The sequence below is a fragment of the Pediococcus sp. AC40 genome (assembly GCF_030252485.1).
Classification (GTDB): domain Bacteria; phylum Bacillota; class Bacilli; order Lactobacillales; family Lactobacillaceae; genus Pediococcus; species Pediococcus acidilactici.
The window spans coordinates 692,060-807,402 of sequence record NZ_CP127012.1; the positions used below are offsets into that span (position 1 = coordinate 692,060).

Consider the following 115,343-nt stretch of genomic DNA (forward strand, 5'->3'; position numbering starts at 1 on the left):
AATTTGGCTTAAAATCGCGTTCAGCTCGTAATAGTTGACGTCCAACAAAGGAGTCGGATGTCGAAAGTTCATTAGCAATATGTTTTAAAGACACTGGTTCAGCAAGTTTTTCTAGGCAAGCTTTACGGGTTGGATTAGAAATTGTGCAGTGCTTGGGAACTAGACTGGTTTGTGCTAGAAAATTAGTTTGGCATTCTTTACAGCGAAAGTATCTGCGCTTTAACTTCAAGACGGTATCATTTCCAAGAGCTTTAGCAAAGCGAACGGTGGTCAACCGCCACCCATACCTAATAATCTGTCCATTATTCATAATGCCACATTTGGGACAAGCCATCGGCTTGTAATCTAAAGTGCCTTCCAAGCGAATAACTCCATCACATTTTCGAGCACCATTTTTAATTTTTATATGATTATCATCTATACCTAACAAAAGCTTAGTAGTATCATTACACATAAGGACATTCACTTCTTTCTGAAAATCTTCGTCGTGGTTGATTTTTTCTGAACGGACAGTGAGTGTCCGTTTTTTTATATACCTAAGCATACAAAAAATCTGTCATCAGCAATAGATAATTCTATTACCAACAACAGATATTGTAGAACCAAAAGTTCCAAGTGAGATATGGAAGAACCAGGTAAGCTGTCTAAATTGGCAAAACTAGGATTAATAATCGAAAACACGGCGATTAATCCCAGTTGCTTTACTATATCTATCGATTGCACGTTGCAATACTTTATATAGGTGCACGTTGCAATACTTTATATAGGAAGGTGAGCCTTTCACATAAGCAAGATATTTTAAACAATAAAAAACCATTAGCAACCAGAATACTGATTACTAATGGCTAATTAATTAATGACCGGCTGTAAATAAAAAGGTGACACAGATTAAAATGATTAAAACTAGCAAAATAAAATTGCGGGGAAGCTTAACTCGGGGAAGATACCAACCCAATATTCCAATCATTGGGTAAAGTACCGCGCTCCATTGTTTAAATAGTACCAAGCTGAAAATGGCGATGACCACCAGAAGTCCAATTTCTAGATAGATAAACTGCTCGGGATGCGCCACGAAAACGGAGAATAGAATCATCAAAAAAACTAAGCACAATAATAAGCAAGTCTTCAAAAACATGCTGCTAACAAATGCGTTACGAATATAGAAAAAGGCAATCGGACTTAAAACGCTAATGCTAAACGCAAAACTAATTAGTCCTACGCCGTTTTTGCCTTGAAAAGGTAAAAAAACGGAGATAAACGGCACCAAAGTTAGCAATCCTAGAAGAGAAACGTAACGTTCCTTACTGACTAACAAAATGATAAAGAACACAACTGGAATTACGGCCAGTGGAGCAATTAGTCGCAAATTGGTTTTATTCGTTAATTGGTCAAAAGTAATGAAATTAGCCATAAAGCTTGCTAAGAAAAAGATGATTTGGACCGTTAAATTATGTTTGAAAGGCTCCGAACTAAAGTGACCGCTAAAATACCAAATGGTGCTGGTTAGGATAACCGCCAAAATCGCTGGTAAATAGCTTTTCCGGTCAACGTGATAATTAATTTTAGGTATTTTTATCTTATTCATGAAAAACTCCTTATCTTCTCTGTGTTCAATCGTATCCAAAACTAGATGAAGCGTCAACCTAACTTTAAAAGAAAGAACGATTATGCTAAACTTAATAAGTTACTAGTGTTCCCGATAGGATTCGATATCCAAAAGATCCTTGTAACCGAAATTAATTTAGGGGGAATTAACATGTCAGAAAGACATTTATTTACTTCAGAATCCGTTTCTGAAGGACATCCAGATAAAATTGCGGATCAAATTAGTGATGCAATTTTAGACGAACTATTGAAAAATGATCCAGATGCTCGGGTTGCTTGTGAAACGACCGTAACCACGGGTTTGGTAGTGGTGGTTGGTGAAATCTCCACGACTGCTTACATTGATATCCAAAAGGTCGTTCGGAAAACGATTAAGGACATTGGCTACGTTGGTGGCGAATATGGCTTTGACGGCGAAAACTGTGCGGTAATCGTTGCCATTGATGAACAATCGCCAGATATTGCCCAAGGGGTGGACGATTCGCTTGAAACACGCGAAGGACACGAAGACCGGCTTAACCGGATTGGTGCTGGTGACCAAGGACTCATGTTTGGTTACGCTACTGACGAAACTAAGGAATTAATGCCGTTGCCAATCATGCTTAGCCATCATTTGATGCAACGGATTGCTAAGTTACGTAAAGAACAGGTCATTAGTTATCTTCGTCCCGATGCCAAGGCCGAAGTTACCGTTGAATACGACGACAATGATCAACCAGTGCGGGTTGACACGGTTGTGTTAAGTACCCAACACGATCCTGACGTAACTTTAGAGCAAATTCGCAAAGACGTTATCGAAAAAGTTATTAAGGAAGTTATTCCAGCTGAACTGCTCGATGAAAAGACTAACTTCTACATTAACCCTACCGGTCGCTTCGTAATTGGTGGTCCCCAAGGAGACGCAGGATTAACCGGTCGTAAAATCATCGTTGATACCTATGGTGGGGCAGCTCACCATGGCGGGGGCGCTTTCTCTGGAAAGGACGCAACCAAGGTAGACCGTTCTGCAAGTTACGCTGCTCGTTACATTGCTAAAAATATTGTGGCAGCTGGCTTAGCTAAGAAGGCGGAAGTTCAAATTGCTTACGCTATCGGGGTTGCTGAACCTGTTTCAGTAATGGTGGACACGTTTGGAACTGGTAAAGTTTCTGAAGAAGCCCTTACTAAGGCAGTACGGCAAATCTTCGACCTTCGTCCAGCCGGCATTATTGAAATGCTTGACTTAAAACGGCCAATTTACAAACAAACGGCTGCTTACGGTCATTTTGGGCGGACCGATGTGGATCTTCCATGGGAAAAGACTGATAAGGTTGCTGAGTTAAAAGCATTTTTCCAAAAATAAATCAATAATTTAAACGGGAAAAAACCCGGTGCATCACGGACTTTAAAATGGCGTTTCTTTAAAGTAATCGTTTAAAAGGATGCACAAAAATTTGTGGAGAGGCTGGGAATTTTTCCCAGCCTTGTTTTATATTATTACTATAAATAAAAATGAACATTTTAAACGTGAGGTTATGATGAAGAAAAAGCAAACAAATGTTGCGTTGGTCACGGTTGCGATTTTTGTTGCCACCTTTATGTCGGCAATTGAAGGAACGATCGTTTCAACCGCGATGCCAACCATTGTGGGGGACTTGCACGGAGTTAATTTGATGAATTGGGTAATTTCAATCTTCTTATTGACGAACGCAATTTTTACCCCCATCTACGGGAAATTATCTGATATTTTTGGACGCAAACGCGTTTTTATAATTGGGATTATCATTTTTTTAATCGGTTCAATGTTAAGTGGGTTAGCTCACTCGATGACTACGTTAATTATTTGGCGTGCTTTACAGGGAATTGGAGCTGGTTCAATCATGCCAGTTTCCAACACGATTATCGCGGATATTTATTCTTTGGAAAAGCGCGCGAAGGTAATGGGACTTAACGGTTCTGCTTGGGGAATTGCCTCAATCATTGCTCCGCTATTAGGGGGCTTTATCGTTGATAACCTTAGTTGGCACTGGATTTTCTTTATTAACGTGCCAATTGGGATTATTACAATTATCCTAATCCAGCTTTACCTGAAAGAAGAAGTTAGCGTTCACCGCAAAAAGATCGACTATTGGGGCAGCGTATGGCTAATGTTGTCACTATTGGGCTTAATGTACGGCTTCCAGTTGTTAGGAGAAAGCACCGCTTCTAAATTAATTTTGGGATTGTCATTTATCATCTTCGTGGTGGCCGGCGCGCTCTTTATTCGGCAGGAACGACGTGCGGAAGATCCGATTATTTTCCTCGACTTGTTCAACGACCGGACGTTTGTTATTCAAAACGTTGCGACCATGCTAGTATCGGGATTGTTGATCGGATTTGAAGTCTATTTACCAACTTGGACGCAGGGAATTTTGGGATTACCCGCTTCGTTAGCTGGATTTGCGGTAACGCCTAGCTCCGTGTTATGGATCTTTGGTTCCTTTTTAGCTGGCAAGATGCTAGTTAAACTAAAGGCTAACCAAATTTTGCGAATCAGCTTAACTATCTTAGCAATCGGAAGCTTCTTATTAGCAGTAATCCCTGCTTCGACACCGTTCGTTGCCTTCTTCTTTATCGCAGCCATTTTAGGAGTAGGGTTTGGGATTACGATTACATCGACTTTGGTAATCTCCCAGCAACTAGTTTCGAAGGATCGAATCGGGGTGGCGACCTCGTTTAATACCTTGGCAAAAACGTTGGGTCAGACCATCATGATGTCCGTATTTGGCATCATTATGAACGGCACGATCAACATGGGCATTGCCCACCATCCTCGGATTAACATGACGATGATGAATCAGGTAATTAATCCACAAACTGCTAAACAGCTACCGGCTGATTTATTACCGACGTTGCGCGACATTTTATACAGCGCGTTACACAATATCTACATTTGCGGTTTCATTTTGATTATTGTTGCAATCGTAATTAATGCGTTTAGTCGGCCGCGTACGCAAAAAAATAAATAACAAAAATGGGAAAGTACTCCACTTCTAGCAACGATATTAAGTTGCAGAAGGGATACTTTCCCATTTTTATATAAAGAATTATTTTCGACGTTCAATTGCCAATAGGATTGGCGGTTGATGGACTTGATTAATGAATTCGTAGCGTAAACAGGTAAATTGGTGTTGATCTAAATTTGCAGTAAACTCAAGCAATTTAGCTAATTCAGCGGCACCTCCGGGATGGCCGTAATAACAAACTAGAACGACCCGACCGCCAACCTTTAATAGTCGCAGGCATTGTTGTACTGCCGCAATGGTAGACGCCGAATGGGTGATGATTTGCTTGTCACCACCAGGCAGGTAGCCGAGGTTAAAAACGGCACCGGAAATCGGAGTATCCACGTATTGTGCCAATTGGTCGTGACTGTCCTGGATTAGTTGCACGTGTTGGTGATCAGGCAACTGCTTTTCTATCCGTGCTTCCGTCGCGGATAGGGCCGCTGCTTGGATGTCAAAACTGAACACTCGTCCTTGTGATTGTACTAAATTGGCCAAGAAAAGGGTGTCGTGACCGTTGCCCATGGTTGCGTCAACAACGTGGTCACCAGGTTGTACTACCTCTGCCAACAACCGGTGGCTGTACTGCATTGCGTTATCAAGCATGTTGGGATTCCTTCTTTCGATAAAATATCCAGTGGGTGGTTTGCAAGATTACCAAACCCAGTAGTAGTCCAGCCGTAACGTCGCTGGGATAATGGACGTTTAGGTAGACGCGTGATAATCCCAGAAGGAGCATCAGAATTATGCAAGTTAAGATCCAGCTAATCCGCCATTTAGGGGAGCGGACCGTTTGGGTAGTGAGGAAAATTAAACTGCCAAATAGCAGCATTGCCGCCACTGAATGCCCGCTGGGAAAACTGTACCCCCCAATCGTGATTAAACGAAAATGTGGGCGGGGACGCTGAATCCAAAGTTTAATCAGGTGGTTGATCGCGTTGCCGAGCACCACGTTTGCAAGGAAGAAGGCGGCTAAGCGGTCGAATCCCCGCCACAGCAGCATTCCTAAGATCACGATGCTGATAAAAATGAAGGGTTTTGCGTTCCCCAATTGGGTATAAACTTTGACCAGCGGGGTTAGCCCCGGACTTTGCCAGCCGTGAATGATTTTTTGTAGATAACGGTCGTATGTATGTACCCAATTCCAACGGTTGCTGACCGAGATAACTAAGGTCAGCAGGCCTAGCAGGGGTAACCAGTTTAAAATTAACCAACCAAACTTTTTAAATCGCATTTCATTCTCCTTTAACAATTAAGATTAATTTTACCATATCTAGTTGTAATCGTTGGTGGTTACTGGTATGATAATGCTATCTAAATATTACTGGTTAAAGAAGTAGTAACTAAAAGATTACTGTCAGAGAACGGATGGTTGGTGTGAATCCGGAGTACCTTTTAGTGAACTCGTCTTTGTAAATCTGTCCTTGAATTTTAAGTAGGGGATGGCGTGTTCCGCGTTATGGATTTGAGTGTGCGTTAGCAAAACTAGGTGGTACCGCGGAAATTTTCGTCCTAAAGATTCTTTTTGAGAGTCTTTAGGCTTTTTTATTTTAAAAAATTCGCCAATTCATCTAGCAATGGCTACCAAGCACGGTTAAATTAATCCGGAAGCAACCAGTAAATAATTAATGGAGGAAAATATGGCTTACAATCATAAAGAAATTGAACCTAAGTGGCAACGCTATTGGCAAAAACACGAGACTTTTAAAACGGTTGAAAGTGAACAAAAGCCGAAGTACTATGCTTTAGATATGTTCCCATACCCATCTGGGCAAGGACTGCACGTGGGCCATCCTGAAGGCTATACTGCTACAGATATTATGTCCCGGATGAAGCGGATGCAAGGATACAAGGTATTACATCCAATGGGGTGGGATGCCTTTGGATTACCTGCCGAACAATACGCAATGAAGACGGGGAACAACCCGAAGGACTTTACTGCGCACAATATTAAGAACTTTAAACGTCAAATCCAGTCCCTAGGTTTTTCATACGATTGGTCACGGGAAGTTAACACGACCGATCCCGAATATTACAAGTGGACCCAATGGATTTTTGAACAACTCTACAAAAAAGGGTTGGCTTACGAAAAAGAAACGTTGGTTAACTGGGCGCCCGACTTAATGGGTGGTACGGTTGTGGCTAACGAAGAAGTGGTGAACGGAAAGACTGAACGCGGTGGGTTCCCAGTTTACCGGAAGCCAATGAAACAATGGATCTTAAAAATCACTGCTTACGCAGACCGGTTGATCGATGACTTAGATTTAGTAGATTGGCCTGACAGCATTAAGGAAATGCAAAAGAATTGGATTGGTCGTTCGATTGGGGCCAGCGTCTTCTTTGATGTGGAAGACAGTGACCAAAAGATCGAAATCTTTACCACCCGTGCTGACACTTTGTATGGGGCAACGTACTTAGTTATTTCGCCAGAACACCCGCTAGTTGACCAATTGACCACCCTTGAAAGCAAGGCAGCGGTTGAAGAATACAAGCAAGCGGTCGCGACTAAGTCAGACTTGGAACGGACCGATTTGAATAAGGACAAGACCGGAGTCTTCACTGGTAGTTACGCAGTTAACCCCGTTAACGGCAAGAAAATTCCAATTTGGATTGCGGATTACGTATTGGCTTCATACGGTACCGGAGCGGTGATGGCGGTTCCAGCTCATGATCCTCGTGATTACGAATTCGCTAGAAAGTTCAAGATTGACATTGTGCCAGTTATCGGCGGCGGTAACCTTGATGAAGAAGCTTATACCGGCGATGGCCCACACATTAATTCTGGTTTCTTAGATGGTTTAAACAAGCAAGAAGCTATTGATAAAATGTTGGATTGGTTAGAAGAACACGGAGCTGGTCATAAAAAGGTTAACTACCGGTTGCGCGACTGGGTCTTCTCTCGCCAACGCTACTGGGGCGAACCAATTCCGGTAATTCATTGGGAAGACGGCGAAACTACGCTGGTTCCTGAAGATGAACTTCCGTTACGGTTACCTGCTACGGACAATATCAAACCTTCTGGTACGGGTGAAAGTCCACTCGCTAACTTAGAGGATTGGTTGAACGTGGTTGACGAAAATGGACGGAAAGGCCGGCGGGAAACCAACACCATGCCACAATGGGCAGGCAGTTCCTGGTACTTCTTACGCTACGTGGATCCTAAGAACCAAAACAAGATTGCCGACGAAGATTTACTCAAGGAATGGTTACCGGTAGACTTGTACGTTGGTGGTGCAGAACACGCGGTGCTTCACTTGCTATACGCTCGGTTCTGGCATAAGGTTCTTTATGATCTTGGAGTAGTGCCAACTAAGGAACCGTTCCAAAAGCTAGTCAACCAAGGGATGATCTTGGGAAGTAACCATGAAAAAATGTCTAAGTCCAAAGGTAACGTGGTTAACCCGGATGACATCGTAGAACGGTTTGGCGCAGATACTCTCCGGCTCTACGAAATGTTCATGGGTCCGTTGACCGAATCCGTGGCTTGGAGTGAAGAAGGCCTGAATGGTAGTCGGAAGTGGATCGAGCGGGTTTGGCGGCTAATGATTGACGACAATAATCATTTGCGAGACCGGATCACGATGATTAACGACCACAAGTTAGACTTGATTTACAACCAAACGGTTAAGAAGGTTACGGAAGACTACGAAAACATGCGCTTTAACACTGCCATTTCGCAAATGATGGTCTTTGTTAACGAAGCGTACAAGGCGGACGCATTACCAATGGTATACATGGAAGGCCTTGTGAAGTTACTCTCGCCAATCGTTCCACACGTTGCCGAAGAAATTTGGCAAATCATGGGTCATGAAGAAACCATCACTTACGAAGCATGGCCAACTTATGATGAAAGTAAGTTAGTGCAGGACACCGTGCAAGTGATTCTACAAGTTAACGGAAAAGTACGGAGTAAGGTAGAGGTTGAAAAGGACCTTGACCAAGCTGAATTAGAAAAAATTGCTTTAGCGGATGAACGCATCCAACAATGGACTGCGGAAAAAGACATCAAAAAGGTGATCGTCATCCCGAATAAGATCGTTAACATCGTTGTAAAATAAAGTTTAGTGTGAAACGAAGCTATATTCGCGACGTAGTTAAAAACTAAATTAGGGGTTAGAATTCAGGGTGGATTCTAACCCCTTTTTAGTTGAAAAGTCTTTTTAAAAAGTCTGACGGTTAAAGAAAAAATAATTTTCAATTCTATGATCAATTTGGATTCCTATTCAAAAGGTAATTGTCTTTGAAATTTAATTGTCGGGGGTCGCTAAGTGTATTAAAATAATGTAGATTGACTAGTGAAAGTAGGTTTTAAAATGGATAAACCATCTGAATTTGATACCGCGGAATCACAATATTTAGGCTCGCAACCGTTAAGGGAGAATAGTGGTAATTCTTCTTCCAAAGCTAAGATGCTGGAAGGGTCGGCTTGGATGACAGCGGGCAGTATTTTTTCGCGAATTTTAGGTGCGATTTATATTATCCCGTGGGTAATTTGGTTTGGAGTTTATAGTGATCAAGCAAACGCCCTGTATACCAAGGGCTATAATATCTATAGCTTCTTTTTGATCGCGGCAATTGCCGGAATCCCATCCGCAATTTCCAAACAGGTCGCCCACTATAACGCCATTAACGAGTTTGCGTTAGGTCAGCGTTTGTATAAGCGGGGGTTACTACTATCGGTAGGAACGGGGGTTGTTTGTGCGGCAATTTTGTTCTTTGGAGCACCCTTTTTAAACGACGGGGATCCAAACGTAACTACCGTGCTCCACGCCTTAGCTTGGGCCGTTTTGGTAATTCCCACGATGAGTTTAACCCGGGGATTTTTCCAGGGATACCAAGAAATGGGGCCGTCGGCAGTTTCTCAATTTATTGAGCAACTAGCGCGGGTGGCCTATATGTTGGTAACTGCGTACTTAATTATGTACAAAAACCATGGTGACTGGGTTTATGGAGTGGCCCAATCCACGTTTGCCGCCTTTATTGGTGCCTTAGGCGGTTTGCTGGTGTTGATTGGGTACTTTGTTAAGTATCGCAGGCGGCTAAGGTATTTATCCCAACATAGTGTGAACGGCCTGGCGATATCGACAACTAGTTTATACAAAGAAATTATCGCGCAAGCAGTTCCGTTTATTATTATTGGTTCAGCAATCACAATTTTTCAGTTGATTGACCAATACACTTTCTTTCGGATTATGCGGTCGGTCAGTGATTATTCGGCCACCGTTTTAAATAACATGTTTGCGATTTTCGCCTTTAACGCTAACAAATTAGTAATGATTGTAATTTCGTTGGCATCTGCACTAGCGGTTACGTCAGTGCCGATTTTATCGGAAGCCAAGACCCGGGGGGACCGGGCGGAAATTAGCCGACAAGTGGCGGACTCAATTTTACTATTTGCCTTTTTGATGATTCCGTCCGCCTTAGGGATGGCAGCAGTTGCCCAACCGGCCTACACTTTGTTTTACCATCTCAGCGACGTGGGTACCGCAATTTTGCAGTTCAACTCCTACGTGGCAATCGTCTTGGGCTTGTTTACGGTAATTTCTGCCGTGATGCAAGGGATTGGCGAAAACGTCCTAGCTGTGAAGTATTTTGTGGTGGGGATGATCGTTAAATTTATTTTCCAATTTCCGATGGTAGCCATTTTCTCGGCAGTGGGTTCGCTAATTTCGACCGCAATTGGATTTGCCGTAGTTAACTGGTTAATCTTACGCCATATTAACCGTGAATACGGGTTAGATTATGATAAGATCAATGGCTTTATCGGGAAAATTATTACTTATTCTTTTGGAACCTTTTTCATTGCGTTTGTAGTGACCAACGGGTTGTATCTAGTGATGAATCCGGCTAATAAGGTTCAAGCACTGATCGTGATTTTAGTGGCTGCTACGTTAGGCGGGCTCTTTTACGTAGTCTGTGTCCTTAAAAGTCGCTTAGCTGATGAAATTATCGGCGGACGTGCTGCGGGCTTACGAAGAATGCTTAAAATTAAGTAGGGGGGATCCTGTGCGAGTTGATAAGTTTTTGCACGATATGAATGTAGGTACTCGAAGTCAGATTCGGAAATTAATTAAGGAAAAGACCGTTTTTGTTAATGACGTGGTGGCCAAATCTGGGCGGGTGAAGGTTGACCCCGCGGTTGACCAAGTTCGTTTGGGAGAACAGGTGATTACTTATCAGCAGTACTTCTACTTTATGATGAATAAACCCCTTGGCGTGGTAACCGCTACGGAAGACCGCAAGCAAAAGACGGTGATGGATTTATTTAATAAAGTTGATTTTCGGAAGGATCTCTTCCCAGTAGGCCGCCTTGATAAGGATACCGAAGGGTTATTATTGATTACCAACAACGGCCCCTTAGCCCACCAACTGTTAGCGCCCGAACGGCACGTTCAAAAGACGTACGAAGCCGTGGTGACCGGCCAAATTACCGATCCGGCAGTTAAGCAGTTTGCCGACGGAATTGTTTTGAAAGACGGTACCCAATTAAAGCCGGCCGACTTGACCATCCTGAATTATTCCGCGCTGGATGAACAAACCCTCGTTCACGTGACCTTGAAGGAAGGTAAGTATCATCAGGTGCGGCGGATGTTTGGCAGTCTTGGCGAACGGGTTGTCAGCCTAAAACGAATTAGTTTTGGACCGCTACAGTTAGAAGAAGGCTTGCTACCGGGAACCTATCGGGAACTAAGCGATGAAGAAATTGAAAAATTAAAAACAGAATAATAAAATACCAGTGGTTAGGTACGAAACGCAAAACCAACTAATTGAGAAAATTGTTGGAAAGTGCGCTTAGAGATTCCTGACCACTGGTATTTTTATTTAGCAAAACTTATGGTTGGCTTAGCTGTTTTAAAACGGCAGGTAGCCGGCGAATTAACCGATGGGGTAGCACGACTGCTTCATGTTCGTAAATGAGGTCCGCCGTATAACTATGCAAGAAAGTTCCCAAGCGAACCCCTTCATTTACCGAGTTAGCTTGAGCAATTAAGGCAAGTAAAATACCGGTTAAGGAATCGCCCGAGCCCCCAGTTGCCATCCCGGGGTTACCAGCCATTATTTGGGCAACCGGCGCGGCGGGTGCGTAAATTTCGGTATGGTAATGCTTTAAAACGACGGTGGCGTTTAATTGATCTACCACGGCTTGATTTCGCTCCACCGACTGGTCCGCGATTTTAATTCCCGATAGGCGTTGCCATTCCATTTGGTGAGGCGTGTAAATTGTCGGGTGGTGGGAAACTCGCAAATCGTGTTGGGCTACTAAATCGATTGCTGATCCGTCAATTATTAACGGTACTCCTTCGGCAATATGGGCCATGGTAAAATTAAGGACGGCCAGACTAGTAGAATCAGTGCCCAAACCAGGACCAATCACGACACCAGTTGCGTTTGCTAAGGATTGGCTAAGTTGATCAAAGTCGGTAAAATCGATCAACATGATTTCTGCTAAAGTTGCGCGGACCGCGGTAAAATTATTTTTAGCGGTTGCTAAGGTTACTAAACCGCCCCCAGCGTAAATGGCAGCGGAGGCGGCTAAAATTCCTGCCCCGCCGTATTGTGCGTTTCCAGCAATTAATAATAAATGACCATAAGTGCCCTTATGGCTCTGTTTTTGGCGCACAGGCCAGTGGCTTTTTAAAGTTTGTCGATTGATTTTAAGCATTTTGATCACCTCGTGGTTTTAGTATAACGCAAAGTCTTTAATAAATAATTCGGGAAAACTCAAATAAAAAACTATGCTGAAAGCGCTAAATTGGTATAATAGACTTTGAAAGGTTGGTGTGTATTATGGATTATAAGAAAATTTTATTCGGCTACGATGGCTCTCCAGAATCAATGGCTGCATTTAATCGAGCGGTGGAGATTGCTAAGTCAAACCATGCAAAACTGATTATTGCAAGTGTGATGAAAAAGCAACCTGCTAACACCGCAAGTGTTTCATTAGGCTTTGGCGTTATTGAAACAGGAATTGATTTACAAGATACGTTAGATCAATGGAAAACCACCCTCGAAAAATTAAAGCAAGATGCCCAACAACAGGGGTTGCCTGCAGAAGACATTGAAGTGGTCTTTAAACAGGGGAGTCCTAAATCAATGTTAAGTTACACGCTACCTAAAGAATATGACGTTGATTTGATTGTGTTAGGTGCTACGGGGATGGGCACGGTTGCTCAAGTAATCTTGGGTTCTACTGCTAGCTACGTAGTGGAAAATGCTGCACCAGACGTGGTCATTGTAAAAAATAATTAAGTAAATTATTAAAGCAGGGGATGGAAAAGCGATTTTCCGCCGCTGCTTTTTAGTATGTCAAAAATAAGAACCTTTTCGGTAAAATGCTAGCCTGCAGCATCTTATTAGTTAGGAAGTAGCTTTTTTACCCTGCTTGAAGTGGTTTTTTTGGTAAGAAATTAAATCTTGATTAATTGCTAAGTAGACTAAAGCAGCCAGGGAAAGTGCAATTAATTAACCAAAATCAATATGATGTTTAACTTTATTTATTTAAAACTAAATTTTATTAAACTAAATTTGAACTTTTTTAAAATAGAGATTAAAATGGTCGTGAAAGGGGGCGTGCTTTATGGAAAAATGGATTAGCAATTTAAGTGACGAAGAATTGGCTTTTATCAAAGTTTTTATTTTAAGTTCCGGTTCATTAAAGAAAATGGCGCGTTATTACGACGTTTCGTATCCAACGATTCGAACCAAAACGGATCAGTTAATAAAAAAGATAAAAAGACTTGATGATAATGAGAATAAAAAAGGCTTCAAAGAACAAATAATGAATTTAGTTATTGAAGATGAAATATCATTACAGGCTGCAGAAAAAATATTAGCGTTAAGAGAAGAGGAATTAAAAAAATGAATTCAGATTCATTAGATGTTATTATCCCGTTGCTTATAGTAGCTGCACAGTATATTTTAAGCAGAAATATTAAAAGAAAGTATTTAGGGGCTATCTTACCAATAGCTTTTGCATTATTTATGTTTTATCAATATCTAACTTCAGCTGGTACCAAAGATATTTGGGGATTTCTAATCATAATAATTGTTGGCGAAAGTCTACTGCTGGAAATATGGGACGAACAATTCAAAGAAACAAGGGCTAAGACAAAACAAGAGCTAGACAAAATCAAAGCTAAAAATAGCAAATAAAAAATCAAGCGCTATGGGCGATAGCACTTGATTCATAAGCATTAGTTTGAACATTGATTCTGCATTTAATTTTAAAAATCAACTTAACGACGGGGACGATAAATCCGGTAACCAACCATAATCCCACTCCCTAATAGAATCAGCCCCACGTAGATTGGCCAATCTACTGAGGTCTCATCGGTTTGAGGTAGCTGCTTCAGTGAGTTAGCATTGGAAGATTTAGTAGTGGTGGTTTGCTGTGATGACGCATCACTAGTTGGGTAGTTAGCGTTTAAGAATTTAAATTGATGTTCCTTTTCAAAAATCTTGCCAATTGCAAGCAACGTGGCATCACTGCCTTGGCTGCCTTGTAACTGCACACCTAATGGTAAACCGGACGGGCTCACGTAGGTTGGCAAACTGAGTGCGGGTTCCCCAGCAAGGTTAGCTAATTGAGTAAACGGCGTCTTAGTTAAGCCATGGAGCCAGGAATCGTAAATCAATTGCATTTGTTGCTGGAAAGGCAGATCCTTAATATTCATCATTTGATCAACGTACTTAGGAAGGTAAGCTGGATCGCTATTCAGTGGTGCAGTGGTGGCCGTTGTCGGAGTTAAGTAAATTGGATACTGTTTGTGGAACGCGGTCATTTGGCGATGAACGAGAGCTAATTCCTTCATGAAAGTATTGGTGGTGGACTTAGGAGCTTTCTGGCTTGCTTCGTAAAGGGCGTAAGTCATGGGACTGACGAGCTTATCCTTAACGTCTTGGCTAGTCAGTGGTCGGCCTAATTTTTCACTGGCGTTGGCTCCGTCTTCAAGTGCGCCTAAATAGTAGGTCTGCATCATTTTTACTCCGTCAACCGGACTATCTTTTTGGACGACTTTAAATCCTTGTTGCCGTAAAAAGCTGACCGATTGTTGTACCGCATTGATAGCGTCTTGACTAACCGGAGTTCCTACCGGAGATTTTAGTGAGTAGGCAATTGTTAAATCTTTCAAATTCTTAGGAACTTTTTGTAACATTTGGGCTTGTTTGGGGTTCGTGAGTCCCTTTAAAAGGGTTTGGGTATCAGTGATATCCCGAGTGTCCGCGAAGTTAACGACCGAAGGAGTGGTTGAGTCACCAACGATCAATCCTTGAGTGGGTTTCAAACCAATTACACCCGACCAGGAAGCTGGAATTCGTAGAGAGCCACCGGCATCGTTTCCAGTCGCAATCGGAACTTCGTTAGCGGCTACGCTTGCCGTTGCACCACCGGAAGAACCACCGGTATTAAATAGTAAATTCCACGGGTTGTGGGCGACCCCGTTTAAATTAGAATTGGTGATGTTAATTAAGCCCATTTCTGGATAGTTGGTTTCTCCAAGGATTACGAAACCCATTTTTTGTAATTTTTTGACGAATACTTTGGTAGTGGGATAAGTTTCCTTTTTTAAGAAAGGCAGTCCATCGGTGTTGGGGTAGCCTTGATATGCTTGTCCCAGCCCCTTGATTAAAAGCGGGACGCCGTAAAAAGGCTGTTGCCGATCAGTTTTTTGTAGGGACTGCAGTTGTTTTAGTGCGTCGGAAGGATTTTGGTAAATGACGTTGTTGAGACTGGGATTTTGCTGGTTAATTTTTTGATATGTATACTGCATTAACGCTTGCTCATCGTATTGGTGATTTTTGAGTTGTTTGGCAATGGTGGTGGCAGATTGACCGTCTAGATCGGCGGGGTTGGCTTGGGCCTTGGCCGAAGTGGCGGTGAGGGAAAACAGAAACATAACGACTATGCTAACGGTAGTGTACCAGCGGGTGCGTGGGTTAGACATGGTGATTACTCCTTTGATTTTAGTACAACTAAATTATAATCATATTTGGTAGCGTTTACAATTGAGTGAGGACAAAGATTTAAGGTATTAATTTAAAAATTAAGGCGATGTATAAAAAACTTATATTACCTAAATATTAGTAACAAATTTACTGGAGTTGGTTATCTACAAAAATCAAATAGGGCAATGCTTAATTAGAGATTAGTATTTGTTAAAGACTGCTTTGAATACAAAAAAGACTTCATGTGCAAAATTGTGTTTACACACGAAGTTTTTTTATCTTTAAACGAGAATGGCCAATGATTGATATGGCTCTAGTCGTAGACTGTTAGAAACTCTTTCGGGAGTGGAATAGTTATTTATTAAGATGTTTGCGTCTGGCGACGTAAACTTTTCAGGTATGGAAATTGTGGCCACTTTTCCGTAAAAATTATTTAATACTAACAATCTTTGGGATTGGTAAGTTCGAAGGTAAGCGAACACAGTCGGATGTGCGAGTTCAAAAGGTTGGTAATCACCTTCAGAAATTATTTTGAATTGCTTACGCAAGTTAATTAATTTTTGATAGTAGTTAAAAATTTCACCGTGTCGTAGTTCGTCATCAACGTTGATATTTTGTTGATTTGTGGGTTTTAACCATGGTTTCACTTTAGAAAATCCTGCGTATTTAGTATTATCCCAATGCATTGGAACCCGACTATTATCGCGAGCTTTAGATTTAACAATTGCAAGAGCATCCTGAGGGGAATGGCCACTTTTTAGTAATGTATGGTAGGCATTTAGTGCTTCAACATCAACATAGTCATCAATCGATTGGTAATTAGGATCGCTCATGCCAATTTCTTCACCTTGGTAGATGTAAGGGGTCCCTCGTAATAAATGGATGGTAGTTGCGAGCATTTCAGCCGACTTTTCGCGATAGTGGACGGGGTCGCCAAAACGATTGAGAGCCCAAGGTTGGTCGTGATTATTCCAGAAGAGAGCGTTCCAACCGTTGCCCTTGTTCATGCCCACTTGCCACTCGTTCAAAGTTTGCTTTAGTGCAGCAAAGTCAAAGGGAATTTTAGTCCATTTTTGTCCGTGATCATAATCTACTTTTAAATGGTGAAAAGTAAAGGCCATGGTAAGTTCGTGTTCATCTGGCCGAGTATATTTGACTCCGTTTGTAACTGAAGCAGAAGAAAACTCACCGACAGTAATTATCTCTGGATCTTGAAGGGCTGCTTGGTTCATTTCTTTAAGATAATCTTGAACAATGGGAGTGTCGGTATACATAAATTTGGATTCTACGCCGGCAGGAGCGTCCCTTAAAACGGTATCTTTACCGGTAACGTTAATTACATCAAAGCGGAATCCCTTAACGCCCTTGTCATGCCAAAAATTAATGACCTTAAAAAGCTCTTTTCGAACTTCAGGATTATGCCAATTTAAATCAGCCTGATGTTTATCATATAAATGTAGGTAATAATTGTCAGTATTACCAAATTTGGCCCAAGCCGTCCCACCAAATTTAGAAGTCCAATTGTTCGGAACGCTGCCATCAGCCTTGACTTTACGAATGTAAAAATAGTTTTGGTAACGTTGATTGCCAGCTAATGCTTTTTGAAACCATTCGTGGTCGGTCGAAACGTGATTTAAAACCATGTCGAGCATAACTTCAATGTGTTGAGCTTTTAGTTTTTGGACAAGTTCTTCAAAATCATCCATGGTTCCAAATACGGGATCAATTTGGTAGTAATTGGCGATATCGTATCCATTATCGTATTGCGGCGAAACGAAAAATGGGTTGAACCAAATCATGTCAACGTGCAGTTTGGTAAGGTAGGGGATTTTCTTGATAATTCCCCGTAAATCACCAATTCCGTCATTATTAGAATCATAAAAAGATTTAGGGTAAATCTGATAAATCACTTTATCTTTAAAGTTCATGGGTTAATGTCCTTTCATTTTTTGTCTTCTAGCAAAGTCGACAAAACTAAATTTGTCAGCTCGATGAATTGATTCGGTAAATTGAAAAAGGGTAGTATCGCTTAAATAAGTCATACTACGGATAACGACCACGTCTTTATTAGCCGGAAGTTTTAATAACTGACGCTGATGTTCGGTTGGTTTCTCAACCGTGATAGTTTTAGTTGCGTAACTGATATCAAGTCCGAGTTCATCTTCAAAATATTCATACAAAGAATTTTTTGCGGCTCTTTCAGGGATGTTTGCAACTACTGCAGATAAAATATAATCAATATCGATAATAATTGGTTCATCATTGACCGTTCGCAGTCTTTCAATGTAAGTTGCATTTAATTGGTCATCGTTGTCTAAATTAAAAGTTTTGTTAGGAACTAACCGAGGCTCCAATGTAATTAACTTAGTTCTCGAATGCATATCTTGAGATTGATTAAGCTCTTTAAAAGATTTGATGCCTGATACTGGAAAAACAAATCTAGAAACATCTAAAACGATTGAACCTTTGCCCTTGATTTTTTGAATGTAACCTAATTCAAGTAACATAGCTAGGGCTTTGCGGACAGTTTCCCGTGAAGTGCCATATAGCTCACAAAGTTCATTTTCACTAGGCAAGTAGGTGTTTACGGGATAGATTCCGTGAATAATTTTATTAGCAAGATCTTGTTCAATTAAGTCGTACTTACTTTCCATACAAGTATGCCCTCCTCCTTAGAAACGCTTACATCTTATCACAACTATTCTAGTATATACAAGCGTTTATTTTAATTAATCGCGTACTGTTCTTTGATGTGGGGAGTTATAATTTTATATTGACAACATGTATATACAAGATTATGATAAAAACACATTCAAAATCAGTAAACGGTTACATTTGAATTTATTTAAGGAGTTTATGGGAGAAAAAATATGAAAAAAGCAGAAAATAAACTTAAAATTGTCGCCCCGGTAAAGGGAAAAGTAATTCCACTTAATCAAGTTCCAGATTCTGTGTTTGCACAGAAAATGATGGGTGAAGGTTTTGGAATGGATCCCGTAGATAAGCAGATTGTCGCTCCAGTAAAAGGAACGATTACTATGGTAGCGGAAACAAAGCATGCTATTGGAATAAAAACAAAAAACGGCGTCGAGGTTTTAGTTCATTTAGGAATTGACACTGTAGAACTAAAAGGAACCCCTTATCACCTTAATGTTAGAGTCGGCGATGAAGTCGAAGCTGGCAGTGAAATGGGGACTTGGGAACTAAATGACGTTCGTAATGAAGGTAAACAAACGACCGTGATTGTGGTGATTACGAATAGTAATGAAGTGTTAGAAAAAATTGAAATCGTTAACAAGACGATTGACGCGGGGGCGGTAGTGGCAACCGCTTTGTTGAAAGCAACTGGAGGCGAGCAAAGGGACTCTAAAACTAAGAACGATCGTTTTGCTAAAACTGCTGAAACGGTGATTGCGGCAGTGGGAGGACCTGATAACATAAAAAGCGTAATTCATTGTATCTCCCGGGTTCGTTTTTATTTAAAAGATATCAATCAACCAGATGATGACCAAATTCGCAGGGACGAAAACGTAATTGATATCATGCGTGCTCAAGGCCAGTATCAAGTAGTGATTGGTCCTGACGTCGTAGAAGTTTATGACGCGGTAATTGATCAATTAGGTGAGGAATATGGCGGGGAAGATAGACCCGATACTACTGCCAATAAACCGGTTGGCCCGGATAACCGCAATTTATTAGAAAAATTAAAAGATGGATTTGACGAGCTTATTGGAGTCATTACCGGTTCAATGAGTCCCATTATTTGGTCGTTGGCGGCAGCAGGGATTCTCAAGGGGTTGTTATCAGTTTTAACGATGCCTCAATTAGGTGAAATTTTAACTCCCAAGAGCACTGCTTACATTATTCTAAATTCAATTGGAGATTCGGTATTTTTCTTCCTACCAATTATGGTCGGTTTTGCGGCGGCTAAACGAATTGGGGGAGATCCAATTATTGCTGCTGTGATTGGCGGAGTTTTGGTTCATCCTACTTTGACGCCCCTAGCAGGCAAGTCGTTAGGTATGCTGGGTAGTTTCAATTTTCAAATGGTGCAGTATTCGTACTCAATTTTTCCAATGATTTTAGCAACGTGGTTAGCTTTTAAGATAGAAAATTGGCTGAAAAAACATCTGCCAAATTACCTTACCATGATTTTTGTGCCCTTTATTACTATTCTGGTAGTAAGTGCAATTACCATTTACATTACGGGACCAGTAATTATTGGAATGTCGGATGGACTTGCGAAGTTAGTTTCTTGGGCGCTCGTACGTAGTGGATGGGTATCTGGAATTTTAATTGGATCGTTCCACCAAGTATTAGTAATCTTCGGTTTACATTGGGGAATTCAGCCATTAGTAATTAATGACATTGCAACGGCTGGTCATAGTTATCTTAATGCTATTATTTGCCAGACAATGATTTCACAAGGGGCGGCTACCCTTGCAGTTGCCATTAAAAGTAAAAAGGCTAATTTAAAAAGTTTATCATTTGCAGCGGCAATTTCAGCCTTCTGTGGAGTTACCGAGCCTGCAATTTACGGAGTTAACTTGCGCTACCGTCGGGTCTTTATCTCCGGTTTAATTGGTTCAGCTTTTGGAGGATTTATAACCGGATTGTTACATGGAAACATGTTTGGCTTTGCGGGTTCTTGGATAGGATTTGCTTCTTTCTTCAATCCAACTAACCCTGGAGACTTAAGTAGTTTTTACATCTTCCTAATCTCTTCGGTAGTATCAACCGTCGTTGGTTTTGTACTTACTTATGTTTGGGGATACAGCGATAAGATGGAAATTGGTCAGAAAGTGGATAAGCCAGTTAACCCAGGCAAAAACTAAAGCATGATGGTTTTGTGTAAAAAGGTTTGGCAGCTGTCAAAAATTTTAGTGATTAATACAAAAAAAGAGTTCTCATTTCTGAGAACTCTTTTTGATTTTCATAACCGAATCCAAAACTAAAGGTTAAATTGCCTTATGAACAGGTTCCTCAACCCGGATTTCTTTTAGCTTACGGTCGATTTGACTGAGAATAATTTTGGTGTTGTCTTCGTTTGATAAATCATATTTTTGTAAATCAATCTTCATCTTAGGACTTACATCGTATTCTTCATACCATTCTTTATAAGCTGACCACATTTTGTAGTAGTAAGACTCTAATTCCGGATTATTGTCGAATTGTTCGTAGTCACGACCACGCTTACGAATCCGGTAGAGGATGGTGTCAAAGTCGGTTTCTGCGTAGACCATTAAATCGGGTGCCTTTTTAGGGAGCTCTTGCAACTCGTTCATCATGTTATCAAGAAGGTTCATGTAGACTTCGAATTCAGTGTCGGTAATGTTACCTTCCTTGTTATTTTCGCGAGTAAACAAGGCGTCTTCGTAAATTGAGCGATCCAAGACGTTATTGTCATCAGCTAACGCCTTCTTAATCATTTGAAAACGTTTGTTCAAAAAGTAAATTTGGAGTAGAAATCCGTAACTTTTTGGATCTGAATAATAGAGCGGTAAAACTGGATTATCGCCAACCGGTTCATAAAAAGCCTGTGTCCCGTAATATTCAGCAATTTTTCCCGTCAAAGTAGTCTTACCAACGCCGATCATTCCTGCTGTAATTATCACCATAAAATGCCCCTCTTTTTGTTTTTTGCCGTCGAAATCTAGTACTAAATATTCCTAAATTTCCAAATAGCCACAACATATTGTATAAAGAATTTCGGGGCAAAACAACCTTGAATTTTGATAAAAAAACTGCTTGCTGGTTTTGATCCGGGTAAAAAATAAACCCCGTCGACCATTAAAGAAAGGTTTGAAAAGCGTTACCAAGGTGGGATATGATGGAGAGGGCGAGTGAACCCGGGTAATCTTTGAGGACTAACAGAATTGCGTGATTAATCGCGCTCTTGGCGATTGATTACGCAATTCTGTTAGCCGGAAGAGATTGAGTTCAGGAGCCCGTTTAGGCTAAGCATTCAAGAGCCAAACTCAAACAACTCAGCTAACTTAGAACTGCCGACTAAAATTAGCTGACAAGGCGGCACTACAAAACCAAAAATAATATTATTTAGATGCCTATGTGTCTAAAGTAAACGAATGGATTGAAGGATAAACTATGATAAAATTAGTCGTTAGTGATTTAGACGAAACGTTAGTGGGCCCCACTGGCGTTTCAGAGGTTAATATTCAAGCAATCAAAAAAGCTACTGCATTAGGAGTAAAATTTGTGCCTAACACGGGACGTGGATTTCAATCAGTTCAGCCATTACTAGAGCAATTGGGATTGCGCAATCAACCGGACGAATACGTAATTTCTTATAATGGCGGAGCGATTGTGGAAAATAAAGATTGCCGAGTACTCCAAGTTAACGCATTGTCGGCAACTCAGGCGACCCAAATTTTTGACGTGGTCAAACAACGGTTAGACTACGCTACCCACATTTACACTTTGAACCACGTTTACGTATACAATCCCGATCCTGAAGATACTGCGTACATGACCGGACGAGGCGTTAAGGTTGAGGATTACCCATACAAAACGTTAGAACCGTTGGCGGGCCAACCCGTCGTTAAAATTATTACGATGAACCACGATCCAAAAAAGCGGGAAGCAATCCGTAAGGAAGTGTTAGGCCAGGTAGGCTTTGATTTGAACGCTACCTTTTCTTCAAATCGATATACAGAATTTAACCTTGGGGGCGTAGACAAGGGAAAGGCTACCTTAGCATTAGCCAAACGGTTAGGAATTCAAAAAGATGAAATCATGGCTTTAGGGGATAATAACAACGACATCGCCATGCTAAGTCAGGTAGGGTTGCCGGTTGTGGTGGCGAATGCTACTGCGGATGCTCGCCGGGTGGCTAAGCACGTTACCCAAGGTGATTTCACTAGTGGAGTTGCGGAAGCCATTCATCAATTTATTTTGGGGGATTAAAATGCCGAAAAAAACGTATTATCGAACTTCTTTGATTTTGTTGATTCTGTCAACGATAATCATGGTCTTAACTTGGTTATCTGATTTGAGCCAAACGAACAAATTAATTATCATTGTGATTGTCGGGATAATTTTATCCTGGTATGTACAATACTTTTCCAAACATCTAACCGATGGTAAACAACGCAAGGAGAGAAAAAAATGAAGTCATTAAGAATTACGTTGCCGTTAGCGGTGGCGGTAATTTTAGTTGTTGCAACCGAGTTTTTTCATTTAAGTGGCGCACCACTGGTTATTAGTTGGGTAGTTGGATTCTTATTTTCAATGATTACTACCACCGTAATCGAAGTTAGATTACGAATGAAAAAATTTGTGGAAGAGCAAAAAAAGGAAGCTGCGAAAAAGCGGGAGGAACAATAATGTTTATTACCACAACAGGTATCAATGCTGGTTACACAATTAAAGACGTGGTTGAAGCAACGGCTAGTTTGATGCTGTCTTCAGAAGATATTGATAAGTACAACATGTTTGATCAATTGTTTGACGAATCCAAGGAGAAAATTAAGAAAAAAGCGGAGTTGAGTGGTGGCGATGGCATCATTGGCTTAAAGTATAACAGTGAAGTGGTGGAACTAAACGGTGCACCTAAATTTTTGGTGGTACATGCTTACGGGACGGTAGTAGTAATTGATAAGTAACAGTTAATTGATTGGTGACTACTCGTAAAAGTAATAAACCCGATAAAATGTTAAAAAGTGAGGTGATTTCGTAAAGAACGAAATGGGCCTCACTTTTTAATTTTGCAAGAGTCAAATTTAGTTTGACTTCGAGCGGTGTACTTTAATGGACACGGGGCGTAAATCACACGGCTTTACCCGAGTAGTGTAGTTGATTTCGTACGCCACATAGCGTTCGCAAGGATCATATTCAAGGATCGTTACAACGGCCTCATCGTCATCCATTTTGATAACTTTCCCCACAAAAGGCTGCTTTAAGTCCGTGGAACACCGGCAACGGACAATGCAGTTAAGATGGATTTCCCCCATAAGCAATTACCTACCTTATTTTTTTGCTTATTTGTATTATACACGAAAAGTGATTGGAACTGTTAATGATATACACGTTGAAAATAATTTAAAACTTATTAAATGATAATCCCTCATTGATTTAAATCAGTTATTCACTTTTATAGTTGTTTAGTGTAAAATTAATTTGTTAAGCCCGGATGGCGGAATTGGCAGACGCGCAGCGTTCAGGTCGCTGTATAGGCAACTATGTGCAAGTTCGAATCTTGTTCCGGGCATAGATAAGCCTGATTGGTAGGTGTTAAAGTGACGGATGTACAAAATTTGTGCAAAATAATTTAAATTAAAGTGTTTTGGTCGATGTAGAAGCTGACTAAAGCACTTTATTTTTTTTGACTGAAAATTCAAGCGACAAAGAAAATGGCTGGAGAAAGCCGGGCAGTCGGTTAAGAAAAGTTAACGATAGTAGTATTGGTATGCAATTTTTGCTAAAATGTTATATATTACTGGAATATGATGAAAACATGATATTTCGCCCAGATACGGGCATTTTTAAATTAAGTGTATGTAAAAACAGGGAAATAAGTACATAGACAGATTGAAGAATAAAAGGGGATTGCAAAATGTGCGGATTTGTTGGGTACGTTAACCAAACTAATGTCAATAAAGACACAATTAAATCAATGGCGGACCGGATCAAACACCGTGGTCCGGATGATGAAGCTTATTTTCAAGATGAACACGTTTCGATGGGTTTTCGGCGGTTATCAATTATCGACCTCGCCCACGGACGTCAACCAATGCAAAATAACACTAAAACTAAAGTATTGACCTTTAACGGTGAAATTTATAACTACAAGACGGTTCGACAAGAACTAAAGGACTTGGGTTATGAGTTCAAAACCGACGTAGACTCCGAAGTATTGATCCATGGTTACGATGCTTGGGGCCCCGAACTTTTACAAAAGCTCCGCGGGATGTTTGCTTTTGTAATTTATGATGCTGAAAAGCAAGAAGTTTTTGGTGCGCGCGATCATTTTGGGATCAAACCCCTTTACTACTATGATGACGGGGATGCTTTCCTATGGGCTTCTGAAATCAAGGCCTTTTTGGATCACCCAAACTTTAAAAAGGAATTCAACGAAGAATTATTGCCAATTCACTTAAGTTTTGAATTCATTCCGTCAAAAGAAACCATGTTCCGCAACGTTTATAAGTTGCTACCAGGAACTTACTTCTTACACAAGAATGGTAAGACGGAAACGCACACTTATTTCAAATTCAATTACGATCACATTGACGAAAACCAAACGGTGGAAGACGATGCGAAGAAGATTCGGCAAATTGTTAAGGATTCGGTAGATGCCCACATGATTGCCGATGTAGAAGTGGGAAGCTTCCTTTCCAGCGGAATTGATTCAAGTTACGTTTTAGCGGAAGCCGCTAAATTGAAACCAATTCAATCGTTCTCGCTAGGGTTTAAAGATTCCAAATACAGTGAATTGAGTTACTCTACCGAATTTGCGAAGGAAATTCACCAAAAGAATACGCCGTTGTACATGGATGGCGACGATTACTTCGATATCTTACCAACCATCATGTACTACATGGATGAACCACTATCTAACCCATCGGCAATGCAACTGTTCTACCTTTCCAAGGGAACCCGGGAAAACGTTAAGGTTGCCTTATCTGGGGAAGGTGCTGATGAATTCTTTGGTGGTTACAACACTTACCTAGAAGCTTTCACCTTCGAACGCTATCAAAAACTAGTTCCGCAATTTATTCGGACGGGCTTGGCTAAGATGGTTTCAGGATTACCGCGTTTCCACGGTCGGCGCTTCTTAATGCGGGGTGCACAACCATTAAGTGAACGCTACTACCGGGTTAACTACGTCTTTAACCAACAAGAACGTAGTGAAATCTTAGCTAAACCTGAACTCAACGTTGATTCAGGTGCCTACACCCAACACATCTTTGATGAGGTGCGCGGTAAGGACGAAATGACCCAAATGCAATACTTCGATATCAATACTTGGTTACCATTTGATATCTTGCATAAGGCTGACCGGATGAGCATGGCGAACTCGCTCGAAGTTCGGACTCCGCTAGTTGACCGGGAAGTGGCTAAGTTTGCCGCAACCATGCCAATTAAGACTCGGATTCACAAGGATGAAACCAAGGTTTCTCTTCGTCGAGCAGCGGAAGCTGAACTACCAGAACGGGTTGCAAAGAAGGAAAAACTTGGCTTCCCATCCCCAATTGCCAACTGGATTAAGGAAGATAAGTACCGTAAGCGGATCGAAGAAGCCTTTAATTCAGACGTTGCGAAGAAGTTCTTCAAACCAGAAGCATTAATGCACATCTTAGAAGAACACGTTAACGGTAAATCCAGCATGCAAAAGATCTTCACGATTTATACGTTCATCCTCTGGTATGAAGTTTACTTCCCAGAAGATACCACTGCGAAGACCGTGGAATTAGTACACAAAACGCAAGAATAGTTAGTTGGGGATGAGCAGATGAAGTTAGAATTAGGTACCGTAAGAACTGTACTTGCGGAACATCACCTATTGAAAAAAATTGAATCATCAACGACGACTGTCAATTCAGGAATTACCTATGATTCACGAAAAGTAAGACCTGGAGATATGTTCTTTTGTAAGGGAAACTTTGAACCAGCATATTTGAAAGCCGCTCGAGAAGCTGGGGCCACCACGTACGTAGCGGAACGCGAATATCCTGAAGGAACCGGCATGACTGCAATCATTGTAACCAACGTTACGAGAGCCATGGCGGTTCTTTCGGCTACTTACTACGAATTTCCGCAAAATGACTTGTTTATCATTGGGATTACCGGAACGAAGGGGAAGACTAGTTCAGCGTACTTTGCCCACGCAATTTTGAACCAGCAGTATCCGCAACAAGTGGCGCTGTTTTCAACCATTGACCGAATTGTAGGTCCCCGACCGGAGGATCAGTTCAAGTCGGACTTAACGACGCCAGAATCGATGGATTTATTCCACGATATGCGTCAGGCCGTGGATAATGGGATGAAGTACCTTGTCATGGAAGTATCGTCACAAGCGTACTTACGTGACCGGGTTTATGGTTTGAAATACGATTGTGGAATTTTTCTCAACATTACGCCGGATCACATTGGGCGCAATGAGCATAAGGATTTTGAAGATTACCTTCACTGTAAATTACAGTTGATGGTGAACTCCAAAAGGTGCATTATTGATGCGGATACTAATCGCTTTGAGGACGTATATGGAGCTGCAAAGGCTACTACGGATCCGAAGCAGATTTACTTATTTAGTGCAGATCCTGCCAATGGTGGGGTGGATTATACCATCAAAAATGCGGAAGATGATTTAATTAATAATCGGTTTACGATTGCGGCTACCAGTTCCACCAAGCCGGCTTTAGCAATTACGGGAGAATACGACTTAAATGTAGCTGGGGATTATAACCAAAGTAATGCGACGGCCGCCATTATTGCGGCTGCACTTGCGGGTGCGGGCCGCGACGCGGCGTTAAAACCGTTAAGTGAAATTGTAATTCCAGGACGGATGGAATATTTGGCAATTCCAGGACACGGCGTCGTTTTCGTTGATTATGCGCACAACTACGCGAGCTTGCGGGCGTTACTCAAATTTGTTAAACACCAGTATCACGACGGAAAGGCCATCGTGGTGGTTGGAAGTCCCGGTGATAAGGGAATTTCACGCCGGGCTGGCTTTGGAAAAGCCCTTAGTGAACAAGCTGACGTAGCTTATTTAACGACGGATGATCCGGGATTTGAAGATCCCCAAGACATCATTGCCCAAATTATGGCCCATATTGAACCTGGAACGGTCGAAGTTCACCAAGTGCTGGATCGGCGCGAAGCAATCCGCCAAGCAATTGTAGAAAGCGGCCCTCATGACATCGTCGTGCTAGCTGGGAAGGGTGAAGATCCGTACCAAAAAGTACGGGGAGTTGACACGCCTTGGCCAACGGATATGGGCGTTGCACAAGAAGTAAAAAGGGGAATCAGTTAATGGAAAGACCAGTAAACAACTTTACACCAATTCTTTTAGGGAGTGACTTTAACGCCTACGGAATGGCCCGTGCTTTTTATGAAATCACGGGGAGACGGGTACAGGCCTACGCTAGTGCTACGCTAGCACCGACCCGGTTTACTAACATTGTGAACGTTGAAATTATTCCTGGTTTTTCTGAAGATCCGGTATTTATCGAATCAATGCGGAAAATTGCTAAAAAGTACCAAGATTCGGATGAAAAAGTAATCTTATTAGGAATGGGCGACGGTTACGCGGAACTAATTTCTAAGCATAAAGAAGAACTTTCGCAGACCTTTGTTTGCCCATACATTGATTACGACCTATTGAAACAGTTGAACAATAAGGAACGTTTTTATTCAATTTGTGATCAATATAATCTGCCTTACCCGGCAACCAAGTTCATCACGAAAGCCCAATACGAAAGTGGTGAAACGTTCACTTCACCATTTGGTTTCCCAGTGGCTTTGAAACCGGCCGATAGTGTTGAATGGTTGGATATTCATTTTGAAGGGCGGAAGAAAGCCTTCCGGATTCAGTCCCAAGCCGAGTTAGACGACGTGATTGCTAAAATTTACGACAATGGCTACACTTCCGATTTGATTTTGCAAGATTTCATTCCGGGGGACGATAGTAACATGCGAGTGCTCAACGCCTACGTTGACCAAAAGCACCAGGTAAAGATGATGTGTTTAGGTCATCCGTTGCTAGAAGACCCGGCACCATCCGCAATTGGTAATTACGTGGCCATTTTGCCCGAATTTAACCAAGAAATTTACGACACCGTTAAAAAATTCTTGGAAAGCATTGACTACGTTGGGTACGCAAACTTTGATATGAAGTATGACCACCGTGATGGCAAGTTCAAGCTATTTGAAATTAACATTCGCCAAGGGCGGAGTAGCTTCTTTGTTACCTTAAATGGATATAATTTGGCCCGTTGGGTGGTTGACGATTACGTTAACAACACTTTGGCGGACATGGAGCCGGTTTATGCTAACGACGTCATTGAAAACCGGAAACTTTGGCTAGGTGTGCCAGTTAAGGTCTTCAAGAAATATGCCAAGGATAATGAGGAAAAAAAGGCGGCACTTGATTTGATTAACCGCGACCAATATGGATTTACCGCCGTTTATGACGAAGACATGAATTTCAAACGCAGTCTTCTGATTTGGTGGATGAACCATAACTACGTCAAGAATTTCCGAAAGTATTTTAAAGAAAACAAGGGGTAAGTGGAATGAAGGACTTTTTCACAATTATTGGGGGAATGGGCACGCCCGCAACCGAAAGCTACATCCGGTTGTTGAACGCCCGCACGCCGGCGCACCGGGACCAAGATTACTTAAACTACATTTTAGTTAATCATGCTACGGTTCCGGATCGCTCCACTTATTTAATGGACCATTCGCAGCCCAACCCGTATCCCGACTTGTTGGAAGATATTCAACAACAGAGCCGGTTAAATCCAGCCTTTTTCGTGATTGCTTGCAACACGGCTCATTATTTTTATGATGATTTGCAAAAGGCGACTGAAATTCCAATCGTGCACATGCCGCGTGAAACGGTTAAGCAAATTAAAAAAGAGTTTCCAACTGCTAAACGGATTGGCATTATTGGCACTCCGGGAACCACGACGGATGGAATTTACGATCGGGAATTAATTGCGGAAGGCTACGAAGTTGTTAAGCCAACTCCTGAAATTCAAGACTTAACAAGCAAGTTAATTTTTGAAGATATTAAGGCCCAAAATAAAGTGGATGCCCAATTGTTCTACCAGATTTTACGGCTAATGACGGAAGAACGGGGCGCCCAAGTAGTTATCTTAGGTTGCACGGAACTTTCTTACGCTCAAGAAATGGCGCACGACCATTCTTATCCAGTAGTTGATTCCCAATCAGTACTGGTGGATCGTTCGATTGAGCTGGCCTTGAAGCTCAGAAAGTAATCCAAAAAGTAATTTAATAAAATAAGTTGAGGCTGGAAGATTAAGGTGTCCAACCCCAACTTTTTTTGTTTTTAAAATTAGTGGGGGAATTATGAGTAAACGAAAGAAAAGAAGAAGTTCTAATAACTGGTGGCTAATTTTAATTGTGGCCATTTTGGGGATGTTTTTAAAGGGCAATGATGTTCATCAAGTAACGAACAATTTGCTAAACCAAGTGATGCCCCAAAATACCCAGACCACGAAAAGCGTGACTGACAGCCAGTTGTCGCAATTAACGTTTAAATCAGGGGACCCGGCTTACATATATGTCAATCATAACCGGAGTACGTTAAACCCGAAAGATTGGAAGACCAACCGGATTGATTATGGTAATTTGGACCGTTTGAACCGGACGACTCAGGCAACCGGATACCTAAGCCGGGCTAATTTAGTAAAATCAAGCACCCGGACTAGCCAAACTTGGAATCCTACCGGTTGGCATCAAAAACGGGTTCGGATTAACGGACGTAGCGTTGAAATTCAAAACCGGGGCCACTTATTAGCTTATTCGGTAACTGGCAAGTTTGACCAAAATGGTAACTTCAACCCCCGGAAATTAGGCTCCTTGGACAACCCCAAGAACTTAGCTACGCAGACCGCCTTCAGTAATCAACAAACTATGCAGATTTTTGAAGAACGGGTACGCGATGCTTTGGCGAAAAACAAACGGGTGATTTACCGGGTTTCTACGGTATTTAAAGGCAACGATTTGATGCCAATCGGCTACCATTCGGAAGCAATTTCGACGGACGGTAGCCTTAACTTCAACGTTTTCATTTGGAACGTTCAACCGGGAGTGCGGTTTGATTACACGACCGGTCGTTCCCGCGTAGACCGAAGTATGACGGTTAGCCAAAATTAAAATTAGCTGAAATTTAAAAAGGTAAGGAACTAGAATTCATTTACGAATTCAATTCCTTACCTTTTTTTGTGGTATGAATTAATTAACGCAATTTGCGACTTAAAATTGCTTCTACAGTTTGTTGGTAATGTTGCTTGTAGTCTGGGTTGTGTAGCAGCATGGTCGACAAGACGTCAATTACGTAGACAATCCCTAATTGGGAGTTAATAAAGCGGGTGTTATCCACAAAATCGCTGTATTGAACAAATAATTTACAATCGCTCATCGTAGCTAGAGGACTGTCATCAAAAGCAGTAATCGCAATAACTTTGAGCTGGTGTTCTTTAGCTAGCTTAGTAGCCTCGTTGACTTCCGCTGAGTTCCCGGAAACTGAAAGCACGATTACTAAATCGTCACTTTGCATAATACTGCTGGTGATGTACATCGTATGACTATCGGCTGGGGCAAAGGCGTTGATCCCCATGCGCAGGAGCCGCTGGGATAGTTCTTGGGCGTTGTAACCCGAGCTACCTAGGCCGAACACAAAAATTCGGGGGGCGTTTTTGATTAATTGCACGGCTTCGTCTAAAGCAGTTTGGTTAATTTTTTTCCAGGTTCCGGTGATCATTTGGTTATAAAAATTAGTTACCTGATCAGGTAGCGGGGCATTGCCGACGTCCTCAGTAATTGTAGATGTTGCTTCTGCCAAGCCTAATTTAAATTCACTAAAATCTTGGTAACCCATTTTTTTAACGAACCGGGTCACCGTTGCGGTACTAACTTCAGCTTTTTTGGCGAGGATGCCGATGCTCATTTTTTTTACCTGGGAAGGGTGCTGGATTACTTTTAACGCAATTTTACGCTCTTGCCGGGATAACGAAGGATATTTTTGTTCTACCGCCTCAAGAATATTCATTGAGAACCTCCTCATTGGTCTATGCTAATAGCCTTAATTATACGCTTTTATCCGGGGATGACGAAAGTAGTCGGAAAACTAAAAAAGACTTCCTAAGAATTGTGGGTTCTCGGGAAGCCTTTTAGCTTTTGGTACATATTTTGCCGCTATTGAAGTCAAAAAACCTAAACAATTTTTTCATCCTTGAAAAGCATTTCTTTAGTTTTTTCCCAGCCATTTAAAAATAACCGGGACGTTTAGTTAAGGGTCGCTTTCGCCTAAATTTTAGCCACGTTTCAAGTTTTGGTAATTATTTGATTGCGTCGATAAACCGACTTGCAATTTCGAGCGGTCGCGTAATTGCGCCACCAACCACTACTGAATGACAACCTAATTCAATGCACCGTTTCAGTTTTGCTGGAGTATCAATTTTTCCTTCAGCAACCACCGGATGGTGAGCTTTTTGCAAGAGTTCTTTGAGATAAGCAAAGTCATCGTCGGCAATGTTCAATCCCTTTGAAGCGGGGGTGTAACCGCGCATCGTGGTACCAATAATGTCAAAACCTAATTCATCTGCCATGAGAGCATTTTCCATAATGTCAGTATCGGCCATCAAAAGTGTGTTGGGAAATTCAGCTCGAAATTGCTTGACGATGTCAGCAATCTTTTCGTCGTGCGGACGAGGTTGTCCCGTAACTTGACAAGCCACTACTTCAACGCCGGTAGCTGCAACTGCCCGCATTTCTTTCATGGTGGGGGTGATGAATACTGGAGAATCCGGGTAGTCGGTTTTAGCGATTCCGATCATTGGTAAACCAGTTTCGTCTTGGATTGCTTGAATATCAACTACTGAATTTGCTCTAATACCAGCTGCGCCGGCCATTTTAGCTGCCCGTGCCATCCGAGCCATGATAAAGGAACTGTGGAGCGGTTCATCTGGTAAAGCTTGACAAGAAACGATTAACTGTCCTTTGACAGCGTCTAAAAATCTATTTTTCATATACTGACACTTCACTTTTATCAAATTTGATTTCTTAAAAACAACACTAATTATCTAGGGTCTGAAATAAAAATTAATTTGTAATAGTTAATTGCTAATTCAACCACCGCAGTAAATATAACTCGAGTTAAAAAATATTGCAATAACTAAATCCGGTAATTATTTTCGTTTTGATAAAAAAACGTTGTTGCGTCGGTAACTAAAAATATTTTCACTTTTTTAGATTGTGAAAATAATAAACGGATGGTAATATGAAATCGTTATCATGAATGCTGGTTAAATTGGAGGAACCCAAGATGAGTAAAAAGTTTTTGGCGTTTGATGTCGGTGGCACCACCATCAAATACGCGGTAATTGATGAACAATTAAATTTTACGGATACAGGGAAGGTTAATACAGAACAAAATCGAAACGGACATATTTTAAAAACCTTGCTGCAGACAAGTCAAACTATTCAAGAAAAGATCGAACTTGCTGGAATTGGGGTCAGTACGGCGGGAATTGTGGGCCGGGACGGCAGTATTCAATACGCAGGACCAACCATTCCGAATTATATTGGTACGCCCATTAAAACTAGTTTGGCTGCGCAGGCTAACTTATCGGTCAGCGTAGTTAATGATGTCGACGCGGCTTTACTAGGTGAGGTTTTTACGGGACAATTAGTGAATCAAGATGTGTACTGCATGGCGTTAGGTACCGGAATCGGTGGAGCGCATTATCGTAATGGAAAAATTATCAGTGGAGCACATGGACAGGGTAATTCAGTTGGGTATACGTTATTTGATCCGCAGACGAATACCAATTATGAACAACGGGCTTCAACGTTAGTTTTGGAACGCCAACTAGCCGATAAAGGTGTAACGGTAATTGATGCCTTTGAAAAAGCTAAACAAGGCCAAGCAACTTACGAAGCAATTATTGAACGATGGGCTAACGAAGTGGCTAGGGGTATTGCTGAAGTGGTTGTTTTATTTGATCCGGACTACATTGTAATTGGCGGGGCGGTTTCTGCACAGGGACAATATTTGATTGATCTGTTTAACAAACAATTACCCGTATTACTACCCCCAGATTTTAACCGAACCACGCTAAAAATTGCGCAACAAGGTAACCAAGCGCAATTAATTGGTGCAATTGTGCCATTCTTGAAGAAAAATAAGGAGAAGGTAAATGAAAAAAGTATCGATTAATACCGCAGTATTTTTAAATCAGCTTGAAAATGGGCGTAGTCAAAGCGAATGCCTAAAGCAGTTAATCGGAAAGCCAATTGCTGCAATTGAAGCCCGGGGTGAATTTTTTCAAGAAGATCGCCGTGATCTAGAGTTAGCTACAATTCAGCGATTGTGTAAGGAAAACGATTGGCAATTTTACTATTCGATTCCCGAAGTCTTGTTCACAGAAGGACAATTAAACGAAAATATTTTTGACTATTTAACCATGGCAAAGGAGTTTCAAATTCAAGGATTAAAAATTAGTTTAGGCGATTGCCAAAATACACCCGCTTCAAGACTAGCGAAACTACAAAAAGCACTCCGCGCGTATTCTGGAGTGGTAACGGTGGAAAATCAACCAAACCAGGATGGACAATTAGAATTTTTTAAAGATAACTTGATTAAATTGTTAGCGTTGGTTCCTGAGTTAGGTTATACGTTTGACTCGGGAAACTGGTACTGGATAAAAGAAGATCCGCAACGTGCTTTTGATTCTTTAAAGAAGTGGATTACCGTGTTTCATTTGAAAGATATTGCCGATTTAACCACGGTTCGTCTGGGTGAGGGAGCAACTAATTGGCAATCCATGGTGCAAGCTTTAAATTCTGAAGTGCCGGTATTTTTGGAATACGGAGTTGCTACTGATGAAGAATTAGACGAAGAAATTCAAAAAGTAAATTTAATTCTTTGAAAGGGTTTACAATTAACGAGGAACAGTTTATAATTTCTATCTGTAATAGTTATTAATGCGAATTCAACTGCCGCAAAGGTTTCACACTACCACATCATGTAGTGCGAGTTTTTGTGGCATTTTTTATTGCAATTTTTGAAAAGATTGGTCGTTAATTCTGAAGGAATCAGGCTTACTGGCTGATAAATGCCGCTACTTAAACTACGTGAAAATCATTTAATTTGGAATTCGTAGAAAGTAGGTACTGCGTAATATGGTTAAACAAGGATTCGGTGTTTTAAATTGGCTGGTTTTAATTGCTTATTTAATCATTATGTTAGTAATTGGTTTAAGTTTCAGTAAGAAGAGTTCAAAAAATTCGGAAGAGTTCTTTAAGGCTAGTACTAGTAACGTACCGGCATGGGCGGTCGGATTTAGTATTTTCGCGACAACTTTAAGTGCGATCACCTACATGTCAACTCCAGAAAAATCGTTTTTGACCAACTGGGCTTATGCCTTTGGAAATTTAGCCATTTTTTTGATTACTCCGGTATTAATTAAGTACTACATTCCATTCTTTTCAAAGCTGCGGGTGACCACGGCTTACGAATATTTGGAGTTTCGGTTTAACCCGTTTTTGCGGGTGTTTAGCAGCATTTTGTTTGTGTTATTCCACATTGGGCGGATTGCAATTGTAATTTATTTACCGACCGTGGCACTGCAATCTATTATTAACATTAACCCGTACCTAATCGCCTCTTTAATCACCATCCTGTGTATCATTTATACATACCATGGCGGAATGGAAGGGGTAATCTGGAGCGACGTAATCCAAGGGATTCTCCTATTAGTAGGCGCGGTTTTAATTATTTTCTTTGCGGTTCACGGAACCCACGGCGGATTGCAAACCGTTGCGCAAGATGCCGTCAATAAAGGGAAAATTCTAACTAAGGCTGATTTTGTATGGAGCGTTACTAAGTCAACGGTGCCAATCATCCTATTAGGACAGATTTTCAACACTTTGTACCAATACACGGCCAGTCAAGACGTGGTTCAACGGTACACCACTTCGACTGACAATAAGCACATTGCTAAGTCGATTTGGACCAACGCGTTGTTGTCATTAATTACCATTCCGCTATTTTACGGGATGGGAACCGTAATTTACAGTTTTTACCAACACGGTGGTAGTTTACCATCCGGATTTAACACTTCCGCATTAGTACCATATTTTGTATTAACTGAAATTCCAGCGGGGGTTGCCGGGTTGATTATTGCGGCCATTTTTGCGGCTTCGCAAGCTACGATTGCTTCGAGCTTAAATAGTACCGCGGCTTGTTTGGTAACTGATATTCAAAAGCGATTCATGAAGGACAAGAGCGACCGGATGAGTATGCGCATAACTCGGCTAAGTATCTTGATTTGCGGAATTTTTGGCTTGCTAGTGACGCTAGTGTTGATTAAGTTACACAGTTCGGACATGATCGATACGTACCTTTCATTGTTTGGACTCTTTGGGGTGCCGATTGCCGGAATCTTTGCTCTAGGGATCGTCAGTCAACGGGCAAACGGCTTTGGAGCAACCCTCGGCATGATCGTCACTACGGCAATCTGTTACTTTATTCAAACTCATGGAATCAACGCCCTTTTCGTTAGTGTAGTAGGTTTTCTAGGGGCGATGATTTTAGGATATATTTTTAGTTTCCTCAAACCGGGTCATCAACATGACATTGCCGGGTTGACGTTTAAAACGATTGATCAAAAAGTTAATCTCAAAAATTAAAAGGAGTAATTAAAATGACAAAAAATCTTGATAAATATAAAGGAATTATCCCTGCATTTTACGCATGTTACGATGACGAAGGCAATGTTAGTCCGGAACGGGTGCAAAAGCTTGCCAAGTATTATTTAGGCAAGGGAGTGAAGGGACTCTACGTCGGCGGATCTTCGGGAGAATGTATTTACCAAACGGTGGAAGAACGGAAGCTAGTTTTGGAAAACGTAATGAAAGCAGTCGGCGGACAAATGACAATTATTGCCCACGTTGCGGCACCATCAACTCGGGATAGCATTGAATTAGCTAAACACGCGGAAAAATTGGGCGTGGATGCGTTGGCAGCTATCCCACCAATCTATTTTGTACTGCCAGAGCCCGCAATCGAAGCTTACTGGACAAGCATTATGGAGGCAACCAACCTTGATTTCATCATTTATAACATTCCCCAAACAACCGGATACGCACTGTCTGAAAACCTATTTAAGAAGATGATGGCTAAGGAACAAGTGATCGGGGTCAAGAATTCATCTATGCCGGTAATGGATATTAACATGTGGAAATTACGTGCTCCAAAAGAAAATATCATTTTTAACGGCCCTGATGAACAATTCGTTGGCGGTCGGGTAATGGGCGCAGATGCTGGAATTGGCGGAACGTATGGCGTTTATCCAGAATTGCTTTTAGAAGCCGACCGCTGTGTACGGGAAGGTGAATTAGATAAGGCGTTGGAAATTCAGTTATGCGTCAATGATTTAATTTCACAATTAACTTCATTTAAGGGAAATCTTTACGATGTAATGAAGTTAATTCTGGCGCAAAGAGGGGTTGCCGTGGGCCGCGCTCGTTATCCATTACCACACGTCGAAGAAAGCGAAATGGATCGAGTTACCAAAGTACGGGAAAATATTGATAAGGCAATTGAGAAATACGTTGGCTAGGGGACTGACCAAGGTGAAATAGTGAATAAACGGCGATAACTAGTTAGTGGAAATATAAGTAAACGGAAAAGTGACTTTTTTGGATTTAACATTTTTAAAAACTTTTTTACTTGAATAAAAGTCAAAACACGTAATACAAGCTAGTCCGCAGGCACATAAAAGCAAGGGGCTGTGACAAAAGTCTTTAAACAAAAAACGGTTCATGTGAGGTGAAACTTCCTCATCATGAATCGTTTTTATTTTGGCATTTTGCCTTCAATAGAGCCAAAACGTGTGCCAAAAGTCAGTTTGCTCCGCTTAACCAAAAATTGATCATGCCAAAATCAGGCATCATGGTCAATTTTCAGTTAATGCTCGCAAACTACCCAACTTTTGTCACACTCTCTTGTTTATGTACACGACTAATGGGCTATGATTGCCTCATATGTATTGGAAGAAGTTGGTTTAATTACCTAAAGACAGTTTCCAGAGCTAAAAAGGGGGGGAACTCAATGGAATTCCTTTGAGTTTTAAAGCGATTAATTATCCAACTCATCTGCTAATGGTTATTGCATTTAACGGTTAAATAGTTATCCGCTAATTTTGGGATTTAATGGCGTAATGATTAGGCGGTTATAAATCCTTTATTTATGGAAAAAGAAAACCAAAATGACTTTTTAGGGTAAACCCTAAAAAGTCATTTTTATTATTTAATAGCAAAATAATTTTACAGTATGTTAAATGTATACAATAAAATAAAGCTAAGCTAGGACACCACCATTAGAAGCCCATTTTGTTAATATTTTGGCAAAAAAGAAATGCTTTTGCTAAATAGTCAATTTCTAGGTAATTAAACCACTTTCATTATATCGGTTATTTACTGCCTCCACAAGGGGTATGTTTTTAGGGTTTACCCTAAAAAGTCATACGTTCAACGGAGGAACAGTGTACTAGTTATGATTGATATGAGGGGAAAAACTTTTGGTAGGTTAACCGTATTAGCGATGACGGAGCATCGAAACGCCAACCGAAATATTCTTTGGCTTTGTCGGTGTACCTGTGGACGAATTGTGGAAGAAGATGGCTATAATTTACGTCATGGGGTTGTTAAAAGTTGCGGATGTTTGCGTAAAGAAAGCTCAGCGACAAGAATTCGCCAAATCAAGGCAACTAAAACCAACATCGGTAATCGCGAGGCATTTAAAGATGAATATGGTAATCCAATCCAAGCAATAAAAATTGGTAAAAGAAATACGAGTGGGGTTATTGGGGTTTCGTATGACAAAAAGAATCAAAAATGGGTTGCACGGCTGATGATTAAAGGGACACTTGTGCTGAATAATTCGTTTGCTGACTTTGAAAGTGCTATCGCAGCGCGAAAAACGGCCGAGAGTAAATATTTAAAAAAACTAATTTAAAGAGTTGAAGAAAAATTTTTTGAGAAACTAGTTCAATTATGAACTAGTTTCTTTTTAGTTTTAAAGTGAGTTCATATATTTGCTAAATAATTCTCCTATGGATTTTTAGCTGAAGAAAAGTCCTTTACAGAAGTTGCAACATTAATCATGCAATAGAAAACGTTTTCCGCGAGACGGTAAGCACGTATAGTACATATTGAAAGGAGGTGAACCGAAATAATGCATGATCGTGAAGCGGAAATTGTCGAATTTTTAATTCATCACGGAGTGGTCCATTACGAACAAATCGCTAAAGCGACCAAGTTGTCGAAAAGAAGTATTGCAAATTACCTAGATATTATTGAAAATGACGCTCAGCCCTTTAACTTGAAGTTAACAAGAAAGCCAAACGTGGGAATTTATTTAAACGGACAGTTACGCAATAAACAAGATTTCTTAGCGGCGTTAAAGTTACATAGCGGTTTTACTTCGAAGGAAGCGCGGATTCGCTATCTATTAACCAAATTGCTGGATGCGGACCGAAGCTATACGCTAAACGAGCTGGCCGATGACCTATACGTTAGCCGAAGCACTTTGGAAAGTGATTTCAAGCAGATCCGGGAATTCTTTAATGAACATCACGTCAAGATCAAACGGGGGGCGAATGGAATTGCCATTCGGGCTTCTGGCGAACAACGCGAGCGGTTAATGGCAAAAATTTTGAAAACGTATTGGGGCCAAAATATTTCCGTGATCCAGGACGGTAATGGACAAATTGCTTCCACCCTTAAATTGCCGGATTATTTACTAAATTTTTTTCCTGCCGACCTTGTCCAGGCAGTTTTGGCCGGAATTACGGATTTTATGGTGACCAGTCGCTTAGAATTAACCGACTACGATCTTCAGTCTTTAGCGATTCATTTAATCATTAATACGGATGACAAAGTAACCAACGACGTAGAAAGTTTGGGCCCGGATCTCCTCCCTGAAACTAGCCAATTGCTAAACGCCATTAAAAAACAGCGGACTATTAATTTTTCTGCTACAGGACTTCAAAGGGTGAATCGGTACCTTGAAGTAATTGTTGCCCGTCAAAAAAATAGTTACCAAGCTTCTGACGTAGCCCAAACCGAAAAACAGTATTATCAGTTTTTACTGGATAAATTAGCTGAATTAGAGCCTGATGAAGTACTGCTACGGGATTTAGCGATTCACTTGGCGACCGCGGTCGACCGTTTAAAGAAGGGTATTGTGATTGATAACCCGTATACGGATGAAATCAAAATGAACTTACCGATTGCTTTTGATGTGGCAATCCAGTTAGGGGAGGCAATCGAAACCCAGTACCCGGTTCAACTTCACGACGCAGAATTAGGGTATTTAGCCCTCCATTTTGAAGCCTTTTTTGAACGTTGCCATCTGCATGCTCCAATTGAAACGGTGGTGGTCAGTTCTGCGGGGGTCGGAGCATCGCAACTGCTGGCTCAACGATTGGAGGAACGTTTCAATAACAGTTTGAAAGTTACCCGGATTTTAGACTTAGCAACGGTGATGAAGACTAATTTAGCAGAAAAAATGGTGGTTAGTACGATTCCCATTTATGGACTGAAACAACCGGTAATCTTAGTTAGCCCGCTTCTGCCCCCCGAGGATATCCAACAAATCAATTATGCAATTATTAGCCTAACTAAAAACAATCATTCAAATTCATTTTTCAATTTGTTGGATCTGCAGCTAATTCAAATCGATTCAGTGAAAAAGAGTTACGTAACGGTACTCGAAGAAATTGTGGGATCACTCACTAAACAAAACATCTTGGTAAATAATCCTAAAATTTTGGAAATGCTGGTGGAACGCGAAAAGATGGCGTCAACCGCGCTTAATGCAGTTGCAATTCCCCACATTGCGCCTAATTACGTGCAAAAATCAGCCATCGCGCTATGGTTAGTGCCGCAAGGAGTGCAGTGGTTGGGGAACACGGTGTACGTGGTTATCTTTTTGGCCCTCACGCGTGAACAGGTTGCCGCAAGTCGGGAAGTTTATCAGATTTTAAATCGGATGGTCGAAAACACAGCTTTTTGTCAGCAATTGGCTCAAGTAGCGACGGCCTCCGAAGCGATGGAACATATTCAAAAATTTATACAGAAAGAGGGAGATTGAGTAATGGATTCAGATGTAAAATGCGCAGCTTTTATTGACGTAAAGGTAGCGCCGCAAAAAGAGGCAGCGTTAGCGACTACGGCCGAATTATTAGCAAACCAGTGGTCGATTGATGGTAAAGAATTGTATGCCAGCTTTGTTAACCGGGAGGCGGAAAGTTCGACAGGATTCGGGGATGGAATTGCGATTCCCCATGCAAAGGTTTCTGGGTTAGAAGCTCCGGTAGTGGGAATTTTAACGTACGCTGACCCAGTTGAGTGGGCGGCGATTGATGAACAACCGGTTTCGCTTGCGATTGCGTTAATCGTACCCACTAATGCAGATCAAGTTCATTTGCGGTTGCTTTCCAAGTTGGCTCGTAAATTAGTCGATCATGATTATGCAGAAAGGCTTCGTTGGTCCGCGCACGATGCTGCACAACTTACCAAACAGGTTCAACAAGCTTTAGCAGAATAAACGTTTATGGAAAGAAGGTAGTAAAATGAAAAAAATTGTTGGCGTAACCAAGTGTCCGGTGGGAATTGCCCATACGTACATGGCGGCCGAAAAGTTAAAGGCAGCGGCCGAAGCAGCTGGATACGAGGCTAAGGTCGAAACGCAGGGCGCTTCGGGAACCGAAAATCCGTTAACCCAGGCCGAAATTGACGCTGCCGATTACGTAATTTTAGCGGTTGACGTAGCAATTGACGGGATGGAACGATTTAACGGGAAAAAGGTTTTATTCAGCAAAACTTCGGCGGCCATTAAGGATTCGGCAGCGCTAGTTGAGAAAGTTACCGATGCTCCGGTATACTACGCCGGAAAAACCTCGGCAGCCTCAACGCAAACTACGGACAATGCCAAAGGGCAAAATCCAGCAATCAAACAGTTGTTAAACGGGGTTTCGCACATGATTCCGTTCGTAGTTGTCGGCGGATTGTTCATCGCCCTTTCAATTGCTTTAGGTGGACACCCAACTGCCAATGCCGGAATGGTGGTTACTCCCGGAACCATTTGGAGTTCAATGAATCAAATCGGAACCTTAGGCTTTACCTTAATGATTCCAATTCTTGCAGGATTTACAGCTCACGCGATTGCGGGGCGAGCTGCATTAGCCCCCGCCATGATTGGTGCCATGGTTGCCAATTCGCCAGATATTTTGGGAACCAAGGCGGGAACCGGATTCTTAGGAGCCATTCTAGTTGGTTTTGCAGCGGGATACTTAGTTAAATGGATGAACTCTTGGCCAATCCCGAAAAACTTGCGGTCCGTCATGCCAATTTTTGTGATTCCGCTTTTAGGTACCGCGATAATTTCGGCAGCGTTTATTTACCTACTGGGTGGTCCAATTTCTGCGTTGATGACGTTACTGCAAAACATGCTTGATACGCTATCGGCGAGCCCGTCAACTTCGGTATTACTTGGATTGATTTTGGGCGCGATGGTAGCGATTGACATGGGTGGTCCAATTAACAAGGTAGCCTTCCTGTTTGGGGTGGCTTCAATTACCGCAGGAAATCCCATGATTATGGGTGCCGTGGCTTGTTCAGTTTCGGTTCCACCACTTTCTTCGGGGCTTGCAACCCTAATTCGCCCAGATCTAAACGTCAATGAAGAAGAACGGTCGGCGGGAATCTCCGCCATGTTAATGGCGTTGATTGGTATTACGGAAGGAGCCATCCCACTGGCAACGACCCGGCCAGGACAAGTATTTCCGGGAATCATCATCGGTTCAGCAGTTGCCGGCGCCACCGGGATGATTTTTAAGATTACGGACGCGGTTCCCCATGGCGGCCCGATTGTCGGTGTGCTTGGGGCGACTAATAATTTAGGATTGTTTATTATCGCGATCTTAACAGGTACCGCGGTTTCCGTTTTGGTTATTGCGATTTTAAAAATCAGAGCGGGCAAAAAGGCGGCTAAGCAACTTTCTTAAAAATTAATTAAGAAAGAGTGTGCCAAAAGATAGTTTGCGAGCATTAACTGAAAATTGACCATTATGCCAAATTCAGGCACAATGGTCAATTTTTGATTAAGCGGAACAAACTGACTTGTGGCTCACGTTTTGGCTCTATTGAAATCAAAACACCAAAACAACTTTTTAAAGACCTTTTCATCCTTGAAAAGGATTTTTTAGTTTTTTTCAAACCTCTTTTTGGATTGGAATAGGGTGTAATTCAAAGGGGACACGCGTAATTGCGAGCTTCAGCCATAATGCGTTCTTGATCGAGGGTGAGTACTTGCCGATTTCGCATCAAGAACTGTCCGTCAACCATCGTATCCGTGACATCGTTAGCGTTGACACACTCTAACAGGGTGTTTTGCCAGTTGTCGGAAGGGTAAAGGTGGGGCTGATCAAGGTCAATTGCAATTAAGTCGGCTTTATAACCGGGTTGAATTTTACCTAACTGCCCAGCGTGGTTTAATGCGGCGGCGCCACCTTCTAAGAGCATTCGAAAAATTTGAGCAGCGGGCATGACGTTAGGTTGCCGTAATCGAAGGCCATGGGTAGCAACCATTAGGGAGCGAAAAATTTTAATCTCGTTCCAAAGGCTTAAACCACCGTGAGCGGCGCCATCGGTTCCTAACCCAACGGAAATTCGATTTTGCAGTAACTCGGGGGTGACGGGGATTCCTTTCCCAGCGTTACTAAACGGGCAGTGACAGAGTTTGACCCGGTACTTTTTAATAAGTTTTCTTTCTTGAGTAGACAAGAAGAGACTATGGGCACCTAAAAAGTGGTCATTCAGTAAATGGCGCTTGGCAAGCCATTCATAAGGACGTAAACCGGTTCGTTGAATAATGTTGAGTATTTCGGTGGGGTATTCGTTCATGTGCGCGGTTAAAAAAGTGTGGTGTGTTTGAGCAGCCTCAGCAGCAAGGTCAATTAACTCGTCGGAACAAGCGGTGAGGGCTCGTAGCGAATAGTAAACTTGTAAACGACCTTGGTGATGGAATTGCTGATATAGTTGGGTGGTTTGGGCGACGGCTTCGCGGGCGCTCATTTTAATTGACGCTGGTAGCTGGGGATCGTCCATGGTGGAGGCAGTCAACGCGCCACGCAAACCACTACGAGCGTAAACTTCTGCAGCACTTTCTATGTGGTAGCTGCCAGCTTCTACAAAACCAGTGGTTCCGCCAGTGATCATTTCTAGAGCAGCTAATTCTGCGCTTAGTTTCATCTCGGACGCGGTTAGTTGACTTTCGAAAGGTAGCATAACTCGGGTCCAAATTACTGGTTTAGCATCAAGTACGCGTCCCCGCAAAAGTTGCTGTCCAGTATGTAAGTGGCTGTCAATTAATCCCGGAAGGTAAAGGCGGTCGGCTCCGTCGACAATCTCACCCGTGAGTTTAATAGGGTAGGAAAAAGCACCCACCTGTTGAATATGACCGTCATGAATCAAAATCGATTGCTTGGTATTAATTTGTCCAGCATGTTTTAAAATGGTGGCATTTTTGATTAGAATATCAGACATCGTTAATAAGAACCTCGCTAAAGTAATTTGGTTAAGCCTAACGTGAAGGAATCCCATAAACAGGAGCCCAGAAAAGTTCCGGTCATAACTAGAACTCCAACGATAACATATTTCCAGCCCTGGCTAACAAAACGTTGCAGTTGGTCACTAATGGCGATTCCGGCAAAGGAACCCACGATGGTAAAGGGGGCCGCAAATTCAATGGCGTTTGCACTGCTAATTAGCCACGCGTGAACGGGCGAAAAGGGCGCCGCTCCCAATAGTCCTAAAATTGAACAGTAGGCAATTAGCGGAAGCTTAAGGGGGAGGTATTTTACGCAAAGCACCGCTAAAAGCGTGATCACGGTCAATGCGAAGATGCCGTTAAGGCTTTTTTGAAATGAGATACCGTAACCAACCCAATTGGCTAATCCAGTACCAATCCCACATACAATTAATAGGAAAGTCCATTCTCGATAACGCATGCTTTAACCTCGGTTCAATTTAAGATGACGTTGAGTTTGTAAACGGAAAATTTTACAAAGTAGGTCGTAATACTTTTCAGTCAGGGGGAGGGCAAGCCACATGGTGATGTAAATTCCGGTAATTCCAGCAATTGTGTTACTAGCTGAAGCCATTGTGGTAATGACTGCGGCGTGGGCAGGGAAGGCGTTGGCTAAACTAGCGCTTGCACTTGCCATGAAGATTCCGGCGCCAACTCCGGAAGCCATTCCGAGTGCTTGAGGGGTAAACCAACCGGTACTGGCAATTAAGGAAGCCATGATACCAAAGTAAATTGCTCCGATCATGCCGCCAACGATGTAAAGGGCTAAGCTGCCGTTACTTTCAGCAGATTCCGCACCGTACGCGTTATTAATCACGGCTAAGTGGTATTCACGATTTAAGGAGCTACAAGCCCCAATGGTTTCGCGGTGCAGGCCAAGTAACATCGCAATCGGAAGAGCCAAAATTGGGCCAAGGAGACTCCCAAAACCGTGTAGCAATAGGGCTGGGCCGGCATTTAAAATTAAATGAAGGTTGGCTCCTGCGGTAATACCGAGTTTAACGATAAAAGGACAGATGCCAACTAAAACAAGTTTTCCGGCAGCCGTAGTTTCGACAGGCCGGATTATTTTTAAAACCTGAGGACCGAGCATAATTCCTAAAATAATTGCGTAGAAAACGGGGAAGAAAATAATCACGCCGTTGCCAATTTTAAAGGTGACCTCGCCAATCCCATCGGCAATTAACACTAGTACCAAACTAATTAGGTAAATTTTATTTTCATTTTTAATGCGTTGCCAAAGGGATGAATAATCATTGACGGATCGTTTCATTCAAAGCACTCCTTCCTGAATCTTAACTATGCTTTGAGTTTAACACGTTATAATTAGCAATAAAAGAACTTTTAACGTTATTTTTGTTTTTATAGTTCGGGTTTATTAAAAATAAAACAAGCCGGTTTTGAGGCTAGGAAAACGCTTGCTTTTTAAGGGGGCTCCTGTATAGTGGGAAGAGACTGGTTTTTGTCAATCAAATTGTTACCCATTTTAATGAATAGAATGTAAAATCTTTATTTGGTAAATAAAAACCCGTAATTATTAGAAAAGAATCTAATAACTACGGGAATTTGTGGTTCAAAAATTAATTACCTTTTAAATAGCGATAAGTGATGGTGTAAGATTGGGGTTCGTTAGCTGATAAAGTGATATCGCCAAAACCGGGATGGTTATGGGTGTCTGGCAGAGTTTGAGCTTCCATAGCGATCCCCATTTGAGGCCGCCCCGGTCCCCTAGTAAAGCTTAAGGTATCGTCGAGAGCGTTAGCGGTGTAAACCACTAGACCATTGCGTTTAGAATAAATTTCGAGAGCATCTTTACTATCTAAGTCTTGTAGTTTCGCGATTGGAGCGGCGTTTTCGTTAATTTTAAAGATGTCATCGAGACCCTTTTCCGGGGTGCTCTGCAAGGCGGCAATGGCGTCTTGTAGCTTTACCGGTTGACGGAAATCGTAGGCAGTACTTGCGGTGGCAAGAAACTCCCCCGTGGGGATCTTTTGCTGATCAACGGCTAAATACTGTGCACTAGCAATCGTCAACTGGTGGTTCAATACATGGTCACGATTGCTTAAGTTAAAGTATGCATGACAAGTTGGGTTGAAAAGCGTTGGTTGATCAGCAGTTCCTTGATAAGTAATGATAACTTGGTCGTCGTTAGTGAGTTTAAACGTAATGGCGACAGCAATGTTTCCTGGATAGCCGTCGTCGCTTTCTTTGATTTGATAAGTAAAGGTGACGGACAAAAAGTCTTCACCCTTTTGCAGATGGTAGTCCCAGAGGTAATCAAAGAAACCGTGGGGACCGCCGTGGTGAGTATTATTATTTTCGTTTGGTGGTAAATGAACCGCTCCTTTTGCTAACGGCATGGTTCCGTCCTTAATGCGTCCCGCGGTTCGACCGATTGCCATTCCAATGTAAAAGGGGTTATCGTAATACTTTTTAGTTTGGTCAAAACTAAGTACGAGATTTTTTCGGCCATCAGCTTGGGGGACCGAAAATTCATTTAGGATGGCTCCCATGGTGAGCACCCCAACGGAAACATTGTGGTCATTAGTTAAGCGAATTTTTTCGACCTGGTGGCCGCGAAATTGATCGAACTTAAGTATATCAATGTGCATATTTATGTACCTCCATGTTTGAAACCGTTATCATTATCCTTAATCCTAAAATTTGTCCGGATAAATGTCAATGATTTTAACGACGAATGCATAGAATTAAAAAAGAATCGGTATTAGAGATTTATCATTTAAAAATAAGTGATAACATTTTACTTATCGTATAATAAATTTGCTGTAGTAGAGGAGGAGCAATCATCGAAAAGAAGTACGAACTGGTTAAACAAGATTTAAAGGAAGAAATTTTATCGGGGAGTTATTCAATTAACGATAAATTGCCAACTGAATCAGAATTAATGGAAAAATATGACGTGAGTCGTTATACAATCCGACGCGCGGTTGGCGATTTAGAAAATGATCATTACATCTACCGGGTGCAAGGCGGGGGAATGTTTGTCGACGACTGGCAAAAATACGTAAACCAAAAGGTAGAAAATAAGGTGATTGGCGTCATCACCACCCACATTGCGGAGTATATCTTTCCGTACATTATTACAGGCATTGACCGGTTGATTTCCTCACGTGGTTATTCAATCCTCATTAGCAATACGCAAAATGATCCTGCTCGAGAAAGAAAGAGCGTCCAAAAGATGATGGATAGTAATTTATCAGGTTTGATTGTCGAGCCCACCCAGAGCGCTTTAGGCAATCCTAATCGTGATTTGTACGAGAAAATTAAAGAGTCGAAGTTGCCTACCGTGTTTATTAACGCGCATTACCCTGAATTAGATTTCCCATACGCGGAAATGGCTGATACCCGGGCAGAGAAAATCATTACTAATAAATTGATTAGTATGGGACATCAAAAGATTTTAGGCGTTTTTAAGGTTGATGATCAACAGGGTGTTCACCGAATGAATGGTTTTATTAAGGCCTATAAGGAACACCAAGACTTGGTTTATCAAAGTGAAATTGTGATGTACCAAACTTCGGATAACATGCGGTCGGTATTTACGAAAATCGAACAAATTCTGAGCCGCTCGCCAAATGAACGGCCAACTGCGATTATTTGTTACCATGACCAAATTGCCATTCAGGTGATGGCACTAGCGCGGTCCTTAGGCTTACGTATGCCGGATGACATTTCCATCTTTGGCTTTGATAACTATAAGCTATCAAAGTATATGTCTCCACAGCTAAGTTCTGTAGAACACCCGAAGGAAAAATTAGGGCGGGACGCAGCCAAGATGATTTTTGACATGATTGATGGAAAGACGGATATTCAAAATAAAATTTACGAACCTGAAATTATTTACCGAGAGTCAATTAAGGAACTATCGTAACAGTCAATTGATTAGATAAATTTAGAGGTATAGTACCAATCTTTGGTATTACACCTCTTTTTTAGTGTCCATAAGATAAATTTATGCTAATAAATTTTAAAAATTCATGTTGACTTGTCCGTATAAATATTCTAAGATGAAAGCAAGTTAATGAATACGTTTTCAAAGAAATGGAAACGGTTTAAGGAGGAATAGCATGGGCAAGGAAAAGAAAATTCCAAGTGGATTTATTTACTTCTTCGGTTCATTTGGAGGAATTTTGTTTGGTTATGACATTGGGGTAATGACTGGGGCACTCCCGTTCTTACAACACGATTGGAACTTATATGGTGACGCCGGTGTAATCGGTTGGATTACTAGTGCAGTAATGTTTGGAGCTATTTTTGGAGGCGCTTTAGCTGGTAACTTATCAGATCGGCTAGGTCGGCGGAAAATGATTTTGATTTCATCATTAATTTTCGTAATTGGTTCGCTATTATCCGCATTATCGCCGCACGATGGTCAAATTTATCTGATAATTGTTCGGATCTTCTTAGGACTAGCGGTAGGGGCAGCCTCAGCGCTGGTACCAGCGTACATGTCCGAAATGGCTCCTGCTCGTTTGCGGGGTCGTCTATCCGGAATCAACCAAACCATGATTGTTTCTGGGATGCTGTTATCTTACATTGTTGATTTCTTACTTAAAGATCTGCCTGAAACAATGGCATGGCGTTTGATGCTTGGTCTGGCTGCGGTTCCCGCAATCATCCTTTACTTTGGAGTTTTACGTTTGCCAGAATCACCTCGTTTCTTAGTTAAGAGCAACGATGTTGAAGCTGCACGGCGGACGCTAACTTACATCCGTAACGAAGCGGAAGTAGAGCCTGAATTGAAAACGATTCAAGAGACTGCTGCAGAAGAAGCAAGTGCCAATGAAAAATCTTCCTTTGCACAATTGCTAAATGGTAAATATCGTTACCTAGTAATTGCCGGGGTTGGAGTGGCTGCTTTCCAACAATTCCAAGGTGCTAACGCGATTTTCTATTACATACCATTGATCGTTGAAAAAGCTACCGGAAATGCTGCTAGTTCAGCATTAATGTGGCCGATTATTCAAGGGATTATCTTGGTACTGGGCTCGTTAGTATTCTTATGGATTGCCGATAAATTTAAACGGCGGACACTTTTGACAATGGGTGGCACCATTATGGGACTATCCTTTATCCTCCCAGCAATCTTAAACATGTTTATTAAAGATATGAATCCGATGATGATCGTAGTCTTCTTATGTATTTACGTAGCGTTTTACTCCTTTACCTGGGCACCACTTACTTGGGTAATTGTGGGGGAAATCTTCCCGTTAGCCATTCGCGGTAAAGCATCTGGGGTTGCATCATCATTCAACTGGATCGGTTCATTCTTAGTTGGTTTATTATTCCCAATTATGACGGCAAACATGCCGCAAGAAGCAGTGTTTGCAATCTTCGGAATCATTTGTTTATTAGGTGTATTGTTTATCAGAACTCGGGTACCCGAAACGAAGGGTCACAGTCTAGAAGAAATTGAAGAACAGGGACTTAGAAAATAAGAATTTGGAGATTTTGAAAATGAATATTGTAGAAATATCAAACCAAATTGAACAAGGAAACGTCGCCCTTGGAATTGAGTTAGGTTCTACCCGGATTAAAACGGTTTTGATCACTAACGACTATAAGACGATTGCTTCTGGTAGTTTTGTTTGGGAAAACCAATACAAAGACAACATTTGGACGTATTCGCTTGAAGACGTTTGGAAGGGGATCCAAACCAGTTATTCAAAAATGGCGGCCGAAGTTAAAAGTAAGTATCACAAACCGTTGACCAAAATTAAGTCGATTGGAATTAGTGCAATGATGCACGGCTACTTGGCTTTTGACCAAAGCGGCGACTTATTAGTACCGTTTCGGACGTGGCGGAATAATATTACCGAAGAATCGGCAGCCAAACTAACGGAAGCCTTTAATTTCAACATCCCTCAGCGTTGGACAATTGCTCACCTTTATCAAGCTATCTTAAATGGTGAAGACCACGTTGAAAACTTGGATTTTGTTACGACCTTGGCCGGTTACGTACACTGGAAATTATCGGGTGAAAAGGTATTAGGAGTTGGGGACGCTTCTGGAGTATTTCCAATTGATGAACAAACGGGAAATTATTCAGAAAATATGTTAGCAACTTTTGCTAACTTGCCTGAAGTTAAACCATTTAACTGGGACATCAAGCGCGTCTTGCCAAGCGTTAAAAAGGCTGGCGAAAACGCGGGACAATTATCCGCGCAGGGCGCTAAGCTACTAGATATTACTGGAAATTTGCAAGCGGGTAGTTTGATGGCACCGCCAGAAGGAGATGCTGGAACCGGAATGGTCGGGACTAATAGTGTTCGCAAACGGACCGGAAATATTTCGGTTGGTACTTCGGCCTTCTCAATGGTTGTATTAGAAAAGCCATTGAAATCAGTTCACCGGGATATTGACGTAGTGATGACGCCAGACGGGGCGGCAGTAGCTATGGTTCACGTTAACAACTGTTCCTCAGATATTAACGCTTGGGCCCAAATTTTTAACGAATTTGCGACTCGACTAGGGATTAATTTGACGCCGGATAAGTTGTACGAAGCACTGTTCTTAGAGGCGGCTAAGGCGGATCACGACCTTGGCGGATTGGTCAACTACAGTTACCAGTCTGGTGAAAATATCACCAATATCAAGGCGGGCCGGCCATTGTTTGTCCGGAAGCCAGACAGCCACTTTAACTTGCCAAACTTCATGCAAACCCAACTTTATTCTGCATTTGCGCCACTAAAAATCGGCATGGATATTTTGAGCAAGGAAGAAAATATTAAAACCGACGTAATGATCGCGCAAGGCGGATTGTTCCGGACTGCCGTAATTGCACAGCAAGTTCTGTCAGACGCCCTCAACACCCCAATTACCGTGATGAGTAATGCTGGTGAAGGCGGGCCTTGGGGAATGGCAATTTTGGCGATGTACGCTGCCGATAATCAAGGACAAAGCTTAAGTGATTATTTAGACTACAACGTCTTTAATAATCCAGAGAGCATGACGCTTAGCCCTGAACCAGAGGGAGTGGCTGCTTACAATGAATTTACTAAGCACTACGAAGCTGGTTTGCCAGTTGAAGCACGCGCCGGTGAAGTAATTTAGGAAGGGGAGATTTGATGCTAGAAAAACTTAAACAAGAAGTTTACGAAGCTAATATGCAGCTGCCCAAGCTGGATTTAGTTACGTTTACCTGGGGGAACGTCTCCGGGATCGACCGCGAAAAGGGATTATTTGTTATTAAGCCTTCGGGAGTTTCGTACGAAGAAATGAAACCCGAAGATATGGTGGTAGTTAATTTAAAGGGTGAAGTTGTTGAAGGGGATATGAATCCTTCTAGCGATACACCGACCCACACCGTTTTATATAACGAATTTCCAGACATTGGAGGAATCGTGCATACCCATTCTCCATGGGCGGTATCGTTTGCAGCGGCCGAAATTGACGTGCCAGCTTTGAGTACGACCCATGCCGACACATTCTACGGTGACGTACCGGTAACTCCGGCCTTAACTAAACAAGAGATTGAAGAGGCATACGAAGAAAATACTGGCAAGGTAATCGTTCGAGAATTTAAGGAACGGAATTTGGACCACAATGCGGTTCCTGCTGTATTGGTTAGCCAACACGGACCATTTACTTGGGGCGCCACACCGGACAAAGCGGTTTACAACGCTAAAGTATTGGAAGTTGCTGCTGAAATCGACTATCACGCTTTACAAATGACTCGGCGGAATATCGAAGTTCCTCAATACTTATTAGATAAGCACTACTACCGTAAACACGGGAAGAATGCTTACTATGGGCAAAATAATGCCAAATCTAAAGAACACGCACAAAGAAAATAAAAATATTTTTAATTAGAAAAGGAGCGCTTTAACATGAAAAAAATGCAAGATTATGAATTTTGGTTTATTACAGGTAGTCAATTCCTATATGGTGAAGAAACCCTTCGTTCAGTAGAAAAGGACGCTCGCGAAATCGTTGATAAGTTAAACGAATCCAAGAACTTACCTTATCCAGTTAAATTCAAGTTGGTAGCAACTACTGCTGAAAACATCACTCAAGTAATGAAGGATGCTAACTATAACGACAAAGTTGCCGGGGTAATTACCTGGATGCATACCTTCTCACCAGCTAAAAACTGGATCCGCGGTACTAAGTTATTGCAAAAACCATTGCTTCACTTAGCAACTCAATTCTTGAACCACATTCCATATGACACCATTGATTTTGACTACATGAACTTAAATCAATCTGCTCATGGTGACCGTGAATATGCATTTATTAATGCACGCTTGCGTAAGAACAACAAGATCATCACTGGTTACTGGGGTGATGAAGACATTCAAAAACAAATCGCTAAATGGATGGACGCAGCCGTTGGCTACAATGAATCATTTGGTATCAAGGTAATAACCTTTGCTGACAAGATGCGTAACGTAGCGGTTACTGACGGTGACAAGATTGAAGCACAAATTAAATTTGGCTGGACCGTCGATTACTGGGGAGTTGCGGACTTAGTTGAAGAAGTTAACGCCGTTGCTGAAGACGACATCAACAATAAGTACGAAGAAATGAAGAAGGAATACAACTTCGTTGAAGGAGATAATTCTTCAGAAAAATTCGAACACAATACTAAGTACCAAATTCGTGAATACTTTGCATTGAAGAAATTCATGGACGATTGCGGATACACCGCCTTCACAACTAACTTTGAAGACTTAGCTGGTTTGGAACAACTTCCAGGATTGGCTGTTCAAATGTTGATGGCTGAAGGTTATGGCTTCGCTGGTGAAGGGGACTGGAAGACCGCTGCTTTGGATCGCTTAATGAAGATCATTGCGCATAACCAACACACTGCCTTCATGGAAGACTACACCCTTGACCTTCGCAAGGGTCACGAAGCAATCCTTGGCTCACACATGCTAGAAGTTGACCCAACGTTAGCTAGTGACACGCCACGGGTCGAAGTTCACCCACTTGACATTGGTGGCAAGGATGACCCTGCACGCTTTGTCTTCACTGGTATGGAAGGCGACGCGGTTGACGTTACGATGGCTGACTACGGTGATGAATTCAAGCTCATGTCTTACGATGTTCAAGGCAACAAGCCTGAAAAAGAAACGCCACATCTTCCAGTTGCTAAACAACTCTGGACTCCAAAACAAGGTTGGAAGAAGGGTGCTGAAGGCTGGCTCACACTTGGTGGTGGTCATCATACCGTACTTTCCTTCAACGTGGATGCTGAACAATTACAAGATCTCAGCAACATGTTTGGATTGACATACGTTAACATTAAATAATTATTTACTTTGGTAAATTTTTCTAAAAGAACTGATCGATTTAATTGATCAGTTCTTTTATTATGATTCGATAAAGGGTCAAAAAACAAAGAACATAAAAATTATCAGAGAAGAAGGTTAACATTACGTGATTAGTAGTTCAATTAAGGACGTAATTTTGTGAATGTGAATCCATTATTTTTATTTTTCTAATCATTTGAGTGCCGAGATTGAACAAAAATTTGAATTAGATTAGATTATCTATATCGTTAATTCAGCATTTAATAGCGATTTGTAGAATTTTTAATAATATTTACATAACCAAATCTAAATAAACTAATTGGATTTTAATTATGCAACCGCTTTACTTCTTTGAGTAAAGTGTGCAATAATATACGTGTAGTTAAATAAATCACAAGGAAGTGTCTTTATGCAAATTGCTGTTATTAAAGAACAAAAAGAAGGGGAAGGTCGTGTAGCGGCCACGCCGGAAAATGTTCAAAAGATGGTTGATGCCGGTAATGAAGTCTTAGTTGAAAAGGATGCCGGAATCGGTGCAGGCTTTTCTAACGAAGAATTTGAAAAAGCTGGTGGGAAGATTGTTTCTCATGAAGATGCATGGAAAGCAGAATTGTGCATTAAGGTTAAAGAACCTGATGCTGAAGAATACCAATACTTTGATAAAGGTAAAATCATTTGGGGATTCCAACACCTTGCATCTTCCAAACCAACTGTTGAAGCAATGATGAAGGCCGGAGTTACTGCAATCGGTGGTGAAACCATCGTTAAGGATGGTAAATTAGAGTTGTTAGCACCAATGAGCCAAATTGCGGGGCGTCGTTCAGTAATCATGGGAGCGTATTACCTTGAAGCACAACATCAAGGGGAAGGTATTTTAGTTTCTGGAATTCCAGGAGTTATCCCTGCTGGACATGTAGTGATTTTCGGTGGGGGTAACGCCGCGACAGGCGCTGCAGACACTGCTTTAGGTTTAGGATGCTCAGTAGTAATTATTGAGTTAAACGACGACCGGATTGCTCAATTGGAAGAACAATATAAGGGTAAAGACGTTCGCGTAGTTAAATCAAACGAAGAAAATCTTGCAAAAGAAATTAAAGATGCTGATATTTTTGTATCCACAATTTTAATCCCAGGCTCAAAGCCACCGAAGTTGGTTAAAGAATACATGGTAAAAAGCATGAAGAAGGGCTCTGTAATCGCTGATATTGCGATCGATCAAGGTGGAACAGTAGAAACCATTGATCACCCAACCACTATTGATGACCCAGTCTTCATTAAGGATGGTGTGATCCACTACGCTGTACCAAACCAACCTGGTGCCGTTCCACGGACTGCTACAATGGCGTTAGCAGCTGGTAACCTTGATTATATTTTGGAAATTGCCGATAAGGGAATTGAAGGAGCAATCAAGGAAGATAAAGCTTTAGCATCTGGGGTCAACCTCTACGAAGGTAAGGTAACTAACAAGGGTCTTGCAGATTCGTTAGACCTTCCGTACACTGAACTAGATGTATAAATAGGCGTTCGAACTTTTAAATTTGCGTTTAAATTATGAGGTGAAAATCATGAAAAATAACGAACCAAGAAATGAAGTAGTTGCTCAAACCTACGATTTATTAAACTTAGATCAAATTGAAGAAGCGCGTAAAGTAATTGGTAAGTACGCACGTCGGACGCCATTAGTTCAGTCAATGTTTTTAAGTAACAATGTTGCTCATGCAGATGTATATTTAAAACTTGAAAATATGCAACTTACTGGTTCATTCAAATTCAGAGGAGCTAATAATAAGATTAACCACTTGTCTGATGAAGAAAAAAAGCATGGAGTAATTACAGCTTCAGCTGGGAACCATGCGCAAGGGGTTGCTTTAACTGGTAAACTTTCTGGAATTGACACCACGGTTGTAATGCCGGACGAAGCTCCTCAAATGAAGCGTGACGCTACGCGGGGTTACGGTGCTGAAGTTGATATTCACGGAGCAACTTTCGATGATGCTCACGACTGGATGCATGAAAGAGCTGAAAAAGAAGGAAAGACGATTGTTGATCCGTTTAACGATTCCCTCGTTTGTGCTGGACAAGGAACCATCGGGCTAGAAATCCTCGAAGACTTGGTTGATGTAGAAACCATCATTGTACCAGTTGGTGGTGGGGGGTTGATTTCCGGAATTGCCACAGCAGTTAAGTCAATCAACCCTTCCATTCACGTAGTTGGGGTTCAATCCGAAAACGTTCACGGAATGAAGGCTTCAGTAGATGCTGGTAAGATTGTAAAGCATCACGATGACTTTACGCTTGCTGACGGCACTGATGTAGCTGTTCCTGGGGACATCACTTACGGAATTGTTTCTAAGTTAGTTGACGAAATTGTTCTAGTTAGTGAAGAAGAAATTTCTAAAGCAATGAAGGACTTGATGCAACGCACCAAGATTGTTGCAGAAGGTGCTGGCGCATTACCAACTGCTGCACTTGAGGCAGGCAAGATTGATAAGAAATGGATCGAAGGTAAGAAAGTCGTTGCCCTAGTATCCGGTGGTAACGTTGACCTTCAACGGGTTTCACAAATTATTGATCACTTCTTCTCCCCAGTTGATACACACAAAGTTGGGATTGGATAGAATGATTAGGCAAGCAATTGCAGATTGAAAATCTAAGGGATGCTGCATGAATTGCAGCGTCCCTTTTTTAAAATAATTAAAATTGGAACAATGAGGAGTGATTATCAATGAATGATAATAGTACATCTCTAAAAAAGACAATTGGTTTTTTCCCGGCGTTAGCAACGGTTATGGGAACGGTTATTGGTACCGGCGTATTCTTTAAGGCAGCCGCGGTAACCGAATATACTGGGACGGTCTCAATGGCCCTTTTCGCGTGGCTATTGGGTGGACTAATTAGTATTTGCGCTGGGTTGACTGGTGCTGAGCTAGCGGCGATGTTCCCTGAAACTGGGGGCCTGACACGTTATATTGAGCATACTTATGGTCACTTTTGGGGATTTTTAGCAGGGTGGGCACAAGCAATTATTTATTTCCCTGCTAATGTAGCGGCCATTGCGATTGCGTTTGGAACCCAATTCACTAACTTATTTAATCTTTCGCAAACATGGATAGTTCCTGTAGCAATCATTACTGCACTTTCATTATTGTTAGTTAACTGCATTAGCGCAAAATTTGGTGGTTGGGTAACATCGGTAGCTTTAGTGGTTAAGCTGATCCCGTTAGCCGTAATTGTTTTGTTAGGATTCTTCCACAGTAGTTCGGTTAACTTCTCACTATTCCCAGTTGTAGCTGGCCCACATCGCGGATTTTGGACAGCTTTAGGGAATGGATTATTAGCGACCATGTTTGCTTATGATGGATGGATTCACGTTGGTAACATTGCCGGTGAAATGAAAAATCCGCGTAAGGATCTACCTAAAGCGATTGCACTTGGAATCGGACTGATTATGGTAGTTTACCTGTTGGTTAATGCCGTATTTCTCTACATTGCTCCAGTTAACCACGTTGCTGGAAATTTGAACATTGCTTCTGACGTTGCAAAGGTTATTTTTGGCGGTATCGGAGGTAAATTTGTTACAATCGGTATCTTGATTTCAGTGTATGGTGGCCTCAATGGATACACCATGACAGGAATGAGAATTCCTTACGTAATGGGTAAAGAACACAAACTACCATTCGGAGATGTTTTTGCTAAATTAAATGAAGCGGGAGTGCCTTGGGCAGCTGGAGTTATCCAATACTTGATTGCTTGCTTAATGATGCTTTCTGGACAATTTGATGCAATTACCAATATGCTAATTTTCGTAATTTGGTTCTTCTACTGCATGGCTTTTGTGGCGGTATTTGTTTTGAGAAAACGGACACCAAATGCAAATCGACCGTATAAGGTCCCACTTTATCCAGTAATTCCGGCAATTGCTCTTGTAGGAGGAGTTTTCATTTTGGTTAACACGCTCTTCACACAATTTACTACGACAGCGATTGGGATTGTAGCCACCGCAGTAGGGGTTATTTTCTACTATTATTTAAAAAATAAGTATCCAGAAAATTTTAAGAGTGAAAAATAATTTTGTGTTTGAAATGGCAGAAAACTATCCCAGTCAGGGAGGCTTTCTGCCTTTTTTAGTAGACAATGGTTAGGCAGTAGCGCTACTTGATAAGAAAAGGTGGAAGCGCTATTATTAAACATATGATAATTGATTCACAAAAGTTAGGTATTAGTGATTGTTAAAGAAAGGGATTGAATTGGATGGCACAAAATGTTTCTAAGAAAGATTATGGTGGTGATGGTAGGAGCAAGTACGTTCCTTACGTTACTAAAAAGGGGCATGGTGGAAGTATTGCTATTTTGATTATGGGAATTATTTTAGCCGTAATCTTTGGAGCGTCAACAGCATACTCGGGGATGAAAGCTGGACTAACGGTAGCAGCTGGAATTCCTGGATCAATCATTGGATCGGGGTTGGTAAGTCTTTTTGCTAAGAAAAAGGGCATCCTAGGTAAAAATATTTTGCAAGGAATGTCCAGTGGTGGAGAAGCAATTGCAAGTGGGATGATTTACGTCCTTCCAGCAATTATCTTGATTGGCGGACACGTTAATTTTTTCACTGGGGTAATGGTTGGTGCTTTGGCAGTAATGTTTGCCATTGGGAGCGCATCATTAGTTCAAAATTATCTGATTGTTGAGGAACATGGGCGCCTCGCTTACCCAGAATCCATGGCGATTACCGAAGCGTTAGTCGCTTCGGAAAGCGGTGGAGATTCATTAAAATTCCTAGGGGTAGGTTTTGGAATCGGGGGCTTAATTACTTTATTTACTTCTCAAGTTTTTGGTTGGGTAAATAGCATGATCACTTTCACTGGAAACTCATTTTACCGATGGAAGATGTCGACAGAAGTTAATCCTATGCTAGCTGGAATTGGTTTCGTGGTTGGCCTAGAAGTGGCAATGACCATGTTTGCGGGGTCAATCTTATCAAATTTTGCAGTAGTGCCTTTAGTTAGTTACTTTGCACAAATGGCAGGAAGTGGTGCACACGTTTGGAATGATGCCGCGCTGAGCATCTCCCAAATGAGCGTTGACGATGTTGCAGGCTCGTATGTTAAGTATATTGGTGCAGGAATGATGCTTTGTGGTGGAATTATCGGTGCAGTTAAGTTAATCCCGGTAATTTGGACTTCGATTAAAAAAGTACTTAATGCGCGAAATAGCACTACTGAAGATAAAAATGCGTTCGGGTTAATTGCCTTGTTAGCTTCAGTAATTGCCATTTTTATCGCTGGTTTTATTATTTCAGGGTCGGTTGTCGTTGCCTTGCTTGGCGGGGTTTTAACGTTAGTTTTATCGTTGCTGTTTGTAATTGTTTCTGCTCGGCTAGCCGGGACGATTGGCTGTTCTAACGAACCAGTGTCAGGGATGACTATTGCATCGCTAGTAATCATGACTTTGGCCTTCGTATTGATGGGATGGACTACCAAAAATTACACAGAAATTTTGCTATTGTTTGGGGTATTCATTGTTACTACGGTTTCAGTCGGTGGTGGATATATGCAAACCCAAAAAGTTAACTACATGATTGGCGGCTCAAACAAGGAAATGATGAAGTACTACATGATTGCTGGCTTTGTGGGGGTGCTCACCGTAATTGGAACTACGGTACTTTTGGAACCGCAATTGCGGATTACGGGTTCTAACCCGCCATTTGGATTGCCGCAAGCTAACTTAATTGCAACTTTAACGTCTGGCATCATGTCTGGAGATTTACCATGGATTATGATCATTGTCGGGATTGTGATGGCCTTAGTTTTCTGGATGCTAGACCTACCAATTATGACGGTTGCGTTAGGTTTTTACTTACCAATTTCAACTACTTCAATTATTTTAGTAGGGGCATTATTAAAACTTTTGATCAATAAGACTACTAAAGACAAAGAGTTACGTGACAAACGGGTACAAAGCGGCGTCAGTCTTTCTTCTGGACTAATTGCCGGTGGTTCAATCATCGGCCTTGTTGGAATTATTTTCCACGTTACCGGATTGCTGGGTAATAGTGCACCAAGTGGCTTTTTAGCAAGCAACGCAATGGGATTAATACTACTAGCAGCTATGGCAGGAGCGATTATAATTCCGTTGTATATGATTAAAAAATCTGAAAACCAAGGGAAGGCTGAAGAACGTGAGTAAGTCACCTAAATTGACGGATGCTGATCTAAAAGAATTAGTTTTTAAGAAAAATCCGCGGGTTAATTATAAAGTTGAAGGCGAACAAGTGACCATTATTCGTGCTCAAAACCATTGGATTCAACAATTTTTACGAAAATTACATTTTAAAATTCCAGAGTTTACTTACCTAGATTTAGATGAATACGGCAGTTTTGTATTTCAACAAATTGATGGGCAACGCAGCGCGTATGAGATTGGTCAGAATTTAGGCGAACGCTTCGAGGAAGCTAATGACTATTTGTATAGTCGATTATTATTGTATTTGAAGCAACTAGAGGTTAACGAACAGATTATCGAACGAGTTTAAAGAAATTTAAGAGGAGGATTTATCATGACGGATAGAATTGAAATGTCAGCATGTACTTCAGTAATGGTTGGAAAGCAGGCTTCGCTTGATGGCGCAACCTATATTTCCAGAAACGAAGATCGTCTAGTGGCTATTCATCCAAAACGCTTCTTGGTTCAACCAGCCGTCTCCGGACGACAAGAAATTTATAAATCACCATATAACGGATTAACTGTACCGTTGCCTGAAAGTGGCTATCGGTATACTTCAACACCTAACGCCGATGAGAGCGAAGGGCCTAATGAAGAAGACGGTTTTAACGAAAAAAACGTTGGTGAAAGCGCTACGGAAAGTGTTTACGCTAACGAACGAGTTTTAGCTTACGATCCCTTCGTCAAAAATGGGTTAGCAGAAGATTCCATGACTACGTTAGTACTTCCGTTTATTGATTCTGCTCGAGATGGAGTTCGTTATCTAGGCGAATTGGTGAAAAAATATGGTTCAGCAGAGGGTAACGGAGTTCAATTTAATGATGCTGACGAAGTGTGGTACATGGAAATTGTTACGGGTCATCAATGGGTTGCCGTTCGGATTCCGGACGATTGCTATGCCGTGGCTGCTAACCAAATCGCGATTGAAGATATTGACTTTAATGATCCCGACAATTACATGTGGGCGCATGGCATTCAAGAATTTGTCGAAAAGCATGGTTTGAATCCTGACGAAGATCGCTGGAATTTCCGGCACATCTTTGGAACGGATACGGAAAAGGATCATCATTACAATACTCCTCGGGTTTGGTTTGCTCAACGTTACTTAAACCCGGAGATTGAACAAGATCCTGAATCACCAGATCTACCTTTTATTCGGAAAGCTAGTCGAAAGATTTCGGTTGAAGATATTCAATATATTCTGAAGTCGCACTATAACGAAACTAAGTACGACCCATTAGGAAGTGGTAGCGAACACGATCGGAAGACGTACCGGGCAATTTCCTTATCTCGAACAGCCAATTCACATATTTTGCAAATGCGGAATAGTCATGAAAATGAAGCGGCTGGAGTTCAGTGGATTGGCTTTGGCGTACCAAGTTTTTGCCCACACGTACCATTCTTTACCAACGCTAATGATACTGACGTTTCCTACCGGGAATTACCGGAAGAGGTGTCATTAGATAGTGCATACTGGTTGTATGAAACTTTAGCAATGGTAGTGGAATCTCACTACGCTGAATTTATTCAGGACGATTTGGATTACCAAAAAGAGTTGTCACAATGGGCACGGACCAAGATTGAAGAAGTTGACCAAGTGGCTAAGAAGATGTCGGGAAAAGAATTGACAAAATATCTTACTGAACAAAACCCCCTTATTGCGCAACATTATAATAAAGAAACCAAGAAACTTTTAGCTAAGTTAACCAAGCAGGGTGCGGAATTATCGAAGCTAACCTTTAAGATGGATCCAAATTTGTGATTCAAAAGATAGGCCTGGTGTTATGTAGTCGTCTAAAGTGTTAAGGGGCGGTTGAATAAAACTTTCAACTAATTTTTCTTAATAATTAAAGTGGCCGTTAGGATTTTGGGTAATCCTGACGGCCACTTTTTGTTAATCAATATAAATCATCGCGATTCTTAATCAATTCATTTTTATAGTTAATGGGGTAGTGTTTACATATTTTTTAAACAATCGGTTTAGGGAAGAAGGATTTTTATAACCAATTCGCAAGGAAATTTGGTCAAGCGATAGGTTAGTTTGAAATAAAAGTTCTTGGGCTGCATATAGACGGCGCTGTTCAATTAATTCTTTAAACGTTTGCCCAGTCGCTGCTTTGATCTTATTACTGAGATAATTCATGTTGTATCCAAAATGCTTACTTGTATATTGCAAATTAGTGGTTGAATAATGCTGTTCGATGTACTTTAAAATTGCCAATAATTCAGCATTATTGTCTGCCGCAAAATTTAGATGGTGATGGCTAACTAATGGTGGTAATTGCGTAATCAAGGTTGAAAATAGCAATTTTAGCACTTGGTTATTATTTTTATGGGCGGATTCAAAGGCTACGAACAATAAGTCCATAATCAGACTACGCGACAATGATTGTGCAGGTAAATCGAAAATCATGAAATTATGGTTGGTAGTTTTTAAGTTACAATTTTGCAGAAAGTCCGTTACAGCGTTGGATTGTCCAGAAAGTAAGTCCAATATTTTAGTGATAGTTAGAGAGTTTTTTAACAAAATGTTAATGATGACGTCATTTTCCCCAGTATAGCCAATTTTTTGAACAGTATTCTTATCCATTAAAAGTAGTTGACCTTCTGTAAACTCAAATTGCTCGTTATTTAGCGATTGAATACAACTACCTGAATACATGTAGTTAAGTTCGATGAAATCATGAGTATGCGCGGGAACGTAAGAAAAACGATTTCCTTTAACAATGGTTAAATCGCCATGTTTAAAAAAATTGTATTTTGGCATTTTAGGGATGGGGCTTTCCTTAAAATTGAGCTTCATATAATTGTAATTAGCGTGATTTTTTCGCTGAGTGTTCTCTACATAATTTAGACTACGTATTTTTTTATCCAAGGTAATAAAATCCATCATTAGCTGCTCCTTTTTAATGATCCCACCTGTAGTTTTGCAAGGATTCGGGTGAACTGGAGATATTGTAGCACTTATTTTAAGCGCTTACAATGAGGATAGTTAAGGAGGAGAGATTTATGCAAAATCAAAGTGATAATTTAGTGAAAAAATACCGTCCTCTAGCTATTGCAGCTGGAATCGGATCAATTTTAGGTTCGGGGATCATTGTTGGATTATCAGCAACAATTACGGTGTGGCAACAGGGGTTAGCATTATCTAACACCCAAGTTGGGGTGATTTCAGGAGCATTAACTTTTGCAATTGCAATGGGCTCGTTAGTTGCCGGATGGTTAACCAAAAATTGGGGATTAACCCGTTCATTTAACTGGTTAAATTTAGGCTATGCGGTAGGTGCACTAATTTGTGTGTTAGCTAACAGCTATGGCTTTTTATTAACAGGAGTGATTATTGCAGGATTAGCTTCTGGAGCTGATTTACCAGTTAGCTTAACGATTATTTCACATGATGTTCCTGATGACAAAGCAACGGCTCGGTTAGTGTCCTTTACCCAAGTTTTTTGGCAAATTGGGGTGTTTTTCTCTTATGGTTGTGCCTTTGTAGTTTCTAAAATGACTGGGGCAACTGGGGCACGAATTGTTTTTACGATTTTAGCAGTATGCGCTGCCATCACTTTTATTTGGCGCACTTTTTCTGGTCGCTTTAAAGAATTTCATCGTGAAGCCAATCAACGGATTGACCAAATGCAGTCCCCAAGAACTTCTGAATCTGGCTCGTTATTTAAAATTTTGCGCCAAAATCACCAATATGGGTTATTCTTTATTTGGATTATGATTTTTTATTGTTGCTGGAATTTGTTAGCGAATACATTTGGACAATTTCAAACTTTTACTTTGGTACAAGCACACGCGAGCCAAAGTTTTGCTACAGGAGCAGGATTAGTATTAAATGTAGTGGCTTTAATTGCATCAATTTCATTTGCCTCAGTAGCAGGTAGCCGGTACCGTAACAAATTTTTTGTGGTAGGTTCAGTTATCGAGCTACTAGCCATGCTAGGCTTAGCATTAAGCAGCCATGCATTGTGGCCAATTGTTATTGCCATTGGTTTTTATAACCTAGGTAATAACATTGCTGGCGAAGCTATGTATAAGGTTTGGACCCAAGAGTCATTCCCAATTGATAGCCGGGCTTCAGTTCAAGGATTTATTAGTGGCTTTTCCCGTTTCTTATGTGGGATTTTTGCATTCATTACCCCTACTTTAGTTTTACCAAGCCACATCCGAATGACTATGTTTGGGTTCGCTGGAATTGTTGCCGTATGTCTAATTGCGGGATTGGTAATGATTCGATTACAAAAAAAGTACCAGATTAACGTTGAGGAGTGAGTGGCGATGGCATTTACATTTCAAATTAATGATGATGTAGAATTTAATCATGACAAACAGTTACTAAAAAAAGCAGATGACAACATTCAGGAATTGGCAAAACGAGTAGTAACTCCGGTGCAGGTAGTTGAAACGGTGATCGATAAAAATTTACTAGATAATGTTGGAACAAAAAAAGTAGCTGATGCTACACAACTTAGTCAAATGAAATTTGGCCGGGATGACCGGTTGATTTTAGATTTTGGCAATCATTACGTTGAGCACTTTACAATTCGAATTAAATCAGTCGGATCACCAATGGATGCGCCCTTAACGCTTAAATTGAAATTTGCCGAGCTGCCTACTGAGTTAAACCAAGATAGTCAAGATTATCAAGGTTGGTTAAGCCGTTCATGGATGCAAGAAGAAACTGTTCATTTGGACGAATTGCCTGCCAACTTGTACTTACCAAGGCGTTACAGTTTTCGTTATGTTGAAATTAAAGTGGTGGATACTTCTCCTAAGTGGCAAGTTAGTTTCTTTGAACCAGCCTTAATTGCAGAAAGTGCGGCACAAGGAGCGCCAACCCCATTTCATACTGATGATAAACTTTTACAAAAAATTGATCAGGTGGGGCTGAAGACGCTTGCGGACTGTATGCAAGACGTTTTTGAAGACGGACCTAAACGAGATCGACGGCTTTGGATCGGGGACTTACGCTTACAAGCTTTAGCGGATTATCAAACCTATGACAACCAAACCTTAATTAAGAGATGTTTATATTTATTTGGTGCATTGGCAGCCAAAGATGGGCGAATTCCTGCCAACGTATTTGTTAAGCCAACTTATACGCCAGATGACACATTCTTGCTCGACTACAGTTTGTTTTTTGTTAGTATCTTAGATGATTATTTTCAACACACGGATGATTACACAGTACTTGAAGACTTATATCCAGTGGCGAAAAAGCAAATTGATTACGTTATGAAAAATATGGTTCAGAGTAATGGCAAAATTGTCTTTGATGAGGATTATCCAGTTTTTGTGGATTGGTCTAATGAATTTAATAAGGATACGGCTGGAGTTGCCATTATAATATACGCTTTGAAACAGTTTATCCATTTATCACGGCTTCAAAGATTGGACACGATTGATTACTACCAAAAAGAATTGGCCCAAATTACAAATTATGCCAAGCAAAACCTCTATAACGAAGAAAGAGGATTATTTATTTCTGGTCCTGATCATGAAATTAACATTGCTAGTCAAGTTTGGATGGTTTTAGCTCAAGTAATGACTCCGGAAGAAAATCACCAATTAATGAGCAACGCAGTTAAAAAACTATTCCCAATTAAAGGGATTGCAACTCCGTATATGTATCATCACGTAACCCAAGCACTTTTTGAAGCAGGATTGACGGATGCGGGAATTCAACTATTGAAAGATTACTGGGGGAAGATGATTGAATTAGGTGCCGACACGTTTTGGGAAGCATTTGATCCCAATGATCCAAGTTACTCCCCATATGGTAGTGCAATGGTTAATAGCTATTGCCATGCTTGGAGTTGTACACCAGTGTACTTAATGAGAAAGTATTTAAGTTAGATGACTAAAATGAGAATACAAAAAGCGTTTAGAACCCTTAACAATGATGTGTTGCTCCCCCAAAAAAGTTTAACTTAAAAAGGCGAAGTTTAGAATTCGAGTTGAATTCAGCTTCGTCTTTTCGTTTAATTAATATATTATTTTGCGTCATATGCAGCTTGGAATAACGCGACGATTTGTTCTTTAGTAGCTTTCCGTGGGTTGGAGAAAGCATTGCCGTCTTTCAACGCATTTTCGGCCATCAGTTCGAAATCTTTAGGATCGGCGCCAAGATCCTTGATGCTCCGCGGGATGCCTACGTCGTCGTTAAGTTGTTGCATGGCATCAATTGCTTTATCAGCAGCTTCCCGAACGGAAAGCCCGTCGATATTTTCACCCATCGCAACCGCTAAATCGGCAAACCGTTCTGGGCAAGCAATGATGTTAAAGCGTTCCACGATTGGAAGCAATACAGCACAGCAGACCCCATGAGGAGCGTCGTATTGTCCGCCGAGCTGGTGTGCCATGGCGTGCACGTAACCAAGGTCAGCGTTATTAAAAGCCATTCCACCGAGCATTTCAGCTTCAACCATCTTTGTCCGCGCTTCGAGATTTTCTCCATTAGCAACTGCTTCACGTAAACTTTCTTCAACTAAGCGAATTGCTTGGAGGCATTGACCATCCGTAATATCATTATGGTTAGTCGAAACGTAGGGTTCGATCGCCTGTACAAAGGTGTCCAACCCGGTAGCGGCGGTCAATTTTGGTGGTACGCCAAGCATTAATTTTGGATCGTTAAACGAAACTAGGGGAACGTTGCGCCAGGAAACTACGACAAATTTTAAATGGGTTTCTTCGTTGGTGATTACACAATGCCGAGTTAATTCAGAAGCCGTTCCCGCGGTAGTATTTACGGCAATTAGTGGTGGGAGCGGATTATCTAAAGTTTCGATACCCGCTAGCTTGGTGATGTCATCACCGTTCGTTAAAATTATGCCAGTTCCTTTGCCAGTATCGTGAGCAGAACCGCCACCAACGGTAATGATTCCATCACAATGGTTGTCTAAGTAAACCTGTTTAGCTTCCTTAATGTTTCTTACTTTAGGATTGGGCTCAACGCCGTCGTAAATCGCAAAATCTACTTGAGCCTCCTTAAGTGAGCTGATGGTTTGCTCTACAGGACCGTTCTCCATTTTTTCTAAGAATCGATCGGTTACTAATAAGGGCTTTTTCATATTCACCATTTTTGCACGTTCACCGATTTTATTAATTACGCCTGCGCCAAAAAAGTTTACGCTTGGCATCAAAAAATCAAAGTTTTCTTTCATTACGAGGACCTCCTCAGGTACGCTTTAGTAACTTTGTACACTTTAATGTTACCACTCTAATGAAAGCGCTTCAATCGGGAGGGGACAAAAAATTATAGGATAAACTAATTAGATCTAGTAGACAAATTTTACCGTATTTAAGTTTTGTAAGGGATTGTTGATTCGTTATTTTAAATAATTATGCTCTAGAAAGAATCGGTTAATTAATCAATTATCTTGCTAATCAAACCGCAATCGGGTAATATAAAAAGGTTTAGCACCCCAACTGGATACCAATAACAAAGTTAAGAAGGGGATTAAATCAGTACTTAAAGCGATTGTTAATGGTAACGATTTTGTTGAAGTGCTTTTTTATGGTACACCCTAAAAGGTCAAAACATAAGGAGGAAGAAAAGTGAAATACGGGTATGCAAGAGTGAGCTCAAAAGATCAAAACCTTGCGCGACAATTAGCTAGGTTAAAAGAAGTTGGGGTTAATCGAATATACAAAGAAAAGATTTCAGGAGCAATTAATGAACGCCCCGAACTTGCTAAAGTTCTTGATGTTTTAAAACCTGGCGACGAGCTATATGTATTAGAGATGGAACGGCTAGGAAGAAATAATAAGTTTTTAACTCATATTTTTATGGAAGTTTATTTACGGGAAGCTAAACTGATTATCCTTGATTTACCAACCTTTGACGACATTGATGATGAAAATATGCGAAACTTTCTACAAAACATTTTTATCGAGACCAAGAAGTTTCAAGCAGAATCAGAACGGCAACGAATTCGAATTCGTCAACGACAAGGAATTGAATTAGCAAAAAAACGCGGGGTATACAAAGGACGGCCCGTTTTATATGGCCCAGACGTTAAAAATCCTAACCGGCGTAAGATTTATTTTGATATTCGCGACGATCTAGCAGCAGGGAAAAGTATTATGGCAATTAAAAGAAAATTAGGAGTTAGTCGCACCCTAATTTATCGAATCAAATCCGAAATGTCATAAACTAATCCCCGTCTAGGATTTACTTTACGTAAGTAGTGGCATTTTGGTGTACAATAAATTGAAAAGTTGGTTACGAATTAATGATTATATACGTTAATAATTGTTGTCTTTTTTGGGTGTACCCTAAAAAGACACTTTCAAACAGAAAATAAGATACCAAAATTGGGGGAGGATTACGATGAGAATCCGTGTCGATATCACTGGAAAACGTTTTGGAAAACTTGTAGCTCAGTACCCAGTTAGATCACCTAAGAATGGTAAATTACAGTGGCATTGCCAATGTGATTGCGGTAGGGTGACTAATGTTGATTTACAACATTTGAAAACTGGTAATACCAAAAGCTGTGGGTATTGTACAAAAGTTCGCTACGATTTAACAGGAAAACGCTTTGGACGGCTAGTGGTGACGGGACGGACCAACCGTAAAAGTACTTCAGGCAATTATTATTGGGCTTGTCAATGTGATTGTGGCCGAAAAGTGGATGCAGAAAGCTATTTGCTCCGCCATGGTAAGGTTAGGAGTTGTGGTTGCTTACGAAAGGAGAAATCCGCCGAACGTTTAAAGAATAACCGAAAGATATCTGCTCAAATGGGAGCTAAGGATGCTTTTCGGGATCCGAATGGCAATCCAATTCAATCGGTAATTGCTAGTTCACGTAATCAATCAGGAGTGGTAGGGGTTTCCTTTAACTCTTCTGGGAACAAGTGGATTGCCCGCATGATGGTCAATGGTAAAATGGTTTTAAACGAGTCTTACGATGAATTCAATGATGCTGTGGCGGCACGACGAGAAGCCGAATTAAAATATTTAAAGTGAAACAAAGAATTTTTTATAGCGCAAAAAGGAGTTTTCAGCCTAAAACTGAGAACTCCTTTTCGATTGTCTTTAATTTTTTAGTAGCTTATTTTCCCGGAACGTAGTCAGGATCAATAATCAAGACTGGTTTAATAACTTCTCCGGAACGGGATGCTTCATTAGCTTCCTTGATATCTTCAAACTTAAAGAATTTCTCGGTTTTATCAAAGTCAAACATACCCGCTTTGTAAAATTCAATTAAACTAGGAATGTCAATTTGTGGGATTGAGTCCCCCATGTTGACCCCCACAATCTTCTTATCATCTACACAAAGGTCGTTCCAAGTGTCTAGGTCAATATGATTTGGCGTAACGGCAATGGTTGCGGTGGTTCCGCCTTGGGTGAGCACTTGGATAGATTGTTCCATCACTTGGGTGATTCCAGTGGTGTCGACGGCCCAGTTCACCCCGCGGCCATTCGTGAGTTTCTTAACTTCTTCAACCACGTCCACGTTACGGCTATTAATCACGTCGGTAGCGCCTAATTCTTTAGCTAATTCTAGCCGAGAATCCACAATATCAATTCCGATTACCTTAGTGCACCCAGAAATTTTACCAGCCATCATGGCAGCCAGTCCAACCGCCCCGGTACCAAAAACAGCAATCGTATCACCAGGCCTAGGTTTGAGAGTATTAAGCACGGTTCCTGAACCAGTAACGTATCCGCAACCAAGCGGGCCTAATTTACGAAGGTCGAGTTCGTCATCGACTTTAACTGCGTTCCGTTCCCGGACCACGGTGGTGGTGGTAAAGGAGCTTTGATCAAACATGTCCGCAACATGTTCACCATTTTCAGTGAAATGATCGGAGCCATCGGGACGTACACCAGAAAGATTATTGGCAGCATAATTACGGCATTGGGTAGGGATGCCTTTCAAACAGTTATCACAATTACCACAAGCGTAGAAACTTAAAACTACGTGATCGCCGGGTTTAAATTGGGTAACTTCTGGACCAACTTTTTCAACGATTCCGGCACCTTCATGGCCAAGAATAATTGGATAATCAATTACTGCGTCGCCAACTCGCAAGGCTTCGTCGGAATGACAAATCCCGCTAGCAACCATGTGCACTTGGATATCATCCGCGCCCATGGGGGCTAACTCAATATCGTCTTTGATGATAAAATCTGCGTTTTGTTTTTCAACAACTGCTGCTTTAATTTTCATATTAACAAATCTCCTTTGTGCTTTTATATTTTAACAGGTTCATTATTTCACAAAAGAAAGCGTTTGCAAAGAGAAAATTTGGTGAATTTGTTTCAGAAAAAGTTGAAAAATAATGCACTAGATGAAGAAATTTTTTCAAAAAATTTTTAAATTAACGGTCGTCTCCTGGCTTCCCGTGGTAAAATTCTTCGTATTTTTTATAAAAGAAGGTCTTATTAGTGATACCAATTTGATGCATGATTTCGGTAATGGGTAGGTTAGTTGAAGAAATTAAGTTACGTGCTTGGATCAAACGTTGCTGTGTGACTGCTTGAGTGAACGTTTTTCCAGTAACTTCTTTAAACAGGTTTCCAAGATAATTTTTACTATATTTATATTTACGTGCTAGATCATCAAGACGAATTGTTTGGTAGTTTTCGGCAATTTGTTTAAGGATTTTAGTGACCAAAATTTGTTGTTTAGTGGGATGTTGGCCGATATCGAGGGGATAGTGGCGGACGAGAAGTACAAATAAAATTTGTAGATAGGATTTAATGATTGAGTTAGAAAAATCTCGTTTTAAATAATATTCTTCGATAATTTTATCCAAAACGTTAGGAATTTCGTGGCCGGATTTATGTTTAAATAATAAAAAATTTTTCGTGCCAGTTGCATCGTCAATGGCTCGATCAATTAAAAAATCGTGCAAAATACTATTACTGCGACGAATGTCATTTAATAAATTAATGCTAATAACTTGTCGTTTAAAAAGAATATTAACCAAGATATCGTGATCACCTAGGGCAGCGATTTGGTGCTTTGCGCCAATATCTAAAAGCAATAAATCACCGGTCTGTAGTTCAATTCGCTGATCATTAACTATTTCAGTAGCATGCCCTTGAAGCATGTAATTCATTTCGAAAAAAGTATGACTGTGTGCGGGGTAGGGAGCATAACGATTGTGGCGGCTAATGTAAACATCTCGATTCTTAAATAAATTGTTATTTAGAATTTGAATTTTGTCGTCGCTTAATTCGCCAGTTTGAAGAACGTAAGATGGCATGTCTTCAACAAAAGATCGCTTAATCTTCTGTTTTTCCTCAACTATATTAGTTTGTGACAGCATGTGCAAGGCTCTAGGATTCATCTGAATACCTCCTGTAAATATGATACTTTTCATGAAGAACTAGGATATTTTATCACCCGTTGTAAACGATTACAATTCAGGATGTAAGCAAATATAAATGATTTGAGGGGGTATTGAAATGAGTGAAGAACAAGGATCGGTGAAATCGACCATTGCCGTATCAATCACGAATTTTTTAGATTCAGGCTCAATTGTCGCTGGAGCCAGTGGATTGACATTTTGGACAAAGGAACTAGGCCTTTCTAGTTTTCAAGTGGGACTTTTAGGAGCGTTAAGTGCCAACGCGTTTGGTTCAGCAATTGGAGCGTTGATAGGTGGGCATCTATCAGATAAGTTTGGTCGAAAAGTAATTTACACTTACGACATGTTAGTTTACATGCTAGGAACTGCCATTATTGCTTTTTCAATTAATTTTCCAATGCTTTTGACCGGCTTTTTAATTACGGGAATTGCTGTGGGAGCTGGGGTGCCTGCATCCTGGACTTATATTTCAGAAACATCGGGTTCAACTGATCGGGCAAAGAATATTGGGATTTCTCAATTTGCTTGGTCAATGGGACCGGCAATCATTTTTATCGCGGGGACTATTTTAGCACCCATTGGTTTGCTGGGAAATCGGCTTTTATTCGTTTTCTTAACGATTGTGGCATTTATTGCCTGGCGCTTGCAAAGCAAATTGGAAGAGTCTCAAGTTTTTGAAGAGCAAAAGCAGGCCGAAAAGGATAGTGGGATCACTTCCCATCCGTATAAAGATCTATTTTCCAACATGGTTAACATCAAATCACTGCTCTTTTTGATTGGCGTTTACATGTTCTGGAATTTAGTTGCTGGAGCAATGGGATTCTTCATGCCGTATGTTTATGAAACAGTTGGGGGATTAACCAACATGCAAGCCAACTTGTTGCAAGCGGTACTTTGGATTTTAACTGCTTTAGGTACCTATGTCGGATTTGCTAAATTTGGTGATCGAGCAAACCACCGAATTTTCTACTTTGTTGGGGCGGCAATGGCAGCAGCGTCATGGATTGTATTAACTTATGCGGGGATGAATTGGACTAGCTTATGGCTTTTCGTAATTCTTTGGGGCGTGTCTGCTGGAATCGGTGCACAAGCTTGGTATGCATTATGGGCTACTGAACTATTTCCAACTCGCTACCGGGCTGGTTCGCAAGGTGTAATGTTTTTCGTTGTGCGAGGATCCGCTGGAATATGGTCAATTATTTTTCCAACTATTTTAACTAGCATGGGCTTTAAGGCTGCCGGAACTTTCATGATTGCACTATTGATTGTTTCCTTAGTGATTGGGACGGTTTGGACACCGCATACTCGAGGAAAATCTCTAGAGCAAATTAGTAAGGAACGTTACGGTAATGACCAAGATTAGTTTGAAAAGAAGGTTGGTGGAAAAGATGAAAACATACGTTGCCGTTGACATCGGCGCATCTAGCGGACGCCTGATGCTAGCTCAACCCACCGCGGATGGGCGGCTTACTTTAGAAGAGGTCCATCGATTTACTAACGGTTTCAAACTTAAAGATGGACATGACCGTTGGGATATTGACCATTTGATTCACGAGATTCTCGTGGGGTTAACCAAGGTCAAGGCGCGGGGGATTAACGCCATTGAATTAGGCATTGACACTTGGGCAGTTGACTACGTTTTAGTAGGTTTTGACGGCCAGAAGTTAGAAGATCCAATCAGTTACCGGGATCGGCGAACTTCCCAGGCAATAACCGAACTAACTAGTGAATTGCCGAAGGAATATATTTATGAAAAAACTGGGATTCAGTTTCAAGACTTTAACACGCTGTACCAGCTTTACAAGACTGATCGAGCATTACTAGCTAAAACGGACAAAATCATGATGATTCCCGACTACATTGGCTATGTACTAACTGGGAATGCAGTTACTGAAATTACTAATGCATCCACCACGCAGATGTTAAATTTACGGGTCGGCTTGTTTGATAAAGACTTGTTGGCCAAAGTTAACGTCTCTCCAGACCAATTCCCTCGGTTAGTTGAATCAGGAACGGTTTTGGGCAACTTAGGCCATAAATGGCATCGCCAATTCGATTTGCCAGAAACTGAAGTGATCACGGTAGCGACCCACGATACGGCTTCAGCAGTAGTGGGAACTCCGGGCCAGGGTGACCGCTGGGCATTCCTAAGTTCGGGGACTTGGTCACTGCTGGGCACCGAGCTGAACGTTCCGGAAAATGGTTTGGCTGCTTTCCATGAAAACTATACAAACGAATGGGGAGCTTACGGGACTTACCGTTTCTTAAAGAACATCATGGGGTTGTGGATTGCACAATGTGTTCGTCACGAATTAGCAGATGAGGTTAGTTTTGGAGAACTTGCTAAACAAGCGGAAGCAGTCCGCCCGTTCCAACAGTTCATCGACATTAATGATCCCCGGTTTGTTAATCCGGCAAACATGACGGCTGAACTACAAAATTACTGTCGGGAAACTCAACAACCGGTTCCAGAAACGCCGGGCGAACTTTTCCAAGCAATATACAGTAATTTATCGTTATATTACGCAAATGAGCTTCAAAAATTAGATCAAATTTTAAACTACCACATCGAACGACTTAACATTGTTGGTGGGGGCAGCAACGTCGCCTTGATGAATCAACTTACCAGTACGCTAGCCAATGTGGAAGTTATTGCAGGACCTAGCGAAGCCACCGCAATTGGTAACGTCTTAGTTCAGATGATTGCAACGGACGCCGTGGAAAATATCAATGCGGGACGCCAATTAATTGGCAAGTCGTTCAAATTAAAGCATTATTATCCGGAAACTGGTAAATACGGCGACATTTTACAACGATACCAACAATTTATTGCAAGCCAAATTTAGAAAGGAGTGGCATCAATGATTCGAATTGGACAAGTGATGTATTTACACAAAGATGCATATGCCGAATATGAAAAAAGGCATGCCGAGCTCTGGCCAGAGATGAAGGCAGCCCTCAAGGAACACGGCGCCCATAATTATTCGATTTATTTAAACGAAAAAACGGGACAGACGTTTGCCTACTTAGAAGTTCCAGACGTGGCCAAGTACAACGAAATCGCTCAGACGGCAATCTGTAAGAAATGGTGGGCTTACATGAAACCATTGATGGAAACTAATCCAGATAATAGCCCAGTGACCACTGATTTAAAAGAGGTCTTTCATTTAGATTAAGTAATTTTTAGGAGGAAAATAAAATGACTAAAGCAAGTGAAGTTGAGAACGCGTACAAAGTGGCTCAAGCGCGTTACGCCGAAATTGGGGTTGATACCGAAGCCATGTTGGCTAAACTGGCGAAGATTAAATTGTCGGTGCATTGTTGGCAAGGTGATGATATTCATGGATTTGTGAATCCCGAACAAGAATTGACGGGGGGCATTGGGGTTTCTGGCGATTATCCTGGCATGGCGCGGACTCCGGATCAACTAACAGGTGATTTATCGGAGGCGTTAAGTCTAATTCCCGGAAATCATAAGGTGGCATTGCATACCTTATACGCAGTTACTAACCAGAAAAAGGACTTTGACGAAATTGGCCCAGAAGACTTCAAGTACTGGGTTGATTGGGCTAAGGAAGCGGGCGTAGGCCTAGACATGAACCCGACCTTTTTCTCACATCCAATGGTTAAACATAACTTTACCTTAGCCAGCCCCGAAAAAGATGTCCGGGACTTCTGGATTAAGGTTGGCCAACAATCCCGGGCAATTGCTAATTACTTTGGGGAAGAACTGGGTCAACAATCCGTCAACAACTTCTGGATTCCTGATGGCTTCAAGGATAATCCGATTGACAAGCTTAATCCGCGTCTCCGGCTAGTCGAATCGCTGGATAAGATTTTTGCTAAATCGTATGACGAAAAAAATACCATTGAAGCAGTCGAAGGAAAACTCTTTGGCACGGGAATTGAATCTTACACGGTCGGCTCCCACCTCTTCTACAATAACTACGCCATTAGTCGTGGTAAATTATGGACCATTGATGCGGGACACTGGCATCCAACCGAAGATGTCTCGGATAAATTCTCAGCCTTCCTGCCATTTGGGAAAGGGTTGATGCTGCACGTTTCGCGTCCGGTACGTTGGGACAGTGATCACGTGGTGATTTTTGACGATGCTTTGATCCGGATTATGCGTTCGTTGGTTCGTGATCAAGAACTAGACCGGACCAACATTGGCTTAGACTTCTTTGACGCTACCATTAACCGGGTGGCTGCTTGGGTAATTGGAGCTCGGGCAACTCAGAAGGCATTATTACAAGCGCTTTTAACCCCAATTGATGACTTGAAGGAAGCCGAATTAAATTACGACTTTACGAAACGTTTGGCAGTTACGGAAGAATTAAAATCTTATCCATTTGGGGCAGTTTGGGACGAATTTTGTTTACGCAACGACGTGCCGGTGGGCACCGATTGGCTCGCAAATATCCGGGATTATGAACAAAAAGTTCAATTCCCGCGGGATCAAAAATAAGATTGATAGAAGAGGCGGAAACGATGAAATTTATTGACTCACAATACGTGAAAGAAATGAAACAAACCACGATGAATTTATACCAACACGGTTGGGACGAACGCAACGGGGGTAACGTCAGCTTGCGACTAACGACGGAAGAAGTGCGCGCATTTAGCGACGTTACTGAAACCCTCCGGACTGTCGCCATTGATTTCGATGCAAGTGACCTGGCTGGAAAATATTATCTAGTTACCGGTACGGGACGGTACTTTAAAAATATTACCGAGTATCCTGAACGAGACATGGGCTTGATCCAAATTAATCCGGATGGCCAAAGTGTGGCGATTAAATGGGGCTTTAACGACGGTGGCCAACCAACCAGCGAATTTCCGGCCCACTTAATGAGTCACCTTGCGCGGTTAAAACAAGATCCCGAACAACGCGTAATTATGCATTGCCATCCGACTAACTTAATTGCGATGACTTTTACTTTGCCATTGTCAGAAAAATTATTGAGTCGGACTTTGTGGCAGATGCATCCCGAATCAATCGTGGTTTTCCCAGAAGGTGTTGGGGTAATTCCATATATGTGCCCAGGAACTACCGCAATTGGAGAAGCTACTGCAACAAAAATGGCGGACCACCATGTAGTAGTTTGGCCGCATCACGGAGTATTTGCGGCCGGGGACTCTTTGGATGAGACGTATGGACTAGTGGAAACGGTTGAAAAATCAGCCCTCGTATATACGGCGATTCAAGCACAAGGTGGCCAAATGTTTCAAAAGATTACCGACCAAGATTTTCGGGATTTAGCACAAAGGTTTGGATTGAGTTTGCGCGAGGAATATCTGGAAGACTAGGTTAAAAATTTTTCTAAGGAATTGAGTTAAAAGACTCAATTCCTTTTTTGCTTTTAGACAATCTTTTATGTAGTAGAAAGTTGGTGTTAGTCACTTTTTGTTGAAATTATTTTCACAAATTGCAAGAATTTCGAAATAAATACCCATATATATGAAAACAATTGCAAAAACAATGGAAGCGTTTTACAGTTGTGATGGAGGTGAAAATAATGCAAAAAAGTAGTAAGGGCCCAATGAAAATTGTGGCGGTAACGGCTTGTGCAGCTGGAATTGCGCATACATATATGGCTGCGGAATCAATTGAGAAAGCAGCTAAAGCTCGCGGAGACCAAGTTAAGGTAGAAACAGACGGGGCAATGGGGGCTGAAAACGTACTAACCGAAGCGGATATACAAGCTGCGGACTTAGTAATCGTGGCAGCCGACATTAAGATTGACCCAATTCGGTTCACCGGTAAACGATTATACGTAACCGATTCGAACGAGGCGATTGATGATGGAGCGGTTTTGATTGAAAACGCAATTGCCAAAGCAGAAGTTTTTGGGAAGAAAGGTACTAAGGTCGGTAAAATCAAAATTGGTAACGACCATAAGAAGAATGGTTTCTTTACCCACGTAATGACCGGGATCTCGTACATGATTCCGATGGTAATCTCAGCGGGATTAATTTTAACGATTGCGAACTTGTACGCATTTCAACGAGATAGTGCGGGACGGATTGTTAAATGGGGATTTGATAACCATACTCAAATGGGGTTATTGATGTCAAATTTGTTCCAGGTAGGACAAGTTGGCTTTAAATTAATGATTCCATTGTTTGCTGGTTTTGTGGCAATGTCGATTGCTGATAAGCCTGCCATGGCACCGGCAATGATTGGAGCATATATTGCAAACGACGCGGAACTGTTGCACGCAAAAGCGGGCGGTGGATTTATTGCGGCTTTATTAGTGGCATTTATTGTTGGTTACTTTGTTAAAGCACTTAAAAAAATTAAATGGCCAAAAATAATTCAACCGATTGTACCCATTATGATTATTCCGGTGATTGCGACGCTGTTTATCTCGTTAGTGGTATTTTACTTGATTGGTAGTCCGATAGCTGCGGGAATGGACGGTTTGTACTCCTGGCTAAATTGGATTAATGCGCACTCAACAAGTGCACCAATTATTTTAGGCGCAATAATTGGTGCGATGATGGGCTTCGACTTAGGTGGCCCAGTAAACAAGACGGCCTTAATTTTTGGCACGGCAGTGTTTACGGATACAATGGCTAAATACGGACCTACACATGCCAACTTTGTTCCTCAGACAGCTGCCCAAGCTGCAATTTCAGTAGCACCGCTCGGAGTTTGGCTAGCTTCCGTAATTTGGAAGAAGAAGTTTTCTAAAGACGAAAAGGCGGCTGCCGGTGCAGCTCTAGGAATGGGCTTAGTGGGAGTTACCGAAGGAGCGATTCCATTTGTAGCTGCGGATCCAATTCGAATGATTATTGCTAACGTATGTGGATCAGCCGTTGCGGGTGGGTTAGTTTCCCTAACCGGATGCAAGTTCTATGGGGGAATTGGTTCGCCACTGGGAACCTTTATTGGTTACATTGAACAACCAGTTCCGTTCATCACTTGGATTCTCTGTGTATGTGTGGGAATTGCGGTCACCGCTGTCATTATCGGATTTACGAGAAGCGATGCCGTTATTGAAGCGGCTAAAGCGGTAGAAGATTAAAAGTGAAAGGAAATTGACATTTATATGGATGCAAATGTTTTTTCTAAAGCAAATATTTTGTTTGATCATGACAGCCAAACTCAAGAAGAGGCTTTTCATGCCATTGCGGAACACGTTAATAAACTGGGATATGCAGATTCTGTAGACAGTTTTTTTACGGGATTAATGAATCGAGAAAAAGAGACTACTACGGGTTTTAAAAACGGAATTGCCATTCCTCATAGTAATGACGCAAGTGTAAAACGTCCCGGACTGTTCGTAATTAAGTTTGATCACCAAATTGAATGGAACGCACTTGATAAAAAGCCAGTTCAAGTAGCGATTGCGCTATCAATTCCTCAAGAAGGATCTAAGGAACATTTACGGCTTTTAAGTAAAATTGCTAGAAAGCTGATGGACGAAGATTTTACTAAAATAATTTTAGAAAATGATGACCCAGACATTTTAGCTCAAGCAATTAATGAAATATAGTTCCATAACCAAAAAGTGGAGGCTGGGAAACATCTTTCAGCCTCTTTTTTATTAAAAATATTAGGTTTAGGAGAAAGAGTAGTAATGAAAAAAATACACGTAATTCATCATACCCACTGGGATTTTGAATGGTACTTTACGAGAGATGAAGCATTGATTCAATTTGTTTATCACATGGACGAAGTTTTCGCAGCTTTACAAGCGCAAAAAGTCGATTACTACCTATTGGATGGGCAAATGAGTATTCTAGATGATTATTTAGATGCTTATCCAGAAAAAAGTAAGGAAATTAAAAAATGGGTTAACGCAGGTCGACTATTTATTGGGCCATGGTATACCCAAACGGATGAACTAATTATCACCGGCGAATCAATTGTTCGTAACTTAAGTTTAGGAATGAAAATGGCGCAACGGTTAGGAGGAGCGCAACCAATTGGATATTTGCCGGACTCCTTTGGGCAAGGTGCGGATATGCCTAAAATTTATAACGGAATGAACATTAAAAACGCCGTTTTTTGGCGGGGGCTGCCGAAAGAAAAGACTGCTAACCGTGAATTTATTTGGAAGTCAGAAGACGGCTCACAAGTTAGCGTTGCTAACATCAAGAACGGATACTTTGTTGGGGTCGGTTTAATTGAAGATGACGACGCCAAAAACATGATGACTACGGTAGTTCAAGGCGCTAGTGTCGACGACGTCCCATTGCCGGTGGGGGGCGATCAACGGTATGTTGATTTTAATTTAAAAGAACGAATTAGCTTCTATAATCAACAACTTGACGATGCAAAGTTAGTTGAAAGTAATTATGTTAAATATTTTCAGGATCTAAAGCAGCATCAGAATGAATTGGATCAGGTTACGGGAGAATTTATTGATCCTTCCGTGTCGAAAATTCACCGCTCAATCTATTCGTCTAGGTACGACCAAAAATATCTTAATGATAAAGTAGAAAGACGAATGATCTACCAAGTAGAACCTTTGATGGCAATGGCTGAACGTGCAGGTATCCCTTATAAAAAAGCTTTGCTAGATAAAATTTGGAAATTAATCGTGCGCAACCATGCTCACGATAGCGCTGGTGGATGTAATAGCGATAAAACAAATCGGATGATTTTGGCACGGTTGGTAGAGGCGGATCAATTATCTTATTCGGTTGTTGATTACCTTACTCGTAAAATTACTGAGTCAGACGTGAACTATGGAGAAAATACGATTACTTTCTTTAATACGTTGCCATATCCAATAACTAAACGAGTTAAGTTCCAATTATCACTAAAGAACCTTGCCTTTAAGCTAATGAAGGACGATCAAAAGATAACGGTAGACGTTGAAAAAGTCACCAAAGAATATCATGGGCAAATTAAGCGGGATACTAGTGCGTACCGAGATGATGATTTCTACTACAAAATTGACTGCAGCGCGCGAATAAATCTTCCGGCACTACAGTGGCAATCTTTTGATGTTGTCGCTAGTGAAGCCGTACCCGCATTATTAGAAAATACAACGGACAAATCGATTAGTGATAACCATTTTAAAATTGAATGGGTTGATGGAAAGCTAAACTTGACTAATTTAAATGATCAAACTTTGGTTGAAGACTTTATGTATATTGAAGACGGAGGAGACGAAGGGGATACTTATGATTACTCGCCGGCTTACAAAAACCAAGTTTATCGTTTAGATTTTAAAGACGCTGCGGTCACTACCCGTAAAGGACGGGTAACTAGCCAATTAATTTTACAAGGAACCTGGGCAGTTCCGGTTGACTTAGCAGCACGGGCAGAAAACTTGCGAAATCAACAAATCAACTACCAGTTAGAGCTCGAGTTAGACGGAAGTGGTCGGATTAATCATGAATTACAAATTCATAACGAGGCCAAGGACCATCGCATGCGAGTGATTAATCGCACTAACATTTATGCTAAGGCCTCTTACGCGGACACTGGTTTTGGCTATATTGAAAGGCCAGTAGTGGATCCCCACTTAAAGGATTGGCAAGCAATTGGCTATCACGAAGAACCTACGGCCATTTTTCCGATGATCCACTACGTTAACGTACACGATGATGAACGTAGTGTCAGCTTCTTAACAAAGGGGATCAAAGAATATCAGATTACGGGCGCTCAAAATGATCGAGTAGCTTTAACATTGTTTAGATCAGTAGGTTACTTGGGGCGTCCAGATTTGCTCCGACGTCCGGGAGTAGCGTCTGGAAATCAATTTACCTATATTCCTACACCAGATAGCCAGCTACAAAAGGAAATGCATTTTAAATGGGCAACTTACATTAGCAAACAGTTTGATCCAGCTGAGGTAAGTAAAGAGTTTATGGAGTATGCGGTGACTAATCCGAACTATCAAGCCCAAGATTTAAATCAGTTTACTAACACTTTGAAGTACTTTGTGATGCACCCGCTAAAAAATACGATTAAAGCACAACCATTTTTTGAATTGGTTGACCGGCGAATCACCTTTAGTAGCTTAACAAAAAGCATTGATGGAACAGCAGATTTAATTCGAGTAGTTAATTTAAACAAGCAAAAAGTTCAAATTGATCAACTCATTAACCTCGATAAGCAGTATTATATAAATGAAACCGATTTCTCGGGGCGGATTAGAAAAGATTTAGGCTATGCGGCAAGCATTGAAAAAATTAGCTTCCAACCGGGAGAGGTGAAGACCTTTAAAATAGCGAGATGAGTATATGAGTGAATCAATGAGTAATTTAATATTGATGATTGAATCAAAGCGGGAACAATTTACGGACGTGGATCAAATAATTGCCAACTACTTTGTCGCTCACCAAGAAGTGCGCGACATTAATGGATTAGCCAAAAGATTAGCGGTATCACCGTCTTCAATTACTAGGTTCAGCCACAAAATTGGGTTAAGTAATTACAAGGAGCTAGTGTTTTTGTATAAAGAATACCTAGGCTCGCTAAACCGTAAAGTTTCGCGAATTTCAAGTGACGTAGTGGACAGTTATCGGGCCATTGCCCAACGGACGAGCGATCGTTACGATGAACAAATCGTGCAACTTTTCTGTGAAAGAATTTTTAAAAATCGCATTATTTTCTTTTGGGGGTTAGGATTTAACTCCTTTGTCGGGCTAGATTTTGAGTTTCGGTTTGCCCGGTTTGGTAAGATAGTCCAACATTTTAGTGATCAGCAGTCGATATCCTTAAACGCAAATTTTTTAAAAAAAGGCGATACTCTGCTAATCTCTTCAATTAGCGCAAAGGACAAATCCATACTTAAGTCAATTGAAACGGCTAAAGCTCGTGGCGCACATATCTTATTGATTACTGCTAATCATGAATCGGCTTACCTACCATACTGCGATGGAGTAATGTATACTGCAAGTTTTTCTCCAGAAGAGTCGTTAGGAAATATTTCTCCGCAGGTTCCAGCGCTAATTGATCTGGATATTATTTATTCAAAGTACATTGATTTACACCAACATGATTTATCTCAGTGGGCTAAATCTGAAAATATATTGAAAAATTGGAGGAAGAGTTAATGCAATTTCCTGAAAACTTTCTTTGGGGAGCGGCGGCGTCAGCTCCGCAAACGGAAGGACACAGCCTAGAAGATGGCAAGTCGGCCACTACCTGGGACAAGTGGTTTGCAATGAATCCTGAAAAATTCAACGAAGGACAAGGACCAGAAAATACGTCAAACGTATATGAAGAGTATCCTAACGATGTTCAAATTATGGAAGATTTACATTTAAATTCGTACCGGACATCAATTGCCTGGGCCCGGTTGCTTCCTGACGGGAAAACTTTAAACGTTGCGGCGGTTAAATTCTATCGGCAGTATTTCCAAGAGTTAATTAATCACGGAGTTCACCCGATTATTAACCTTTTCCACTTTGACATGCCCTGGTGGCTAATGGAAAAAGAGGTTGGGAAACGCGGGAGGCAGTTGACGCGTTTTACTTTTATGCGAAAACAGCTTTTGAGCAATTTGGGGATTTAATTACGGATTGGGTAACGTTCAACGAGCCGATTGTGCATATCGAAATGGGTTACTTGTACGGTTTCCATTATCCGGCGGTGGTGGACTTCAAAAAAGCTATTCAGGTAGGGTATCATACGTTGATGGCTCACGTCATGGCAGTTAAGGCGTTTCGGGAAACGAACATTTCTGGTGGAAAAATTGGAATTATTTTGAACGTTACACCGGCTTACGCGCGAAGCGGTGATAAAGCAGACCAAATAGCTAAGGAAACTGCGGATTTACTATTGAGTCGCAGCTTTCTTGATCCAGCAGTCTTAGGAAAAGTTCCGTCAGAGTTAATTGACCTGGTTAAGAAACATCAAATGCTACCGGAAACTAAAGAATCAGACAGAAAACTAATTGCCGAATATACCGTTGATTTCATCGGAATTAATTATTATCAGCCGCTCCGAGTCAAAGCACCCGAGGAACCAAACTTTCCGGCTCAAAATACGGACGATTTATTTACTAATTACGAATGGCCGGAGCGCCGAATTAATCCATACCGGGGCTGGGAAATTTACCCAGAAGCATTATATGATGTGGCCATGATGATGAAAGAGCGTTACCACAACATTCCTTGGTACGTAAGCGAAAATGGTATGGGAGTTGCTGATGAGCGCCGGTATGCCGATGCAAACGGGAAAATTGATGACCAATACCGCATTGACTTTATTAAAGAACATTTAACCCAGTTACATAGAGCCATTACGGAGGGAAGTAATTGTTTTGGATACCATTTGTGGACTTTCGTAGATTGTTGGTCCTGGTTGAATGGGTACCGAAATCGTTATGGTTTAGTGAGTGTCGATTTAGATAATCATTATCAACGGACTATTAAAAAGAGTGGCTACTGGTACCGTAATTTAATTAAGCAAAATGGCTTTTCAGTGGAGGATTAATTAATGAAGAATTTAATTACAATTGATGTAGGGGGCACGTCAATTAAGTACGGATTATGGCATGAAGAAGACCAGCGCCTTAGTGATCAAGGACAAGTTGCTACCCCCGCCAAGCTTACTGATTTTTACCAAGTTTTACAAACAATTAGTGCAAAATTTACTAACGTTGCTGGCGTAGGGATGAGTATTCCAGGGGCGGTTGACCAAAATACCGGAGTGATTGGCGGGATTAGTGCCTTGCCATACATTCATAATTTTCCCATTCAAAAAGAACTCGAAGTAAAATTAGGACTACCAGTGGCGATGGAAAACGATGCTAACTGCGCTGCTTTAGCAGAAGTTGCGCTGGGTGCCGCTAAGGACATGCAAAATGTTTTATTCGTGGTAATTGGTACCGGGGTTGGTGGAGCAGTCGTAGTTGATCGCAAAATCGTGCATGGTCACCAACTTTATGGTGGTGAATTTGGAATGATGCTAGGACTAGATAACCAGCAGTTAAGCACGGTAGGCACGGCAGTTAAAGTTGCGGAACGATACAATGCACAAAAAGGCACGCAATGGACTGGACAACAGGTTTTTGAATTGGCAACTAAGGGCGATCAATTAGCCATTACGGAAGTGCAAAAGATGTATGCTAACTTAGCGCACGTTATTTATAATATCCAGTTTAGTACCGACCCCGAAGCCATAATTATTGGGGGAGGTATCTCTGCTAACCGAGAATTTATTAACGGCTTGAACCAAACGTTAAGCGATTTAGTGGGACAATTGAACGATAATTCAATTACTTCACAGGAGATTCCAATTACTCCACAAGTAATTGCCGCTCAAATGCACAATGATGCTAATTTGGTAGGGGCGGCTTACAATTTTTATCATTAAATATAGATGAATAGTCATAATAAACAGCTACTGACATACTAAGATGTTGGTGGCTGTTTTTTATTATATTAACTAAATAATGTGATTTTTCCGAAATTCACTTGGTGAGCAGTTTAAGTAGCGACTAAAAACCCGACTTAAATAGAATGAATCATTAAAACCAGTTGTATCGGCTATTTCTGTTAGCGAGAGGTCGGTAGTAATTAATAGGGATTGAACCTTTTTAAGTTTGATTTTCGTATAAAAACTAATTGGAGACTCACCAGTTACTTTTTTAAAAGTTTTAGAAAAGTAGGCAGCATTAAGTCCAACTTGGGAAGCAATTTTGCTAATGGAAAGTGTTAAATCCTGGTGCATTAGATTAATTGCAGCAGTAATTGTCTGATTGCGATGACGAATATTTTTCGGGGCTGGTTGAAAATAAGTCATAATTTTAGTGATCATAAAATCATTAACAATGTGATTACGAACTATTTGAGCACGGGGATGAAAACTAAAGTTCGTTTTCTTTAGCATGCTACAGTTTTCAGTAAAGCGGCTAGTAGAGTAGTGGTGATTTCCAATCATAGAATGGGGAATGTCAGTATCAGAAGTCAAACGGACGAAGTGAAAAGTCATGGTTAGTAGCATTTTACGCTGAAAGTTAGTATATGGCGGAACGACTAAAACATCATTTGCTTTAGCAACCCCCTCATGATTATTGAAGTGGTACCAACAAGCTCCTTTTTCAATGATGTACATGACGTATTGTGAATCTACGTCAGCACTAAGTTGAAAACGGGGCTTATTTTGCCAATATGCATATCCAGCAGTTTCAACAGACATCGGAAAAATCCTCCTTTGTATTTTGACAAAAATAATACATGTTTAACTAAAAAAAGTAAATTGTGCAAATGGTCACAACTGGGTATCTTAAGACCAAGGAGGCGAATATGATGTTAGAAGAAAATGTAACCGCTGACATAACGGTGATTGGTGGCGGATTAGCAGGTGTTTGTGCTGCAATCGCCGCAGCACGCTTGAATCATAAAGTAACGTTAGTACAAAATCGAGGAGTCTTGGGGGGGAATTCAAGCAGCGAAATTCGTGTATGGGTGGCAGGCGCAACTAAGCATGGAGTTAATCGATATGCAAGAGAGACGGGAATTATGGGGGAATTATTTGTAGAAAATCAGTACCGTAATCCAGAGGGAAACCCATACTTATGGGATGCATTATTAATGGAAAAGGTAAAAGAGGAAAGTAACATCCGCTTATTTTTGAATACCGAAATAATGACGGTGAAAATGCAAGACCATCAAAAGATCGAATCAATTTCAGGTTTTATGTCAGGTTCAGAAAGACTAATTACTTTCAAGAGCTCCCACTTTATTGATTGCAGTGGAGATGGCATCGTAGCTTTTTTAGCGGGAGCAAAATTTCGGCTTGGACGAGAAAGTCGGGTAGAATTTAACGAAAGCTTAGCACCGCTTCACGAAGATAAAACGACCCTAGGTAGCACACTATTTTTCTATACTAAGGATCTTGGTCGTCCAGTAAAGTACGTTAAACCAAGCTTTGCAAGAGACATTACTAAGACTTCAATTATTAAAAATCGAATTATTAAAAAAGAAGATAATGGTTGTGCTTATTGGTGGATTGAATGGGGCGGTGAGTTAGACGTTCTTCATGATAACGAAAAAATTAGAGACGAATTGCAAGCTATCGTATACGGAATTTGGGATTATATTAAAAATTCCGGGAACTATGATGCTGATAACTTAACTTTGGAATGGATTGGTTCAGTACCTGGGAAAAGAGAATATCGTAGGTTTGAAGGAGATTATACACTAAAGCAAACTGATATTGAAGAACAAGTGTTGTTTAAAGATCGGATTGGCTTTGGAGGATGGTCAATTGACTTACATCCAGCTTCTGGCGTTTACAACGACTCTGTTGGCGCACAACATTCCGTTCCTGATGGGATCTATCATATTCCATATCGCATACTGTATTCAAAAAATATTAACAATTTATTTTTAGCCGGAAGAGATGTTTCTACTTCTCACGTAGCTTTTGGAACGGTTCGCGTAATGGCAACCTGCGCAGTAATGGGGCAGGCAGCAGGGACTGCAGCCGCCATTGCAGTTAAACATAACGCTAATCCTCGCGATGTTTATTTGCACTATTTAAAGGAATATCAGCAAACTTTATTGAGAGAAGACGGTGCGATATTAGGGATTAAAAATCAAGATGAACACGACCTAGCCCGGCAGGCTGACATTACGTCCACTAGCACATTAACTGAAATTAACACTTACGTGGCGAATGCTGAACCATATCGATTAACTAAAGCAGCGGCTTTTACCATTCCCGTAGATCCTCAAGTTAACCAATTGGATATTTTTTTATCAACCGAAAAGGCGACTTCTTTAATAGTTAAGTGGTACAGTACCGGGAATCCACAAAATTATATTCCGGATACTTTAATTGGCAAACAAAAAATAAAAATCGATAAAGGGTTTAACGGATGGCAAGAAGTAAAAGTTAATTACAAACCTAGTCATGCACAAAACTTATTTGTGGTAATTGAAAAAAACGAAGACTGTATTTTATATCTAGGTAATCAAGAGTTTGCCGGAGTTTTGAGCTATGTAAATAATCCTATTGCCGAATTGAACCAGCCGGAGCTGCATGATTATTCTCGAAAGAGTCCACTATTGTATTGGACAAATCAATTAATTAACCGGCGGAACTTTGTTTTTCGAGTAAAACAAACTAACGCATTTCAACCAACGAAAATTATTAATGGGTATGTTCGACCTTATGGTGGACCCAATATGTGGGTTACTAATTTTAACGGTCAACCAGAAGCCATCGAACTAAGTTGGAAAGGACTCCAGAATATGAAACAGATTAACCTGACATTTAACGATGACGTTAACGAAGATATTATTAATCTACACCACCATCGTACATATTTTGATGAGGTCCCCGAACTAGTAAAGGCGTTTAACCTATACTACTGGAAAAACGGTAGTTGGAAACGGTGGTGGTCGGTAGATCAAAATCGTCAACGGCATTTGGTGAAAGAATTTGAGCAACCTATTCAGACTAATAAATTGAAATTAGAGTTACTCCAAACCAATGGTAGTCAACAGTTTTCTTTATTTGAAGTTCGAGTATATTAGGAGGTTCGTATGGCACCTTTAGAAAAGTCTAAAAGATTATCAACAAATATGCGCTACGTAATTTTAGCTTTTGTTTTTATTAATATAGTGATTAATTACATGGATCGTACAAATGTTTCGATTGCGATGCCGGAATTATCTAAAGAGATAGGACTATCAACTGTCCAGCAAGGCCTTATCTTTTCGGCATTTGGTTGGATTTATGCTGCAATGCAAATTCCAGGAGGGATTTTACTGGATAAGTTTGGTTCCCGAATAATGTATTTCATTAGTTTATTTGGTTGGTCATTGGTCACGGTATTTCAAGCATTCATTAGTGGATTTGGGCAATTAATGGGATTACGACTAGGAGTAGGATTTTTTGAAGCACCGGTAATGCCAGCTAATAACCGGGCGATTTCTTATTGGTTTCCCGAAGACGAACGGGGTACGGCAATCGGAATTTATTCGTCTGCCCAATTCTTAGGATTAGCGTTTTCAACTCCAATTTTATACGGAATTCATAATTCAATTGGTTGGCGAGGGCTATTTGTCGTAACTGGAGTAGTTGGAATCATCTGGTCAATTATTTGGTATATATTTTATTCTGACCCAGATAAAAGCCGATTTGTCGGCCAAGACGAATTAAAATATATAAAAGTTGGAGGCGCAATTACTGACGATGATTTGAAGAATGTTGATAAGCACAAAGTTAAACTTAATTCGCAAAACATCAAACAGCTATTTTCACGAAGATTGATTGGAATTTATATTGGGCAATTTGCAATTTCGGGGACGTTTTGGTTTTTCCTAACATGGTTTCCAACCTATTTAACAAAAGCAAAGCACGTTAATTTTTTGCAGTCCGGTTTTTTGTCTTCAATTCCATATTTAGCAGCTTTTTGTGGGGTAATATTGGCAGGGTTTATTTCTGATCAGTTAATTAAAAAAGGACGTTCAGCTAGTTTAGCCCGTAAAGCTCCCGTAATTACGGGACTATTGTTAACACTTTTAATTTTAGGGGCAAACTTTGTTTCTAATCCAGTTTTGATTATCTTATTTATGTCGATTGCTTTTTTTGGAAACGGCTTGGCGACCATTACTTGGGTATTCGTTACTGCGTTAGCTCCTAAACACTTAATTGGATTGGCAGGTGGAATATTTAACGGATGTGGGGCTTTATCTTCAATAGTGATCCCAATTGTAATTGGTATTCTAGTTTCTAATGGTAATTTTTCTTCAGCCTTGGTATTCATAGCAGCAATTGCTTTGCTGGGCGCGCTTTCTTACATTTTTGTCGTCGGTAAAATCGAGTTAAAAGATTAATTATTTAGCATATTAGACTTAAAAAGCAGGATCTGATGTTTATAACATTGGTCTGCTTTTTTGTTGTCTATATTGCATTATTTTATGAATATTAATTATTAAAAGCAGTAATCCAATATGTATTCAATATGCTTTTTTTGTTACTAATGAAAAATTTATATCTTTGTTACAATAATAATTTGAATATCAGTGGAAAAATAACTGTTGCACTTGTAATAATGGAGAGAATTTTATAGTATCTTTTAATTTTCAAACTACAGAATAACGGTATGATAGACTTATATACGTTTTTATTTCAAATAAAAAATATAACGCCTGTATTTACATATAACAAGACAAGGCCTTAAAAACAAAAAATAACGATATATCGGCATAAAGCACCTATGAAAGCGTTGACATAAACTCGACGACAGACTATAGTGTGGGTATGGTTGTTATATCGATATAACAAGTTGGTGAAAGATATGAGAAAACAACCATTCTGGCAATATAAACAAATTAGTGAAGAATTGATACAGCAAATTGAAAGCGGAGAATTTGCAATCAAATCTAAACTTCCGTCAGAAAAAGAACTGTGTAATCAGTATGACGTCAGCAGAATTACAGTTCGTAAAGCTTTAGCAGAGTTGGAAGAAAAGGGATATATAACAAGGCGCCAAGGCCAAGGTAGCTTTGTAAAAAAACGTGATGCGTATGCGGATTCGGAAGTAAGCTTTATTGACAATAACAGTGAGGATCTCAGAAGATTAGGGCATTCTGTTTACATCGAGTTGCACGAATTTTCTATTCTAGCAGATGGAGAAGAACCAAATATTAGAAAACTGATGAAAGCAAAGAATAGCGATTACTTATATCGTATTAATCAAGTTTATATATCTGATAGAAAACCGATTATTCAGCGGGAAACATTTATAATATTTGAAGATTTTCCTATGATTACTTCGGCAGAACTTGAAAATGCTGAAATTATTCCATTACTTACTCGTAAATTTAATTTGAATCCTAATTTATTGCACCATGAAATTGATACAGAAGTTGAAAGTATCCCTCCTAGGTTGCATGGAATACCAAGTGCAGCTCCTAGAGAATCTTATGTTAAAGCAATAACTACGTACGAGAATGAGGATAATCGCATTACTTATATGAGTACGGCCATTTCACCAGCATCATCTCATGTATTTTTTGTGCGACATAAGGAGGAACATACTATGACAGAACCACATATTTTACTTACAAGAATAGATAATCGCTTAGTACATGGACAAGTCGGAGTTACCTGGACTAAAACTTTAGGTGCTAATTTAATACTAGTTGCGAATGACGAAGTTGCAACAGACGATTTGCAACAAAAATTAATGAAGAGTACTGCGGATTCATCAGGAGCTCAAATTAGGTTTTTTAGTTTACAAAAAACTATTAACGTGATTCAAAAAGCAGCAGATCGACAAAAAATTTTTATTGTTGTAAAAACTCCAGAAGACGCATTAACGCTAATTGACGGGGGAGTGCCCATTAAAGAACTGAATGTAGGAAATATGCATTTTGCGCCTGGTAAAGAGGAGATTACTAAAAAGGTTTATGTAGATCAAAATGATAAAAATACTCTTACAGAGATAGTCCAAAAGGGCGTTAATGTATATATACAAGATGTTCCAGGGGATCATAAGACGAAAATTAATTTTTAAGATTGCTCAATTAGGAGGGCTATGCGATGTCAATTACTCTAACTCAGGGTCTTATGTTATCCATATTTGCAGTTATAGCAGGTCTTGATTCGTGGCTAGAGGTTTTATATATCTTTAGGCCAATCATAAGTTGTACAGTAGCTGGTTTTATACTTGGAGTACCAACTTTAGGAATAATAGCTGGGGGGCTTACAGAGCTTACTTTTGCGGGGTTAACTCCGGCTGGAGGGACGCAACCGCCTAATCCAGCAGTTTGTGGAATTATGACGGTAGTTATTGCATATACCGCAGAAGTTGCTCCTGCTACTGCGGTAGGGCTGTCTTTGCCTTTTGCAATGCTTATGCAATATATTTTATTAATGTGTTATTCGTTATTTTCGGTTTTTATGCCGGTAATGGATAAGGCAGCTGCGAATGCAGATACAAAAAAGTTTGGTTCTATTCCGTATCTTATTATGACAATTGTGGGAATTTTATTTTTTGTAGTAATCTTTTTGTCAGCTTATGCAGCTCAGGGCCCAATGCAAGCATTAGTGAAAGCCATGCCACTATGGTTAATCCATGGTTTTGAATTATCTGGAAGCGCTTTACCGGCTGTGGGATTTGCGATGTTGTTAAAAGTACTTTTAAGGGTGGAGTACCTACCATTCTTATTGCTAGGTTTTGTTGTAGCAAGCTTCATTAACTTTTCTAATGTTTTACCTGCTGCTGTTGTAGGAGTTATTTTTGCAATGATTGAATTCTTTAGAGACAAGAAAAATAAAAAGTTGCAACAACAAATCGATGCTATAAAAGCAGCTGATGGAGGTGAAGAAGATGGAATCTAGAGGAAATCATGGCAATATTCAAAAAGTAACCAATAAAGACATAACTAAACTTGCTATTCGCTCGTCGTTGCTTCAAGCAGCCTTTTCTTATGAACGAATGCAAGCTGGGGGATGGGCTTGGGCACAAGTACCAATATGGAAGAAAATATTTGGTAATGATAAAAAGGGCTTAGCCGATGCAATGGCCGATAACATGGAATTCATTAATACTTCACCGCCGCTAGTTTCAATTTTAATGGGACTTTTAACGAGTTTAGAAGAAAAAAGAGTTGATCGACAAACGATTCGCGGGTTAAAAAACGGATTGTTTGGACCAATGGCAGGTATAGGTGATGCAATATATTGGTTTACTTTAATGCCGATTGTTGGTGGAATAGCAGCTTCATTTGCATCCAAGGGAAATATCTTAGGACCCATTCTGTTTTTCATTGTGTATTTGGCGATATTTTTATGCCGAATTCCATTTGCGCATTTAGGATATAACCTTGGTGTTAAGGCTATTGACGTTATTCAAGATAATTCTGAAATTATCGCTCGAGTTGCGACGATTATGGGTTTAACTGTAATTGGAGCATTAATTAGCTCGTATGTTTCGCTATCACTTAGTGTAAAAATTGGAACAGTATCATTGCAAAAAGACTTTCTAGATAAAATATTTCCTAATATCTTACCTTTAGGATTTACGTTCTTTCTTTATTGGTTACTAAAAAAGAAAGTATCTCCCATCGTACTTATTGCAGTAGTATTTGTACTTTGTATTTTGTGTTCATTTTTTAATATTATGTAAGTGAGGCGGTACGAGTGATTAAAACAATTATTACTGGACACGGAAACTTTGCTACTGGTTTGAAAAGCGCTCTTGAGCTTCTTTCTGGAGAACATAAAGAAATAATGGCAATCGATTTTACAGAAACAATGAGTGAAAAAGATTTGGCTGTTGAACTAGAAAACGTATCTAAGGGAAATGTAGCAATATTGTATTTTACGGATTTTGCTGGAGGTACCCCATTTAAGGAAGCAGCGAAAATTTCGGTTCTTAACAAAAAAATTGAAGTTGTTTCGGGATGCAACCTTAACGCTTTACTAGAATCAATTTTTAAAGAATACGATAGTGTAAAAGCATACGCTCAAGATCTTGTTAAAATCACTAAGGATACGGCAAAGTTAGCAGACTTTAGTGAGCCGATTTCAACTAAAAATTTTGCGGAAGATGGTATTTAAAATAAATTAGTAAACTTAAAAAGCAGGACTCCACCTTAAACTTGGAGACCTGCTTTTTAGTATAAAAATTATTTATTTAAATGGACATCCAAAACAAACTGACTTTGATCACCAATAAATTTAGAAATTGAATATTCAAAAGCCCGGCCACGTTGGTCATAGGCGGTTTGTTTGATTACAAAAAGAGGGCTAGCAGCTTTAACGCCAAGAATACTAGCAGCTTCTTCATCAGCAGCTTCAGCATAGACAATTCTTTGAGCATCCGTTAACTGTAATTTTGCTTTGCTGCCTAAGTAGTCGTAAATGGATCCTAGAATGATTTTTTCGTCTAATGGAGCGATGCTGACTGGCATGAGGGTGTGCTCAAAGCTGTATTTTTCTCCATTAATTAATCGAAGACGCTTAATTTCATAAACAGGTTCATTACCCTTTATTTGTAAATTTTTTTGTTCCTCTTTAGATGGCAAACGGGCATCAAAATACAAAATTTTACTAGTTATTTTTTGGTCACGATGAGAATAGGTTACACCTACGGGTAAGTCAAGGGGCAACAATTCACCGGACTGATTGTTCATCCTTTGGCGGACAAAGGTGCCGGATCCTTGCTTGCTAAATACTAATCCTTCTTCCTCTAGCAAATGAATAGATTTTTTTAAGGTAATACGAGAAATGTCATATTTATTAGCTAACTCATCTTGGGTAGGCAAAGCATGCCCAGCACGATAGTGATTAGTTAAGATGTCTCGTTTAATGTCTGAGTAGACCTCACGATATCTGAACATAAAGATAAACCCCTTATTTAAGATTTGTATATACATATTAACGCTAAAAATATTATTTGTATACATTTTTGTTTAAAAATTGTATTTACAAATTTGTAAATTGACTTTAATATAATAGGTGAAATGAAAGCGCTTGATTTCGAAAAAATACAAGGAGAAAACTGTTATGAAATTCAAACTTGAGTCAATTCAAGAACCATTACTGAAAGTTTCTTCATGGGTAGAGCGGAATACCATCTTACAAGCAATTAAAAATGCGTTTGTTCGAACAATACCGTTTACCGTTGTCGGATCATTTTCAAACTTAATTAAAATGCAGATTGACGCGTTAATCAAGGCTAAGCACCTAGATAACGTTATTTTGACCAATATAAGCAATCTTTTCGGGTACCTAGGTACGGCAACCTTAGGGATTGTCGCTTTAATTGTGGTATTTTCATCGGCTTATTCCTATGCGGTGGAATTAAAACGGGATTCGCGTAATGACAACTTAAATCCAATTATTGCTACTTTACTAGCACTAGCAGCATATTTTGTTATGGTACCCAATAACGTTAATTTTTTAGATACTAAGGCAAAGGTGATCGAGGGCTTTTCAACATCATTCTTTAGTTACGAAGGGATGTTTACGGGGCTAATTGTCGGTATGATTTCGGTAGCTTTATTCGCAAAGTTTGCTCGGAGCAAGTTTACCATTAAAATGCCTGGCAACGTTCCTCAAAACGTTTTTGACTCCTTTCTTTCATTAATTCCTATTTCAGAAGTTTTATTAGTATTTGGCGCCTTACGGATTGTAATTCAGTCTTTAGGTTACGTTTCTTTAGTCCAAATGATCTCCGAAGTTTTGATTAAGCCATTATTAACCGTCGGAACCGGATTACCAGCAATTATTATCGTAATTTTATTGGAACAAATCTTATGGTTCTTAGGTTTGCATGGTTTCAATATTGTATGGGGTGTGGTTTCAGCGTTTTGGTTGCCACTTTTCTTACAAAACGTCGCTGAATTTGCTAAAACTCAAAGTTTTGCAGGCATCTCCATTGCACCAAATACAATGACTAACGTTTACGCAATGATAGGTGGATCAGGGGCGACCTTTGGTTTAATTATTGCGATGTTAATTTTCACTCGTAAAGGTGAAAAAGAACGGGAGGTTGCAAAATTAGCCTTAATTCCTGGCTGCTTTGGAATTAACGAACCGGTTATTTTTGGTTTGCCGATTGTCTTGAACCCGTTGATGTTCATTCCGTGGATTCTAGTTCCAATTATTAATGCAGTAATTGCGTACGTAGTTACGGCAATTGGCTGGGTAGTACCTTTAGTAGTGTTAAATTCAGGAAACGAACCAATTTTTATTAGTACTTGGGTCCTAGGTGCCTTTCATTTCAGTCCCGTAGTATTAACGTTTGTGCTAGTCGTTTTGGACGTGTTCTTGTACGCGCCATTTGTAATTATTAACCAACGACATGAACGTGCGGTGGCTGATCAAGAATTAGCAGTTTAAGTAGGTAAGTAGAGAAGGAGTGTTGGTTTTGAAAAAAGTTTACGCAGTTGCACATACGCATTGGGATTTTGAATGGTACTTTTCACGTCAGGAGGCTCGGGTACAATTTATCTTTCACATGGACGATGTTTTCAAGGCGTTAGCTGAAAATAAGCTGGAGTATTACATGCTAGATGGACAGATGGCCATTGTAGATGATTATTTAAAAACCTGTCCTGAAAAAAGAGCTACGCTTGAAAAGTACGTAAAAGCTGGACGATTGTTTGTGGGGCCGTGGTACACCCAAATTGATGAAATGGTAACTTCGGGTGAGTCGGCGGTTAGAAACTTACGGTTAGGCTTGAAGGCTAGTAGAAAATTAGGTAAATCTACTAAAGTAGGATACCTCCCGGATTCATTTGGTCAGAGTAAAGATATGCCGAAAATATATAATGGTTTTGGCATTAAAGATGCCGTGTTTTGGCGGGGACTTCCAGCGGACCAAAAAGTTAGATATTTTTACTGGACGAGTGAAGATGGTTCAAAAGTGCTGACGGCTAATATCAAAAATGGGTACTATGCGGGCGTAGACTTAGTTGAAAAAGATAACTTTAAGGAGTTAATGCAAAACATTTCTACAGATACCAACGTAGAAGATTTGGTCTTACCAATTGGGGGCGACCAACGAGCGGTAGATTTTAATTTGAAGAAACGCTTAAAGTTGGCCAATCGAGAATTAGCTGGAGAATATGAAATCATTGAAAGCAACTATCCGGAATACTTTAATGCCTTAGAACAAAATGAGGTGCTTCCTAAGCTTAGTGGTGAGTTTATTGATCCTTCAGTTTCAAAAATTCATCGAGGAATTTATTCCTCTCGTTATGATCTCAAACAAATCTATGATGAGCTAGAGCAATTGATGATTTACCAGGTAGAACCACTTTCAGCAATTTCCCGCCAACAGGGTATGGAAGTTAAGCAAGGATTAATTGATGAGGTTTGGCAAATAATTGCTAAAGGACAAGCGCATGATAGTTCGGGAGGAAGCAATAGTGATAAAACTAACCGAGATATTTATAATCGTGCGGTAGAAGCCCAACAACTTGCGCGTTCTTTAAAAGACTATTTGTTACGAAAATTAAGTGTTTCAGTGAAGAATGGGGACGACTTATTCTTATGGAACCCGTTGCCAATGTCAGTAGACGAAGTCCGGGAGTTAGAGGTCAGCACTACGACCCCGTCTTTTGAAATTATATCTCAAGATGGCAAAATAGGTTTTGATCTAATTGAACAAAAGCAGTGCAACGCTGCTACATTACGGCGAAATCCAGCGGAGATGGATAACGAATATTATTACGTGAGTCGAATAGCTATGAGAGTGCAGATTAAGGCTACCGACTGGACTAGTTTTAGAATTAAAGAAGGCACCGCCGGTAAGGAAATTTTAGCTGCTTCGGTTACTAATGAAATTCAAAATGAAAAATACCAGATAGAATTTGAAAATGGGCAGTTAAACATAACTGATAAACTAAATCATTGTACCTATACAAATGCATTAAGCTTTGAAGACGGCGGCGACGAAGGAGATACGTACGATTATTCGCCTGCATACAAAGATTGGATTATCAACTTAGGATTTGCGAATGCAACAATTACTACCAAAGCAGGAAAGCAAACGCAAATAATGCTTTTGGAAGGCACGTGGCACGTTCCTTATGATTTGCAAGAACGAGCCGCAAAAAAAAGTAACGGAGCTATTACTTACCGAATAAAGTTGCAGCTAGATCAAGGTGGTGATTTGATAAAGTTTAAGATGAATGTTAATAACCAAGTACTTGATCACCGACTTCGTTTGGTGATGAACACGGGGATAAAAGCCCAAAATACTTTTGCGGACACCCAATTTGGCGTTGCTCAACGTCCAGTAATTGACCCTAAAATTGATAATTGGCAAGCAATTGGATATCGGGAAGAACCTACGGCATTAAGACCGATGCTTCACTTTGCCAATGTTCATGATAGAGAAAAAAGTTTTTCGTTCATTACTGCTGGTATGCGAGAATTCCAAGCAATTGGTGACCAATTCGCTAAATTAGCAGTTACGCTTTTTCGTGGTGTAGGTTTCTTAGGCCGACCAGACTTAAAACGCCGCCCTGGAGATGCTTCTGGTTTAGTGATGAAATCAGTAGCCACCCCCGATAGCCAGTTAATGGGCGAGCAAAGTTTCCAAGGTGCAATTGTAATTACTCACGATTGGGATCCACGACAATTGCAATGTATGCATCTGCAAGTATCGCAATCTGGTTTGTATTACCAGCGCCAAGTAATTAACCGATTTACTACTCCATTGCAATACTTTGCGGTTAATGAACTTGCTAATGAGGTTAAACATCGGCCAATCGTCAAGATTAACAATTTAAAAGTTACCTTAAGCAGTTTTCAAACGTCGGTAGATCAGACAGGATATGAATTACGATTATATAATCCTACGCAACAAACCGTGGCTAACCCAGGAAATCTGCAATTTACGCAGAATGTTAACGTATCTTTAATGGACCTAAAAGGTGAGGTCCAACAAACAGTAGCAAACGCGGTGAAAAACTATTCGTTACCGAAGTTTAAACCAGGGGAAATTCGGACTATTGGACTGTTTCCTATCGGAGAAATAATTGGTGGTGATTGAGAATAATGGAAGAGCACATGTTCATTGATCAAACAAAATTAATTAAACAAGTTAGAAATTACGCTGAAAAAATTAGTTTAACCAACGCTAAAACTACGGCAATGTTTAAAAATGCGATTATTGACACAATTTCTAACACTGTCGAAGTGCAAGACGACCGCGTTTTTATTGCGACGGGTGATATTCCGGCAATGTGGTTAAGGGGTTCCACTTTTCAAGTATTACCTTATTTAAGTATTAGTGAAGACATCCCGGATTTAAAGGGCTTAATTCACGGCGTGATTAATCAACAACTAGATTATGTGAATCACAACCCTTACGCGAATGCGTTTAACAAAACCGCTTCGGGAGCACATTTTAATCCTGATTATTCTAATGTCAGAATTTCTGATTTGGTTTGGGAACGTAAATTTGAAATTGATTCCCTATGTGCGCCACTACTACTAGCAGTTCGATTATATGAAGATACGGGATATGCGCAACATTTTACAGACTATTTTTGGCAAACCGTAGATTTGATTGTCGATACCTTTATTAAAGAGCAGCACCATGAACATTCTGAGTATTTCTTTGAAAGAGACGTTGGTCCAGCCTCGGACACGTTAAGCAATGCAGGTAGAGGGACTAGAATTGGTTATACGGGGATGGTCTGGTCCGGTTTTCGACCAAGTGATGACGCATGTAAATACGGGTATTTCGTGCCAGGAAACATGATGATTGTGACGGTAATTGAACACCTGTTAAAAATCATGAAGGAGCAACGAATAGATGATGCAGCTTTATCGACTAAAATGAATCGCTTAGCTAACGAAGTTAGAAGCGGTATTGAACGTTACGGAGTTGTCGAACTATCGGACGGGGTTCGGATGTTTGCTTATGAAGTTGACGGATTGGGTAACTATAATTTAATGGATGATGCCAACGTTCCTAGTTTGCTAGCAATCCCCTTTATTGGTTATACAGATGAACGGGATGCTGTGTACGTTAATACGCGAAAGTTTATTTTATCTTCTAATAATCCCTATTATTATCAAGGGACGATTTTGTCGGGAATTGGTAGTTCGCATACACCCCAAAATTACGTATGGCCAATCGCATTAGCAATGGAGGGGTTAACGACTAGTGATTTAAACTTGATTACCGCTAAGCTGAACGTGATTAGTCAAACGGATGCGAATACCAACCAGTGCCACGAAGGAATCGACGTAAACAATCCTGATAAATACACTCGGGAATGGTTTTCATGGGCAAACATGACTTTTTGTCAGTTGGCGTTCCACTACTTGAAGGTGAAAGGAGAGCTGGTTTAGTTAGGGTGTATTAAAAATATAAATCACTAAAATAATATGTATTTTTATAAAAGCTGGAATTCATTTCCAGCTTTTTTTTGCGCAAAAAATTATTAATTAGAGTGCAAAAGTTGCAGATTAACGACTGCTAGAGCTTGCCTTGTTAGCGTTTTCATAAAAAGTAAAATGAAGTCATAGCATAAGGAAGGGAGGAAACACTAGTGTTAAATGAATTGTTGACCAAAGATACGATTCAGTACCGAGATATTGACCACCTTAATTGGCAAGAGGCGATTAAGGTTGCAGCAATGCCACTAATTAAGAACGGAAGTATTTTACCTCGGTACGTTGAATCTATGATTAAGATTTCTTTGAAAGAAGGACCGTACTTTAACATTGGACCGGAAGTCGTCTTGGCTCATGCTAGACCGACTGATGGTTCTAATGGGATTGCATTGGCACTCTTAAAAACTAAAAAGGACGTTTGTTTAATTAATGATCAACATCCTGCAAAGTTATGGTTTGTTTTAGCTGCAAATGATAACCAAAGCCATTTGATGGTAATTAAGGAGTTGATGCAGTTATTAACAGATAAAAAGCGGGTTGATTTATTACTCAACGCTGAAAATAAACAAAGTATTGAAAAAATTATTGTCGGAGGAGTAGGAAAATGAAGATTTTAGCAGTTTGTCAAAGCGGATTAGGAAGTAGCTTTATGGTGCAAATGAATATCCAACAGATATTAAGCGACGAGAAGGTAGATAAAGAAATTCAAGTTGATCATGCAGATGTGGGAAGTGTGACTGCAGACGCAGCTGATTACTTTTTTGTCGAAACTACTTTGAAAAGTGCACTAGGTAGTCTTCCAGGAGATAAGATTATTCTTTTAAATAGCCTGATTAATCAAGATGAAATTAGGGAAAAGGTTAATGAAATACTAGATAAAAATAATATCCAACATGGTTAATACAAAATAAAGAAGGTGGCATTAATGAAAGCGATTCTAAATCTATTTGTAGCGATTGCAACGCAACCAGCAATTTTAGTCGCATTAATTGCGATGACAGGACTATTGCTACAAAAGAAAAAAGCAACTGAAGTAGTTCAAGGAACTATCAAAACTTTTGCTGGGTTTTTGGTCTTAATTGGTGGTTCAGGGATCTTAAGTAATTCGTTGGCGCCGTTTGCAAGTATGTTTCAATCGGCCCTTCACGTACAAGGGGTGGTGCCAAGTAATGAAGCAGTTGTAGCGATTGCGTTAGTTAAGTATGGATCAACAACGGCGCTCATTATGTTAGTAGGAATGATTATAAATATTCTCTTAGCACGGTTCACCCGGTTTAAGTACATTTTCTTAACTGGACAAGCAATGCTTTATGTTTCTTGTTTAACTGCGGTAATTTTAATTTCAGCTAATTTAGGAAATGGTTGGCAAACGGTTATCTTAGGTGGCATTTTTGAAGGGACTTTATTAACGATTACCCCAGCACTTTGCCAACCCTTTATGAGAAAAATCACCGGTGGTGACACAGTTGCAATGGGGCACACCGGGAATATTGGATACGCAACTGCAGGATTGGTCGGAAAAATTTTTGGCAATAAAGAAAAGAGTACAGAAGACTTAAATATTCCTAAAGGACTAAGTTTTTTAAGAGATTCAACAGTTTCAATTACTTTATTGATGGGGATTGTGTACATTGCTTTAGCTATTGTAGCTGGTCCGCACTTTGTAGAAACTAAGCTAAGTGGCGGAACTAATTACATTATTTATGCATTAGTGCAAGCGGGAACTTTTGCAGCTGGATTTGTAGTGGTATTACAAGGTGTTCGGATGATTTTAGCTGAAATTGTTCCAGCCTTTCAAGGGATTGCCAAAAGCTTAGTGCCCAATTCTAAACCCGCACTAGATGTTCCAATCATTTTTCCTTACGCACCAAATGCTGTATTAATTGGCTTTTTTGTAAGCTTTATTGTAGGTACCTTAAGCATGTTTGTGATGATTGCCATGAAAACCACGGTAATTATTCCAGGAGTGGTTGGCCATTTCTTTTGTGGAGCAGCAGCAGCAATTTACGGTAATTCAGAAGGTGGACGGCGAGGTGCAATTTTAGGTGCTACTGTAAACGGTTTAATTATTAGTTGGTTACCGTTATTGATTTTACCAGTACTGGGCTCTTTAAAATTGGCGGCATCTACTTTTGCAGACACAGATTATTTAGTACCCGGAATTCTATTAGGAAAACTAGGTAGCTTAGGAACGATGGCAGTAGTTACTGGAATTATTTTATTTTTCTTAATAGTACTAGTAACCAGCGTAATTTTAAATCAGCGAGATAAGACATCAGATTACAGGAATGTTGGGGGAAGAAGAAAGTGTTTACTAAAAAAGATATTGACGCGGTTAACGCAATTCGTTTTCTAAGCGCAGACATGATTGAAAAGGCGCAAAGCGGACACCCAGGTTTGCCGATTGACGCGGCACCCATGGCTTACACATTATGGGAGAAGTTCTTACAATTTAACCCACAAGATCCGAAATGGATTAATCGAGATCGCTTTGTTCTAAGCGCGGGCCATGGATCGGCAATGCTTTATAGTTTATTACATTTGAATGGCTTTGATTTACCGCTAACTGAATTGAAAAAGTTCCGAAAGCTTGGCTCTAGAACTCCAGGACATCCAGAATATGGGATGACGGCCGGTGTAGATGCAACCACCGGCCCGTTAGGACAAGGCTTAGGGATGGCAGTTGGGATGGCAATGGCAGAACGCCACTTAGCAGCGTTGGTTAATCGCCCAGGTTACCCAGTTTTCAACCACTTCACGTACGCTTTAGTTGGTGATGGGGATCTAATGGAAGGGGTTAGTCAGGAAGCTATTAACATTGCAGGCCAAAAACAGCTCAATAAATTAATTGTTTTGTACGATTCTAATGACGTTTCGCTTGATGGACCTTTGAGTTTAAGTGCTAACGAAAACGTCGCGCAGCGTTTTAAAGCTGCTAACTGGAATTACCAAAAAGTTACCGACGGCAATGATCTGGCTGGGTTGCAACAAGCGTTACAGCAAGCCCAAACTAGCGACCGACCAACCTTGATTGAAGTTAAAACGATAATCGGATATGGTACCCCGGAAAGCGGGACGAATAAGGTACATGGAAATGCCTTAGGAAAGGCTAATTTGGCAGCGATGCGCCAATTTTATCATTGGCAAGCGGCGCCGTTTGAGATTGCCCCAGAAATTTACCAACATTATCAAGAACAGGTAGCTAAAAAGCAAACGGCCTACCAAGCCTGGCAAACGATGTTCCAAGAATATCAAACAGAGTTTCCAGAAGTTTACCGCCAATTTCAAGATGCGCGCTTAGATACGACCAAGCTTAATTTAGATGACCCGGCATGGCAGGAGCCCATGGCAACTCGAACGAGTAATTCTAAAATCATGCAACAGGTTGCCGACCAGAATGTGCAATTATGGGGCGGATCAGCAGATTTGTATTCTTCAAATAATACTCACCTTGATGATTCGAAGGCGTTTGATGCGTTACACCCTGAACAACGCAATGTTTATTTCGGGGTGCGCGAATTTGGCATGGCAACTGCGGTTAACGGGATTAACTTACATGGCAACACCCGGGCGTTTGGGAGCACGTTCTTTGTCTTTAGTGATTATCTCAAAGCGGCGATTCGCTTAGCGGCAATCCAGCAGATTCCAGCAGTATACATTTTCACGCACGACTCGATTGCGGTCGGCGAAGACGGACCAACTCATGAGCCGATTGAACAGCTAGCCGGATTACGATCCATTCCTAATGTGACGGTGATTCGCCCAGCCGATGCGCACGAAGTACTGGGCGCTTGGCAAAAGATTGGCCAAATTACTGATCAGCCAACGGTATTAGTGTTGACCCGCCAAAAAGTGCCGTTATTAGCGCAAACGCAGACTGATAAAGTGGCCTTCGGCGGCTACACACTCTCGCCAGCTGCCACTGCCAATCCGGATGGAATCTTGGTTGCAACAGGTTCGGAAGTCGCCTTAGCCCTACAGGCGCAACAAAAACTCGCCCAAGAAAAATTGAACGTGGCAGTAGTTTCCATGCCGAGCGTCGAGCTTTTCCAAGCTCAAAGTCCGGATTATCAAGCTCAAGTTCTTCCACCGAACGTGAAGGTAAAGCTAGGACTTGAAATGGGCAGTCGCAATGGTTTAGCCACAGTGGCGAGCGCGGTAATCGGAATTGATCACTTTGGGGCAAGCGGGAACGGCACGGAAGTAGTTCAACAAGCAGGCTTCACGGTAGATAACATTGTGGAACAATTTAAAGCAAAATTAGCAGAGGCGGAAATGAAATGATGGATGCAAATGATTTAACTATTAAGATTTATGAAGACGGCGCGGAAATTGAGAAAATGCGAGCTGCTAGTCAGCAGGCGTTCGTTAAGGGTTTTACTACGAACCCTTCGCTACTAAAACAAGCGGGAGTGACTGATTATTTAGCTTTTGCCCGCCAAGCAGTGGCAGAATTTCCAGAGCAGGAGTTTTCTTTCGAAGTTTTTAGTAACGAACCGCAAGAAATGTTGCGGGAAGCCCAAATCTTACATGATTTAGGTCCCCGAGTGTATGTAAAAGTACCGATTATTACTACAGCCGGAGAATCCACTGCGGACGTGATTAAAGAGCTATCGGCAGCGCATATTAACTTAAACATTACGGCAATCACCACGGTAGAACAGGTTGAAGTTGCCGAGCGTAATTTAGCACCAGGCACCCACAACTTAATTTCCATTTTTGTGGGACGGGTGGCTGACGCTGGGATTGATCCGCATCATTTGATTGAAAGCAGTGTGGAAATTACGAAGTCCCACCCAGAAGCATCCCTGTTATGGGCAAGTACGCGAGAAGTGTACAACGTCTTTGAAGCACAACAGATGGGGGTGGATATTATTACGGTACCACCGGCTTTAATTACGAAGTTAAGTAAAACGGGTAAAGCAGCTTTAGAAATTTCGGTGGATACGGTTAAAGGTTTCCAACGGGATATTGAGGAATCAGGATTGTCAATTTTATAGCCAGATTTTTTCTCAGACATTGTATTAACTATTGTCTGAGATTTTGTGTATGTTAATTAGTGAATAGCATGGGTGAATATATGTTGGAATTAAATAATTCGGAAACTAAAGTATTAGAAGCACTTTTAAAAAACAATGTCTTGTATTCAATAAAAGATTTAGCAACCGAAACTAAATTATCAAATCGAGCAATATATTACAACGTTGCTAACCTTTCAAAAAAGCTGATGGTAAATAATATTGAACCGCCGCGCAATATTCGCGGAAGGGGATATTATTTGCCTGAGGAAAGTAAGCGCCTTTTAAAAAACAATTATTACAGTGATAAATTACTAATTCTAGACGCCCATTCTCGTCGAATCTTCTTGATTTTTTTAATGTTAACTGAGTCAAGTTTCAATACATTAGCTAAGATGGCGGAGATTTTAGAAGTTTCTAGGAATACTATTGTACATGATCAAAAGATAATTACAGTTTTTTTGAAAAAGTACCATTTAACGGTGATTGGCAACCGAAAGGGTCATTTTATTTCAGGAAATGAAGTAGATATTCGGTATTTTTTACAAAACAATAGCGTAAAGATTGCAACTGTTTTAGCAGAAGTAAGTAAGCAAAAGGGCGACTTTGACGAAATTCGTTCCATAATGAACTTAAGAAGTGTCATTGAAAGTTGGCTGGAAAGTATTGAACAGCGTAGTTTTTTAAATTTTACTGACGATGGGAAAAAACATCTAGAAAATTTTTATATGCTAGTTTTAAATCGAATCTTACGAGGACACATATTACAATCAGGTGAGATGTTTACGTCTGGAATGGATTACCATCATTTACGAAAACAAAATGAATTTATGATGGCAAAAGAATTGCTAACAAAATTAGGATTGGACTTAAGAGCAAAGTATGAAGAAGAGGTCTATTTTTTAGAAAGTATGTTATTAGGGACGCCTAAAAATGAGATTGGTTTTAGTGGAGAAAGCGATGTTAAAAATACGCTAAAGAAGGTTACTAAAGAGATAGTAGATAATTTTAAGAAGCTAAGCGGAATGAATTCAAATAATGAAAGCCAATTACTAAACGATCTTTACACGCATTTGGTTTCAACTTTTTACCGTGTTAAATATAACCACCAATATCAAGATGGATTAGTTACACAGATAAAAAGTAAGTATTTTAACGTTTACACATATACCAAAATGTCTTTACAACCATTTGAAAAATTAAATGTTGGACATTTGAACGAAAATGAAATTTCGTTGATTGCAATTTATTTTGGTTCACAGATGGTTAGGCAAGCTAAGCAAGGTACGGTCCTTTTAGTTTGTTCTACGGGGTTGGGTACTTCGAGACTGCTTAAAGAAGAAATACTTGCTCATTTTCCTGATGTTAATGTCATCGGTCCGATTACTAAAAGTGAATATAACAATATCCAAACTGATGATTATCCACTCATAATTACAACTACCCCTTTAAATAGCCAGCCAAGTAATAAAGTGATTCTACTTTCTCCAATTCTAACGCAGAGAGATTTGATTTTATTGCAAAAGTTATTTGTAGAGAGAGGGATTTTGCAAACTAACTCTAAGTTTAATGAAAGCAAGTTTGCGGCACTGATGGATGTTATTAATGACACAGCAATTATTCGCGATCCAGTAAAATTAAGTGAGGGAATCAAAGAAATTTTAGCAACGGATACTGAGAAAAGACAAAAGATTATTAAAAATACTTACCCAAAACTAAGTGAACTAATTACTAAAGACACTACTAGCTTTGTTGATGGTCAGGACTTAAATTGGCAAGCTGCTATTGAGTTAGCAGCTAAACCACTAAGTAAAAATAATCAAATAAGCCATACCTATGTTGAAGCCATGATTAATAATGTTATTCAAAATGGTCCCTATATTAACATTGGCAGAATGGTGGCATTTGCACATGCTAAAACTGAAGATGGGGTAATTAGCTTAGGAATGTCTCTCTTGCATCTAAAAGAACCGATTTCGTTAGTTGACAAACAACATCCGATTAAATTGGTTTTTGTTTTAGCAGCTGTTGACCAAGAATCACATGTTAATGCAATGGCTGAATTGGCAGCACTTCTGAGGGACGAGGAGAAACTAGATCGATTGCTTGACGCTAAAAATTTTGAGAAGATTGCACAGATTATTCGTAGTGTGGAAAATTCTTAAAAGAATAGGATACGTTTAAGCTGTTTTAAATGTCCAAAGAAATCATTTCGTTTAACGACGAACTGGTTTCTTTTTGATTTCAAATAAAAATTAAATGAAGATTTACCTTCTTGAATGTCGCCAATTCCAATATTTAATGATAAAGTTTTACTTGAGTGTTACTGTGGTTATGTATTAATTAGAGTACATTAGTAAAGAAGATAATTTGTATATAGTGAAAATGAGTAACTAAGAGGGGGTAGCCCATGGCAGCAACGTTAAAGGATATTGCGGATCGAGTTGGAGTATCGTTAGCAACCGTATCACGAGTGCTAAATAAAGATACATCACTTTCAGTCGGCAATGAAACGAGACAACGAATTTTAGACGCCGCCGAGGCATTACATTATTCAAAAAACAAACGGCATACTAATTCAACCGCCAGAAAGCGCCTAGCAATTGTTCAGTGGTATTCGGAAACGGAAGAACAAGACGACTTGTATTACATGTCGATCAGAATGGGAATTGAACAACGTGGGCAGGATAACCAATTTGAAGTAACCCGGATTTTTCAAAACAATCTCCAAGAGTTGGGACCGGATTTTGATGCAGTAATTGCGGTGGGAAAATTTAGTGAGCCACAGGTTAAAGAACTTGCCGCCGTTACGGGAAACTTGGTTTTTGTAGATGATGATCAATTTGCGGCTGGTTTCGATAGCGTAATTACTGATTTTCAGTTGGCGACAGAAAGAGTGGTCGACTATTTTTGGCAACGCGGTGTCAAGGACATCGGAATTATTCATGGTGCTGAAATGACTACCGACCATCAGTTGACCGTGACCGATCGGCGAATGCTGGGATTCCAGGCCGCAATGGAGAAGCGGGGTGCTTTTGAGCCTAAATTTGTATTTGAAGGTGACTATACCAGCGATTCTGGTTTCAAAATGATGCAAAAGGCAATCGACACGCTTGGTGATCAACTTCCAACGGCTTTTTTTGTGGCTAATGATCCCATGGCGGCGGGTGCCTTGAAAGCACTTCAGGCCAATGGAATTGAAGTGCCAAAACGGGTCAAAATTTTTAGCTTTAACAATACTTCGCTGGCAACGTATGTTTATCCCGAGTTAAGTGCAGTCAATGTGGATACCGAATTAATGGGGGCCACGGCTGTGAATTTAGTGATGAGTCGCTTGACGGGGCGCACAACTACTCAACGGGTTGAACTCGATACAAAACTAGTTGAACGGGCTAGTACAAAATAACTTTTCATGGAAAATATTTGTGGAAGTCGCATCGTTATTAGATAAGCTGATCTAGTAATTGTGGGACTTTTTATTTTAACTAAAATATTTACTCAATCTATAGCACAATTTGGTATACTGAACTTGAAAGCGGTTTAATTAATTTGGAGGTGTCACAATATTGGAAACTAAAAAAGAAGTATTTGATCAATTTGAGGGTCAAGATGTAATGCGCTATACGTTAATCAACGACCAACAAACGCGAATTTCAGTTTTGAGCTATGGTGGAACGTGGCAAGAATTTGTGGTTAATGAAAATGGTGTTGAGCGCCCATTAATTTGGGGATTGGATAGCATGGCGGATTATCAACGAGTTGGTTACTGCCTTTGCCAATCAGTTGGACGAGTTGCGGGACGCATTGGTGGGGCTAAATTTAAAATTGATGGCCAAGAATATCAAGTTGATATGAATGAACAAACGCACTCGCTACATGGCGGTAATCATGGTTTTAATACGTTAAATTTTGCCGGAAAATTTAGTAAGAGTGCCGATAGTGTCAGCGTGATTTTGTCGAAGCACATTAAAGCAACTGACGATAACTATCCGGGAAACCTCGATGTAGAAATTAAGTTTACTTTAGATAACCAAAATCAAGTTACGATCGCCTTCACGGGGGATACGGACGCTGCCACCCTGTTTAATCCTACCAATCATGTTTACTGGAATACCACGGACGACCGGGAAAGCTTAGGTAAACAATGGTTACAAATTACGAGCGCAGCCCATCTTGAGTTTGACCAAGAAAAGGTGCCTACCGGTAAAAAAATTGCAGTTAAGGACACTGCTTATGACTTTAACCAACCTAAGTCGGTTGAAAATGCTTTACAACAATTAAAAAACGAAAACGACGGGATTGAATTTGATGATGCTTACGAAGTTAACCCGAGCGCGACCACTCCAATTGCAATGATTGGGGACACTGATGGTAAACGGCAAATTAAACTTTATTCCGACCGCAACGGTTTGGTTGTTTACACGGCTAACCCATTTGATCCGGATAAAGAAGCTGCTCATGAGTACAACGCCTTGGCGACTGAAGCACAAACTTTACCAGATGCAATTAACCATTCTGATTTTGGCGACGTTATTTTACGTCCAGGTCAACCAATTACTAACACGATTCGTTACCAATATGAACGTTTGGGTTAAGGCAGGGTCTAGTTGGTTACCCAGAAGTCTTAGTTACATTTAAATTTGAAATAATTATTGTTTTAGGAACGGATTATCTGGTGCATTTTTAATCCGTTAAATTTAATAGGGGGCTGTTTGAGAATGGTTAAATTCTTAAACAGCTCGCTATTTTTTTGCTAAATTTTTAGTAGTCAATCCCTAAAAAATTGTTTAAAAGCGCGAGGTAAAACTACGCAAAATATATTAAAAGTTTCGAAATTAAGACCTGAAGTGGTTGGAAAGGCTGTTTTATAAGGCTTGGTAATGGAGGGTGGAAAAATCATTTCAAGATTAATCTAATAAAATAATTAAGCAAATTTTACTAAAAATATATTGACATCTCTTCTGGAAACGATTACATTTAGTGCATAGATAATTAAAGGAGATTTGATAGAGATTATGGATGCAGAAGTTAAACAAAGTAAGGGTCGTAAGATCACTTCACGACTAGCTTACTCATTTGGTGCATTTGGTCATGATGCATTTTATGCAACACTTTCGACATATTTTATTATGTTTGTAACCTCCCATTTATTTGATAAAAGTAGTGGGGCACAAGGTACAAAGATGATCGCGTATATTACGATGATTATCGCGGTATTACGTTTCGTCGAACTGGCCATTGATCCGCTGATCGGAAATGCGATTGATAATACTAATTCACGCTGGGGACATTTTAAGCCGTGGATTGTGATCGGTGGGACAATCGGTTCGGTTGTTTTAGCGCTTTTATTTACCAGTTTAGGAGGATTGAACACTTCCAACCCAATTTTGTACTTGATCGTTTTTGCTATTTTATATATCACGATGGATATTTTTTATTCCTTCAAAGACGTTGGATTCTGGTCAATGATTCCTGCCATTTCATTTGATTCGGCAGAACGTGAAAAGACGGCAACCTATGCTCGGGTTGGTTCCAATATCGGACAAAACATCGTTGGTGTCGTCGTTATGCCAATCGTTTTAATGTTTTCAACGAAGGCTAACAGCGGCCAGGGTGATAATCGCGGCTGGATGGCCTTTGGGATTATCATCGCTGCGGTTGCCTTAATTTCAGCCTTTGCGGTAGCGATTGGAACTAAAGAAAACGATTCGGAATTACGTAAAAATACTGAAAAAACTACGTTCAAAGAAGTTTTCAAAGTGTTGGCCCGTAACGACCAGTTGATGTGGTTATCTTTAACTTACGGAATTTACACTGCCGGAATGGCAATTACCAACTCACTTGAACTTTATTACTTTACTTACATTTTAGGCGACGCTTCGAAGTTTACGTTGCTTGGTTCGTTAAATGCCATTATTGGGGTCTTCGCCGTATTGGCCTTTCCTCCATTGGCAAAGAAATTTAGCCGTCGGAAAGTTTTCTTCTTAGCAATTTCAGTTATGGTGATTGCGTTGGCAATGTTTGCCTTTGCGGGTCAATCATTACCAATGATTTTAACCGCTGCCGTGCTATTCTATATTCCACAACCACTGATTTTCTTGGTTGTTTTGATGGTACTCAGTGATTCTGTTGAATACGGACAATTGAAATTTGGTCACCGGGATGAATCGTTGACGTTATCCGTGCGGCCATTACTTGATAAATTAGGTGGAGCTATTTCAAATGGTGTCGTTGGTTTAACAGCTGTTTGGGCTGGAATGACTGCTGGCGCAACAGCTGGTGACGTTACTTCCCATGGACAAGCAATTTTTAAATTGATGATGCTAGGAGTTCCTGCAGTAATGATTTTAACCGGAGCATTCATCTTCTTTAAGAAAGTTAAGTTAGATGAAAAGATGCACGCCCAAATCGTTGATGAACTCGAAAAAACTTGGTCAAAACATTTGGAAACGGATGAAACTCCTGCAGAAATCGAAACAAACTCTGAAGTAACCATTTACCATAGTCCCGTTGCTGGGAAACTGATCAGCTTAGATGAAGTTGCAGACAAGACCTTTGCCAGCGGTAGCATGGGGAAGGGATTTGCAATTCAACCAACGGACGGTCGGGTTTTGGCGCCGTTTGATGGCGAAGTGGTTGCAACCTTCCCAACTCGGCACGCAATTGGCCTTCGCTCTGATCAAGGGATTCTAACCTTAATTCATATCGGAATTGGTACCGTTAACATGCGAGGAACTGGTTTCGTTCAGTACGTTGAAGAAGGCGATCACGTTAAACAAGGCGAAGAGTTGATTGAATTCTGGCAACCGGCAATTAAAAAAGCTGGACTTGACGATACCGTAATGGTAGTCATCACCAACAAAGAAATGCCTGAATTTGAGTATCTCAAAGACATGGGCAACCTTGTTCAAGATAATGAAAACGTTTTGAAGTTATCGAATACGGAATTACCGGATTAAATTTTAGTTATAAGAAGAACTTCTCCATTTGAGGAAGTTCTTTTTTGTATGTCCCAAAGACGCTGTAAAAAATATTTCGATATATAGATTTGGTAGGGACCAAACGTGGGACAAAAGTCAATTTGTTCCGGTTAGCTGCAAAATAGCCATTATGCCCGAAACTGGCATAATGGCTATTTTTGCTTTAACATTCGCAAACTACCGACTTTTATTTAGAAAGGATATTGAAATCGAAATCAATGTCTTGGTCAGCGGGAATGTGGTAACGTTGTTCGACATCCGCACCCCAACTGTCGATCCCACCGACACCGCGAACTGCGCCGTATATGGAGAGCACGGTGCGCCTTGGTAATGGAAGCTCTTCGATGTGCATGGCATTTTCAAGTTCTGCGGCGGTATACGGTAAACAACTGAAGGCAAATGGCTTTTTGGTTTGGCTAAAAGTCAGGCTAAACGGTTGAGAATCAGGATCTGCATTGTTTTGGGTGGCTGAGCGGGTCACGGTTAGTTGACTGGTTTGCATGTGCATCCCGCATTCTTGAGGCACCAGGTAGGGGGTGACTGGTAATCCGGCAACGTGAAAATGTCCATGCGTTGCGCCTGCTAGCCGGTCGGGATAGGTTTCTCCCGAAAGCCCCGTATAATCAAAACTAGTGGCCGTCGTGGGCATAATAAAGCGTAGACCAAACGCCGGTAGTTCAGGCAAATCTGCCCGGCCGGTGAAATGAACCGCCACGTTAATATTACCGTCACTAGTAACGGTGTAAGTGATCGTTACCGAAGTACTTGGTACGGTCGGCGTGACCAAATGGTAGGTTAAGGCAACCTCATTTGCGTACTCCCGGTTAGTGTAACGATTATTAAACGGCGCGATGGGCAAGGGTTGTAGCGCCTGGCCATCAACCACTAGTTCAATTTTTTGACAAGTGGTGAACCGGTCGGCTGCGTACCATTGAGCTGCCTTAACGTCAAAACCATTTCCACGGTCGTTATCAGTAGTTGCCCGCCAGAATAACGGAGTCGGAGTGCGATAGAGCCATTCTTTATTATCAACCACTAAAGACTCGAGGCCCCCGCGCTCGTAGCTAAAAAGATAGTGAAAATTAGGGCCGGCCACTCCTAAACTGCCGTCACCATATATTACGTGTAATTGGCTATTTGTGTAATCCATAATAGTATTTCACCTCCTGCATTGCTGGTTTGGGTGTTCGATCAGCAAACAATAATCCATCTCCCGAAAACTCATAGTCAGAATGACGTTCATCGAAGTCACCGCCGTAACGAAGGACTTCTTGATTGGTTACCGGATCGTGAACCAAGAGGGCTTGGTCAATGAAATCCCAAATAAACCCGCCTTGGTACATTGGATACTGATCAATTAAGTCGTTATATGATTGCATGCCACCCAAAGAATTACCCATATCATGCATGTATTCACAGTTTAGGAAGGGTTTATCCGGGTTATTTTCTAGGTAACGCGCAATGTTAGCTGGGGTTTCGTACATCCGACTTTCCACGTCAGAAATGCGATCCCGAAATTCGGGCGCCCGGACTACCCCTTCATAATGAACTAGACGCGAAGAATCGTGTTCTTTATAGAAAGTTTGCATGGCTGCAATGTCTTCTCCCGCAAAGGATTCGTTACCGAGGGACCAGAAAATGATTGATGGATGATTTTTAAACCATTCGTAATTAGAACGGGCACGGTCAACCACGGCTGCTAACCAGCGGGGATTATCGCCGGGAACGTTATAAGAAGGCTCCACGGCGCCCATTTTTTGCCAGGAGCCGTGGGATTCCAAATTATTTTCGGCCATCACGTAAAGCCCGGCTTCGTCGCAAAGGTGATACCAGGGAAGCTGGTCCGGGTAATGGCAGGTTCGGACAGCGTTGATGTTGTTATCCAGCATAATCTGAATATCCTTGCGCATGTCATCCAGTGAAATGACTCGACCACTGTGAGCATTCCATTCGTGACGGTTAACCCCGTTGATAATTAGACGGTGGTTGTTAACGTAAATAACCTTGTCCTCGCGCAATTCCACTTTCCGAAAGCCGAATTGATAGGGAACCACTTCTAAGAGTTGGTGCTGATCATCATAAACTTTAATCAGTAATTGATATAAAGTCGGTGAGGTTGGTGACCAGAGTTTTAAGTTGTTGAAGGCAATCTTTTTAAATGAAACTTTACCAGTTCCCGTTTGGGTTTGCGTTGCTAGAAGCTGTTGATCTTGATCAGTCACGCTTAACTCTAAAGTAGCGTTAGTGCCAGAAACAGTAGCCTTAACCGTAAGGATGCCACTCTTAAAATCGGCGTTCACCTCGGGTTTAAGATCTAAATCAACAATGTGCGCATCGGGAAGGGCAAGTAAATTAACGTCCCGGAAAATCCCGGAAAAACGGTACATGTCTTGGTCTTCGATAAAGGAAGCGGTACTCCGTTTATAAACGCGCACGGCCAGGAGATTATCACGATCCTGAACGTAAGGGGTTAGATCGAATTCAGAAGGGGTAAAACTGTCTTCAGCATACCCAATAAAATGCCCGTTTAACCAAACGTAGAGGGCTTCCTCGACCCCTTGAAATTGAATGATAACCCGATGATTTTTAAAAGAATCGTCAAGGTCGAATTTTTTCAAGTATGAGCCAACACTGTTGTCGCTCGCGTCGCTAAATAAACCAGGTTCTAGTTGATCTTGATTAAGTGTGTACGGCGGGCGCCGATATATTTTACCCTCCCAGGGATACAAAGTATTGATATATTGGATTTGACTGTATCCGGCTAACTCGATGTGTCCGGGGACTTGGATGGTATCAAAGTCGGCATCATCAAAATTAGGTGAATAGAACTGGAGCGGGCGTTCGGATGGCGTCGAAGCAAAATGGAACCGCCAAGTCCCGTTAAGGCTTTTCACAAAGCTACTGCCGCGATTAAGTTCAGCTAAATTGCGGTAGTAATGATGATCGCTGTGGGCGGGAAGTTGGTTCACCCGAAAGACCTCAGGATCATCAAGCCATTGGAGGTTTGCTTGCATAATAAAACTCCTTTCGTAATTAAAAATAAAACGCTTACAACAAAATGATAGAACATAAAGTTAAGTTTGTATACATAGTTTTAGTTAAATTTTAACTAAAAATAATAGTTTCTTGGGGCTCAAAAAATGACTTCATCGGAAAAATTGGAGTTATTGGTGTTTTTGCGTAAAAACGCTACCATTTTCGTTTATAAAGGGTTAAGCGGGTGTTGACAAGTGAACTTTAAAGCTATATATTCAAGTTAATAAAATTTTAGTAAAACACGGAGGATACATATTATGAACGCAACCGACTTAAAGAAAGAATTTTCCGAAATTTTTGACACTAAGCCTGAAAGGGTTTTCTTCTCCCCGGGACGGATTAACTTAATTGGTGAACACACTGACTACAATGGTGGTCACGTATTCCCATGCGCAATCACAATCGGAACTTATGGTGTTTACGCACCCCGGACGGATAGTACGGTCAGAATGTACTCGGCTAATATTCCGGATTCAGGAGTAGTTACGTTTGACGTGAATAACTTGGAATATGACAAAGCAGCGGGTTGGACGAATTATCCAAAAGGGATGATGAACGAATTGGTTAAAACGGGAGCTAAGTTTGACCATGGATTTGACCTTTACGTACACGGCAACATGCCAGATGGTGCAGGTTTATCTTCCTCAGCTTCCATTGAATTATTGACCGGAGCAATTTTAAACACCGCTTTTAATTTAGGCGTTAGCCAATTAGACTTAGTCAAAATTGGCCAAAAGTGTGAAAATAACTACGTAGGGGTTAACTCTGGAATTATGGACCAATTCGCAGTTGGAATGGGTAAGCAAGAACAAGCGATTTTACTGGACACTAATACCTTAGATTATTCATACGCTCCAGTTAAGTTAGGCAATCACGTAATCGTAATTATGAATACGAACAAACGCCGTGAACTTGCGGACTCTAAATACAACGAACGCCGTTCAGAATGTGAAGAAGCGTTGCGTCGTTTGCAAACTAAGCTAGACATCAACTCTTTAGGTGACTTAACAAATGATGAATTTGACGAAGCAGCTTACTTAATTAACGATGAAACTTTAATCAAACGTGCTCGTCACGCCGTTTCTGAAAATCAAAGAACCATTCGGGCAGCTAAGGCGTTGGCAGACGACGATTTGAAGACGTTTGGTGACTTAGTTACGGCTTCCCATGTTTCACTCCACTTTGATTACGAAGTAACTGGTAAGGAACTAGATACTTTGGCAGAAGCAGCCTGGAAACAACCCGGCGTACTTGGAGCTCGGATGACCGGTGCTGGTTTTGGTGGTTGCGGTATTGCAATCGTGGAAAAAGACCAAGTAGAAGCTTTTAAGGAAAACGTGGGCAAAATTTATCGCGATAAAATCGGCTACGACGCTGACTTCTATATTGCAGAAGTTGCCGATGGACCTAAAGAACTTTAATACTAAAAGAATTTTAAGTGACGATTACGCATTGAGAGATTGAGGAGGAATTAGAATGGCTGTCTTAGTTTTAGGTGGTGCTGGTTATATTGGCTCACATGCAGTTGATCAATTGATTACGAAGGGTTACGACGTGGCGGTGGTTGACAACCTTGTTACCGGACACCGCGCAGCAGTAAACGACCAGGCTCGTTTTTACGAAGGAGATATCCGAGATACTGAATTTATGGATTCAGTTTTTACTAAAGAAGATGTGGAAGGCGTGATTCACTTTGCGGCCTTTTCAGTTGTCCCGGAATCAATGAAAAATCCTTTGA

General features: G+C 40.7%; 94 protein-coding genes, 1 tRNA gene, 1 pseudogene, 1 riboswitch and 1 other annotated feature (2 of these 98 running past the window's edge). Of the genes and pseudogenes, 72 read left to right on the forward strand and 24 right to left on the reverse strand.

All coding sequences use genetic code 11. The annotated features are described in order from the left end of the window. Both NL111_RS03390 and NL111_RS03395 read right to left on the reverse strand, forming a co-directional pair. Positions 1-454, reverse strand: partial view of an ISL3 family transposase gene (locus tag NL111_RS03390; RefSeq protein ID WP_502929576.1) — the start only. The gene continues 818 nt to the left of window position 1, outside the view; only the first 454 of its 1,272 coding nucleotides appear in the window; the start codon lies at positions 452-454; the stop codon falls past the left edge of the window. A 399-nt stretch (positions 455-853) separates the two neighbouring features. Continuing rightward, positions 854-1,585 (reverse strand): hypothetical protein, encoded by a 732-nt coding sequence (locus NL111_RS03395; RefSeq protein WP_285110474.1) that lies wholly within the window; start codon positions 1,583-1,585, stop codon positions 854-856. Between the two features lie 94 nt (positions 1,586-1,679). Then, a riboswitch (SMK box riboswitch) is annotated at positions 1,680-1,759 on the forward strand. Here NL111_RS03395 and metK point away from each other — a divergent pair. Next, positions 1,757-2,947 (forward strand): methionine adenosyltransferase, encoded by a 1,191-nt coding sequence (metK, locus tag NL111_RS03400; protein WP_002830669.1) that lies wholly within the window; start codon positions 1,757-1,759, stop codon positions 2,945-2,947. Its footprint overlaps the riboswitch before it by 3 nt. Before the next feature lie 175 nt (positions 2,948-3,122). After that, positions 3,123-4,592 carry an MDR family MFS transporter gene (locus NL111_RS03405; protein ID WP_002830670.1) on the forward strand — a complete coding sequence of 490 codons (1,470 nt, stop codon included), beginning with the start codon at positions 3,123-3,125 and terminating at the stop codon, positions 4,590-4,592. Positions 4,593-4,670: 78 nt separating this feature from the next. Here the strand turns inward: NL111_RS03405 and mnmM are convergent, their stop codons facing one another. Next, entirely contained in the window at positions 4,671-5,234 is a 564-nt protein-coding gene (gene mnmM / locus NL111_RS03410) for a tRNA 5-(aminomethyl)-2-thiouridylate-methyltransferase MnmM (RefSeq protein WP_004166859.1), read from the reverse strand. Beyond that, complete coding sequence (locus tag NL111_RS03415) at positions 5,227-5,862, reverse strand: phosphatase PAP2 family protein (RefSeq protein WP_285110475.1); 636 nt, start codon at positions 5,860-5,862, stop codon at positions 5,227-5,229. Before NL111_RS03415 ends, mnmM begins: the two co-directional genes overlap by 8 nt. 81 nt (positions 5,863-5,943) lie before the next feature. Continuing rightward, positions 5,944-6,146, forward strand: a binding site (T-box leader). Positions 6,147-6,268: 122 nt separating this feature from the next. Between NL111_RS03415 and leuS the strand changes: the two genes are divergently transcribed. From leuS to NL111_RS03430, 3 genes are all read left to right on the forward strand, one after another. Beyond that, a complete protein-coding gene (gene leuS, locus NL111_RS03420) occupies positions 6,269-8,686 on the forward strand; it encodes a leucine--tRNA ligase (protein ID WP_128737157.1) in 2,418 nt (805 codons plus the stop codon). 255 nt (positions 8,687-8,941) lie between these two features. After that, a complete protein-coding gene (locus NL111_RS03425; protein WP_002830674.1) occupies positions 8,942-10,624 on the forward strand; it encodes a putative polysaccharide biosynthesis protein in 1,683 nt (560 codons plus the stop codon). Between the two features lie 10 nt (positions 10,625-10,634). After that, entirely contained in the window at positions 10,635-11,354 is a 720-nt protein-coding gene (locus NL111_RS03430) for a pseudouridine synthase (protein WP_285110476.1), read from the forward strand. A gap of 106 nt (positions 11,355-11,460) precedes the next feature. Here NL111_RS03430 and NL111_RS03435 read toward each other — a convergent pair whose 3' ends face one another. Continuing rightward, positions 11,461-12,291 carry an NAD(P)H-hydrate dehydratase gene (locus NL111_RS03435; protein WP_002830676.1) on the reverse strand — a complete coding sequence of 277 codons (831 nt, stop codon included), beginning with the start codon at positions 12,289-12,291 and terminating at the stop codon, positions 11,461-11,463. A 125-nt stretch (positions 12,292-12,416) separates the two neighbouring features. Between NL111_RS03435 and NL111_RS03440 the strand changes: the two genes are divergently transcribed. From NL111_RS03440 to NL111_RS03450, 3 genes are all read left to right on the forward strand, one after another. Continuing rightward, complete coding sequence (locus tag NL111_RS03440) at positions 12,417-12,878, forward strand: universal stress protein (RefSeq protein ID WP_002830677.1); 462 nt, start codon at positions 12,417-12,419, stop codon at positions 12,876-12,878. A 328-nt stretch (positions 12,879-13,206) separates the two neighbouring features. After that, complete coding sequence (locus NL111_RS03445; RefSeq protein ID WP_002830678.1) at positions 13,207-13,491, forward strand: DUF2089 family protein; 285 nt, start codon at positions 13,207-13,209, stop codon at positions 13,489-13,491. Further along, complete coding sequence (locus NL111_RS03450) at positions 13,488-13,781, forward strand: hypothetical protein (RefSeq protein WP_002830680.1); 294 nt, start codon at positions 13,488-13,490, stop codon at positions 13,779-13,781. Before NL111_RS03445 ends, NL111_RS03450 begins: the two co-directional genes overlap by 4 nt. A gap of 83 nt (positions 13,782-13,864) precedes the next feature. Here NL111_RS03450 and NL111_RS03455 read toward each other — a convergent pair whose 3' ends face one another. The 3 genes from NL111_RS03455 to treR all read right to left on the reverse strand — a co-directional run bounded on the left by NL111_RS03455 (position 13,865) and on the right by treR (position 18,229). Next, positions 13,865-15,574 (reverse strand): amidase family protein, encoded by a 1,710-nt coding sequence (locus NL111_RS03455; RefSeq protein WP_285110477.1) that lies wholly within the window; start codon positions 15,572-15,574, stop codon positions 13,865-13,867. 282 nt (positions 15,575-15,856) lie between these two features. Further along, complete coding sequence (gene treC, locus NL111_RS03460; RefSeq protein WP_285110478.1) at positions 15,857-17,503, reverse strand: alpha,alpha-phosphotrehalase; 1,647 nt, start codon at positions 17,501-17,503, stop codon at positions 15,857-15,859. A 3-nt stretch (positions 17,504-17,506) separates the two neighbouring features. Next, entirely contained in the window at positions 17,507-18,229 is a 723-nt protein-coding gene (gene treR, locus NL111_RS03465) for a trehalose operon repressor (RefSeq protein ID WP_002830683.1), read from the reverse strand. A gap of 216 nt (positions 18,230-18,445) precedes the next feature. Between treR and NL111_RS03470 the strand changes: the two genes are divergently transcribed. Beyond that, entirely contained in the window at positions 18,446-20,410 is a 1,965-nt protein-coding gene (locus tag NL111_RS03470; protein ID WP_285110479.1) for a PTS sugar transporter subunit IIABC, read from the forward strand. 123 nt (positions 20,411-20,533) lie between these two features. Here the strand turns inward: NL111_RS03470 and NL111_RS03475 are convergent, their stop codons facing one another. Then, entirely contained in the window at positions 20,534-21,193 is a 660-nt protein-coding gene (locus tag NL111_RS03475; protein WP_159214384.1) for a deoxynucleoside kinase, read from the reverse strand. A 487-nt stretch (positions 21,194-21,680) separates the two neighbouring features. On the opposite strand from NL111_RS03475, the gene NL111_RS03480 reads away from it, so the two are divergent. From NL111_RS03480 to NL111_RS03490, 3 genes are all read left to right on the forward strand, one after another. Then, entirely contained in the window at positions 21,681-22,499 is an 819-nt protein-coding gene (locus tag NL111_RS03480) for a Cof-type HAD-IIB family hydrolase (RefSeq protein ID WP_285110480.1), read from the forward strand. 201 nt (positions 22,500-22,700) lie between these two features. Then, on the forward strand, positions 22,701-22,919 hold the full coding sequence (locus tag NL111_RS03485; protein ID WP_004165596.1) for a hypothetical protein: 219 nt from the start codon (positions 22,701-22,703) through the stop codon (positions 22,917-22,919). Further along, positions 22,919-23,197 carry a heavy metal-binding domain-containing protein gene (locus NL111_RS03490; RefSeq protein WP_002830688.1) on the forward strand — a complete coding sequence of 93 codons (279 nt, stop codon included), beginning with the start codon at positions 22,919-22,921 and terminating at the stop codon, positions 23,195-23,197. Before NL111_RS03485 ends, NL111_RS03490 begins: the two co-directional genes overlap by 1 nt. A 117-nt stretch (positions 23,198-23,314) precedes the next feature. On the opposite strand, the gene NL111_RS03495 is transcribed toward NL111_RS03490, so the two are convergent. After that, complete coding sequence (locus NL111_RS03495; protein ID WP_004165597.1) at positions 23,315-23,461, reverse strand: hypothetical protein; 147 nt, start codon at positions 23,459-23,461, stop codon at positions 23,315-23,317. Positions 23,462-23,718: 257 nt separating this feature from the next. On the opposite strand from NL111_RS03495, the gene NL111_RS03500 reads away from it, so the two are divergent. The 6 genes from NL111_RS03500 (at position 23,719) to NL111_RS03525 (ending at position 30,440) form a co-directional block, all read left to right on the forward strand. Further along, positions 23,719-23,802: transfer RNA gene (locus NL111_RS03500), tRNA-Leu, on the forward strand. A 345-nt stretch (positions 23,803-24,147) separates the two neighbouring features. After that, the gene (gene asnB / locus NL111_RS03505) at positions 24,148-26,028 is read left to right on the forward strand and encodes an asparagine synthase (glutamine-hydrolyzing) (RefSeq protein ID WP_002830690.1); all 1,881 of its coding nucleotides are present in this window, start codon (positions 24,148-24,150) and stop codon (positions 26,026-26,028) included. Between the two features lie 18 nt (positions 26,029-26,046). Then, positions 26,047-27,570 (forward strand): UDP-N-acetylmuramoyl-L-alanyl-D-glutamate--2,6-diaminopimelate ligase, encoded by a 1,524-nt coding sequence (locus tag NL111_RS03510; protein ID WP_285110482.1) that lies wholly within the window; start codon positions 26,047-26,049, stop codon positions 27,568-27,570. After that, the gene (locus NL111_RS03515; RefSeq protein ID WP_285110483.1) at positions 27,570-28,826 is read left to right on the forward strand and encodes a carboxylate--amine ligase; all 1,257 of its coding nucleotides are present in this window, start codon (positions 27,570-27,572) and stop codon (positions 28,824-28,826) included. The genes NL111_RS03510 and NL111_RS03515 overlap by 1 nt, the downstream gene beginning before the upstream one ends. 5 nt (positions 28,827-28,831) lie before the next feature. Next, the gene (locus NL111_RS03520) at positions 28,832-29,539 is read left to right on the forward strand and encodes an aspartate/glutamate racemase family protein (protein ID WP_285110484.1); all 708 of its coding nucleotides are present in this window, start codon (positions 28,832-28,834) and stop codon (positions 29,537-29,539) included. A 91-nt stretch (positions 29,540-29,630) separates the two neighbouring features. After that, complete coding sequence (locus NL111_RS03525; RefSeq protein ID WP_002830694.1) at positions 29,631-30,440, forward strand: DNA/RNA non-specific endonuclease; 810 nt, start codon at positions 29,631-29,633, stop codon at positions 30,438-30,440. Between the two features lie 82 nt (positions 30,441-30,522). On the opposite strand, the gene NL111_RS03530 is transcribed toward NL111_RS03525, so the two are convergent. After that, positions 30,523-31,335: a MurR/RpiR family transcriptional regulator gene (locus NL111_RS03530; protein WP_285110485.1), complete on the reverse strand. Its 813-nt coding sequence runs from the start codon at positions 31,333-31,335 to the stop codon at positions 30,523-30,525. 289 nt (positions 31,336-31,624) lie between these two features. After that, positions 31,625-32,314, reverse strand: a complete 690-nt coding sequence (locus NL111_RS03535) for an N-acetylmannosamine-6-phosphate 2-epimerase (RefSeq protein ID WP_285110486.1) — start codon at positions 32,312-32,314, stop codon at positions 31,625-31,627. Between the two features lie 296 nt (positions 32,315-32,610). On the opposite strand from NL111_RS03535, the gene NL111_RS03540 reads away from it, so the two are divergent. The 8 genes from NL111_RS03540 to NL111_RS03575 all read left to right on the forward strand — a co-directional run bounded on the left by NL111_RS03540 (position 32,611) and on the right by NL111_RS03575 (position 42,361). Further along, positions 32,611-33,504 (forward strand): ROK family protein, encoded by an 894-nt coding sequence (locus NL111_RS03540; RefSeq protein ID WP_285110487.1) that lies wholly within the window; start codon positions 32,611-32,613, stop codon positions 33,502-33,504. Then, positions 33,485-34,216 carry a sugar phosphate isomerase/epimerase family protein gene (locus tag NL111_RS03545; RefSeq protein ID WP_285110488.1) on the forward strand — a complete coding sequence of 244 codons (732 nt, stop codon included), beginning with the start codon at positions 33,485-33,487 and terminating at the stop codon, positions 34,214-34,216. The genes NL111_RS03540 and NL111_RS03545 overlap by 20 nt, the downstream gene beginning before the upstream one ends. Before the next feature lie 253 nt (positions 34,217-34,469). Next, positions 34,470-35,978, forward strand: coding sequence for a sodium:solute symporter family protein (locus NL111_RS03550; protein WP_285110489.1), 1,509 nt, complete (start codon positions 34,470-34,472; stop codon positions 35,976-35,978). Positions 35,979-35,992: 14 nt separating this feature from the next. Continuing rightward, entirely contained in the window at positions 35,993-36,910 is a 918-nt protein-coding gene (locus NL111_RS03555) for a dihydrodipicolinate synthase family protein (protein WP_159214390.1), read from the forward strand. Between the two features lie 1,049 nt (positions 36,911-37,959). Further along, the gene (locus NL111_RS03560; RefSeq protein WP_036668206.1) at positions 37,960-38,307 is read left to right on the forward strand and encodes an AP2 domain-containing protein; all 348 of its coding nucleotides are present in this window, start codon (positions 37,960-37,962) and stop codon (positions 38,305-38,307) included. A 219-nt stretch (positions 38,308-38,526) separates the two neighbouring features. Then, positions 38,527-40,446, forward strand: a complete 1,920-nt coding sequence (locus tag NL111_RS03565) for a BglG family transcription antiterminator (RefSeq protein WP_285110490.1) — start codon at positions 38,527-38,529, stop codon at positions 40,444-40,446. 3 nt (positions 40,447-40,449) lie between these two features. After that, positions 40,450-40,902, forward strand: coding sequence for a PTS sugar transporter subunit IIA (locus tag NL111_RS03570; RefSeq protein ID WP_004166818.1), 453 nt, complete (start codon positions 40,450-40,452; stop codon positions 40,900-40,902). 25 nt (positions 40,903-40,927) lie between these two features. Beyond that, complete coding sequence (locus NL111_RS03575; RefSeq protein ID WP_285110491.1) at positions 40,928-42,361, forward strand: PTS fructose transporter subunit IIC; 1,434 nt, start codon at positions 40,928-40,930, stop codon at positions 42,359-42,361. Positions 42,362-42,602: 241 nt separating this feature from the next. Here the strand turns inward: NL111_RS03575 and NL111_RS03580 are convergent, their stop codons facing one another. From NL111_RS03580 to NL111_RS03595, 4 genes are all read right to left on the reverse strand, one after another. After that, positions 42,603-43,901: an amidohydrolase family protein gene (locus NL111_RS03580; RefSeq protein ID WP_285110492.1), complete on the reverse strand. Its 1,299-nt coding sequence runs from the start codon at positions 43,899-43,901 to the stop codon at positions 42,603-42,605. A gap of 17 nt (positions 43,902-43,918) precedes the next feature. Next, a complete protein-coding gene (locus NL111_RS03585) occupies positions 43,919-44,365 on the reverse strand; it encodes a hypothetical protein (protein WP_159208660.1) in 447 nt (148 codons plus the stop codon). Positions 44,366-44,368: 3 nt separating this feature from the next. Further along, complete coding sequence (locus tag NL111_RS03590) at positions 44,369-45,217, reverse strand: DUF3100 domain-containing protein (protein ID WP_236119859.1); 849 nt, start codon at positions 45,215-45,217, stop codon at positions 44,369-44,371. A gap of 307 nt (positions 45,218-45,524) precedes the next feature. Continuing rightward, positions 45,525-46,556 carry an aldose epimerase family protein gene (locus tag NL111_RS03595; protein WP_119179326.1) on the reverse strand — a complete coding sequence of 344 codons (1,032 nt, stop codon included), beginning with the start codon at positions 46,554-46,556 and terminating at the stop codon, positions 45,525-45,527. Between the two features lie 194 nt (positions 46,557-46,750). Between NL111_RS03595 and NL111_RS03600 the strand changes: the two genes are divergently transcribed. The 11 genes from NL111_RS03600 (at position 46,751) to NL111_RS03650 (ending at position 61,203) form a co-directional block, all read left to right on the forward strand. Further along, positions 46,751-47,836, forward strand: coding sequence for a GntR family transcriptional regulator (locus NL111_RS03600; protein ID WP_036668203.1), 1,086 nt, complete (start codon positions 46,751-46,753; stop codon positions 47,834-47,836). A 196-nt stretch (positions 47,837-48,032) separates the two neighbouring features. Beyond that, entirely contained in the window at positions 48,033-49,403 is a 1,371-nt protein-coding gene (locus NL111_RS03605) for a sugar porter family MFS transporter (RefSeq protein WP_004165373.1), read from the forward strand. Between the two features lie 19 nt (positions 49,404-49,422). After that, positions 49,423-51,018, forward strand: a complete 1,596-nt coding sequence (locus tag NL111_RS03610) for a xylulokinase (RefSeq protein ID WP_004166822.1) — start codon at positions 49,423-49,425, stop codon at positions 51,016-51,018. A 14-nt stretch (positions 51,019-51,032) separates the two neighbouring features. After that, positions 51,033-51,761, forward strand: a complete 729-nt coding sequence (locus tag NL111_RS03615) for an L-ribulose-5-phosphate 4-epimerase (protein WP_004165370.1) — start codon at positions 51,033-51,035, stop codon at positions 51,759-51,761. A 33-nt stretch (positions 51,762-51,794) separates the two neighbouring features. Beyond that, on the forward strand, positions 51,795-53,219 hold the full coding sequence (gene araA, locus NL111_RS03620; protein WP_285110493.1) for an L-arabinose isomerase: 1,425 nt from the start codon (positions 51,795-51,797) through the stop codon (positions 53,217-53,219). 409 nt (positions 53,220-53,628) lie between these two features. Then, on the forward strand, positions 53,629-54,735 hold the full coding sequence (gene ald, locus NL111_RS03625) for an alanine dehydrogenase (RefSeq protein ID WP_004165367.1): 1,107 nt from the start codon (positions 53,629-53,631) through the stop codon (positions 54,733-54,735). A gap of 49 nt (positions 54,736-54,784) precedes the next feature. Next, positions 54,785-55,837 (forward strand): bifunctional threonine ammonia-lyase/L-serine ammonia-lyase TdcB, encoded by a 1,053-nt coding sequence (gene tdcB / locus NL111_RS03630; RefSeq protein WP_004165628.1) that lies wholly within the window; start codon positions 54,785-54,787, stop codon positions 55,835-55,837. A gap of 107 nt (positions 55,838-55,944) precedes the next feature. Beyond that, positions 55,945-57,288, forward strand: coding sequence for an APC family permease (locus tag NL111_RS03635; protein WP_285110494.1), 1,344 nt, complete (start codon positions 55,945-55,947; stop codon positions 57,286-57,288). A gap of 182 nt (positions 57,289-57,470) precedes the next feature. Beyond that, the gene (locus tag NL111_RS03640; protein ID WP_285110495.1) at positions 57,471-59,405 is read left to right on the forward strand and encodes an OPT/YSL family transporter; all 1,935 of its coding nucleotides are present in this window, start codon (positions 57,471-57,473) and stop codon (positions 59,403-59,405) included. Next, positions 59,398-59,751, forward strand: coding sequence for a PqqD family peptide modification chaperone (locus tag NL111_RS03645; RefSeq protein ID WP_004165359.1), 354 nt, complete (start codon positions 59,398-59,400; stop codon positions 59,749-59,751). Before NL111_RS03640 ends, NL111_RS03645 begins: the two co-directional genes overlap by 8 nt. A 24-nt stretch (positions 59,752-59,775) precedes the next feature. Continuing rightward, entirely contained in the window at positions 59,776-61,203 is a 1,428-nt protein-coding gene (locus tag NL111_RS03650; protein WP_285110496.1) for a C69 family dipeptidase, read from the forward strand. A 162-nt stretch (positions 61,204-61,365) separates the two neighbouring features. On the opposite strand, the gene NL111_RS03655 is transcribed toward NL111_RS03650, so the two are convergent. Next, the gene (locus tag NL111_RS03655; protein WP_285110497.1) at positions 61,366-62,208 is read right to left on the reverse strand and encodes an AraC family transcriptional regulator; all 843 of its coding nucleotides are present in this window, start codon (positions 62,206-62,208) and stop codon (positions 61,366-61,368) included. Positions 62,209-62,450: 242 nt separating this feature from the next. Here NL111_RS03655 and NL111_RS03660 point away from each other — a divergent pair, with 242 nt between their 5' ends. Together NL111_RS03660 and NL111_RS03665 are read left to right on the forward strand one after the other, a co-directional pair. Beyond that, positions 62,451-63,716 carry an MFS transporter gene (locus NL111_RS03660; RefSeq protein ID WP_004166827.1) on the forward strand — a complete coding sequence of 422 codons (1,266 nt, stop codon included), beginning with the start codon at positions 62,451-62,453 and terminating at the stop codon, positions 63,714-63,716. A 6-nt stretch (positions 63,717-63,722) separates the two neighbouring features. Then, positions 63,723-65,300 (forward strand): alpha-L-rhamnosidase-related protein, encoded by a 1,578-nt coding sequence (locus tag NL111_RS03665; protein WP_285110498.1) that lies wholly within the window; start codon positions 63,723-63,725, stop codon positions 65,298-65,300. A 137-nt stretch (positions 65,301-65,437) separates the two neighbouring features. Here the strand turns inward: NL111_RS03665 and NL111_RS03670 are convergent, their stop codons facing one another. Then, a complete protein-coding gene (locus NL111_RS03670; RefSeq protein ID WP_004165638.1) occupies positions 65,438-66,607 on the reverse strand; it encodes an iron-containing alcohol dehydrogenase in 1,170 nt (389 codons plus the stop codon). Between the two features lie 394 nt (positions 66,608-67,001). Between NL111_RS03670 and NL111_RS03675 the strand changes: the two genes are divergently transcribed. Both NL111_RS03675 and NL111_RS03680 read left to right on the forward strand, forming a co-directional pair. After that, positions 67,002-67,598 carry a recombinase family protein gene (locus NL111_RS03675; RefSeq protein WP_004165333.1) on the forward strand — a complete coding sequence of 199 codons (597 nt, stop codon included), beginning with the start codon at positions 67,002-67,004 and terminating at the stop codon, positions 67,596-67,598. Between the two features lie 178 nt (positions 67,599-67,776). Then, positions 67,777-68,415: a hypothetical protein gene (locus tag NL111_RS03680; protein ID WP_128737134.1), complete on the forward strand. Its 639-nt coding sequence runs from the start codon at positions 67,777-67,779 to the stop codon at positions 68,413-68,415. A gap of 85 nt (positions 68,416-68,500) precedes the next feature. Here NL111_RS03680 and NL111_RS03685 read toward each other — a convergent pair whose 3' ends face one another. Both NL111_RS03685 and NL111_RS03690 read right to left on the reverse strand, forming a co-directional pair. After that, complete coding sequence (locus NL111_RS03685) at positions 68,501-69,622, reverse strand: NAD(P)-dependent alcohol dehydrogenase (protein ID WP_285110499.1); 1,122 nt, start codon at positions 69,620-69,622, stop codon at positions 68,501-68,503. Between the two features lie 151 nt (positions 69,623-69,773). Further along, complete coding sequence (locus NL111_RS03690; protein WP_002831264.1) at positions 69,774-70,748, reverse strand: AraC family transcriptional regulator; 975 nt, start codon at positions 70,746-70,748, stop codon at positions 69,774-69,776. A 118-nt stretch (positions 70,749-70,866) separates the two neighbouring features. On the opposite strand from NL111_RS03690, the gene NL111_RS03695 reads away from it, so the two are divergent. The 11 genes and pseudogenes from NL111_RS03695 to NL111_RS03745 all read left to right on the forward strand — a co-directional run bounded on the left by NL111_RS03695 (position 70,867) and on the right by NL111_RS03745 (position 84,060). Further along, a complete protein-coding gene (locus tag NL111_RS03695) occupies positions 70,867-72,132 on the forward strand; it encodes an MFS transporter (RefSeq protein WP_002831265.1) in 1,266 nt (421 codons plus the stop codon). A gap of 25 nt (positions 72,133-72,157) precedes the next feature. After that, on the forward strand, positions 72,158-73,615 hold the full coding sequence (gene rhaB / locus NL111_RS03700; protein ID WP_285110586.1) for a rhamnulokinase: 1,458 nt from the start codon (positions 72,158-72,160) through the stop codon (positions 73,613-73,615). Positions 73,616-73,630: 15 nt separating this feature from the next. Beyond that, positions 73,631-73,945, forward strand: coding sequence for an L-rhamnose mutarotase (gene rhaM, locus NL111_RS03705; RefSeq protein WP_002831267.1), 315 nt, complete (start codon positions 73,631-73,633; stop codon positions 73,943-73,945). Positions 73,946-73,968: 23 nt separating this feature from the next. Then, positions 73,969-75,240 (forward strand): L-rhamnose isomerase, encoded by a 1,272-nt coding sequence (locus NL111_RS03710; RefSeq protein WP_220444404.1) that lies wholly within the window; start codon positions 73,969-73,971, stop codon positions 75,238-75,240. A 23-nt stretch (positions 75,241-75,263) separates the two neighbouring features. Beyond that, on the forward strand, positions 75,264-76,082 hold the full coding sequence (gene rhaD / locus NL111_RS03715; protein ID WP_285110500.1) for a rhamnulose-1-phosphate aldolase: 819 nt from the start codon (positions 75,264-75,266) through the stop codon (positions 76,080-76,082). A 209-nt stretch (positions 76,083-76,291) separates the two neighbouring features. After that, a complete protein-coding gene (locus tag NL111_RS03720) occupies positions 76,292-77,803 on the forward strand; it encodes a PTS fructose transporter subunit IIC (RefSeq protein ID WP_285110501.1) in 1,512 nt (503 codons plus the stop codon). Positions 77,804-77,827: 24 nt separating this feature from the next. Continuing rightward, the gene (locus tag NL111_RS03725) at positions 77,828-78,274 is read left to right on the forward strand and encodes a PTS sugar transporter subunit IIA (protein WP_002831272.1); all 447 of its coding nucleotides are present in this window, start codon (positions 77,828-77,830) and stop codon (positions 78,272-78,274) included. A gap of 84 nt (positions 78,275-78,358) precedes the next feature. Continuing rightward, complete coding sequence (locus tag NL111_RS03730) at positions 78,359-80,974, forward strand: glycoside hydrolase family 38 N-terminal domain-containing protein (RefSeq protein ID WP_285110503.1); 2,616 nt, start codon at positions 78,359-78,361, stop codon at positions 80,972-80,974. Positions 80,975-80,990: 16 nt separating this feature from the next. Then, positions 80,991-81,794, forward strand: a complete 804-nt coding sequence (locus tag NL111_RS03735; RefSeq protein ID WP_285110504.1) for a MurR/RpiR family transcriptional regulator — start codon at positions 80,991-80,993, stop codon at positions 81,792-81,794. Then, positions 81,794-83,178: pseudogene (locus NL111_RS03740) on the forward strand (glycoside hydrolase family 1 protein). The gene NL111_RS03735 and the pseudogene NL111_RS03740 overlap by 1 nt, the downstream one beginning before the upstream one ends. Before the next feature lie 3 nt (positions 83,179-83,181). Further along, positions 83,182-84,060: an ROK family protein gene (locus tag NL111_RS03745; protein ID WP_285110505.1), complete on the forward strand. Its 879-nt coding sequence runs from the start codon at positions 83,182-83,184 to the stop codon at positions 84,058-84,060. Between the two features lie 72 nt (positions 84,061-84,132). Here the strand turns inward: NL111_RS03745 and NL111_RS03750 are convergent, their stop codons facing one another. Next, the gene (locus NL111_RS03750; RefSeq protein ID WP_002831282.1) at positions 84,133-84,885 is read right to left on the reverse strand and encodes a helix-turn-helix transcriptional regulator; all 753 of its coding nucleotides are present in this window, start codon (positions 84,883-84,885) and stop codon (positions 84,133-84,135) included. A gap of 107 nt (positions 84,886-84,992) precedes the next feature. On the opposite strand from NL111_RS03750, the gene NL111_RS03755 reads away from it, so the two are divergent. The 6 genes from NL111_RS03755 to NL111_RS03780 all read left to right on the forward strand — a co-directional run bounded on the left by NL111_RS03755 (position 84,993) and on the right by NL111_RS03780 (position 92,268). Beyond that, complete coding sequence (locus NL111_RS03755) at positions 84,993-87,230, forward strand: FAD-dependent oxidoreductase (RefSeq protein ID WP_081225734.1); 2,238 nt, start codon at positions 84,993-84,995, stop codon at positions 87,228-87,230. Between the two features lie 9 nt (positions 87,231-87,239). Continuing rightward, positions 87,240-88,535: an MFS transporter gene (locus NL111_RS03760; RefSeq protein WP_285110506.1), complete on the forward strand. Its 1,296-nt coding sequence runs from the start codon at positions 87,240-87,242 to the stop codon at positions 88,533-88,535. A gap of 464 nt (positions 88,536-88,999) precedes the next feature. Next, a complete protein-coding gene (gene agaB, locus NL111_RS03765) occupies positions 89,000-90,220 on the forward strand; it encodes a PTS galactosamine transporter subunit IIB (RefSeq protein ID WP_004165315.1) in 1,221 nt (406 codons plus the stop codon). 26 nt (positions 90,221-90,246) lie between these two features. Then, positions 90,247-91,047 carry a PTS galactosamine transporter subunit IIC gene (gene agaC / locus NL111_RS03770; protein WP_002831288.1) on the forward strand — a complete coding sequence of 267 codons (801 nt, stop codon included), beginning with the start codon at positions 90,247-90,249 and terminating at the stop codon, positions 91,045-91,047. Beyond that, positions 91,037-91,834: a PTS galactosamine transporter subunit IID gene (gene agaD / locus NL111_RS03775; protein ID WP_002831290.1), complete on the forward strand. Its 798-nt coding sequence runs from the start codon at positions 91,037-91,039 to the stop codon at positions 91,832-91,834. The genes agaC and agaD overlap by 11 nt, the downstream gene beginning before the upstream one ends. Before the next feature lie 14 nt (positions 91,835-91,848). Beyond that, positions 91,849-92,268, forward strand: coding sequence for a PTS sugar transporter subunit IIA domain-containing protein (locus tag NL111_RS03780; protein WP_002831292.1), 420 nt, complete (start codon positions 91,849-91,851; stop codon positions 92,266-92,268). Positions 92,269-92,336: 68 nt separating this feature from the next. Here the strand turns inward: NL111_RS03780 and NL111_RS03785 are convergent, their stop codons facing one another. Further along, on the reverse strand, positions 92,337-93,050 hold the full coding sequence (locus NL111_RS03785; protein WP_285110587.1) for a GntR family transcriptional regulator: 714 nt from the start codon (positions 93,048-93,050) through the stop codon (positions 92,337-92,339). A 166-nt stretch (positions 93,051-93,216) separates the two neighbouring features. Between NL111_RS03785 and NL111_RS03790 the strand changes: the two genes are divergently transcribed. From NL111_RS03790 to NL111_RS03845, 12 genes are all read left to right on the forward strand, one after another. Continuing rightward, positions 93,217-94,554: a PTS sugar transporter subunit IIC gene (locus NL111_RS03790; RefSeq protein WP_182888604.1), complete on the forward strand. Its 1,338-nt coding sequence runs from the start codon at positions 93,217-93,219 to the stop codon at positions 94,552-94,554. A 28-nt stretch (positions 94,555-94,582) separates the two neighbouring features. Further along, positions 94,583-97,216: a glycoside hydrolase family 38 N-terminal domain-containing protein gene (locus tag NL111_RS03795; protein ID WP_285110507.1), complete on the forward strand. Its 2,634-nt coding sequence runs from the start codon at positions 94,583-94,585 to the stop codon at positions 97,214-97,216. Positions 97,217-97,221: 5 nt separating this feature from the next. Then, a complete protein-coding gene (locus NL111_RS03800; protein ID WP_285110508.1) occupies positions 97,222-98,526 on the forward strand; it encodes a glycoside hydrolase family 125 protein in 1,305 nt (434 codons plus the stop codon). A 200-nt stretch (positions 98,527-98,726) separates the two neighbouring features. Further along, positions 98,727-99,179 carry a PTS sugar transporter subunit IIA gene (locus NL111_RS03805; protein ID WP_133279967.1) on the forward strand — a complete coding sequence of 151 codons (453 nt, stop codon included), beginning with the start codon at positions 98,727-98,729 and terminating at the stop codon, positions 99,177-99,179. Further along, the gene (locus NL111_RS03810) at positions 99,176-99,472 is read left to right on the forward strand and encodes a PTS sugar transporter subunit IIB (protein ID WP_002831302.1); all 297 of its coding nucleotides are present in this window, start codon (positions 99,176-99,178) and stop codon (positions 99,470-99,472) included. The genes NL111_RS03805 and NL111_RS03810 overlap by 4 nt, the downstream gene beginning before the upstream one ends. Before the next feature lie 24 nt (positions 99,473-99,496). Continuing rightward, positions 99,497-100,927 carry a PTS ascorbate transporter subunit IIC gene (gene ulaA, locus NL111_RS03815; protein ID WP_285110509.1) on the forward strand — a complete coding sequence of 477 codons (1,431 nt, stop codon included), beginning with the start codon at positions 99,497-99,499 and terminating at the stop codon, positions 100,925-100,927. After that, a complete protein-coding gene (tkt, locus tag NL111_RS03820) occupies positions 100,879-102,855 on the forward strand; it encodes a transketolase (RefSeq protein WP_285110510.1) in 1,977 nt (658 codons plus the stop codon). The genes ulaA and tkt overlap by 49 nt, the downstream gene beginning before the upstream one ends. Continuing rightward, complete coding sequence (locus tag NL111_RS03825; RefSeq protein ID WP_285110511.1) at positions 102,852-103,571, forward strand: transaldolase; 720 nt, start codon at positions 102,852-102,854, stop codon at positions 103,569-103,571. The genes tkt and NL111_RS03825 overlap by 4 nt, the downstream gene beginning before the upstream one ends. A gap of 68 nt (positions 103,572-103,639) precedes the next feature. Then, positions 103,640-105,754, forward strand: a complete 2,115-nt coding sequence (locus tag NL111_RS03830) for a BglG family transcription antiterminator (protein WP_285110512.1) — start codon at positions 103,640-103,642, stop codon at positions 105,752-105,754. A gap of 245 nt (positions 105,755-105,999) precedes the next feature. Further along, positions 106,000-106,995: a LacI family DNA-binding transcriptional regulator gene (locus NL111_RS03835; RefSeq protein ID WP_285110513.1), complete on the forward strand. Its 996-nt coding sequence runs from the start codon at positions 106,000-106,002 to the stop codon at positions 106,993-106,995. 160 nt (positions 106,996-107,155) lie between these two features. Further along, positions 107,156-108,184 (forward strand): aldose epimerase family protein, encoded by a 1,029-nt coding sequence (locus tag NL111_RS03840; RefSeq protein WP_285110514.1) that lies wholly within the window; start codon positions 107,156-107,158, stop codon positions 108,182-108,184. A gap of 420 nt (positions 108,185-108,604) precedes the next feature. Then, the gene (locus NL111_RS03845; RefSeq protein ID WP_002831314.1) at positions 108,605-110,548 is read left to right on the forward strand and encodes a sugar MFS transporter; all 1,944 of its coding nucleotides are present in this window, start codon (positions 108,605-108,607) and stop codon (positions 110,546-110,548) included. Positions 110,549-110,756: 208 nt separating this feature from the next. On the opposite strand, the gene NL111_RS03850 is transcribed toward NL111_RS03845, so the two are convergent. Together NL111_RS03850 and NL111_RS03855 are read right to left on the reverse strand one after the other, a co-directional pair. After that, the gene (locus NL111_RS03850; RefSeq protein WP_285110515.1) at positions 110,757-111,719 is read right to left on the reverse strand and encodes a beta-galactosidase small subunit; all 963 of its coding nucleotides are present in this window, start codon (positions 111,717-111,719) and stop codon (positions 110,757-110,759) included. Then, on the reverse strand, positions 111,703-113,583 hold the full coding sequence (locus tag NL111_RS03855; RefSeq protein WP_285110516.1) for a glycoside hydrolase family 2 TIM barrel-domain containing protein: 1,881 nt from the start codon (positions 113,581-113,583) through the stop codon (positions 111,703-111,705). The genes NL111_RS03850 and NL111_RS03855 overlap by 17 nt, the downstream gene beginning before the upstream one ends. A 279-nt stretch (positions 113,584-113,862) precedes the next feature. On the opposite strand from NL111_RS03855, the gene NL111_RS03860 reads away from it, so the two are divergent. Both NL111_RS03860 and galE read left to right on the forward strand, forming a co-directional pair. Beyond that, positions 113,863-115,026 (forward strand): galactokinase, encoded by a 1,164-nt coding sequence (locus NL111_RS03860; protein ID WP_002831319.1) that lies wholly within the window; start codon positions 113,863-113,865, stop codon positions 115,024-115,026. Between the two features lie 55 nt (positions 115,027-115,081). Beyond that, positions 115,082-115,343: the start of a UDP-glucose 4-epimerase GalE gene (galE, locus tag NL111_RS03865; RefSeq protein ID WP_285110517.1), read on the forward strand. It continues 728 nt past the right edge of the window; 262 of the gene's 990 nt are visible here — the first part of the coding sequence; it begins with the start codon at positions 115,082-115,084; its stop codon lies beyond the right edge, outside the window.

Excerpts from the sequence above, each read along its gene's own strand:
- NL111_RS03735 (WP_285110504.1), top strand. The coding sequence starts at position 80,991 with ATGAGTAATTTAATATTGATGATTGAATCAAAGCGGGAACAATTTACG.
- NL111_RS03750 (WP_002831282.1), bottom strand. The coding sequence starts at position 84,885 with ATGTCTGTTGAAACTGCTGGATATGCATATTGGCAAAATAAGCCCCGT.
- rhaD (WP_285110500.1), top strand. The coding sequence starts at position 75,264 with ATGAAATTTATTGACTCACAATACGTGAAAGAAATGAAACAAACCACG.
- NL111_RS03635 (WP_285110494.1), top strand. The coding sequence starts at position 55,945 with ATGAATGATAATAGTACATCTCTAAAAAAGACAATTGGTTTTTTCCCG.
- ulaA (WP_285110509.1), top strand. The coding sequence starts at position 99,497 with ATGAAAGCGATTCTAAATCTATTTGTAGCGATTGCAACGCAACCAGCA.
- NL111_RS03655 (WP_285110497.1), bottom strand. The coding sequence starts at position 62,208 with ATGCCAAAATACAATTTTTTTAAACATGGCGATTTAACCATTGTTAAA.
- NL111_RS03580 (WP_285110492.1), bottom strand. The coding sequence starts at position 43,901 with ATGTCTGATATTCTAATCAAAAATGCCACCATTTTAAAACATGCTGGA.
- NL111_RS03660 (WP_004166827.1), top strand. The coding sequence starts at position 62,451 with ATGCAAAATCAAAGTGATAATTTAGTGAAAAAATACCGTCCTCTAGCT.
- NL111_RS03535 (WP_285110486.1), bottom strand. The coding sequence starts at position 32,314 with ATGAAAAATAGATTTTTAGACGCTGTCAAAGGACAGTTAATCGTTTCT.
- NL111_RS03745 (WP_285110505.1), top strand. The coding sequence starts at position 83,182 with ATGAAGAATTTAATTACAATTGATGTAGGGGGCACGTCAATTAAGTAC.
- NL111_RS03825 (WP_285110511.1), top strand. The coding sequence starts at position 102,852 with ATGATGGATGCAAATGATTTAACTATTAAGATTTATGAAGACGGCGCG.
- rhaB (WP_285110586.1), top strand. The coding sequence starts at position 72,158 with ATGAAAACATACGTTGCCGTTGACATCGGCGCATCTAGCGGACGCCTG.
- NL111_RS03480 (WP_285110480.1), top strand. The coding sequence starts at position 21,681 with ATGATAAAATTAGTCGTTAGTGATTTAGACGAAACGTTAGTGGGCCCC.
- agaD (WP_002831290.1), top strand. The coding sequence starts at position 91,037 with ATGGAATCTAGAGGAAATCATGGCAATATTCAAAAAGTAACCAATAAA.
- NL111_RS03545 (WP_285110488.1), top strand. The coding sequence starts at position 33,485 with ATGAAAAAAGTATCGATTAATACCGCAGTATTTTTAAATCAGCTTGAA.
- rhaM (WP_002831267.1), top strand. The coding sequence starts at position 73,631 with ATGATTCGAATTGGACAAGTGATGTATTTACACAAAGATGCATATGCC.
- araA (WP_285110493.1), top strand. The coding sequence starts at position 51,795 with ATGAAAAAAATGCAAGATTATGAATTTTGGTTTATTACAGGTAGTCAA.
- NL111_RS03790 (WP_182888604.1), top strand. The coding sequence starts at position 93,217 with ATGAAATTCAAACTTGAGTCAATTCAAGAACCATTACTGAAAGTTTCT.
- NL111_RS03590 (WP_236119859.1), bottom strand. The coding sequence starts at position 45,217 with ATGAAACGATCCGTCAATGATTATTCATCCCTTTGGCAACGCATTAAA.
- treC (WP_285110478.1), bottom strand. The coding sequence starts at position 17,503 with ATGAACTTTAAAGATAAAGTGATTTATCAGATTTACCCTAAATCTTTT.
- NL111_RS03515 (WP_285110483.1), top strand. The coding sequence starts at position 27,570 with ATGGAAAGACCAGTAAACAACTTTACACCAATTCTTTTAGGGAGTGAC.
- NL111_RS03720 (WP_285110501.1), top strand. The coding sequence starts at position 76,292 with ATGCAAAAAAGTAGTAAGGGCCCAATGAAAATTGTGGCGGTAACGGCT.
- NL111_RS03845 (WP_002831314.1), top strand. The coding sequence starts at position 108,605 with ATGGATGCAGAAGTTAAACAAAGTAAGGGTCGTAAGATCACTTCACGA.
- NL111_RS03470 (WP_285110479.1), top strand. The coding sequence starts at position 18,446 with ATGAAAAAAGCAGAAAATAAACTTAAAATTGTCGCCCCGGTAAAGGGA.
- treR (WP_002830683.1), bottom strand. The coding sequence starts at position 18,229 with ATGGAAAGTAAGTACGACTTAATTGAACAAGATCTTGCTAATAAAATT.
- NL111_RS03855 (WP_285110516.1), bottom strand. The coding sequence starts at position 113,583 with ATGCAAGCAAACCTCCAATGGCTTGATGATCCTGAGGTCTTTCGGGTG.
- NL111_RS03415 (WP_285110475.1), bottom strand. The coding sequence starts at position 5,862 with ATGCGATTTAAAAAGTTTGGTTGGTTAATTTTAAACTGGTTACCCCTG.
- NL111_RS03730 (WP_285110503.1), top strand. The coding sequence starts at position 78,359 with ATGAAAAAAATACACGTAATTCATCATACCCACTGGGATTTTGAATGG.
- mnmM (WP_004166859.1), bottom strand. The coding sequence starts at position 5,234 with ATGCTTGATAACGCAATGCAGTACAGCCACCGGTTGTTGGCAGAGGTA.
- NL111_RS03405 (WP_002830670.1), top strand. The coding sequence starts at position 3,123 with ATGAAGAAAAAGCAAACAAATGTTGCGTTGGTCACGGTTGCGATTTTT.
- NL111_RS03395 (WP_285110474.1), bottom strand. The coding sequence starts at position 1,585 with ATGAATAAGATAAAAATACCTAAAATTAATTATCACGTTGACCGGAAA.
- NL111_RS03650 (WP_285110496.1), top strand. The coding sequence starts at position 59,776 with ATGACGGATAGAATTGAAATGTCAGCATGTACTTCAGTAATGGTTGGA.
- NL111_RS03485 (WP_004165596.1), top strand. The coding sequence starts at position 22,701 with ATGAAGTCATTAAGAATTACGTTGCCGTTAGCGGTGGCGGTAATTTTA.
- NL111_RS03525 (WP_002830694.1), top strand. The coding sequence starts at position 29,631 with ATGAGTAAACGAAAGAAAAGAAGAAGTTCTAATAACTGGTGGCTAATT.
- NL111_RS03680 (WP_128737134.1), top strand. The coding sequence starts at position 67,777 with ATGAGAATCCGTGTCGATATCACTGGAAAACGTTTTGGAAAACTTGTA.
- NL111_RS03860 (WP_002831319.1), top strand. The coding sequence starts at position 113,863 with ATGAACGCAACCGACTTAAAGAAAGAATTTTCCGAAATTTTTGACACT.
- NL111_RS03830 (WP_285110512.1), top strand. The coding sequence starts at position 103,640 with ATGGGTGAATATATGTTGGAATTAAATAATTCGGAAACTAAAGTATTA.
- NL111_RS03495 (WP_004165597.1), bottom strand. The coding sequence starts at position 23,461 with ATGGATGACGATGAGGCCGTTGTAACGATCCTTGAATATGATCCTTGC.
- leuS (WP_128737157.1), top strand. The coding sequence starts at position 6,269 with ATGGCTTACAATCATAAAGAAATTGAACCTAAGTGGCAACGCTATTGG.
- NL111_RS03610 (WP_004166822.1), top strand. The coding sequence starts at position 49,423 with ATGAATATTGTAGAAATATCAAACCAAATTGAACAAGGAAACGTCGCC.
- NL111_RS03690 (WP_002831264.1), bottom strand. The coding sequence starts at position 70,748 with ATGAATCCTAGAGCCTTGCACATGCTGTCACAAACTAATATAGTTGAG.
- NL111_RS03670 (WP_004165638.1), bottom strand. The coding sequence starts at position 66,607 with ATGAAAGAAAACTTTGATTTTTTGATGCCAAGCGTAAACTTTTTTGGC.
- NL111_RS03800 (WP_285110508.1), top strand. The coding sequence starts at position 97,222 with ATGGAAGAGCACATGTTCATTGATCAAACAAAATTAATTAAACAAGTT.
- NL111_RS03455 (WP_285110477.1), bottom strand. The coding sequence starts at position 15,574 with ATGTCTAACCCACGCACCCGCTGGTACACTACCGTTAGCATAGTCGTT.
- NL111_RS03725 (WP_002831272.1), top strand. The coding sequence starts at position 77,828 with ATGGATGCAAATGTTTTTTCTAAAGCAAATATTTTGTTTGATCATGAC.
- NL111_RS03440 (WP_002830677.1), top strand. The coding sequence starts at position 12,417 with ATGGATTATAAGAAAATTTTATTCGGCTACGATGGCTCTCCAGAATCA.
- NL111_RS03540 (WP_285110487.1), top strand. The coding sequence starts at position 32,611 with ATGAGTAAAAAGTTTTTGGCGTTTGATGTCGGTGGCACCACCATCAAA.
- NL111_RS03615 (WP_004165370.1), top strand. The coding sequence starts at position 51,033 with ATGCTAGAAAAACTTAAACAAGAAGTTTACGAAGCTAATATGCAGCTG.
- NL111_RS03570 (WP_004166818.1), top strand. The coding sequence starts at position 40,450 with ATGGATTCAGATGTAAAATGCGCAGCTTTTATTGACGTAAAGGTAGCG.
- NL111_RS03475 (WP_159214384.1), bottom strand. The coding sequence starts at position 21,193 with ATGGTGATAATTACAGCAGGAATGATCGGCGTTGGTAAGACTACTTTG.
- NL111_RS03435 (WP_002830676.1), bottom strand. The coding sequence starts at position 12,291 with ATGCTTAAAATCAATCGACAAACTTTAAAAAGCCACTGGCCTGTGCGC.
- ald (WP_004165367.1), top strand. The coding sequence starts at position 53,629 with ATGCAAATTGCTGTTATTAAAGAACAAAAAGAAGGGGAAGGTCGTGTA.
- NL111_RS03450 (WP_002830680.1), top strand. The coding sequence starts at position 13,488 with ATGAATTCAGATTCATTAGATGTTATTATCCCGTTGCTTATAGTAGCT.
- NL111_RS03710 (WP_220444404.1), top strand. The coding sequence starts at position 73,969 with ATGACTAAAGCAAGTGAAGTTGAGAACGCGTACAAAGTGGCTCAAGCG.
- NL111_RS03685 (WP_285110499.1), bottom strand. The coding sequence starts at position 69,622 with ATGAAAATTAAAGCAGCAGTTGTTGAAAAACAAAACGCAGATTTTATC.
- NL111_RS03520 (WP_285110484.1), top strand. The coding sequence starts at position 28,832 with ATGAAGGACTTTTTCACAATTATTGGGGGAATGGGCACGCCCGCAACC.
- agaB (WP_004165315.1), top strand. The coding sequence starts at position 89,000 with ATGAGAAAACAACCATTCTGGCAATATAAACAAATTAGTGAAGAATTG.
- NL111_RS03595 (WP_119179326.1), bottom strand. The coding sequence starts at position 46,556 with ATGCACATTGATATACTTAAGTTCGATCAATTTCGCGGCCACCAGGTC.
- tdcB (WP_004165628.1), top strand. The coding sequence starts at position 54,785 with ATGAAAAATAACGAACCAAGAAATGAAGTAGTTGCTCAAACCTACGAT.
- asnB (WP_002830690.1), top strand. The coding sequence starts at position 24,148 with ATGTGCGGATTTGTTGGGTACGTTAACCAAACTAATGTCAATAAAGAC.
- NL111_RS03835 (WP_285110513.1), top strand. The coding sequence starts at position 106,000 with ATGGCAGCAACGTTAAAGGATATTGCGGATCGAGTTGGAGTATCGTTA.
- NL111_RS03530 (WP_285110485.1), bottom strand. The coding sequence starts at position 31,335 with ATGAATATTCTTGAGGCGGTAGAACAAAAATATCCTTCGTTATCCCGG.
- NL111_RS03695 (WP_002831265.1), top strand. The coding sequence starts at position 70,867 with ATGAGTGAAGAACAAGGATCGGTGAAATCGACCATTGCCGTATCAATC.
- NL111_RS03490 (WP_002830688.1), top strand. The coding sequence starts at position 22,919 with ATGTTTATTACCACAACAGGTATCAATGCTGGTTACACAATTAAAGAC.
- NL111_RS03755 (WP_081225734.1), top strand. The coding sequence starts at position 84,993 with ATGATGTTAGAAGAAAATGTAACCGCTGACATAACGGTGATTGGTGGC.
- NL111_RS03640 (WP_285110495.1), top strand. The coding sequence starts at position 57,471 with ATGGCACAAAATGTTTCTAAGAAAGATTATGGTGGTGATGGTAGGAGC.
- NL111_RS03810 (WP_002831302.1), top strand. The coding sequence starts at position 99,176 with ATGAAGATTTTAGCAGTTTGTCAAAGCGGATTAGGAAGTAGCTTTATG.
- NL111_RS03760 (WP_285110506.1), top strand. The coding sequence starts at position 87,240 with ATGGCACCTTTAGAAAAGTCTAAAAGATTATCAACAAATATGCGCTAC.
- NL111_RS03425 (WP_002830674.1), top strand. The coding sequence starts at position 8,942 with ATGGATAAACCATCTGAATTTGATACCGCGGAATCACAATATTTAGGC.
- NL111_RS03850 (WP_285110515.1), bottom strand. The coding sequence starts at position 111,719 with ATGGATTACACAAATAGCCAATTACACGTAATATATGGTGACGGCAGT.
- NL111_RS03665 (WP_285110498.1), top strand. The coding sequence starts at position 63,723 with ATGGCATTTACATTTCAAATTAATGATGATGTAGAATTTAATCATGAC.
- NL111_RS03445 (WP_002830678.1), top strand. The coding sequence starts at position 13,207 with ATGGAAAAATGGATTAGCAATTTAAGTGACGAAGAATTGGCTTTTATC.
- NL111_RS03510 (WP_285110482.1), top strand. The coding sequence starts at position 26,047 with ATGAAGTTAGAATTAGGTACCGTAAGAACTGTACTTGCGGAACATCAC.
- NL111_RS03550 (WP_285110489.1), top strand. The coding sequence starts at position 34,470 with ATGGTTAAACAAGGATTCGGTGTTTTAAATTGGCTGGTTTTAATTGCT.
- NL111_RS03585 (WP_159208660.1), bottom strand. The coding sequence starts at position 44,365 with ATGCGTTATCGAGAATGGACTTTCCTATTAATTGTATGTGGGATTGGT.
- NL111_RS03785 (WP_285110587.1), bottom strand. The coding sequence starts at position 93,050 with ATGTTCAGATATCGTGAGGTCTACTCAGACATTAAACGAGACATCTTA.
- NL111_RS03565 (WP_285110490.1), top strand. The coding sequence starts at position 38,527 with ATGCATGATCGTGAAGCGGAAATTGTCGAATTTTTAATTCATCACGGA.
- metK (WP_002830669.1), top strand. The coding sequence starts at position 1,757 with ATGTCAGAAAGACATTTATTTACTTCAGAATCCGTTTCTGAAGGACAT.
- agaC (WP_002831288.1), top strand. The coding sequence starts at position 90,247 with ATGTCAATTACTCTAACTCAGGGTCTTATGTTATCCATATTTGCAGTT.
- NL111_RS03575 (WP_285110491.1), top strand. The coding sequence starts at position 40,928 with ATGAAAAAAATTGTTGGCGTAACCAAGTGTCCGGTGGGAATTGCCCAT.
- NL111_RS03555 (WP_159214390.1), top strand. The coding sequence starts at position 35,993 with ATGACAAAAAATCTTGATAAATATAAAGGAATTATCCCTGCATTTTAC.
- NL111_RS03605 (WP_004165373.1), top strand. The coding sequence starts at position 48,033 with ATGGGCAAGGAAAAGAAAATTCCAAGTGGATTTATTTACTTCTTCGGT.